The 113,590-nt window shown below is 57.6% G+C and carries 107 protein-coding genes and 9 tRNA genes (2 of these 116 cut by a window edge); 79 read left to right on the top strand and 37 right to left on the bottom strand.

What is annotated here, in order from left to right; genetic code table 11:
- Together ACL2XG_RS12400 and ACL2XG_RS12395 are read right to left on the bottom strand one after the other, a co-directional pair.
- Positions 1-129: the start of an SDR family NAD(P)-dependent oxidoreductase gene (locus tag ACL2XG_RS12400; protein WP_413722068.1), read on the bottom strand. 585 nt of this gene lie to the left of the window's left edge; only the first 129 of its 714 coding nucleotides appear in the window; its start codon is at positions 127-129; the stop codon falls past the left edge of the window.
- Positions 130-718: 589 nt separating this feature from the next.
- Entirely contained in the window at positions 719-1,594 is an 876-nt protein-coding gene (locus ACL2XG_RS12395) for a LysR family transcriptional regulator (RefSeq protein WP_413722069.1), read from the bottom strand.
- Positions 1,595-1,756: 162 nt separating this feature from the next.
- On the opposite strand from ACL2XG_RS12395, the gene ACL2XG_RS12390 reads away from it, so the two are divergent.
- The 3 genes from ACL2XG_RS12390 (at position 1,757) to ACL2XG_RS12380 (ending at position 3,869) form a co-directional block, all read left to right on the top strand.
- Positions 1,757-2,338 (top strand): isochorismatase family protein, encoded by a 582-nt coding sequence (locus ACL2XG_RS12390; RefSeq protein ID WP_413722070.1) that lies wholly within the window; start codon positions 1,757-1,759, stop codon positions 2,336-2,338.
- Positions 2,339-2,430: 92 nt separating this feature from the next.
- A complete protein-coding gene (locus ACL2XG_RS12385) occupies positions 2,431-3,183 on the top strand; it encodes a pirin family protein (protein WP_413722071.1) in 753 nt (250 codons plus the stop codon).
- 518 nt (positions 3,184-3,701) lie between these two features.
- Entirely contained in the window at positions 3,702-3,869 is a 168-nt protein-coding gene (locus ACL2XG_RS12380; protein WP_413722072.1) for a hypothetical protein, read from the top strand.
- A 248-nt stretch (positions 3,870-4,117) separates the two neighbouring features.
- On the opposite strand, the gene ACL2XG_RS12375 is transcribed toward ACL2XG_RS12380, so the two are convergent.
- From ACL2XG_RS12375 to aspA, 5 genes are all read right to left on the bottom strand, one after another.
- Positions 4,118-4,193 (bottom strand) — tRNA-Phe (locus ACL2XG_RS12375).
- Positions 4,194-4,300: 107 nt separating this feature from the next.
- A complete protein-coding gene (gene dicD / locus ACL2XG_RS12370; RefSeq protein ID WP_410012179.1) occupies positions 4,301-4,876 on the bottom strand; it encodes a division control transcriptional repressor DicD in 576 nt (191 codons plus the stop codon).
- Positions 4,877-4,919: 43 nt separating this feature from the next.
- On the bottom strand, positions 4,920-6,647 hold the full coding sequence (locus tag ACL2XG_RS12365; protein WP_413722073.1) for a protein-disulfide reductase DsbD: 1,728 nt from the start codon (positions 6,645-6,647) through the stop codon (positions 4,920-4,922).
- Entirely contained in the window at positions 6,623-6,931 is a 309-nt protein-coding gene (cutA, locus tag ACL2XG_RS12360; RefSeq protein WP_410016632.1) for a divalent cation tolerance protein CutA, read from the bottom strand. The genes ACL2XG_RS12365 and cutA overlap by 25 nt, the downstream gene beginning before the upstream one ends.
- A 208-nt stretch (positions 6,932-7,139) precedes the next feature.
- Positions 7,140-8,573 carry an aspartate ammonia-lyase gene (gene aspA, locus ACL2XG_RS12355; protein WP_410012177.1) on the bottom strand — a complete coding sequence of 478 codons (1,434 nt, stop codon included), beginning with the start codon at positions 8,571-8,573 and terminating at the stop codon, positions 7,140-7,142.
- A gap of 367 nt (positions 8,574-8,940) precedes the next feature.
- On the opposite strand from aspA, the gene ACL2XG_RS12350 reads away from it, so the two are divergent.
- The 4 genes from ACL2XG_RS12350 to ACL2XG_RS12335 all read left to right on the top strand — a co-directional run bounded on the left by ACL2XG_RS12350 (position 8,941) and on the right by ACL2XG_RS12335 (position 12,185).
- A complete protein-coding gene (locus ACL2XG_RS12350; RefSeq protein WP_410012176.1) occupies positions 8,941-9,417 on the top strand; it encodes an FxsA family protein in 477 nt (158 codons plus the stop codon).
- 218 nt (positions 9,418-9,635) lie between these two features.
- Positions 9,636-9,929: a co-chaperone GroES gene (locus ACL2XG_RS12345; protein ID WP_132925602.1), complete on the top strand. Its 294-nt coding sequence runs from the start codon at positions 9,636-9,638 to the stop codon at positions 9,927-9,929.
- Between the two features lie 45 nt (positions 9,930-9,974).
- Positions 9,975-11,624 (top strand): chaperonin GroEL, encoded by a 1,650-nt coding sequence (gene groL / locus ACL2XG_RS12340; RefSeq protein WP_410012175.1) that lies wholly within the window; start codon positions 9,975-9,977, stop codon positions 11,622-11,624.
- Between the two features lie 204 nt (positions 11,625-11,828).
- Positions 11,829-12,185 (top strand): DUF4156 domain-containing protein, encoded by a 357-nt coding sequence (locus tag ACL2XG_RS12335; RefSeq protein WP_410012174.1) that lies wholly within the window; start codon positions 11,829-11,831, stop codon positions 12,183-12,185.
- A gap of 44 nt (positions 12,186-12,229) precedes the next feature.
- Here ACL2XG_RS12335 and epmB read toward each other — a convergent pair whose 3' ends face one another.
- Positions 12,230-13,258, bottom strand: a complete 1,029-nt coding sequence (gene epmB, locus ACL2XG_RS12330; RefSeq protein WP_410012173.1) for an EF-P beta-lysylation protein EpmB — start codon at positions 13,256-13,258, stop codon at positions 12,230-12,232.
- A gap of 40 nt (positions 13,259-13,298) precedes the next feature.
- On the opposite strand from epmB, the gene efp reads away from it, so the two are divergent.
- From efp to sugE, 4 genes are all read left to right on the top strand, one after another.
- Complete coding sequence (efp, locus tag ACL2XG_RS12325) at positions 13,299-13,865, top strand: elongation factor P (RefSeq protein ID WP_410012172.1); 567 nt, start codon at positions 13,299-13,301, stop codon at positions 13,863-13,865.
- Between the two features lie 81 nt (positions 13,866-13,946).
- A complete protein-coding gene (locus tag ACL2XG_RS12320; RefSeq protein WP_410012171.1) occupies positions 13,947-14,084 on the top strand; it encodes an entericidin A/B family lipoprotein in 138 nt (45 codons plus the stop codon).
- A gap of 180 nt (positions 14,085-14,264) precedes the next feature.
- Complete coding sequence (locus ACL2XG_RS12315; protein WP_162364129.1) at positions 14,265-14,396, top strand: entericidin A/B family lipoprotein; 132 nt, start codon at positions 14,265-14,267, stop codon at positions 14,394-14,396.
- 276 nt (positions 14,397-14,672) lie between these two features.
- Positions 14,673-14,987 (top strand): quaternary ammonium compound efflux SMR transporter SugE, encoded by a 315-nt coding sequence (gene sugE / locus ACL2XG_RS12310; RefSeq protein ID WP_410012170.1) that lies wholly within the window; start codon positions 14,673-14,675, stop codon positions 14,985-14,987.
- 6 nt (positions 14,988-14,993) lie between these two features.
- On the opposite strand, the gene blc is transcribed toward sugE, so the two are convergent.
- Positions 14,994-15,518 (bottom strand): outer membrane lipoprotein Blc, encoded by a 525-nt coding sequence (gene blc / locus ACL2XG_RS12305; RefSeq protein WP_413722074.1) that lies wholly within the window; start codon positions 15,516-15,518, stop codon positions 14,994-14,996.
- Positions 15,519-15,685: 167 nt separating this feature from the next.
- On the opposite strand from blc, the gene epmA reads away from it, so the two are divergent.
- A complete protein-coding gene (gene epmA / locus ACL2XG_RS12300) occupies positions 15,686-16,663 on the top strand; it encodes an elongation factor P--(R)-beta-lysine ligase (RefSeq protein WP_410012167.1) in 978 nt (325 codons plus the stop codon).
- Between the two features lie 82 nt (positions 16,664-16,745).
- Here the strand turns inward: epmA and mscM are convergent, their stop codons facing one another.
- The 3 genes from mscM to rsgA form a co-directional block, all read right to left on the bottom strand.
- Entirely contained in the window at positions 16,746-20,051 is a 3,306-nt protein-coding gene (gene mscM, locus ACL2XG_RS12295; protein ID WP_413722075.1) for a miniconductance mechanosensitive channel MscM, read from the bottom strand.
- Positions 20,052-20,080: 29 nt separating this feature from the next.
- Positions 20,081-20,968 (bottom strand): archaetidylserine decarboxylase, encoded by an 888-nt coding sequence (gene asd, locus ACL2XG_RS12290; RefSeq protein ID WP_413722076.1) that lies wholly within the window; start codon positions 20,966-20,968, stop codon positions 20,081-20,083.
- A 71-nt stretch (positions 20,969-21,039) separates the two neighbouring features.
- Positions 21,040-22,086 (bottom strand): small ribosomal subunit biogenesis GTPase RsgA, encoded by a 1,047-nt coding sequence (rsgA, locus tag ACL2XG_RS12285; protein WP_413722077.1) that lies wholly within the window; start codon positions 22,084-22,086, stop codon positions 21,040-21,042.
- 102 nt (positions 22,087-22,188) lie between these two features.
- On the opposite strand from rsgA, the gene orn reads away from it, so the two are divergent.
- From orn to ACL2XG_RS12270, 3 genes are all read left to right on the top strand, one after another.
- A complete protein-coding gene (gene orn, locus ACL2XG_RS12280; RefSeq protein WP_413722078.1) occupies positions 22,189-22,734 on the top strand; it encodes an oligoribonuclease in 546 nt (181 codons plus the stop codon).
- Positions 22,735-23,004: 270 nt separating this feature from the next.
- Positions 23,005-23,079 (top strand) — tRNA-Gly (locus ACL2XG_RS12275).
- 93 nt (positions 23,080-23,172) lie between these two features.
- Positions 23,173-23,247 (top strand) — tRNA-Gly (locus ACL2XG_RS12270).
- A gap of 148 nt (positions 23,248-23,395) precedes the next feature.
- Here ACL2XG_RS12270 and ACL2XG_RS12265 read toward each other — a convergent pair.
- A complete protein-coding gene (locus tag ACL2XG_RS12265; RefSeq protein ID WP_413722079.1) occupies positions 23,396-24,268 on the bottom strand; it encodes a phosphonopyruvate hydrolase in 873 nt (290 codons plus the stop codon).
- A 419-nt stretch (positions 24,269-24,687) separates the two neighbouring features.
- Between ACL2XG_RS12265 and ACL2XG_RS12260 the strand changes: the two genes are divergently transcribed.
- Positions 24,688-24,762 (top strand) — tRNA-Gly (locus tag ACL2XG_RS12260).
- Between the two features lie 300 nt (positions 24,763-25,062).
- Here ACL2XG_RS12260 and queG read toward each other — a convergent pair.
- Positions 25,063-26,202, bottom strand: coding sequence for a tRNA epoxyqueuosine(34) reductase QueG (queG, locus tag ACL2XG_RS12255; protein ID WP_413722080.1), 1,140 nt, complete (start codon positions 26,200-26,202; stop codon positions 25,063-25,065).
- On the opposite strand from queG, the gene nnr reads away from it, so the two are divergent.
- The 13 genes from nnr (at position 26,201) to rlmB (ending at position 42,679) form a co-directional block, all read left to right on the top strand.
- Positions 26,201-27,715: a bifunctional ADP-dependent NAD(P)H-hydrate dehydratase/NAD(P)H-hydrate epimerase gene (gene nnr / locus ACL2XG_RS12250; RefSeq protein WP_413722081.1), complete on the top strand. Its 1,515-nt coding sequence runs from the start codon at positions 26,201-26,203 to the stop codon at positions 27,713-27,715. The two genes, queG and nnr, sit on opposite strands and share 2 nt — an antisense overlap.
- 9 nt (positions 27,716-27,724) lie before the next feature.
- Entirely contained in the window at positions 27,725-28,204 is a 480-nt protein-coding gene (gene tsaE, locus ACL2XG_RS12245) for a tRNA (adenosine(37)-N6)-threonylcarbamoyltransferase complex ATPase subunit type 1 TsaE (protein WP_410012159.1), read from the top strand.
- On the top strand, positions 28,201-29,904 hold the full coding sequence (amiB, locus tag ACL2XG_RS12240; protein WP_413722082.1) for an N-acetylmuramoyl-L-alanine amidase AmiB: 1,704 nt from the start codon (positions 28,201-28,203) through the stop codon (positions 29,902-29,904). Before tsaE ends, amiB begins: the two co-directional genes overlap by 4 nt.
- 19 nt (positions 29,905-29,923) lie before the next feature.
- On the top strand, positions 29,924-31,849 hold the full coding sequence (gene mutL, locus ACL2XG_RS12235) for a DNA mismatch repair endonuclease MutL (RefSeq protein ID WP_410012157.1): 1,926 nt from the start codon (positions 29,924-29,926) through the stop codon (positions 31,847-31,849).
- A 4-nt stretch (positions 31,850-31,853) separates the two neighbouring features.
- Positions 31,854-32,786, top strand: coding sequence for a tRNA (adenosine(37)-N6)-dimethylallyltransferase MiaA (miaA, locus tag ACL2XG_RS12230; protein WP_413723542.1), 933 nt, complete (start codon positions 31,854-31,856; stop codon positions 32,784-32,786).
- Positions 32,787-32,901: 115 nt separating this feature from the next.
- Positions 32,902-33,213: an RNA chaperone Hfq gene (gene hfq / locus ACL2XG_RS12225; RefSeq protein WP_331121869.1), complete on the top strand. Its 312-nt coding sequence runs from the start codon at positions 32,902-32,904 to the stop codon at positions 33,211-33,213.
- A gap of 96 nt (positions 33,214-33,309) precedes the next feature.
- Positions 33,310-34,590 carry a ribosome rescue GTPase HflX gene (hflX, locus tag ACL2XG_RS12220; RefSeq protein ID WP_410012156.1) on the top strand — a complete coding sequence of 427 codons (1,281 nt, stop codon included), beginning with the start codon at positions 33,310-33,312 and terminating at the stop codon, positions 34,588-34,590.
- Between the two features lie 57 nt (positions 34,591-34,647).
- On the top strand, positions 34,648-35,913 hold the full coding sequence (gene hflK / locus ACL2XG_RS12215; protein WP_410012154.1) for an FtsH protease activity modulator HflK: 1,266 nt from the start codon (positions 34,648-34,650) through the stop codon (positions 35,911-35,913).
- A 3-nt stretch (positions 35,914-35,916) separates the two neighbouring features.
- On the top strand, positions 35,917-36,933 hold the full coding sequence (gene hflC / locus ACL2XG_RS12210) for a protease modulator HflC (RefSeq protein WP_410012153.1): 1,017 nt from the start codon (positions 35,917-35,919) through the stop codon (positions 36,931-36,933).
- A 409-nt stretch (positions 36,934-37,342) separates the two neighbouring features.
- Positions 37,343-37,543, top strand: a complete 201-nt coding sequence (locus ACL2XG_RS12205; RefSeq protein WP_410012152.1) for a DUF2065 family protein — start codon at positions 37,343-37,345, stop codon at positions 37,541-37,543.
- A 100-nt stretch (positions 37,544-37,643) separates the two neighbouring features.
- Complete coding sequence (locus tag ACL2XG_RS12200) at positions 37,644-38,942, top strand: adenylosuccinate synthase (RefSeq protein WP_413722083.1); 1,299 nt, start codon at positions 37,644-37,646, stop codon at positions 38,940-38,942.
- A gap of 409 nt (positions 38,943-39,351) precedes the next feature.
- Entirely contained in the window at positions 39,352-41,856 is a 2,505-nt protein-coding gene (gene rnr / locus ACL2XG_RS12195; protein WP_413722084.1) for a ribonuclease R, read from the top strand.
- An 85-nt stretch (positions 41,857-41,941) separates the two neighbouring features.
- Positions 41,942-42,679, top strand: a complete 738-nt coding sequence (rlmB, locus tag ACL2XG_RS12190) for a 23S rRNA (guanosine(2251)-2'-O)-methyltransferase RlmB (protein ID WP_410016546.1) — start codon at positions 41,942-41,944, stop codon at positions 42,677-42,679.
- A gap of 70 nt (positions 42,680-42,749) precedes the next feature.
- Here rlmB and bsmA read toward each other — a convergent pair whose 3' ends face one another.
- Positions 42,750-43,055, bottom strand: coding sequence for a biofilm peroxide resistance protein BsmA (bsmA, locus tag ACL2XG_RS12185; protein WP_410016545.1), 306 nt, complete (start codon positions 43,053-43,055; stop codon positions 42,750-42,752).
- Between the two features lie 70 nt (positions 43,056-43,125).
- Here bsmA and yjfP point away from each other — a divergent pair, with 70 nt between their 5' ends.
- The 5 genes from yjfP to rplI all read left to right on the top strand — a co-directional run bounded on the left by yjfP (position 43,126) and on the right by rplI (position 45,766).
- Positions 43,126-43,872: an esterase gene (gene yjfP, locus ACL2XG_RS12180; protein WP_413722085.1), complete on the top strand. Its 747-nt coding sequence runs from the start codon at positions 43,126-43,128 to the stop codon at positions 43,870-43,872.
- A 451-nt stretch (positions 43,873-44,323) separates the two neighbouring features.
- Entirely contained in the window at positions 44,324-44,719 is a 396-nt protein-coding gene (gene rpsF, locus ACL2XG_RS12175) for a 30S ribosomal protein S6 (protein ID WP_162364108.1), read from the top strand.
- A gap of 6 nt (positions 44,720-44,725) precedes the next feature.
- The gene (gene priB, locus ACL2XG_RS12170) at positions 44,726-45,043 is read left to right on the top strand and encodes a primosomal replication protein N (protein WP_331120002.1); all 318 of its coding nucleotides are present in this window, start codon (positions 44,726-44,728) and stop codon (positions 45,041-45,043) included.
- 4 nt (positions 45,044-45,047) lie between these two features.
- On the top strand, positions 45,048-45,275 hold the full coding sequence (gene rpsR / locus ACL2XG_RS12165; protein WP_048637617.1) for a 30S ribosomal protein S18: 228 nt from the start codon (positions 45,048-45,050) through the stop codon (positions 45,273-45,275).
- Between the two features lie 38 nt (positions 45,276-45,313).
- On the top strand, positions 45,314-45,766 hold the full coding sequence (gene rplI, locus ACL2XG_RS12160; RefSeq protein ID WP_410016543.1) for a 50S ribosomal protein L9: 453 nt from the start codon (positions 45,314-45,316) through the stop codon (positions 45,764-45,766).
- 150 nt (positions 45,767-45,916) lie between these two features.
- Here rplI and ACL2XG_RS12155 read toward each other — a convergent pair whose 3' ends face one another.
- Positions 45,917-46,567, bottom strand: a complete 651-nt coding sequence (locus tag ACL2XG_RS12155; protein ID WP_413722086.1) for a LysM-like peptidoglycan-binding domain-containing protein — start codon at positions 46,565-46,567, stop codon at positions 45,917-45,919.
- A gap of 203 nt (positions 46,568-46,770) precedes the next feature.
- On the opposite strand from ACL2XG_RS12155, the gene ACL2XG_RS12150 reads away from it, so the two are divergent.
- The gene (locus tag ACL2XG_RS12150; protein ID WP_410016541.1) at positions 46,771-47,391 is read left to right on the top strand and encodes a peptidylprolyl isomerase; all 621 of its coding nucleotides are present in this window, start codon (positions 46,771-46,773) and stop codon (positions 47,389-47,391) included.
- Positions 47,392-47,511: 120 nt separating this feature from the next.
- The gene (gene cysQ, locus ACL2XG_RS12145; protein ID WP_410016540.1) at positions 47,512-48,258 is read left to right on the top strand and encodes a 3'(2'),5'-bisphosphate nucleotidase CysQ; all 747 of its coding nucleotides are present in this window, start codon (positions 47,512-47,514) and stop codon (positions 48,256-48,258) included.
- Between the two features lie 7 nt (positions 48,259-48,265).
- On the opposite strand, the gene ACL2XG_RS12140 is transcribed toward cysQ, so the two are convergent.
- Positions 48,266-48,835: a YtfJ family protein gene (locus tag ACL2XG_RS12140; protein WP_410016539.1), complete on the bottom strand. Its 570-nt coding sequence runs from the start codon at positions 48,833-48,835 to the stop codon at positions 48,266-48,268.
- Positions 48,836-49,132: 297 nt separating this feature from the next.
- Between ACL2XG_RS12140 and ACL2XG_RS12135 the strand changes: the two genes are divergently transcribed.
- On the top strand, positions 49,133-49,339 hold the full coding sequence (locus ACL2XG_RS12135) for a DUF1107 domain-containing protein (protein WP_162364102.1): 207 nt from the start codon (positions 49,133-49,135) through the stop codon (positions 49,337-49,339).
- Positions 49,340-49,457: 118 nt separating this feature from the next.
- Here ACL2XG_RS12135 and ACL2XG_RS12130 read toward each other — a convergent pair whose 3' ends face one another.
- Together ACL2XG_RS12130 and msrA are read right to left on the bottom strand one after the other, a co-directional pair.
- Positions 49,458-50,789, bottom strand: coding sequence for a hemolysin family protein (locus ACL2XG_RS12130; RefSeq protein ID WP_410016538.1), 1,332 nt, complete (start codon positions 50,787-50,789; stop codon positions 49,458-49,460).
- A 289-nt stretch (positions 50,790-51,078) separates the two neighbouring features.
- Positions 51,079-51,720: a peptide-methionine (S)-S-oxide reductase MsrA gene (msrA, locus tag ACL2XG_RS12125; protein WP_410016537.1), complete on the bottom strand. Its 642-nt coding sequence runs from the start codon at positions 51,718-51,720 to the stop codon at positions 51,079-51,081.
- A gap of 229 nt (positions 51,721-51,949) precedes the next feature.
- On the opposite strand from msrA, the gene tamA reads away from it, so the two are divergent.
- From tamA to ACL2XG_RS12110, 3 genes are read left to right on the top strand one after another with little or no spacing between them, the layout of a single operon-like run.
- Positions 51,950-53,686, top strand: a complete 1,737-nt coding sequence (tamA, locus tag ACL2XG_RS12120) for an autotransporter assembly complex protein TamA (RefSeq protein ID WP_410016536.1) — start codon at positions 51,950-51,952, stop codon at positions 53,684-53,686.
- Positions 53,683-57,498 carry an autotransporter assembly complex protein TamB gene (gene tamB / locus ACL2XG_RS12115; RefSeq protein ID WP_413722087.1) on the top strand — a complete coding sequence of 1,272 codons (3,816 nt, stop codon included), beginning with the start codon at positions 53,683-53,685 and terminating at the stop codon, positions 57,496-57,498. Before tamA ends, tamB begins: the two co-directional genes overlap by 4 nt.
- A 2-nt stretch (positions 57,499-57,500) precedes the next feature.
- Positions 57,501-57,848 (top strand): gamma-glutamylcyclotransferase, encoded by a 348-nt coding sequence (locus ACL2XG_RS12110; RefSeq protein WP_410016534.1) that lies wholly within the window; start codon positions 57,501-57,503, stop codon positions 57,846-57,848.
- Between the two features lie 69 nt (positions 57,849-57,917).
- On the opposite strand, the gene ppa is transcribed toward ACL2XG_RS12110, so the two are convergent.
- Entirely contained in the window at positions 57,918-58,445 is a 528-nt protein-coding gene (gene ppa / locus ACL2XG_RS12105) for an inorganic diphosphatase (RefSeq protein WP_410016533.1), read from the bottom strand.
- A gap of 270 nt (positions 58,446-58,715) precedes the next feature.
- Between ppa and ACL2XG_RS12100 the strand changes: the two genes are divergently transcribed.
- Positions 58,716-60,320, top strand: coding sequence for a methyl-accepting chemotaxis protein (locus ACL2XG_RS12100; protein ID WP_410016532.1), 1,605 nt, complete (start codon positions 58,716-58,718; stop codon positions 60,318-60,320).
- Positions 60,321-62,020: 1,700 nt separating this feature from the next.
- On the opposite strand, the gene fbp is transcribed toward ACL2XG_RS12100, so the two are convergent.
- Positions 62,021-63,025 carry a class 1 fructose-bisphosphatase gene (gene fbp, locus ACL2XG_RS12095; protein WP_410016531.1) on the bottom strand — a complete coding sequence of 335 codons (1,005 nt, stop codon included), beginning with the start codon at positions 63,023-63,025 and terminating at the stop codon, positions 62,021-62,023.
- 265 nt (positions 63,026-63,290) lie between these two features.
- Here fbp and mpl point away from each other — a divergent pair, with 265 nt between their 5' ends.
- Positions 63,291-64,664: a UDP-N-acetylmuramate:L-alanyl-gamma-D-glutamyl-meso-diaminopimelate ligase gene (mpl, locus tag ACL2XG_RS12090; protein WP_410016530.1), complete on the top strand. Its 1,374-nt coding sequence runs from the start codon at positions 63,291-63,293 to the stop codon at positions 64,662-64,664.
- Positions 64,665-64,938: 274 nt separating this feature from the next.
- Here mpl and yhcN read toward each other — a convergent pair whose 3' ends face one another.
- Both yhcN and argR read right to left on the bottom strand, forming a co-directional pair.
- Positions 64,939-65,202: a peroxide/acid stress response protein YhcN gene (gene yhcN, locus ACL2XG_RS12085; RefSeq protein ID WP_413722088.1), complete on the bottom strand. Its 264-nt coding sequence runs from the start codon at positions 65,200-65,202 to the stop codon at positions 64,939-64,941.
- A gap of 446 nt (positions 65,203-65,648) precedes the next feature.
- Entirely contained in the window at positions 65,649-66,119 is a 471-nt protein-coding gene (argR, locus tag ACL2XG_RS12080; protein ID WP_410016528.1) for a transcriptional regulator ArgR, read from the bottom strand.
- A gap of 453 nt (positions 66,120-66,572) precedes the next feature.
- Here argR and mdh point away from each other — a divergent pair, with 453 nt between their 5' ends.
- Positions 66,573-67,511, top strand: a complete 939-nt coding sequence (gene mdh, locus ACL2XG_RS12075) for a malate dehydrogenase (RefSeq protein ID WP_413722089.1) — start codon at positions 66,573-66,575, stop codon at positions 67,509-67,511.
- A 507-nt stretch (positions 67,512-68,018) separates the two neighbouring features.
- Positions 68,019-68,402 (top strand): DNA-binding protein, encoded by a 384-nt coding sequence (locus ACL2XG_RS12070; protein ID WP_410016526.1) that lies wholly within the window; start codon positions 68,019-68,021, stop codon positions 68,400-68,402.
- A gap of 48 nt (positions 68,403-68,450) precedes the next feature.
- Here the strand turns inward: ACL2XG_RS12070 and ACL2XG_RS12065 are convergent, their stop codons facing one another.
- A complete protein-coding gene (locus ACL2XG_RS12065) occupies positions 68,451-68,714 on the bottom strand; it encodes a helix-turn-helix domain-containing protein (protein WP_410016525.1) in 264 nt (87 codons plus the stop codon).
- 183 nt (positions 68,715-68,897) lie between these two features.
- Here ACL2XG_RS12065 and ACL2XG_RS12060 point away from each other — a divergent pair, with 183 nt between their 5' ends.
- A complete protein-coding gene (locus ACL2XG_RS12060) occupies positions 68,898-69,284 on the top strand; it encodes a DNA-binding protein (protein WP_410016524.1) in 387 nt (128 codons plus the stop codon).
- Positions 69,285-69,338: 54 nt separating this feature from the next.
- Here the strand turns inward: ACL2XG_RS12060 and ispB are convergent, their stop codons facing one another.
- Positions 69,339-70,310, bottom strand: a complete 972-nt coding sequence (gene ispB / locus ACL2XG_RS12055) for an octaprenyl diphosphate synthase (RefSeq protein ID WP_410016523.1) — start codon at positions 70,308-70,310, stop codon at positions 69,339-69,341.
- Positions 70,311-70,567: 257 nt separating this feature from the next.
- Here ispB and rplU point away from each other — a divergent pair, with 257 nt between their 5' ends.
- From rplU to cgtA, 4 genes are all read left to right on the top strand, one after another.
- Positions 70,568-70,879: a 50S ribosomal protein L21 gene (gene rplU / locus ACL2XG_RS12050; RefSeq protein WP_162364085.1), complete on the top strand. Its 312-nt coding sequence runs from the start codon at positions 70,568-70,570 to the stop codon at positions 70,877-70,879.
- A gap of 15 nt (positions 70,880-70,894) precedes the next feature.
- Positions 70,895-71,155, top strand: a complete 261-nt coding sequence (gene rpmA, locus ACL2XG_RS12045; RefSeq protein WP_162364084.1) for a 50S ribosomal protein L27 — start codon at positions 70,895-70,897, stop codon at positions 71,153-71,155.
- A gap of 132 nt (positions 71,156-71,287) precedes the next feature.
- Entirely contained in the window at positions 71,288-72,271 is a 984-nt protein-coding gene (locus ACL2XG_RS12040) for a DMT family transporter (protein ID WP_410016522.1), read from the top strand.
- Between the two features lie 16 nt (positions 72,272-72,287).
- On the top strand, positions 72,288-73,469 hold the full coding sequence (gene cgtA, locus ACL2XG_RS12035; protein WP_410016521.1) for an Obg family GTPase CgtA: 1,182 nt from the start codon (positions 72,288-72,290) through the stop codon (positions 73,467-73,469).
- 127 nt (positions 73,470-73,596) lie between these two features.
- Here the strand turns inward: cgtA and dacB are convergent, their stop codons facing one another.
- On the bottom strand, positions 73,597-75,030 hold the full coding sequence (gene dacB, locus ACL2XG_RS12030) for a serine-type D-Ala-D-Ala carboxypeptidase (protein ID WP_410016520.1): 1,434 nt from the start codon (positions 75,028-75,030) through the stop codon (positions 73,597-73,599).
- Between the two features lie 256 nt (positions 75,031-75,286).
- Between dacB and greA the strand changes: the two genes are divergently transcribed.
- Complete coding sequence (greA, locus tag ACL2XG_RS12025) at positions 75,287-75,763, top strand: transcription elongation factor GreA (protein ID WP_413722090.1); 477 nt, start codon at positions 75,287-75,289, stop codon at positions 75,761-75,763.
- Positions 75,764-75,870: 107 nt separating this feature from the next.
- Here greA and yhbY read toward each other — a convergent pair whose 3' ends face one another.
- Positions 75,871-76,164, bottom strand: coding sequence for a ribosome assembly RNA-binding protein YhbY (yhbY, locus tag ACL2XG_RS12020; RefSeq protein WP_162364080.1), 294 nt, complete (start codon positions 76,162-76,164; stop codon positions 75,871-75,873).
- Positions 76,165-76,310: 146 nt separating this feature from the next.
- Between yhbY and rlmE the strand changes: the two genes are divergently transcribed.
- The 17 genes from rlmE (at position 76,311) to ACL2XG_RS11935 (ending at position 96,249) form a co-directional block, all read left to right on the top strand.
- Complete coding sequence (gene rlmE / locus ACL2XG_RS12015) at positions 76,311-76,940, top strand: 23S rRNA (uridine(2552)-2'-O)-methyltransferase RlmE (protein WP_413722091.1); 630 nt, start codon at positions 76,311-76,313, stop codon at positions 76,938-76,940.
- Positions 76,941-76,995: 55 nt separating this feature from the next.
- Positions 76,996-78,927, top strand: a complete 1,932-nt coding sequence (gene ftsH / locus ACL2XG_RS12010) for an ATP-dependent zinc metalloprotease FtsH (RefSeq protein ID WP_410016518.1) — start codon at positions 76,996-76,998, stop codon at positions 78,925-78,927.
- Positions 78,928-79,173: 246 nt separating this feature from the next.
- Complete coding sequence (gene folP, locus ACL2XG_RS12005) at positions 79,174-80,019, top strand: dihydropteroate synthase (protein WP_413722092.1); 846 nt, start codon at positions 79,174-79,176, stop codon at positions 80,017-80,019.
- A complete protein-coding gene (gene glmM / locus ACL2XG_RS12000; RefSeq protein ID WP_410016516.1) occupies positions 80,016-81,353 on the top strand; it encodes a phosphoglucosamine mutase in 1,338 nt (445 codons plus the stop codon). The genes folP and glmM overlap by 4 nt, the downstream gene beginning before the upstream one ends.
- 201 nt (positions 81,354-81,554) lie before the next feature.
- Positions 81,555-81,887, top strand: coding sequence for a preprotein translocase subunit SecG (secG, locus tag ACL2XG_RS11995; RefSeq protein WP_410016515.1), 333 nt, complete (start codon positions 81,555-81,557; stop codon positions 81,885-81,887).
- Between the two features lie 217 nt (positions 81,888-82,104).
- Positions 82,105-82,191, top strand: a tRNA-Leu gene (locus tag ACL2XG_RS11990).
- Between the two features lie 227 nt (positions 82,192-82,418).
- A complete protein-coding gene (locus ACL2XG_RS11985) occupies positions 82,419-83,588 on the top strand; it encodes a hypothetical protein (RefSeq protein ID WP_413722093.1) in 1,170 nt (389 codons plus the stop codon).
- Positions 83,589-83,961: 373 nt separating this feature from the next.
- Positions 83,962-84,038, top strand: a tRNA-Met gene (locus ACL2XG_RS11980).
- A 217-nt stretch (positions 84,039-84,255) separates the two neighbouring features.
- Positions 84,256-84,708, top strand: a complete 453-nt coding sequence (rimP, locus tag ACL2XG_RS11975; protein ID WP_410016512.1) for a ribosome maturation factor RimP — start codon at positions 84,256-84,258, stop codon at positions 84,706-84,708.
- A 21-nt stretch (positions 84,709-84,729) separates the two neighbouring features.
- Positions 84,730-86,217, top strand: a complete 1,488-nt coding sequence (gene nusA / locus ACL2XG_RS11970) for a transcription termination factor NusA (RefSeq protein ID WP_410016511.1) — start codon at positions 84,730-84,732, stop codon at positions 86,215-86,217.
- A 25-nt stretch (positions 86,218-86,242) separates the two neighbouring features.
- A complete protein-coding gene (infB, locus tag ACL2XG_RS11965) occupies positions 86,243-88,951 on the top strand; it encodes a translation initiation factor IF-2 (RefSeq protein WP_410016510.1) in 2,709 nt (902 codons plus the stop codon).
- Positions 88,952-89,015: 64 nt separating this feature from the next.
- Positions 89,016-89,429 (top strand): 30S ribosome-binding factor RbfA, encoded by a 414-nt coding sequence (rbfA, locus tag ACL2XG_RS11960; RefSeq protein WP_410016509.1) that lies wholly within the window; start codon positions 89,016-89,018, stop codon positions 89,427-89,429.
- Complete coding sequence (gene truB / locus ACL2XG_RS11955) at positions 89,429-90,370, top strand: tRNA pseudouridine(55) synthase TruB (protein WP_413722094.1); 942 nt, start codon at positions 89,429-89,431, stop codon at positions 90,368-90,370. Before rbfA ends, truB begins: the two co-directional genes overlap by 1 nt.
- A gap of 117 nt (positions 90,371-90,487) precedes the next feature.
- Entirely contained in the window at positions 90,488-90,757 is a 270-nt protein-coding gene (rpsO, locus tag ACL2XG_RS11950; protein WP_331123068.1) for a 30S ribosomal protein S15, read from the top strand.
- Between the two features lie 238 nt (positions 90,758-90,995).
- Positions 90,996-93,113, top strand: a complete 2,118-nt coding sequence (gene pnp, locus ACL2XG_RS11945; protein WP_410016507.1) for a polyribonucleotide nucleotidyltransferase — start codon at positions 90,996-90,998, stop codon at positions 93,111-93,113.
- Between the two features lie 149 nt (positions 93,114-93,262).
- Positions 93,263-94,147, top strand: a complete 885-nt coding sequence (gene nlpI, locus ACL2XG_RS11940; RefSeq protein ID WP_410016506.1) for a lipoprotein NlpI — start codon at positions 93,263-93,265, stop codon at positions 94,145-94,147.
- A gap of 173 nt (positions 94,148-94,320) precedes the next feature.
- On the top strand, positions 94,321-96,249 hold the full coding sequence (locus ACL2XG_RS11935) for a DEAD/DEAH family ATP-dependent RNA helicase (protein ID WP_413722095.1): 1,929 nt from the start codon (positions 94,321-94,323) through the stop codon (positions 96,247-96,249).
- 95 nt (positions 96,250-96,344) lie between these two features.
- Here the strand turns inward: ACL2XG_RS11935 and ACL2XG_RS11930 are convergent, their stop codons facing one another.
- From ACL2XG_RS11930 to ubiU, 3 genes are all read right to left on the bottom strand, one after another.
- Entirely contained in the window at positions 96,345-97,355 is a 1,011-nt protein-coding gene (locus ACL2XG_RS11930; RefSeq protein WP_413722096.1) for a luciferase-like monooxygenase, read from the bottom strand.
- Positions 97,356-97,500: 145 nt separating this feature from the next.
- Positions 97,501-98,379, bottom strand: a complete 879-nt coding sequence (locus ACL2XG_RS11925) for a U32 family peptidase (RefSeq protein WP_413722097.1) — start codon at positions 98,377-98,379, stop codon at positions 97,501-97,503.
- Positions 98,380-98,392: 13 nt separating this feature from the next.
- Positions 98,393-99,388: a ubiquinone anaerobic biosynthesis protein UbiU gene (gene ubiU / locus ACL2XG_RS11920; RefSeq protein WP_410016502.1), complete on the bottom strand. Its 996-nt coding sequence runs from the start codon at positions 99,386-99,388 to the stop codon at positions 98,393-98,395.
- Between the two features lie 292 nt (positions 99,389-99,680).
- Between ubiU and ubiT the strand changes: the two genes are divergently transcribed.
- Positions 99,681-100,205, top strand: a complete 525-nt coding sequence (gene ubiT / locus ACL2XG_RS11915) for a ubiquinone anaerobic biosynthesis accessory factor UbiT (protein ID WP_413722098.1) — start codon at positions 99,681-99,683, stop codon at positions 100,203-100,205.
- Positions 100,199-100,708, top strand: coding sequence for a GNAT family N-acetyltransferase (locus ACL2XG_RS11910; RefSeq protein ID WP_410016500.1), 510 nt, complete (start codon positions 100,199-100,201; stop codon positions 100,706-100,708). The genes ubiT and ACL2XG_RS11910 overlap by 7 nt, the downstream gene beginning before the upstream one ends.
- Here ACL2XG_RS11910 and ACL2XG_RS11905 read toward each other — a convergent pair.
- Complete coding sequence (locus ACL2XG_RS11905; RefSeq protein ID WP_410016499.1) at positions 100,689-101,042, bottom strand: GIY-YIG nuclease family protein; 354 nt, start codon at positions 101,040-101,042, stop codon at positions 100,689-100,691. The genes ACL2XG_RS11910 and ACL2XG_RS11905 overlap by 20 nt on opposite strands.
- Positions 101,043-101,284: 242 nt before the next feature.
- On the opposite strand from ACL2XG_RS11905, the gene ACL2XG_RS11900 reads away from it, so the two are divergent.
- Positions 101,285-101,758 (top strand): YhbP family protein, encoded by a 474-nt coding sequence (locus tag ACL2XG_RS11900; RefSeq protein WP_410016498.1) that lies wholly within the window; start codon positions 101,285-101,287, stop codon positions 101,756-101,758.
- Between the two features lie 22 nt (positions 101,759-101,780).
- Here the strand turns inward: ACL2XG_RS11900 and ACL2XG_RS11895 are convergent, their stop codons facing one another.
- The 6 genes from ACL2XG_RS11895 to rsmC all read right to left on the bottom strand — a co-directional run bounded on the left by ACL2XG_RS11895 (position 101,781) and on the right by rsmC (position 105,564).
- Positions 101,781-102,302 (bottom strand): type 1 glutamine amidotransferase domain-containing protein, encoded by a 522-nt coding sequence (locus ACL2XG_RS11895; RefSeq protein ID WP_410016497.1) that lies wholly within the window; start codon positions 102,300-102,302, stop codon positions 101,781-101,783.
- A gap of 249 nt (positions 102,303-102,551) precedes the next feature.
- Positions 102,552-103,646, bottom strand: coding sequence for a GGDEF domain-containing protein (locus ACL2XG_RS11890; RefSeq protein WP_413722099.1), 1,095 nt, complete (start codon positions 103,644-103,646; stop codon positions 102,552-102,554).
- Between the two features lie 302 nt (positions 103,647-103,948).
- Positions 103,949-104,035 (bottom strand) — tRNA-Leu (locus ACL2XG_RS11885).
- 92 nt (positions 104,036-104,127) lie between these two features.
- Positions 104,128-104,214: transfer RNA gene (locus tag ACL2XG_RS11880), tRNA-Leu, on the bottom strand.
- Positions 104,215-104,262: 48 nt separating this feature from the next.
- Positions 104,263-104,349: transfer RNA gene (locus tag ACL2XG_RS11875), tRNA-Leu, on the bottom strand.
- A 156-nt stretch (positions 104,350-104,505) separates the two neighbouring features.
- The gene (gene rsmC, locus ACL2XG_RS11870) at positions 104,506-105,564 is read right to left on the bottom strand and encodes a 16S rRNA (guanine(1207)-N(2))-methyltransferase RsmC (RefSeq protein ID WP_410016495.1); all 1,059 of its coding nucleotides are present in this window, start codon (positions 105,562-105,564) and stop codon (positions 104,506-104,508) included.
- 120 nt (positions 105,565-105,684) lie between these two features.
- On the opposite strand from rsmC, the gene ACL2XG_RS11865 reads away from it, so the two are divergent.
- The 9 genes from ACL2XG_RS11865 to deoB form a co-directional block, all read left to right on the top strand.
- Complete coding sequence (locus tag ACL2XG_RS11865; RefSeq protein WP_410016494.1) at positions 105,685-106,098, top strand: DNA polymerase III subunit psi; 414 nt, start codon at positions 105,685-105,687, stop codon at positions 106,096-106,098.
- Positions 106,067-106,510, top strand: coding sequence for a ribosomal protein S18-alanine N-acetyltransferase (gene rimI, locus ACL2XG_RS11860; RefSeq protein ID WP_410016493.1), 444 nt, complete (start codon positions 106,067-106,069; stop codon positions 106,508-106,510). Before ACL2XG_RS11865 ends, rimI begins: the two co-directional genes overlap by 32 nt.
- A 111-nt stretch (positions 106,511-106,621) precedes the next feature.
- Positions 106,622-108,211 (top strand): peptide chain release factor 3, encoded by a 1,590-nt coding sequence (gene prfC / locus ACL2XG_RS11855; RefSeq protein WP_410016492.1) that lies wholly within the window; start codon positions 106,622-106,624, stop codon positions 108,209-108,211.
- Between the two features lie 414 nt (positions 108,212-108,625).
- A complete protein-coding gene (osmY, locus tag ACL2XG_RS11850; protein ID WP_413722100.1) occupies positions 108,626-109,222 on the top strand; it encodes a molecular chaperone OsmY in 597 nt (198 codons plus the stop codon).
- Between the two features lie 167 nt (positions 109,223-109,389).
- Entirely contained in the window at positions 109,390-109,551 is a 162-nt protein-coding gene (locus tag ACL2XG_RS11845) for a DUF1328 domain-containing protein (RefSeq protein ID WP_162364050.1), read from the top strand.
- 238 nt (positions 109,552-109,789) lie between these two features.
- Complete coding sequence (locus ACL2XG_RS11840; protein ID WP_410016490.1) at positions 109,790-110,578, top strand: TatD family hydrolase; 789 nt, start codon at positions 109,790-109,792, stop codon at positions 110,576-110,578.
- Between the two features lie 301 nt (positions 110,579-110,879).
- Positions 110,880-111,659: a deoxyribose-phosphate aldolase gene (gene deoC, locus ACL2XG_RS11835; RefSeq protein WP_413722101.1), complete on the top strand. Its 780-nt coding sequence runs from the start codon at positions 110,880-110,882 to the stop codon at positions 111,657-111,659.
- Between the two features lie 83 nt (positions 111,660-111,742).
- On the top strand, positions 111,743-113,071 hold the full coding sequence (gene deoA / locus ACL2XG_RS11830) for a thymidine phosphorylase (RefSeq protein WP_410016630.1): 1,329 nt from the start codon (positions 111,743-111,745) through the stop codon (positions 113,069-113,071).
- Between the two features lie 114 nt (positions 113,072-113,185).
- Positions 113,186-113,590, top strand: the 5' portion of a protein-coding gene (gene deoB / locus ACL2XG_RS11825; protein WP_413722102.1) for a phosphopentomutase. It continues 825 nt past the right edge of the window; 405 of the gene's 1,230 nt are visible here — the first part of the coding sequence; it begins with the start codon at positions 113,186-113,188; its stop codon lies off the right edge, out of view.

Here is a 113,590-nt window from a genome sequence, read left to right as displayed (position 1 = left end):
TTTTTCGAGGCTACGCGCTAGCAGGGCAACACTATATCCAGCGTCTGAAAAACGTTTTGCCAGAGCCTGTCCATTCCCGGCTCCTGCTCCGGCAATCACTGCGACTGGGCGGGCGTTCTTATCACTCATGGTTATTGCTCCATTGATAGTTGGCTATGGCTTACCTTTAAAATGCTAGAACATATTTTTATTTTTAGACGTTCATATTACGGAATTGTGTTTTCCATTTATGGAATAATAAAACCATCACTATATAAGATAGTATCTGCTCCGCAGCATTCCTGAATCTATTAGCCCGCTATGAAGGAAATATTAAAAATGAATCATTTGGGTCATTCATGTCAGTTTTTTGGCTGAATAAATTTTTTCATCAGGATGAACATTAACACCATGATAGTAGAAGATGACGTTTTAGGGTTGATTGTTGTGGCTTTTATAACCGGTTTTGTTGTGAACATTATTGGCCCCACAGTTTCTTATTTTAAACATGTGGGGGTAAGCGACTCTGGTTACGGCATGACTTATTGTGACTGCAGCCGTTCTGGTCGCTCTCTATCATCAGGAAATAGGACGGTTTTTCATTCCCTTAATTTTACTTGCCTTTATACTCATCTCAATTTCAAGACCTATCTCAGTTTCTGTTAAAAGTGACAGGTACTTTCTCTCATCTTAATTTTTACCGGGCGGCGTAAGATTGCAGCCCTAAATCATCCACCTTTCATTTTAAATGTTCACGTAGGTACTCGATAAATACCTGAACTTTGGCAGGTAACAAACGTGTTTCCGTCAATGCATAGATTGTCACCGCTTCAGCTTCATAGGGCGCTAATATCCTTGTTAAATCATTACGTTTAACATCGTCTGCAACGATGAGTTCTGGCAACACCGCTACCCCTATCCCCATCGTCGCCAGGCGGCGCATCATCCCGATGCTGTTCATCTGGAAACGCCCGGAAGTCCGAACACTCACCTTTTCCCCGCCATGATAGAGATGCCAGCTCGCGGTTTTTTCCGGGCGCATGACAAGGCATTCATGTTCAGACAGGGCTTGTGGTGTGTCAGGAGTGCCTTTTGCCGCAATATATTGTGGAGAAGCATAAACATAACGAGGTAATGCACCCAGTTTACGCGCTATTAGTCCTGAGTCGGGCAGCGCCCCCATCCGGATGGCGAGGTCGAAGGGTTCCGACACCAGATCGACATTTCGGGGAGTAAGGTCGAAATCAAAGCTGATGCCAGGATAACGCTCAGAGAACTGGCAGATGATCGGTGTCAGAACCACGATGGCAAAATCAGCCGGCAGTGAGATTCTTAGCAAACCTTCAGGATTGGCCAACATGGTACCCAGTTGTTCATGCGCAAGTCGGGCTTCATCCACAATACGTCGGCAGCGCTCATAATAAATCTGGCCCGCTTCAGTCAGTTCTATCTTGCGCGTTGTTCGATGTAACAACCGCAGGCCAATGGTCTTTTCCAGCTCCCCAATCTTGCGAGAAAGCGTAGAGTTTGGCATGCCTAACGACTCCGCCGCGCCGCGAAAGCTTTTAGCTTTAACGACTTCAACGAAGTAAGACATGTGATTCAGAAGCTCCATATGCATTGTTCCATCAGTGGAATGTTTAATTCTAATTTTAGCTATTTATTCCAAAAATTGGCAGCCTATAATTTAGTCATTCGCACCGAATTAACAAAATCCTTGCGATGTGGTAACAAATGCACCTGAATAAAAACATTATTAAACAATAGGATAATACTGATGAGCTTTGAAAGATTTACCGCTGACAATTCCGCCATGCTGTTGATTGATCATCAGGTTGGTACGATGGGCTGGGCAAAATCGATGCCTTTCGAAGAACTTAAACGTAATGCTCTGATGCTGGCAAAATCGGCTGCCATTCTGGATATGCCCGTCGTGTTGACCTCGAGCATGGAAGAATATGCGCAGGGGCCATTGCTTGAAGAACTGGAAACAATTATTCCAAAAGAATTCAAGGCGCGCATCAAACGCATGGGCATCGTCAACGCTATGGATGATGAGAAATTTGCCGCGGCGGTTAAGGCGACGGGAAGAAAGAAATTGATCATTGCTGGCGTCACTAATGATGTCTGCACCGTGTACCCAGCCCTAACGCTCGCCGCACAGGGTTTTGACATCCAGGTTGTTGCAGATGCAGGCGCATCTCCAACCAAAATGGCGGATGACATCGCGCTGCGCCGTATGGATAAGAACGGCATTACGCTTACCACCACTAATCAGCTCATTGCTGAGCTGGCTGGTAGCTGGGCCACGCCTGAAGGTGAAAAACTGGTTCAGGTCCTCATGGAGTCATTCCAGTAAGTTTGGGCGTGGACAATAAATTCAACTATTGCGATAGCAATTTAGCCTCGTTAACCACTTCCTGGCTGGTCGCGCCGTAATAAGGAATCATCATGGGCAATATGCAAAAAATTTTTCGTAGTAATAAACACCGTCATGGTTCAGGTGGTTTTGGTATCGAAATCCTCTGGCCGGGTATGGTGCAGCAATCTGATGATAGTGGTATTGGCGCCATAGGTCGTATTGACCATGCGAATATAAAGCCGGGTACAGTTATCTCTATGCATCCACATAAAGACGATGAAATCCTGACTTATGTGCGTAAAGGGGAAATGCTGCATCTCGACACCGTGGGTAATGAAGAAAAGATCTCAAATTCGCGTCTGATGCTGATGAATGCGGGCCATACTTTTCAACACGAAGAGCGCATCTTGGGTCAGCATGGCGATTCTATGCAGTGCCTGCAAATTTTTGTGCGCCCTGCTCAGAGCAATCTAAGGCCTCAGGTCCAGTTCCATGATTTTGGCACGCCGTACAGTGAACATGCCTGGAGATTGATCGCTGGGCCAGAAAATGCGCCATTGATCTTCCGGTCCCAAACCTGGTTGCAGGATGCTCGCCTGAGCCAGAATGAAGAGCTATCTTTGCCGAACATTCCCGTCCTTGGCGTTACGAGAATACTTTATGTTTTCGAGGGGCGAGCAAAAATTGGCGATATTGAACTCGAGAGTGGTGAAAGCGTCATCATCAGCGACAATGGGGCACATACTATAAAAGTGGAACAAAATACCGATCTGGTTTTATTTACCACTGATCCAGCCGCAAGGGTTTTCCGTGAAGGTATGTTCAGCGGCAATATCAGGTAAAAACCATTGAATTTGGCGAAACAATATAAGCCTGCCAAAATTAATGGGGTTGGCTTTTTCTAGGTCAGGTCAAATAGCATTGCACTATTTTTTTGAGAGTAGATGATGACATGACTTGCGTTCTGTCTTTAACCATCGTGCCCAGTATTTTCTCTCTGTTTCGCTGCAAGCAAGTTTTGCCGGAGCGGCGGGCATTTCTCTGCTTAACCTTGTAAACCCGTATATCCGCCAGCTCAGGATGCAGTAACAACAGAGTCAATTTGTCAGCCGCTCTGCCGAACCCAGTCTGGAGCGCTCTGCCTGACATCCGGACTTTATAACCTTAGGGAACGTTTCAATTTTCCAGCGATGCTGTACCTTTCCAGCTTTTCCGTGGCCTCAGCCAGACTTGTCATCGGCAGGTCCGTCGGTAACCCAGTATGGCCGGTAAGACCAACGCCGTTCAGTCCATCACCCCCTAGATGGACGATGCCCTCACATCTCATCTGCGGGCCAGTCTGACCGTGGATGACCGGCCCATGACCTCGCCTCGCTTTGAGCCCGATGCCCATCTGCTGTGCGGGTACGGCCAGGCGCTGGCGCGGTGGCTGGTGGAACGTAGATTATCGCCGGACTCGGACAAAAACGCCGGGAGCGTTTTTGCACAGCGCTTTAGCGCTGGCCCGCAGGGCGAGCCTCAGGGATGAGGCGAGTCATCGAACGCCGTTCGATGGAGAGTCTAGACGCCAGAAAGCAAAAAACCAGCTGCTAAGCTGGTTTAATCAAAAATGGTGCCCGGACTCGGACAAAAACGCCGGGAGCGTTTTTGCACAGCGCGTCAGCGCTGGCCCGCAGGGCGAGCCTCATGGATGAGGCGAGTCATCGAACGCCGTTCGATGGAGAGTCCAGACGCCAGAAAGCAAAAAACCAGCTGCTAAGCTGGTTTAATCAAAAATGGTGCCCGGACTCGGAATCGAACCAAGGACACGGGGATTTTCAATCCCCTGCTCTACCGACTGAGCTATCCGGGCAACGCGCCGCATTAAACCGTATTGACCGCTGTTCGTCAATGGATTTATCAAGGATTTATGCGTAACCCCACTCAATCGCTGACTTTTCAGGCAAAAGAGCGCGCAATTCAGCTCAACGCGCCGTTTTTACGGCACAGCGCCAGCCGCAGGATATCCTCCGCCAAACGGCGCGCCACGGCCACATCCTGCAGCTGATGCTTCACCAGCAGCTTGCTCAGGCAACCCTCCAGGATCAGTTCCATTTGCTGCGCCACCATGGTGGGATCGTCGGTTTCCAACTGGTCGAGCAGTTCGCGGGTGTAGGCGTAGGATGCCTGTTTTTGCCGTTCGGCCAACTGATGGATCGGATGGTCGGCGGCCGGATAAAAACTACAGGCGGCAACAAACAGGCAGCCGGGGTAACGCTGCTGGCGCACCTGCTCGTCCAGTACCTTATAGCGCGCCAGCAGCTTTTGCTGCGGGTCAAGGGTCGCATCCAGCAGCAGCTGGCTGCGCCAGCCGTCCACCTGCTCGCCGTGGTAGCGCAGGCAGTCCAGCAGCAGCGCCTCCCGGTCCGGCCAGTACTGCTCAAGCTCGGCGCGCGGAATCGCCAGGCCGTCGGCAAGCATCTCCAGTGAAACGAGGGTAAAACCTTTTTGTTCCAAAAGGTTCAACGCATAATCCAGTACCTGTTCGCGTTGCACGTATGCCTCCTAAAAGCTTGCGGTTGCCAGTCCCTAGTGTCGGTTATGGGGCGACTTTCTGCAAATGGCGCTGAAAGTCATCGGCATCCAGGAAGCCGGTTACCCTTGAGCCAGGAATTTCCCGTCCCTGGCGGTCGAAAAACAGGATGGTGGGCAGGCCCAACACCCGCAACTCCTTGAGCAGGGCCTGTTGCTCCGGCGAATTGGCCGTGACATCCGCCTGTAATAACGTCAGCTTGGCAAGCTGACGTTTCACCCCATCGGCGGGGAAGGTGTATTTTTCAAATTCTTTACAGGCGACGCACCAGTCCGCATACAAATCCAGCATCACCGGCCGGTCGGGCGAGGCGTTCAGCGCCTGGTTAATCTGCGCGCTGGTGGCGACGCGCCTGAAGACGGGCGCCGCGCCGTCAACGGCGGCATTCACGCCCGCCGTGGGCGAAAAGGCCCAGTCCTGCAGCGGCCGGGCCGCCACGACCATCAGCACCAGCAGGATAATGTGCAGCAGGCGGGCGCCGCGAAAACGGCCCTCCCGGGTGGCGAGCAGCGCCCAGGCAAAAAAAGCGACCGCCAGCCCGCTCCACAGCCGCAGTCCCCAGGTATCGCCAAACACGCGCTCCAGCAAGAACACCGGCAGCGCCAGGATAACAAAGCCCATGCCTTGTTTGACCTGTTGCATCCACGGGCCGCCGCGCGGCAGCAGGCGGTGGCCGAACACCGCCACCAGGATCAGCGGGATCCCCATGCCCAGGGCATACAGATAAAGCGTCACGCCGCCGACGGCCAGGTTACCGCTTTGAGCAATATACAGCAAAATAGCGCCGAGCGGCGCGGTGGTGCAGGGCGAGCAAAACAGCCCCGCCAGCGCGCCCATGATAAAGACGCCGGGCAAGGCGCCGCCCCGCTGCCGATTGCTCCAGAGCGTCAGGCGGGTTTGCAGCGCCACCGGCAGTTGCAGGGTAAATAACCCGAACATGGACAGCGCCAGGAGGATAAACAGCGCCGACAGGCCGATCAGCACCGCCGGCTGCTGCAACGCGGCCTGGAACCGCAGCCCGGCGGCGGCCACCGCCATGCCGAGCGCGGTATAGGTTATCGCCATGCCCTGCACATATACCCCGGCAAGCGCCAGTACCCGTCCGGTGCTGAGCCGCGCCGTACCGGCGCCGAGGATAATGCCGGAAATCAGCGGATACATGGGCAGCACGCAGGGCGTAAAGGCGATGCCGATACCGATAAGCAGCGCCCATAGCGGGGAGAAGGGCAGGGCGCCGGCGTCCGCCGGCCGGGACGGCGTTATCGCCGCCGGTGCGGAAGGGGCGCCGCTGCCGGCAACCGCCGATAACGGCACCACCCGGGTCTCGGGCGGATAGCAAAAACCGGCGTCGGCGCAGCCCTGGTAGGTAACCCGCACCGTCGCGCCGCCGGACGCGTCCAGCAGCGGCACGTTTAACCGCAGGCTGGTGCGGTAGATTTGCACGTCGCCGAAAAATTCATCGTGATGGTTCAGCCCTGTGGGCATGGCGGGGTCGCCCAGCCGGGCGCCGGCCGGTTCCAGCTTGATTTGTTGGCGGTAAAGATAATAACCGGGGCGGATCTGCCAGCTCAGCGCCAAATCGGCGCCCTGCTGGTGAAAATCAAAACTAAACGCCTGGTCGGCCGGCACAAAGGTCGTGGCCGGCGAATTGCCGAACAGCGCGGCGGCGGCGGGCGGCGGCAGGCCGATGCCCAGCCATGCCAGCAGGATCAGTGTAAGGACGCGTTGAGCCATGATAGATAATCTGGATCGCCACCCTGGACGGGTAATACCAGTAACTCCGGAGTTTGATAAGGATGGTGTTTTTTAATGCAGGCAATCAGTTCTTGCTGATGGCGGACATGGCTTTTTATCAGCATCTGCACTTCGTCTTCCTGTTCCAGCTTGCCTTCCCAGAAATAAAACGAGGTCGCCCCCGGCAGCAGCGTGACGCAACCGGCCAGCTTCGCGCCGAGCAGGGTGCCCGCCAGCGCCTGCGCGGTGGTTTTATCCGGGGCGGTGCAAAGGATGATGATGATGCCGTTTTCAGCGGCGCCGCATGCGGTGGAGCTGTTTTCAGATGTTTGGGTTTCAGTCGTGTCCGCGGCGCCGGGATCGGCTGCCGGGATACGTTTTCCTGCCGGGAATTTTGCTGCCATGACAACCTCGCGGTATAGCGCCGACCGGCAGTATAACCCGGCCGGCGCTACGGCGACAGCAATGAAAAACGCAAGAGGCTACCCGCGGCTACTCGTTGTCATCGGTATAGCGTACGGCTTTATAGGTCGGATGCATCAGGTTTTCCAGCGAAAAGATGTCATCCAGCTCGGCCGGCGTCAGCAACCCGCGCTCCAGCACCACCTCACGCACGCTTTTACCGGTTTCGGCACAGATTTTACCGACGATATCGCCGTTATGGTGGCCGATAAACGGGTTGAGGTAGGTGATGATGCCGATGGAGTTGAACACATAAGCTTCGCATACCGCCCGATTGGCGGTAATGCCGTTAATGCATTTATCCAGCAGGTTAAAGCAGGCGTTGGTCAGGATATGTACCGATTCAAACATCGCCTGCCCGATAACCGGCTCCATCACGTTCAGCTGCAACTGACCGGCTTCGGCCGCCATGGTAATGCAGGTATCGTTGCCGATAACCTTGAAGCACACCTGGTTGACCACCTCCGGCACCACCGGATTGACCTTGGCCGGCATGATGGACGAGCCCGCCTGCAACTGCGGCAGGTTGATTTCGTTAAGACCGGTGCGCGGACCGGAGGACAACAGCCTGAGATCGTTACAGATTTTGGAAAGTTTTACCGCCAGGCGCTTTAACGCGCTGTGCACCATGACATAAGCGCCGCAGTCGGAGGTCGCCTCGATAAGATCTTCCGCCGGCAGCAAGGGCAGGTTGCTGATTTCCGCCAGTTTCTGCACCGCCAGCGCCTGGTAGCCGTCGGGCGTGTTCAGCCGGGTGCCGATGGCGGTGGCGCCCAGGTTCACTTCCAACAGCAGCTCGGCGGTGCGCAGCAGGTTTTTATTTTCTTCTTTCAGCAGCACGGTAAAGGCATGGAATTCCTGGCCGAGGGTCATCGGCACGGCATCCTGCAGCTGGGTGCGGCCCATTTTCAGGATAGTGGCGAATTCCTGCGCCTTGCGCTCGAACCCTTCTCCCAGCTGGCCCACCGCCTCGACCAGCTTGAGGATGGAAATATAGACCGCGATACGGAAGCCGGTAGGGTAGACATCGTTGGTCGACTGGCATTTATTCAGGTGATCGTTGGGGTTAAGGTATTGGTATTCCCCCTTTTGATGGCCCATCAGCTCCAGGCCGAGATTCGCCAGCACCTCATTGGTATTCATGTTTACCGACGTGCCGGCGCCGCCCTGGAAAACGTCGATGGGGAACTGATCCAGGCAGCGGCCTTTATCCAGTACTTCGTCACAGGCGGCGACTATCGTATCGGCAATGGCGCGCGGCAGGGTATGCAGCTCCTTGTTGGCCAGCGCGGCCGCCTTTTTCACCATCACCATGCCGCGAACGAATTCGGGAATGTCGCTGATTTTGGTGTTGCTGATATAGAAGTTTTCAATGGCGCGCAGCGTGTGGATGCCATAATAAGCTTCAGAAGGAACTTCACGTGTTCCCAACAGGTCTTCTTCTATACGAATGGTATTCGCCATGGGTACTTCCTTAATAAGCGATGTTTTTAACGATTGACGCTGGATAATTTCAGATTAATTTTATTATCCAGCGCGTTGCACTGACAATGCACTTGTGCTCATCATTATATGCTGCTTAAACACTGACACTATTAAGTTGATCACGATTATCTAACAGAATTATTTTAATGGCTTGCCATTCGTCTGGCCTGGGTGCCGGCAGGGCGCGCGGCAAGTCCGCGTGATGTAAAGTGCGGTAAATAACCCGCGCCGACACCCGCGCTTCAGGATACCATAACCACAGGCACGTTTTTGTCATCAGCCCGCCGCCGTCCGCCAGCATCCAATGAGGCGCCCGCGCCGGGCCAGTCAACCCAAGGAGAATTCGGTGCGTTGGATACCCTTATTACTGATATTTCTCGTGGCCTATATAGAGATCACGATTTTTATACAAGTCGCGCATGTCATCGGCGTGCTTTTTACGCTGCTGCTGATTGTGCTGACCTCGTTTATCGGCGTGTCGCTGGTGCGTACCCAGGGGCTGAAGATCCTGGGCCAGATGCAGATCAAGATGGCCAACGGCGAAAGCCCGGCCGCTGAAATGATCAAAAGCGTCTCCATCCTGCTGGCGGGATTTCTGCTGCTGTTGCCCGGTTTTTTTACCGATTTTCTCGGCCTGTTGCTGTTGCTGCCGCCGGTGCAGAATTCACTGACCCTGAAACTGCTGCCCCACCTGCGGTTCCAGCGCGGCGCGGCCGGCGGTTTTGCCTCCCATGATGCGGGCGGCGATACCTTCGAGGGCGAGTACAAACGTAAGGATATTCCGCGCGACGCCATCGAACACCGGCCCGAAGATGATAAATAGATGTTAATTTTTTTGGCGCAGGCTGCTTTTTAACGCAATGAAAATACTGAGGTTTTATTTACGGCGGCTAAAAAACAGCCGCTCAGACAAAAAAATTCTTTTTTTTCCCCTTGAAGCGTAACCGAACGCCCCCATCTTAATCACCACGAGGCAGGGCATGAAGGCATGCCCGGCATTCATCCCGAAACAGATACGGACTTTCTTAAGGAGAGCTTTCAATGAAAATTCGTCCATTACATGATCGCGTTATCGTCAAGCGTAAAGAAGTTGAATCAAAATCGGCTGGCGGCATCGTTCTGACCGGTTCCGCGGCGGGTAAATCCACCCGTGGCGAAGTACTGGCAATCGGCCATGGCCGCATCCTCGAAAACGGTGAAATCAAAGCACTGGATGTGAAAGTCGGCGATATCGTGATTTTCAACGACGGCTATGGCGTGAAAGTAGAAAAGATCGATAACGAAGAAGTCTTGATCATGTCCGAAAGCGACATTCTGGCCATCGTCGAGGCGTAATTCTCGCGTAATCATCTGAACTGAACGAATTTAAGGGAAATTCAAATGGCAGCTAAAGACGTAAAATTCGGTAACGAAGCCCGCATCAAAATGCTGCGCGGCGTGAACATTCTGGCAGACGCGGTCAAAGTCACCCTGGGTCCCAAGGGCCGCAACGTGGTGCTGGACAAATCCTTCGGCGCGCCTGTCATCACGAAAGATGGCGTGTCCGTGGCGCGTGAAGTCGAACTGGAAGACAAGTTCGAGAACATGGGCGCCCAGATGTTGAAAGAAGTTGCCTCCAAAGCGAATGACGCTGCGGGCGACGGCACCACCACCGCCACCGTTCTGGCTCAATCCATCGTCAATGAAGGTCTGAAAGCCGTTGCCGCTGGCATGAACCCGATGGACCTGAAACGGGGTATCGACAAAGCGGTTATCGCCGCCGTCGAAGAATTGAAAAAACTGTCCGTACCTTGCTCTGACTCCAAAGCCATCGCCCAGGTAGGCACCATCTCCGCCAACTCCGACGAAACCGTGGGTAAACTTATCGCTGAAGCCATGGCGAAAGTAGGCAAAGAAGGCGTTATCACCGTTGAAGAAGGCTCAGGCCTGCAGGACGAGCTGGACGTGGTTGAAGGTATGCAGTTCGACCGTGGCTACCTCTCCCCTTATTTCATCAACAAACCGGAAACCGGCGCTATCGAACTCGAAAGCCCGTTCATCCTGTTGGCTGATAAAAAAATCTCCAATATCCGCGAAATGCTGCCGGTACTGGAAGCCGTTGCCAAAGCCGGCAAACCGCTGCTGATCATCGCTGAAGACGTTGAGGGCGAAGCCCTGGCGACCCTGGTGGTCAACACCATGCGCGGCATCGTTAAAGTTGCGGCTGTCAAAGCCCCGGGCTTCGGCGACCGTCGTAAAGCCATGCTGCAGGACATCGCCGTCCTGACCGCCGGTACCGTGATTTCTGAAGAAATCGGCCTGGAACTGGAAAAAGCCACCCTGGAAGATATGGGCCAGGCGAAACGTGTCGTCATCACCAAAGACACCACCACCATCATCGACGGTATCGGCGATAAAGCCGTCATCGAAAGCCGGGTTGCCCAAATCAACCAGCAGCGTGACGACGCCACGTCCGACTACGATCGTGAAAAACTGCAGGAACGTGTTGCTAAACTTGCCGGCGGTGTTGCCGTGATTAAAGTGGGCGCCGCGACTGAAGTTGAAATGAAAGAGAAAAAAGCCCGCGTGGAAGATGCCCTGCATGCGACCCGTGCGGCCGTGGAAGAAGGCGTGGTTGCCGGCGGCGGCGTAGCGCTGATTCGCGTAGCCAACAGCATCACCGATCTGCGTGGCGACAATGAAGACCAGAATGTCGGCATCAAGATTGCCCGTCGCGCCATGGAAGCGCCTTTGCGCCAAATCGTGGCCAACGCCGGTGAAGAACCGTCCGTGATTGCCAACAACGTTAAAGCCAGCAACGGTAACATGGGCTATAACGCGGCAACCGAAGAATACGGCAACATGATCGAAATGGGTATCCTGGATCCAACCAAGGTAACCCGTTCCGCGCTGCAGTATGCGGCCTCCATTGCCAGTCTGATGATCACCACCGAATGTATGATCACCGATCTGCCGCGTGAAGACAAAGCAGATCTGGGTGGCGCCGGTGGCGGCATGGGCGGTATGGGCGGCATGGGCGGCATGATGTAATGCCCCTGTTGCGCTGATAGCGTTAAAAACCCCGGCTTGCCGGGGTTTTTTTTGGCAAAAAATTATCAACCGGACCGTTTTTAAGGTATAAACAGGTAGCGGTATGGGCAGGGTAAACAGCGGTTTATGCGCTGACGGTTGCCCAAGGGAAAATATGGCGCACAGCAAAATTTTTGCCGGACATATCACTATTCGAGGATAACGATGCGAATCAAATTTTTACTCTGTCTTGGTGCGGGCACTTTATTATTAGCGGGATGTGCCACTACTAATGAACTGTCCGCCGCGGGGCAGTCGGTGAAGTTCACCGAAGACCAGCCGGGCAGTAATTGCCAGGCGCTGGGCACGGTTACCGGCACGCAAAGCAACTGGTTGTCGGGGCAGGGCGGCGAAGGCAGCTCCATGCGCGGCGCGGCCAACGATCTGCGCAATAAAGCGGCGGCCATGGGCGGCAACGTTATTTATAAGGCCGCCAGCCCGGTCGGCTTTACGGAAACCTATCTCTCGAGTTTTGCCCCGCTGGACAGCAAGATCCAGGGCCAGGTCTATAAATGCCCGTAGCCGCTGGCTTCCTGATGCCGCCCGGCGGCGTCGGGAAGCACGGCTTAGCGCTGGCGTAGTTTTAAATCAAGCAGGGTTTTGCTGTTTTCCCCGCCGATCTCCCGCGCCAGCCGCGGCACCAGATAGCCCGAGACCTTCAACAGTAATTGCTGCATAATCTCCCGGGCTTCATGGTCATCCACCATAAAGTGCGCCGCGCCCTGTACCCGATCTAAAACATGCAGATAATAAGGCAGTATGCCGGCGTCAAACAGCGTTTCGCTCAGGGTCGCCAGCGTATCGGCGTTATCATTTACCCCCCGCAGCAGCACGCTTTGGTTGAGCAGCGTCACCTGCGCCATGCGCAGGTGTGTCATACTCTCGCGCAGCGGCAGGTCAATCTCGTTGGCATGATTGATATGGGTGACCAGCACGACATTGAGACGGCTGCCGGCCAGGCGCCGGCAAAGAGCGGGGGTGATGCGCGCCGGGATAACCACCGGCAAACGGGTATGGATGCGCAGGGTGCGCAGATGGGGAATGGCTTCCAGCTGGCCGATAAGCTCGTCCAGCTCATGATCCTTGGCCATCAGCGGATCGCCGCCGGAAAAAATAATCTCGTTCAGCTGCGGGTGCTGCCGGATATACTCCAGCGCCCCTGACCAATTGGCCCGGTTGCCCTGGTTATCCTGATAGGGGAAATGGCGCCTGAAGCAATAGCGGCAGTTAACCGCGCAGCCGCCCTTGACCAGCAGCAAGGCGCGGTTACGGTATTTATGCAGCAGGCCCGGTACTACGGATTGCTGTTCTTCCAGCGGATCGGTGCTGAAACCGGGCACCTGCAGAAATTCCTCGCGTAGGGTGAGGACCTGCCGCAGCAGCGGGTCGGCCGGATTGCCCGGCTCCATGCGCGCCACGAACGCCCTGGGCACCCGTAACGGGAATAACCGCCGCGCCGCCGCGCCATCGCGCAGGTCCGGATGGTCGCTGAGTTGCAATTGTTGCAAAAGTTCGATGGGATCGGTAATGACATCGGCAAGTTGACGCAACCAATCTTCTCTAGTTGGGGTGTTTCGGGTTACAATATCTGCCATTTTTTTGGCTTAACGACCACGTAATATTAAGAGGACCACCATGGCGTCTTATAGTACCAATGAATTCCGTTCCGGTCTCAAAATCATGCAGGACGGCGAGCCGTGCGCGATCATTGATAATGAATTCGTAAAACCGGGCAAAGGCCAGGCGTTCAACCGCGTGCGCATCCGTAAACTGATTTCCGGCAAGGTGCTGGAAAAAACGTTTAAATCCGGTGATTCCGTCGAGGCGGCCGATGTCATGGATATGAACCTGACTTACCTGTACAACGACGGTGAGTTTTGGCATTTTATGAATAACGAGACTTTTGAGCAACTGGCCGCCGATAAGAAAGCGGTGAGCGACGCCGCCAAATGGCTGGTCGAGCAGGCCGAATGCGTGCTGACCCTGTGGAACGGCGAGCCCATCGCCGTCACGCCGCCCAACTTTGTCGAGCTGGAAATCATCGAGACCGACCCAGGCCTGAAGGGCGACACCGCCGGCACCGGCGGCAAGCCCGCCACCCTGACCACCGGCGCGGTGGTAAAAGTACCGCTGTTCGTGCAGATTGGCGAAGTGATCAAAGTGGATACCCGCTCCGGCGAATACGTATCCCGCATCAAATAACCGTTCAACCGGCATGCCCTGAGGCGTTATCAGGGTCAGGGCAGGCCGGGCGTTTTCAGGCGTGCGGGGAATCCGGCGATTATGTTAGGAAAAACAGTTAAACTGATCGTTATCTCATTAGTCATGTCAGCGACGCTGAGCGGTTGCAATACCGCGCGCGGCTTCGGTGAAGATGTGCAACACCTTGGCGGCGCTATTACGCGTGGTGCCAGCAAGTAGCTCGCAGACATCGTGCAGCCAACATCCAGGACATTTTCCAGTAAATAGTCCTAAAAGTGCGCAACCGGCCATATGTTTAGTATGTTTTGCCGGTTTTTTACTATGCTTAAAAGGCAAGCTTTTATCCACAGCAGTGCTATTTCATTTAGACAAAAAGTGATTCTACAAAAGGAAATCGTTATGTTGAAGAAAAGTATAATTGCCCTTTTATCTGTTCTGGTGTTGTCCTCATTAACGGCTTGTAATACCACCCGCGGCGCCGGTGAAGATATTTCGGCAGGCGGACAGGCCGTACAGCGGGCTGCACAGTAATATACACGGCTGTATTCAGCTAATGCCTCTGTATCCTGGTGAAATAGCCGCTGTCAGCGGGTTATCGGGGAATGAGAACCGATAGTGACAGCGGTGTCGGACTATGACGCGGTCATTTTGATTAAAATGACCGTTTCGTCACATTTAACTAATCGATTAATTAAATTCATTGGTCATTTTGCTAACGGCGGCATAAGATTATCCTTCCTTAGCAGGACGACCTGGTAAGCTGTCTTTTCTTCTGGGGACGACCCCATCGTTATGAGGTCGTCTCACATGTCATGGTTATTACTTATCCTCGCCGGCCTGCTGGAAACTGTCTGGGCCATCGGCCTGAAATATACCGAGGGATTTACCCGCCTGCTGCCAAGCGTGGTGACGCTTATCGCGATGATCATCAGCATCACGCTGCTGGGCCTGGCCATGCGCACGCTGCCGGTGGGTACCGCCTATGCCGTCTGGACCGGGATAGGCGTGGTCGGCACGGTTATCGTCGGCATGCTGTGGCTGGGTGAACCCGCACATTGGCTGCGCATCGCCAGCCTGGCGATGATTATGCTGGGGATCCTGTGCCTGAAGCTGTCGCATTAGGCCGTTTCAGGATTGATCCACCCAGATAAGCCGGTCCACCGCAAAACCCAGCCGGGCGGCGGTAGCGACCAGGTGGTCGCGCGTGGCCTGCGGCAGCGTTTTGGCGCGGGCCAGGATCCAGAGATAATCGCGGTTGGGGCCGCAGACCAGGGCGTAATCATAGCCTTCATCCAGCGCGATCACATGGTAGCCGCCATAAAAAGGGCCGAAAAACGAGACCTTAAGCGAGGCCCGCTGCGGCGAAGCCAGGAAATAGGCTTTGCCGTTGCTTTGCCGGAAGCGTTGCGTGGCCGGGGAATAGCCTTTATTGATGACGTCGAGGCCTCCGTCGTCCCGCAGGCTATACTGCGCCGTGACATGATCGAGTCCGGTTTCGAAACGGTGATCCAGCCGGGCGATTTCATACCAGGTGCCCAAGTAGCGGTTAACATCGAACTTCTCCACCGGCCGGACGCCCGACGGCGGGTTGACGCTGCACGATAGCGACAGTAAGGACGAGGCGACCAGCGCGACGGTTCTCCATAGGGACATACATACTCCATCAATAGCCTGCCTGAACGGTAAGTGTACACCCATTGGCGGTATGCAGGCGGTAAAGCGGCAACCCGCGGACGATGCAGGCGACCGGATTGAACAAGGTTTGTCTGCCTGAACGGATAAAGGTAGACTTCATCCCCTGTTTAACGGGAGAAAAAGTTATGAGCGAAATGGCAAGCTGGTTACCGAGCGCCCCCATCGCTAATCTATTAAAAAGAGCGGTGGTGATGACCCAGCTCCGGCGGTTTTTTACCGACCGCGGGTTACTCGAAGTGGAAACGCCGGCCATGAGCCAGGCCACCGTCACTGATATTCATCTGGTGCCCTTTCAGACGCATTATGTCGGGCCGGGCGCGGCGCAGGGGCTGCCGCTCTATTTGATGACCAGTCCTGAATACCATATGAAACGCCTGCTGGCGGCCGGCAGCGGGCCAATATTCCAGATAGGGCGCAGTTTTCGCAACGAGGAATCCGGCCGGCACCATAATCCCGAGTTCACCATGCTGGAATGGTATCGCCCCCACTACGATATGTACCGCCTGATGAACGAAGTGGACGATCTGCTCCAGCAAATCCTTGATTGCGACAGTGCGGAAACCCTGTCCTATCAGCAGGTGTTTATCCGTCATATCGGCATCGATCCCCTGTCGGCCGACAAGGCGCAGCTGTGCGAGGCCGCCGCCAAACTCGAGCTGTCCGGCATTGCCACGGTCGAGGAGGATCGCGATACCCTGCTTCAGTTATTGTTTGCCATGGGCGTGGAACCCCACATCGGGCGTGATAAACCGACGTTCGTTTACCATTTTCCCGCCACCCAGGCCGCGCTTGCGGAAATCAGTACCGAAGACCACCGGGTGGCCGATCGTTTTGAAGCCTATTTCAAAGGTATTGAACTGGCTAATGGTTTTCGCGAGCTCACCGACGCCGCGGAGCAACGCCAGCGGTTTACCCAGGATAACCGCAAGCGCGCCGCGCTGAACTTGCCGCAGCAGCCCATTGATGAAAACCTGCTGGCGGCGCTGGCGCACGGCATACCGGAATGCTCCGGGGTGGCCTTGGGGGTGGACCGGCTGGTGATGCTGGCGCTGAAGGCGGACAGCCTGTCCGAGGTTATCGCATTTCCGGTCGAGCGGGCCTGAGTGCCGTCTGCGGCTCAACAACGGACATGTTGCGCCGACGCGCACGCCATCAGGCCGGCGGGAAAGAACCTGTCCTGCGCGGCTACAGGGACCCGGATCTGAACGTCGTTGCGCCTTTGGCGGTTTCCATGCGCACCTGGAAAGGCGGGAACGGCATTTCCAGGCCGTGTTCGCGGTAGCCTTCAAGAATCAATTGGTTCAGCTGATGGCGCAGCGGCATGCGGTGGCCCATTTCCGCCGCGTGCACCCGCAGATCGAAGAGCATAATCCCCTGCTGTAAATCCACCAGATAGGCTTCCGGCGCCGGGTTATCCAGCACCAGCGGACAGCGCTGCGCCGCCTGGGTCAGGATGCGGGTGACTTCTTCGCTGTCGGCGTCCGGAGGCGCCGGGATGGTCAGCACGATACGGGTGACGGAATCCGACAGGGACCAATTGACAAACTGCTCGGTGACAAAAGCCTTATTCGGCATGATAATTTCTTTGCGATCCCAATCGGTGATGGTGGTGGCCCGGGTATTGATGCGGGTGATATTGCCGGTCAGGTCGCGGATGGTCACGGTATCGCCGATGCGGATCGGTTTTTCAAACAAGATGATCAGGCCGGAGATAAAATTGGCGAAAATTTCCTGCAGCCCGATGCCCAGGCCGACGGTGAGCGCCGCCACCAGCCACTGCAATTTCGCCCATTCGATGCCGATCCACGAAAAACCGATCAACGCGCCAATCAGCATCAGCATATATTTGGTGATGGTGGTAATCGCATAGCCGGTGCCCGGCGTCAGCACCAGATGCTGCAGCAGGGCCAGTTCCAACAGGGCCGGCAGGTTCCTGACCAACTGGGTGGTGATGATCAGCACCAGCACCGCGACCAGCACCGAGGCCAGCGAAATCGACTGGATCCCTTCCTCGCCCTTGATGGTGGAACTCACATCCCACAGCTGGATATTTTCCAGGAAGGCAAACGCCGAATGAATCTCCGACCATAACCAGATAACCGACACCAGGGCGATAAGCGTCAGGAGGGATCGCACCAGACGCAGCGACTGGGCGCTGATAACGTCCAGGTCGACTATCGGCTCATCCACTTCGGCGGCGGCTTCGGAAAGCTGCGACGGGGACAGATCTTCCTCGTGACGGGCGCGTTGCGCCAGCATTTCCGCGCGGCGCTGCTTGGCGCGCTCAAAGGCGATGCGCCGCCGCTGGATAAACATCCAGCGGCGGATGATATGGTAAATGACCAGCAGGAAAAACCAGATCGCCACCGAGGTTTCCAACCGCGCCAGCAGGTCCTGCGCCGTGGCGAGATGGCCGAGCAGGGCGGCAATCGCCGCGACCAGCGGCGCGCACAGCATCAGGTTCCACAGGGTGCGGTTGACCACGTTGTCCCCGGTGCCGGATTTATCCAGGTAAAGCGGGATGCCGGCCCGTTTCAGGCTGCTGGTCACCAGGCTCAGGGCCGCGCACAGCAGGACAAAGCACAGGCGGCCCAGGGTACTGGAGAATTCGCGGTCATTAAGATTATCGAAGGTGATCAGGGCCATGATCAGCGGCACGATAAGGCCGATGGCCAGTGAATAATAACGCATCGCCCGCGCCACCCGTTTCTCCGGCCAGCCGAGATGCACGATAAACAGACCGCGCGCATGGGCAAAGTGGGCGCTGACCATAAACAGCCACAGCACCGGCACCGTGGCGATCACGCCGTCGCCGATGGCTACCGCCACCGGATAAGGCCACGCATGCTGCAGGCCATAGCCCAGCGCCGCCCACAGCACCGGCAGGGGAAGGGCGGCGGCTATCGACCAGAACACGGTGCGCAGCGTCAGGTAAAAATAGTCTTGATTGACCTTGCCGACCTTACTGGCCGAGCGCTCGAGGAAGGCGTGGTAATGACGGCGGGAACTGATGCTGAAACCGACCAGCACGATGGCGCAGAACAGCGGGATCAGCGTCTCCTGGCTGGTCGCCATCATGACCATGGCGCCGCTGAGCTGGGTGGCGGTATCCAGCGAGACCAAACGCCTGAGATCCTGGGCCACGTGGAGCGGAAATGCGAGGGTGACCGGGCTGACGTCCGCCACCCAGAACAGATAGCGGTGCGCCGCTTCCCGGATTTCCGCCATGGCGTCCACCAGCTGGCTGTTGGCTACCTTGAGCTTCGTCATTTCCAGTATCTGGTTATCGTAGCCGGACAACAGGGAATTGAGCAGCTCGCGCTGGGTACGCAGCTGCGCGTCCAGGATGCGCCGCTGCTCGGGCGTCAGCGGCGATCCGTCGTCCTGCTTGCTTTGATCCAGCTGGGGACGTTTGTTCATCAGATCTTCATAATGCAGGCGGCTTACGCGCAGCTGGGCCATATCGCTGTCGAGCTGCTGCGGTTTGGGCAGATCCGGCAGGCGCGACACCTGGGCGCGCAGCGTCTCGCCGAGCGCCGGCGAATCCCCCAGCCATTGCGCCTGCTCGCGCAGGGTGCTCAGCGCTTGCCTGACCTGCAGCGCCTGCGCCGCGGCCTGGCGCTGCTGGGAGGCGATTAAATCCATACGCTGCGCCTGCTCGTTAAGCGCCACCGACAGTTCGCGGTTTATCTGCAGTTGGCTGGTGATGACGGCGGGCAGGTCGCCGCTTTGCTCCGCCAGCTGTTCGGTGCGCTCCAGCGCGCGCTCCGCCTCCTGCTGGCGGAGACTGTTGAGCCGAAAGCGCAGCGCCTGCAGGTCCATATCCACCCGGTCGTGGCGTTTTTTCAGCATATCCATCCGCAGGCGCGACAGTTCCTGGCGGTTGTTGGCGCTCAGTTGCGCCAGCTCCAGTTCGTTGACCCGCGCCCGCCGCGCGGCGGCTTCCGCCTGGATCTGCATGAGGTGCGCCTGCGCCAGCGGCGTGGCGGCGCTGGCGCTCTGTGCCTGCAGCCGCTGTTCGCTATCGCTCAGGGCCCGGCGCGCTTCGGTTTGCTGTTGCGGCAACTGGCCCAGCGAGTCGCTGATTTCCCGGGCCTGTTCCTGCTCCTGTTGCAGTTGACGCGCCAGTTCCTGCAGGTCGCTGCTGGTCTGCAGCACGCGCTGCTCCAGTTCGCTTAGCGAGAGTTTGCCGCTGACGTCGGCGGCTTTGTCCGGTTCGCTGTCGCGTTGATCGCGCAGTTCCCGCGTCAGTTGAGGGAAATTGTCGATGGCGCTGCGATATTGTCCGGCGCGCGCGGCGGATACCTTGCCGTCGTTGATAGACGAAAGCGCGCCCTGGAGGGCGTCGATGATTTCCGCTTGATTCGCCGCGCCCTTATTCGCTTCCGCCTGCTGAAGTTCTTTTTTAACCTGGGCTTCGTCGGGAAAAGCGGCGGCGAATGACGGGGCGGCGAGCAGCCACCCCAGCAATAGGATGATAATCGGGCGCAATCGGGTTCTCTCTGGTTGCTCCGGGCCGGTTAAGGCAACGGACTGTCCGCCTGGGCGATGCCGGTGGCGAGACGTTCGCCGACGCGGGTTGCCGCGCGACTGTGAAGATGATCGCCCAGGGAAACGCCGCCTTTGGCAAAAAGGTTCACCACCGTGGAGCCAAGCTTAAACCGCCCCATCTCCTGGCCTTTCAGAAATACCACCGCACCGTCTTCATCCGCCGTCGGATAGCGCCAGCGCTTGATAATGCCGTCGCGCGGCGGCGTCACCACGCCGGACCAGGTGGTCTCGATACTGCCGACAATGGTGGCGCCGACCAGGATTTGCGCCATCGGTCCAAAATCGGTGTCGAATACGCAGATCGCCCGTTCGTTGCGGGCGAACAGGTTCGGTATATTGGCCGCGGTCAGCGGATTGACCGAAAACAGCTCGCCCGGCACATAAATCATTTCCCGCAGGATGCCGTTGCAGGGCATATGCACCCGGTGATAATCGCGCGGCGCAAGATAGGTGGTGACAAACGCGCCGTCGCGAAAGAGCTCGACCAGACGCTCGTTGCCCGCCAGCAGCGCTTCCAGGCTATAGTGATGCCCCTTGGCCTGAAAAACCTGTTCGCCCGCTATGGGTCCCGATTGGGAAATGATACCGTCCGCCGGCATGACCAGCGTGTCGGGATCGCTGTCGATGGGACGCGCGTCATCGCGCAGCGGCCGGACAAAAAAAGCGTTGAAAGTAGGATAGGCCGACGTATCGGGCTGCTGCGCTTCCTGCATATCCACCCGGTAAACCCGCACGAACAGATCGATGACCAGTTTCGTCAGCCAACCTGCCTGCAGTTCGGCCCCCCAGCCGGCCAATTGGGTCAGCCAACGCTTGGGCAATAAATACTGCAATGCTATTTTGATCCTATCGAGCACAGAAACCTCGTACATGCGTGGGTGAAACAACAACGAACCGGGAGAAATTGTAGCGGCGCTCAGGATAAATGTCAGTGATCCGTTTCGGAAAAGGATTTACGTGTTTTTACCTGCGACATGCTGTCGAGTATCTGATGATAATTCTCGAAACGAATGGCGGAAATGTCGCCGCTCTCCACGGCGGCGCGGATGGCGCAGCCCGGATCGGTATCATGCCGGCAGTCGCGGAATTTACAGTTGCCCAGATACGGCCTGAATTCAATAAATCCCTGGGTGACCTGTTCTGGTTCCAGATGCCATAAGCCGAATTCCCGCACGCCGGGGGAATCGATAACCTGGCCGCCGCTTTTAAAATGATACATGCGCGCCGTGGTGGTGGTGTGCTGGCCGAGTCCCGAGTTATCGGACACGGTATTGACCACGATCTGCGCGTGTTCAGGAGGCAGCAGGGCATTAAGCAAGCTGGATTTGCCCACCCCGGACTGCCCCGCGAAGATGCTGATGCGATCCGTCAATGCCGCCTCAAGCCCTGCCATCCCCTCGCGCGTCTGGCTCGATACCATCAGCACGCGATAGCCTATCCGGCTGTAGACTTCCATGGTGGCGTCCACCCAGGCCCGTTCCTTTGCGTCCAGCAGATCGATTTTATTGAGTACGATCAGCGGTTCAACCTCCACTGTCTCGCAGGCCACCAGATAGCGGTCGATAATGTTCACCGACAGCTCCGGCAAGATGGCCGATACAATCACGATTTGGTTCATATTGGCGGCGATGGGCTTGACGCCGTCGTAAAAATCCGGCCGCGTCAGCACCGAGGTCCGGGGATGAATCGCCTCAATGATGCCCTTGATGCCCGATGAGGCCTCGCTGCCGGGCCGCCAGACCACCCGATCGCCGGTCACCACCGAGCCCAGCGTGCGGCGCAGGTTGCAGCGGTGTATGATACCGTCCGCGGCTTCCACGTCGGCGTGCATGCCGAAGCGGCTGACGACCGTGCCTTCCTGGGCCTGGCCTAAAAGCGAGTCATCCCAATCGACGCCGCGATCGGTTCTCAGGCGGCGCTGATGATTTGCCTGTACGCGCCGCTGCTGGCCTTTGGACAGTTTATTTTTAGTCACCGTGCCTCACTTGTAGCTCATGAATCGCCCGTGGCGATGAAAACGTCTATGATACACAGTATTCTAACAGAAACGCCGTGAAACCTTAGCAACGAGAAAATCATGCCGGTAAATGACAACAACCTGATTTGGATCGATCTGGAAATGACCGGGCTTGATCCCGAACGCGATCGCATTATTGAAATCGCCAGCCTGGTGACGGACGCCAACCTGAATATCCTGGCGGAAGGCCCGGTATTGGCCGTGCATCAGACGCAAGAGCAACTGGCCGTCATGGACGAGTGGAACGTGCGCACCCATACCGCCAGCGGCCTGGTGGAACGCGTCCGGGCCAGCCGTATCGACGAGGACAGTGCGGTGGCGTTAACGCTGGCGTTTCTGCGGGAATGGGTGCCCGCCGGGAAATCGCCCATCTGCGGCAACAGCATCGGCCAGGACCGTCGTTTCCTGTTCCGCTATATGCCGGAACTGGAGGCCTATTTCCACTATCGTTACCTGGATGTCAGCACGCTTAAGGAACTGGCCCGGCGCTGGAAACCGCAAATCCTGGAGGGGCTGACCAAAAACAGCAGCCACCAGGCCCTGGATGATATCCGCGAGTCGGTGGCGGAACTGGCCTATTACCGCGAGCATTTTATTCGTCTTTGATTATTTATCGCCGGCGCCGCGCCGCTCACTGGCCGCGCGGATAAGCCGCTGATGTTTCATTGATTGCCGGTAAAAACGCCATATTGCTGTTTTTATCGGCAGTTGAGCGAAAAGCGCAGATTTTTGCCCGTCGGGGCTTGCAGGGAAAATGTTTTCTCGTATAATGCGCTCCCCGTACCGGTGCAAAATATTGTCGTGGCCGCGTGCGTAATCGGAATATAGCGTCAGCGATAGACGTGGACTTTATCACTCGGTGATAGAGCATAAAAAGCGGGAATAGCTCAGTGGTAGAGCACAACCTTGCCAAGGTTGGGGTCGCGAGTTCGAGCCTCGTTTCCCGCTCCAAACATTGCAACATCGGGTTTCGTCGGCATGACAAAACGCGATGCATAAAGAAAAAATGCCTTCCGGCATAAAAAAGTGATTCAGAATAACAATGCGGGAATAGCTCAGTGGTAGAGCACAACCTTGCCAAGGTTGGGGTCGCGAGTTCGAGCCTCGTTTCCCGCTCCAATTAGTACGTCGCGGGCGCCCGTTCAGGGCGGTGACGGATAGATGCCACAGGGCGAAAGCCCTGTGGCATTTTTCATTGCAGTCCCGGCACGCCCCCCGACATCCCTCCCCGCAGGCAGGCCATACCACGGTCAGCGCCGTGAACGCCTCAGCGCAAAAAGCGTTTTTCAATAGCGCGCATATAAGCATCCCCTTGCCAGGTGATGATATCCTTGACCGCGGGAAGGGTGGCGTCGACATTCTGTATGCCGCCGTCACGGCGGATCTGCGCGAACACGGCGCGCATCGCGCCCGCGGCGGCGCGAATGGCGTGATTGCCGTAGATCACGATGCCCACCTTGCCGCTGGCGGCGATATCGGCCTCGGTAAGCTGTGGATACGCCGTGGGCACCAGCACCAGGGGAACCCTGCCTGTCCAGGCGGCGATAAAGGCCAGGATCTCGTCGGGCGTCTTCTGCCTGGAGTGGATCAGGATGGCGTCCGCGCCGGCTTCCTCATAGGCTGCGGCGCGGCGCAGGGCCTCGTCCTGGCCCAGCCCCGCGATCAGCGCCTCCACGCGGGCGATAACGACAAAATCCTTGTGCCGCCGGGCGGCGATCGCGGCGCCGATCTTGCCCTGGAATTCCTCGATGCGCACCAGTTCCTGGCGGCCCTGCGCGCGCAGGCTGGTGTCCTTGGGAAAGGTCTTGTCTTCCATCACCACGGCCGCTGCGCCGGCGGCCTCGTATTGCGGAATGATGTAGCTGACGTTCACCGCATTGCCGAAGCCGGTGTCGATATCGGCGATAAGCGGCGTCGACACGGTGGCGGCGATGGCGCGCATCATCTCCAGATGGGTGCCCATCGACAGGATGTTGGCATCGGGCACCGCATAGCTCGCCGACAGTTCAAAGCCGCTGCCCCAGATACCGTCAAAACCCGCTTCCTCGGCAAGCCGCGCCGCCAGCGGATTGTGCGCGGCCATGGCGGTAAACAGGCGGCGGCTGTCGAGCGCCGCGCGCAGGGTGTTGGATGTGTGCATTGGTATAGTCCTGATAGCAGTTGACGTGGTTGGATGTTACAAAAAGCAAGGCAATTCGCCAAGGGAATAAGGCCGGCGGCCGGCCCGTCCCGGATAACGGTTCAGGTCGCCGGTCGCGCGCCGCAATGAAAACGCACCACCCGCCCTTCCGTTGCCGTAACGGGTAAATCGCCGTCTACGGTTCGCCGGGGAGAGACAATAAATTTCCGCCGAGTTATTGACTCTCTTAGGGTATCAGTCCATAATCTCGTCCATTCCTGAGCGGGGATTTGTAAAAAAAGCTTTCTATTTCAAATGGTTGAAAGCAGCTGTTTCGAAAAGGCGCCTTTGCTCGGCAGACGTTTTTTATCGGCGGTCGACGTGATGACCCAGGGTCATTCCCGCAACAGACAGCCAGACGTTACTCAGTCACACATAAAGCGGGAATAGCTCAGTGGTAGAGCACAACCTTGCCAAGGTTGGGGTCGCGAGTTCGAGCCTCGTTTCCCGCTCCAACATCAAAATCCGCTTACATTCAATGGCTATCATGCATTTGCGCATCGCGGCGGTTACAGCGCGGGCCAAAATGTTTTGAACAGAGTTATCCACAGCGCAGCCTCGTAATAATAATTTTCCCTTACCAGTGTTCAGATCAAAAGAAAAGTTTAGTCCTTTGATATTTATCAATTAAAATTTATTTAAAAACGTCGGTGGCGCCTATTGCCTTTTTTAGCGTGCTTGATTGCCAACGGTTTTTTAATTTTATCCACAGGCGGGAATTTTTAAAACATTGCGCTATAATCAGCTGCCGCGGCTTACGCGTCGCGAACTAAACCCTTTTCAATCGCCCTTACCAGCCGCTTTTGCTGCGCGGTCTGTACGCTGACCGTCCCGGCGTCCCGCCGCAGCAGTTGCTGATCGATGGCCCAGCGTATATGCACGTCAAGCATGGCGTTTTCGCCCAGCCGTTCCCGCAGGGCGAGCACGACATTATCTTCATAAGGGGCATTGCCCAGGGCTACCGCCACGTTGCGCAGCCAGCGCAAATGGCCGATGCGCCTGATGGCCGACCCTTCGGTAACGCGCAGGAACCGCGCCTCGTCCCAGGCAAACAATGCCAGTAATTCCGGGGTATGCAGTACCGCCCGGGGGCTGAAGTCCGGCTCGTCGGTTAATTGGGAAAAACGGTTCCACGGGCAGATTAGCTGGCAATCGTCGCAACCGTAGATGCGGTTGCCAATCAGCGGACGCAGCGCCTCGGGGATCTCGCCGTCCAGTTCGATGGTAAGATAAGAAATGCAGCGGCGCGCATCCACCTGGTAGGGCGCGACAATGGCGCCGGTGGGGCAGGTGGTCATGCAGGCGACGCAGCGCCCGCATTGTTCCTCCTGGGGCTGGTCTACCGGCAGGGGCAAGTCGATGAGTAATTCCCCGAGGAAAAACCAGGAGCCGGCCTCGCGATTCAAGATTAGCGAGTGTTTACCAACCCAGCCGATGCCGGCCTTGGCGGCCAGGGGGCGCTCCATGATCGGCGCTGAGTCGACAAACGGCCGAAAGTTTACCCCTTGGCACCAATCCTGAATTTTGTTGCCCAACTGCTTAAGACGCTGACGTAAAACCTTGTGATAGTCGCGTCCCAGCGCATAGCGGCTAACATAACCCATACGGGGATTATTCAGGGTACGGGCAAAGGCGGCCCCGGCCGGCAGGTAATTCATCCTGACGCTGATGACCCGCAGGGTCCCGGGCAGCAATTCATGGGGGCGCGCGCGCAGCATGCCGTGACGGGACATCCAGGCCATTTCGCCGTGATACTGGTTGTCCAGCCAGGTTTGCAAGGCGGGCTCATGGGCGGCCAGATCGGTATCGCAGATGCCGACCTGTTGAAAACCCAGTTCCCGCCCCCATTGCTTGATAAGCCGGGCTAATTCCAAAAGATCAAAAGGGTATGACATGGCGGACCATAAAAAGAAAACAAGCTCTGCAAGTTTACCACATTCCGTCTACGGGGCGGAGTGGCTGCGGGGCTGGGAACCGGAGGCGGCGGATCTTGCCGGGGTAACGCTGTATGAATTAATGGAGCGCGCGGGGGCCGCCGCCTGGCGCGCCCTGAGCTGGCTTTATCCGTTTGCCGGCCATTACCTGATCCTGGCCGGCCACGGCAATAACGGCGGCGACGCCTACGTGGTGGCGCGCCTGGCCCGGTCGCAACGCAGGCAGGTAACGCTTATCGAGTGTAAGGGGACCCACCCGCTGCCGGAACAGGCCCGGCTGGCGCGCCAGGCGTGGCTGGATGCCGGCGGGACGGTCCTGGGGGCCGACGCCGTCTGGCCGGAGCGGACGGACGTGATTATCGACGGTTTGCTGGGCACCGGCCTGGCGGCGGCCCCGCGCGCGCCTTATAGCACCCTTATCGCGGCGGCTAACGGCCATGCCGCCCCGGTCGTCGCGCTGGATATTCCCTCCGGCCTGAATGCGCAAACCGGCGCGGTGGCGGGGGCGGTGATAAACGCGGCGCATACCCTGACTTTTATCGCCCTCAAGCCCGGTTTGCTGACCGGCAAAGCGCGCAGCGTGACCGGACGGCTACACTATGACGACCTGGGACTGGCGCCCTGGCTGGCGCGCCAGGCGCCGGTTATGGAACGGCTGACCGCTTCGCAGCTGACGCGCTGGCTCACGCCGCGCGATCCCTGTTCCCATAAAGGGGATAACGGGCGTTTGCTGATCGTCGGCGGCGATCGCGGCTTGTCCGGCGCCATTCGCATGACCGGAGAGGCGGCGCTGCGCGCCGGCGCCGGCCTGGTGCGGGTACTGACCCGTGAGGAAAATATCGCATCGTTGCTGACCGCCCGCCCGGAACTGATGGTCGAGCCCCTTAACGACGCGTCCCTGCGCCAGGGGCTCGAGTGGGCGGACGTCATTGTCATCGGCCCGGGACTGGGCCAGACGGAGTGGGGGAAAAATGCGCTGCGCGTTGTGGAAAACTGCACTAAACCTATGTTGTGGGATGCGGATGCGCTTAACCTGCTGGCATTCAACCCACAGAAACGTCACAATCGTATTATCACCCCGCATCCCGGGGAGGCCGCCCGCCTGCTGAATGCTAAGGTAGGCGACATTGAAAGTGACCGCTTACTCGCGGCGAAAAATATCATTAAACGGTACGGCGGCGTGGTGGTCCTGAAAGGCGCCGGCACGCTTATTGCCGACGATGAAGGCCGCATGGCCGTCGCCGATGTCGGCAACGCCGGCATGGCCTCGGGCGGCATGGGCGATCTGCTGTCGGGCATTATCGGCGGTTTGCTGGCGCAGAAACTGCCGCTGTATGACGCGGCCTGCGCCGGCTGTGTCGTGCATGGCGCCACCGCCGACCAGCTGGCGGCGGAAAAAGGAACGCGGGGTATGCTGGCCACGGATTTGCTGCCCGCGTTATCTCAATTTGTTAATCCTGAACGTATCGCATAGAAATCAGACATGGACAAACGTGTATTACCTTTGCCGGACGAAACGGCGACCATAGCATTAGGCGCGGCGCTGGCCGCGGCCTGCCGACAATCCTGTGTGATTTATCTCTATGGCGATCTGGGCGCCGGCAAGACCACGTTTTGCCGCGGTTTTTTACGCGCCCTGGGCTACGCGGGCAATGTGAAAAGCCCGACATACACCCTGGTCGAACCTTATGAATTAACGCCGAGGACGGTCTATCATTTCGACCTTTACCGTCTGGCGGATGCTGAAGAACTGGAGTTTATGGGCGTGCGTGATTATTTCGATCAGGATGCCCTGTGCCTGGTGGAATGGCCCCAAAAAGGCCAGGGAATACTGCCTGACGCCGATATCGTCCTGTCGCTTGAGTATGTCGGCGCCGGGCGCCAGGCGCAGCTGGAGCCCCGATCCGATCGCGGCGCGCATATCCTGGCGCGGCTGGCGTCACGCCGGGAAAATCATTCATGATGCTGAAGATCAGGACGATTTTATTCATTGTGTTCGGGTGCCTGATGGGACAGGCGTTAGCGGCAAACCTCAGCGATATCAATGTGACCAACGGCGACGAGCGCTCGACGGTGACGCTGGGTTTTGCCGCGCAGCCGGTGTATGCCTTCTTTTCCCTGCACAATCCGGAACGGGTGGTGGTGGATATCCGCGATAGCGCCGTGGCCCAAGGGCTGCCGCTGAACTTTAACGGCCAGAACATCATCAGCCGCATTCGCAGCAGCCAGGCGCCCGACGCGCAGAGTATCCGGCTGGTGTTTGAACTGACGCGCAAATCGCGCGTGCAGGCCGCCGCCGCACAAGAGAACGGCCGCTATACCCTGGTCTTTACCTTGACCGGACAGCCCCGGCCGGCGCAGGCCAGGCCCGCGCAGGTTACCCCGTCGCCAAATCGCGCGCGCGTTACCCGCGCGGCGACGCCGGCGGCGCAGGACAATCCGTTTGACGGCGCGCCCGCCAACGCGGCGCCTGCCGCACGGGGACCGCGGCGCGCGGTGGCGTCCGGCGATCGGGTGGTGGTGGCCATCGATGCGGGGCACGGCGGGCAGGACCCCGGCGCCATCGGGCCAAACGGCCTGAAGGAGAAGAATGTCACCATCGCCATTGCCCGCAAACTGAAAGCGCTGCTGGATGCCGATCCGATGTTCAGGCCGGCGCTGACCCGCGACGGCGATTATTTTATCTCGGTCATGGGCCGCTCCGATGTGGCGCGTAAACAGGGCGCCAGCGTGCTGGTGTCGATACATGCCGATGCCGCGCCAAACCGCAGCGCCAACGGCGCGTCGGTCTGGGTCTTGTCCAACCGCCGCGCCAATAGCGAAATGGGCAACTGGCTGGAACAGCATGAAAAGCAATCGGAGCTGCTCGGCGGCGCGGGGGATTTGCTGGCCAACAGCGCCGCCGATCCGTATCTCAGCCAGGCGGTGCTGGATTTGCAGTTCGGCCATTCACAGCGGGTAGGGTACGACGTCGCCACCCGGGTGCTGCGGCAGTTGCGCAACGTCGGCTCGCTGCATAAAGCGCGGCCGGAGCACGCAAGCCTTGGAGTATTGCGCTCACCGGATATTCCATCGCTTCTGGTGGAAACCGGTTTTATCAGCAATACCGGCGAAGAGCGGTTGCTGGGCAGCAGTGATTACCAGGATAAAATTGCCAACGCCATTTATCTTGGCCTGCGGGCGTATTTCGCGTCGCATCCGCAGCAAAACGGTCCGAAGCTGGAAAACCGGCCGCAGGGCGTCAGTTCGGCGATGGATGCCGGCGCCAGCGGCGTGCAGGCGGTGTCGCAATCCACCGCCGGCGCGGTACAGCCTGCGGGCGGCGCGGCGGCATCGGCAACGGTGACCCGCCATACCGTGCAACGGGGCGAGACCCTGTCCGGCATCGCGGCGCAATATGGCGTCAGCATGGCCGCGCTGCGCGATCTGAATAAACTGAAACGGGATGTCGTCTGGGTAGGACAGCGGCTGAAAATTCCGGCGGGCGCCGTGCCGCAACAAACGCAGGCCGCCCGCGCGCGCCGTCATAAAGTGGCGGTGGGGGATTCGCTGACCGGCATTGCCGCAAAATATGGGGTGCGCAGCGATACCCTGAAACGCGTTAATAAGCTTAAATCCGATAATGTCATGTTAGGTCAGACGTTGATTATTCCACCCGCATAATGCCAGAGGTAATGCCGTCATGCCCATTCAGGTGCTGCCGCCACAGCTAGCCAACCAGATCGCCGCGGGCGAGGTGGTGGAACGCCCCGCGTCCGTGGTGAAGGAACTGGTGGAAAACAGCCTGGACGCCGGGGCCACCCGCATCGATATCGATATTGAAAAAGCCGGCGCCAGGCTTATCCGCATCCGCGATAACGGCTGCGGCATCGATAAAGACGAGCTGGCGCTGGCGTTGGCGCGCCACGCCACCAGTAAAATTGTTACGCTCGACGATCTCGAGGCGATCGTCAGCCTGGGTTTTCGCGGCGAAGCGCTGGCCAGCATCAGCTCTGTGTCGCGCCTGACCCTGACCTCGCGCACCGAGGCGCAGAGCGAAGCCTGGCAGGCCTATGCCGAAGGCCGCGATATGGACGTGACCCTGAAGCCGGCCGCGCATCCGGTGGGCTCGACGGTGGAAGTGCTGGACTTATTTTACAATACGCCGGCGCGGCGCAAATTTATGCGCACCGAAAAAACCGAGTTCGCCCATATCGACGAGGTGGTAAAACGCATCGCCCTGGCGCGTTTCGACGTGACCTTTACCCTTACGCATAACGGCAAGCCGGTGCGGCAATATCGCGCGGTGACCCAGGAAGCCCAGCATCTGCGCCGGCTGGGCAGTCTGTGCGGACCGGCTTTTGTGCAGCGCGCGCTGGCGGTGTCGTGGAGCCATGGCGATCTGACCATTCGCGGTTGGGTTGCCGACCCCCGCGGCGGCGGCGAGCTGCCGGAAATGCAATATTGTTACGTTAACCAGCGCATGATGCGCGATAAGCTGATTAACCATGCCATCCGCCAGGCCTATCTGGAGCAACTGACCGAAGGCCAGCAGCCGGCGTTTGTGCTGTATCTCGAGGTGGACCCGCATCAGGTGGATGTCAACGTCCATCCGGCCAAGCATGAGGTGCGTTTCCACCAGGCGCGCCTGGTGCATGACTTTATTTACCAGGCCATTATTTCGGTGCTGCAACAAAGCGCCGCGCCGGCGCTGCCCCTCAATGACGAGGCGCAATCCGCCGCGCACTGGTCGCCGGAAAATCGCCAGGCCGCGGGTAAAAATACCCTGACCGCCCCCGCCACGGCGCCGCTATTCCCCGCCGCCGAACGCCCGGGGCGCGCCGGTGGCCCGGCCCGGGGGGCCGTGTCTGCGGGGGCGTCCGGCAGGGGCGCCCTGCGCGAACCGGCGGCGGCTTATCCCGCCGGCCCCGGTTACCAGAAAAAAGAGGGCGAATTATACCGGCGGCTGATCCAGCCGGGCGCGCCGGCGCGGGAGGATCGCGCGGCAGGGGCGCGTGATGCGCGCCAAACCGCGGCGCTGCCGTCGACCGCCGCGCCGGATGATACCGGCGACGCGCAGAGTTTCGGCCGGGTATTGTCCATTTACCCGCCCTGTTATGCCCTGGTGGAATTTCGCCGGCGCCTGGCGCTTATCGCACTGCCGGTGGCGGAGCGCTGCCTCAAGCGCCGGCAACTGACGCCGGAGGGCGAAGGGCTGCGCGCGCAGCCGCTGTTGATTCCCTTGCGCATGGCGCTGCAAGAGCCCGAAGTGGCCGCCTACCATCGCCATCAGGCTTTATTGACTGAACTGGGGATTCAATTGCAGGTTCATCAGCTTCAGGCCACGCTTAATGGCGTACCTTTACCATTACGCCAACAAAATTTACAAAACTTGATTCCAGAACTGTTAGGCTATCTGTCGGGAAAGGAAGCGGTTTCCACCGACATTATCGCCGGCTGGATCGCCGGCCGGTTGAGCAGCGAGCAGCATGACTGGAGCCTTTCCCAGGCAATCCAACTGCTCGCCGAGGTAGAGCGGCTGTGTCCGCAATGGGTTAAAAATCCGCCCGGCGACCTGCTGGTGATGCTGGATCTCGAGGCCGCCGTAGAGGCCCTGAAGCATGAGTGACGTGATGAACGACGCGCACCGTCCCACGGCCCTGTTCCTGATGGGGCCGACCGCCTCGGGTAAAACCGCCTTGGCCATGGCGCTTTGCCGGCATTTGCCCGTAGAGATCATCAGCGTGGATTCGGCGCTGATCTATCGTGGCATGGATATCGGCACCGCAAAACCCGGACCGGAAGAACTGGCGCAGGCGCCGCATCGGCTCATCGACATTAAAGATCCGGCGCAAGCCTACTCGGCAGCGGATTTTAGCCGAGATGCGCTGCAGGCGATGTCAGAAATCACCGCATCCGGACGTATGCCGTTACTGGTTGGCGGTACAATGCTCTATTTCAAGGCGTTGCTCGAGGGATTATCCCCCTTGCCCCCGGCAAATCCTGAAATTAGGGAACGTATCGCCCTGGAAGCGGGTCTTAAGGGATGGGAGGCTATGCATCGTCAGTTGCAGACGATCGATCCGGTGGCGGCAACGCGTATTCATCCTAATGATCCCCAGAGACTGTCCAGAGCACTGGAAGTTTTTTTCGTTTCAGGTAAAACTCTAACGGAACTGACGAAAATATCTGGCGAAGCATTGCCTTATCGGGTTCATCAGTTTGCGATTGCGCCGCAAAACCGCGAAGAGTTGCATCAGCGTATCGAGCAACGTTTCCACCAGATGCTGGCCGCCGGTTTCGAGCAGGAGGCCAGGGCGCTTTACCTGCGCGGAGATTTGCACGCCGATCTGCCCTCCATCCGTTGTGTGGGTTATCGCCAGATGTGGTCATATCTCTCAGGTGAAATCGATTACGATGAAATGGTGTTTCGTGGGATTTGCGCAACCCGTCAGTTGGCCAAGCGCCAAATGACATGGTTGCGCGGTTGGCGGTCAGTGCACTGGCTCGATAGTGATAAGCCCCGCTCAGCCTTAGATACGGTATTACAGGTTGTTAGTGCATAGGTCGGGTGATTGTGTACAATTGAAAAGTACTGAACGCGTTTTTTTTTTACATCGTTAATTTTAGAGCCACACATGGTTCTTGTTACAAACAACAAGCACATAAGGAAAAGATAGAATGGCTAAGGGGCAATCTTTGCAAGATCCGTTCTTGAACGCATTGCGTCGGGAAAGGGTTCCGGTTTCTATTTATTTGGTGAATGGTATCAAATTGCAGGGCCAGATTGAGTCATTTGACCAGTTTGTCATTTTGTTGAAAAACACGGTTAGTCAGATGGTTTATAAGCATGCCATTTCTACGGTAGTACCATCGCGTGCGGTGTCGCATCACAATAACAATCCGGCCAGTGGTGCCAGCAGCAGCAATTATCATCATGGCAGCAATCCTGCGGCGCCTGCACAGCCCCAGGAAAGTGATGACGTCGAATAAGGCGCATCCGGCTTAACCATACCGCGGTGCTTTAGCGTGTCGCTGACGCTAAGGCTCCGTTACAACTGCGGATTATCCGTTTGAGAGGTTGTACGCTTGTTTGACCGTTACGATACCGGTGAGCAGGCCATACTGGTTCACATTTTTTTCTCACAAGACAAAGACACGGAAGATCTACAGGAATTTGAGTCGCTGGTATCTTCCGCCGGGGTAGAAGCGTTGCACGTCATCACCGGGAGCCGCAAGGCACCCCACCCCAAATATTATGTCGGTGAGGGAAAGGCCGTTGAAATCGCCGAAGCGGTTAAAACCAGTGGTGCGTCTGTTGTATTATTCGACCATGCGTTGTCGCCGGCCCAGGAACGAAATCTTGAGAGCCTGTGCCAATGCCGTGTTATCGACCGAACCGGACTGATTCTGGATATCTTCGCGCAGCGCGCGCGTACCCATGAGGGTAAGCTGCAGGTTGAGCTGGCGCAATTGCGTCATCTTGCCACGCGCCTGGTGCGGGGATGGACCCACCTTGAGCGGCAAAAAGGCGGTATCGGTTTGCGCGGGCCGGGTGAAACCCAGCTTGAAACCGACCGCCGGTTATTACGCAACCGCATTACCCTGATACTCTCGCGCCTGGAGCGGGTGGAAAAAACGCGCGAGCAGGGGCGCCGCGCCCGCAACCGCGCCGATGTCCCCACGGTATCGCTGGTGGGATACACCAATGCCGGTAAATCCACCCTGTTTAACCGGCTGACCCAGGCGGGGGTGTATGTCGCAGACCAGTTATTCGCCACCCTTGACCCCACGCTCAGGCGTATAGAAGTCGACGATGTCGGCGATACGGTCCTGGCGGATACCGTCGGTTTTATCCGCCATTTGCCCCATGATCTGGTGGCGGCGTTTAAGGCCACGCTGCAGGAAACGCGCGAAGCCACTTTATTGCTGCATATCGTGGATGCGTCGGATGTGCGCAGCCAGGAAAATATCGCCGCCGTGGATGCGGTGCTGGCTGAAATAGACGCGGATGAAATACCGGAATTATTAGTCATGAATAAAATCGATATGCTGGACGATTTTGTGCCGCGTATCGATCGCAATGAGGAAAATGTGCCGGTACGGGTATGGTTGTCCTCCCAGACCGGCGAAGGAATTCCGTTGCTTTTTCAGGCGCTGACCGAGCGCCTGTCGGGCGAGATTGCTCAGCACGAGCTGCGCTTGCCTCCGCAGGCGGGACGTCTACGCAGCAGGTTCTACCAGCTTCAGGCAATTGAAAAAGAATGGATCGAAGACGACGGCAGCATGGGTTTGATAGTCCGGTTACCCATCATCGACTGGCGTCGTCTTTGCAAGCAGGAAAACGAGTTGGCGGACTATCTTGTCTGACCGTCCTTTGGGAACAAAAGCCTGAAGACTACTAATTAAGTAAAATGGAGCTAAAACATGGCGTGGAATCAGCCCGGTAATAACGGACATGACCGCGACCCGTGGGGGAGCAGCAATAATAATAGCGGCAACTCTGGCGGAAATAATAATAAAGGCGGACGTGAACAAGGACCTCCCGATTTGGACGATATCTTCCGTAAGCTCGGCAAGAAGCTGGGCGGGTTCGGCGGCAAGAAGTCACCGGATAGCACCGGCGGCGTCAGCGGTCCCGCGCGCGGCGGCCGTTATGTCGGTCTCGCTGTCCTGGCGGTGGTCATCATCTGGGCCGGCAGCGGTTTTTATACCATCAAGGAAGCGGAGCGCGGGGTTGTCACACGTTTTGGCAAATTCGATCGCCTGGTCCAGCCCGGCCTGAACTGGAAACCCACCTTTATTGATCAGGTGGTGGCCGTGAACGTCGAATCGGTACGGGAGCTGGCCGCCTCCGGCGTGATGCTGACCGCCGATGAAAACGTGGTGCGCGTGGAAATGAACGTGCAGTACCGGGTTACCGATCCCGAGCGCTATCTGTTCAGCGTCACCAATGCCGATGACAGCCTGCGCCAGGCAACCGACAGCGCCCTGCGCGGCGTGATCGGCAAATACACCATGGATCGTATCCTCACCGAGGGTCGTACCGTGGTCAGAAGCGATACGCAGCGTGTGCTGGAAGAAACCATCCGTCCTTACGACATGGGCATTACCCTGCTGGACGTCAACTTCCAGGCCGCCCGCCCGCCCGAGGAAGTCAAAGCCGCGTTTGACGATGCCATTGCCGCCCGCGAAAACGAGCAGCAGTATATTCGTGAAGCCGAAGCCTACGCCAATGAGGTGCAGCCACGCGCCAACGGCCAGGCCCAGCGCATCCTTGAGGAAGGCCGCGCCTACCGGACCCGCACCGTGCTGGAGGCACAAGGCGAGGTGCAGCGTTTCGCCAAGCTGTTGCCTGAATACAAAGCCGCGCCGGAAATTACCCGCGAGCGTCTTTACATCGACTCGATGGAGCGTTTATTGAGCCATACCCGTAAAATCCTGGTGAACGATAAAGGCGGCAACAATGTGATGGTGCTGCCGTTGGATCAACTGCTGCGCAATCCGCCGGCCCCCGACGCCAGCCGTAAGGATACCAGCGCCAGTACCCTGCTGCGCCTGCCGCCGCTGTCCGTCAACGCCGCTGGAGTGGCGGAGCCGGGCCAGAATGAAAACAGCGGTTCCGGTTCCGTCATGGACCAGCGCAGGGCCAACGCCCAGCGTGACACCACCACTCGCGTAGGGAGGGAATAACCGATGCGTAAGCCTTTAATCCTTATTGTTGTCGTGGCGCTGGTGGTGTTGTACGCCTCGTTGTTCGTGGTGCAAGAAGGCCAGCGCGGCATCGTGCTGCGCTTTGGCAAGGTATTGCGCGATAGCGAAAACAAGCCGGAAATCTTCTCGCCCGGCCTGCATTTCAAGATTCCGTTTATCGAAACGGTAAAAACCCTTGACGCGCGTATCCAGACCATGGAAAACCAGGCCGATCGTTTCGTCACCATGGAAAAGAAAGATCTGATTGTCGATTCCTATATCAAATGGCGTATCAGCGACTTCAGCCGGTATTACCTGGCGACGGGCGGGGGCGATGTGTCCCAGGCCGAGGTGCTGCTGAAACGTAAATTCAGCGACCGGTTGCGTTCCGAACTGGGCCGTCTGGACGTGAAAGGGATCGTTACCGATTCGCGTAACCGTCTGATGACCGATGTGCGCGAGGCGCTTAACAGCGGGACCGCGGGCGATGGCGAGGTGGAAACCACCGCGGCGGATAACGCTATCGCGTCGGCGGCGGCGCGTGTGGAACGGGAAACCAAGGGCGCGCAGCCGGCGGTGAACTCGAACAGCATGGCGGCGCTGGGTATCGAAGTGGTGGATGTGCGTATTAAGCAGATCAGCCTGCCGGCCGAAGTGTCGGACGCCATTTTCCAGCGGATGCGGGCGGAGCGTGAGGCGGTAGCCCGTCGCCATCGCTCGCAGGGACAGGAAGAGGCGGAAAAGCTGCGCGCCGCCGCGGACTATGAAGTGACCCGTACGCTGGCGGAGGCTGAGCGTACCGCGCTTATCACCCGCGGCGAGGCCGATGCGGAAACCGCCCGGCTGTTTGCCGACGCGTTTAGCCAGGATCCGGCGTTCTTCGCTTTTATCCGCAGCCTGCGGGCTTACGAGAACAGCTTTAGCAGCAATAACGACATCATGGTGCTGAGTCCGGATAGTGATTTCTTCCGATTTATGAAATCACCGGCCACGACCACCACGACGCCGTTGGGTCGTTGAGTTGCTAAACCCCAGGCACGGTCTCCCTTTAACACGCCTGCCTGGCGATGGGTGTTGGCGGGCCTACCCTGCCATGGGGTCTCGGTCGGGCGGGAAAGCCACGCCCGATTCGACCCCATCGGCATGGTCTCCCTTTAACACGCCTGCCTGGCGATGGGTGTTGGCGGGCCTACCCTGCCATGGGGTCTCGGTCGGGCGGGAAAACCACGCCCGATTCGACCCCATCGGCATGGTCTCCCTTTAACACGCCTGCCTGGCGATGGGTGTTGGCGCGGGCCTACCCTGCCATGGGGTCTCCCTTTAACACGCCTGCTTGGCGATGGGTGTTGGCGCGCTCCTGCCAGGGTTAACACGGTATTGTTATCAAGTACGGGCCCGTTTGCACGGGCCTTTTTTTTATGAGGTCGTCATGAATCCTACTGTATGGATGGCGTTGGGGCTGGTATTGGTGCTGGAAGGCCTCGGTCCTCTGCTGTTTCCGGGCGCCTGGCGCAAAATGATCGGCGCAATGACCACGCTGCCGGATAAATTATTACGTCGCTTCGGCGGCGGTCTAGTGGTGGCCGGCGGTGTAATCTACTACATGTTGCGAAGCAGAATGGGAGGATGATCGCACAGATAAAAAACAGTCCGGCCTGAGGTTAAAAAGTACTGAAAGCCCGGGACTGAGATGTTAGAATCCTTTTTTAAGCAATCTGGTGAATTGAGAGATGGGTAAGAACGTTGTCGTACTGGGCACCCAATGGGGTGACGAAGGTAAAGGCAAGGTCGTAGACCTGCTGACTGAACGGGCAAAATATGTGGTTCGCTACCAAGGCGGACACAATGCCGGTCATACTTTAGTTATCAACGGTGAAAAAACCGTACTTCATTTGATCCCCTCTGGTATTTTGCGTGAAAACGTAACCAGCATCATTGCCAACGGCGTCGTATTATCGCCGGAAGCCTTAATGAAAGAGATGGGCGAACTTGAAGCGCGCGGCGTACCGGTACGTGAACGTTTGCTGATCTCCGAAGCCTGCCCGCTGATCCTTTCCTACCATGTTGCTCTTGATATGGCGCGTGAGAAAGCCCGTGGCGACAAAGCCATCGGCACCACGGGACGCGGCATCGGCCCCGCCTACGAAGATAAAGTTGCGCGCCGCGGCCTGCGCGTCGGCGATCTGTTCAACAAAACCACCTTCGCCACCAAGCTTAAGGAAATTGTTGAATACCATAACTTCCAACTAGTGAATTATTATAAAGTGGAAGCGGTGGACTACCAGACCATCCTTGACGACGTTCTCGCGGTTGCCGATATCCTCACCGGCCTGGTGGTTGATGTGTCCGAGCTGCTGGACACCGCCCGTAAAAACGGCGAGCTGATCATGTTTGAAGGCGCCCAGGGCACCTTGCTGGATATCGATCACGGTACCTATCCGTATGTCACCTCATCCAATACCACCGCGGGCGGCGTTGCCACCGGCTCGGGTATCGGCCCGCGTTATGTAGACTACGTGCTGGGCATTGTTAAAGCCTATTCCACGCGTGTCGGCGCAGGCCCCTTTCCCACCGAGCTGTTCGATGACGTCGGCGAATACCTTTGCACCAAAGGCAACGAATTCGGCGCGACCACCGGCCGCCGCCGCCGTACCGGCTGGCTGGACGCGGTTGCGGTGCGCCGCGCGGTGCTGATTAACTCTCTTTCCGGTTTCTGCATGACCAAGCTTGATGTGCTTGACGGCCTGAAGGAAGTGAAAATCTGCATTGCCTACCGCATGCCGGATGGCCGCGAACTTAAGACCACCCCGCTGGCGGCCGAAGGATGGGAAGGTATCGAACCTATCTATGAAAGCCTGCCGGGATGGAGCGAATCCACCTTCGGCGTAAAAGAGTTTGATAAGCTGCCGGAAGCGGCCAGGCGTTATATTCGCCGTGTCGAGGAAGTCACCGGCGTACCGGTTGATATTATCTCTACCGGTCCGGATCGCACGGAAACCATGATTTTACGTGATCCTTTTGACGCGTGATCGCGGTTAAATCGTAAAAGCCAAAAAATGTAACAAACCGGGCATTGCCCGGTTTTATATTTATTATTAATAAGTTAGCCCGTCGGTAGCCCCTGTCTCCTCCCCAGCAGTTGACAAGTCTTATAGCCTGATTGGTTCCTAAAGGTTACTCTTATTACCATCGTTTTCTTGTTATCTGTCCTCTTGTCGCCATGCCCGCTGTTAGGGATAGCAGAAGTGCGGTTAGCAGGACGTAAACCCCGATCAATAATATTGATCTGTTGTAGTGCGGATATAGCGTGGATGTTGTGCGGAACGTGGTCGAATCGTCCCAGCCAGCTGTTTAAAACAGGAAATCCGCCGCTCTACACATTATTGCTTGTTGAATGATATCGGCACAGCAACCTGTTTTGGACAATGGAGGTAGCGCATGTCACAAGATCCCTTTCTCGAACGAGAGGCAGAAAAATACGAATTTCCCATCCCCAGCCGGGAGTTTATCCTGGCGCACCTGGCCAAACGGGAAACGCCCGTCAGTCGCGAAGAGTTGGCGCAGGATTTGGGCATTACCGGCGAAGACCAGGTTGAAGGCCTGCGCCGCCGCCTGCGCGCCATGGAGCGCGACGGCCAGCTGATTTTTACCCGCCGGCAGTGCTATGCGCTGCCTGAACGCCTGGATTTGCTGCGTGGCACGGTTATCGGCCATCGCGATGGTTTTGGTTTTTTACGAGTGGAAGGCAGCAAAGACGATTTTTACCTGTCCGCGGAACAGATGAAAATGGCCATTCATGGCGACGTGGTAATGGCGCAGCCCCTGGTGTCCGATCGTAAAGGCCGGCGCGAAGCGCGCATTGTGCGCGTGCTGGTGCCCAAGACCAGCCAGATTGTCGGCCGCTATTTTACCGACGCCGGCAGCGCCTTTGTGGTGCCCGACGACAGCCGGTTGAGTTTTGATATCCTGATCCCGCCGGAAAGCACCGGCGGCGCTCGCATGGGTTTTGTGGTGGTGGTCGAACTGACCCAGCGCCCCACGCGGCGCACCAAGGCGGTCGGCAAGGTGGTGGAGGTGCTGGGCGACAATATGGGTACCAGCATGGCGGTGGATATCGCCTTGCGTACCCATGATATTCCCTATGTCTGGCCGCCGGAAGTGGAAAGCCAGGTCGCGGAGCTGAAGGAAGAGGTGCCCGAGGCGGCAAAACGCGGGCGGGTGGATCTCCGGAGCCTGCCGCTGATGACCATCGACGGCGAGGATGCCCGCGATTTCGATGACGCCGTGTTCGCCGAAAAGAAACGCGGCGGCGGATGGCGTCTGTGGGTGGCCATCGCCGACGTCAGTTATTACGTCCGTCCCAATACGCCGCTGGACAATGAGGCGCGCGGTCGCGGCACGTCGGTGTATTTTCCGTCGCAGGTCATCCCGATGCTGCCGGAAAAACTCTCCAACGGCCTGTGTTCCCTGAATCCGCAGGTGGACCGTTTATGCATGGTCTGCGAAATGACCATCTCCGCGCAGGGACGACTCTCCTCCTATAAATTTTACGAGGCGGTGATGAATTCCCATGCGCGGCTGACCTATACCAAGGTATGGCAGATCCTGCAGGGCGATCGGGAACTGCGCGAGCACTACCATCCGCTGGTCAAGCCGATCCAAACGCTGCATGAAATGTACCAGACGCTGGAACAGGCCAGGGTACAGCGCGGCGGCATCTCGTTTGAAACCGACGAAGCCAAGTTTATCTTTAACGCCGAGCGCCGCATCGATCGCATCGAACCGGTGAAGCGCAACGACGCGCACAAACTGATTGAAGAATGCATGATCCTGGCCAATATCGCCGCCGCGCGTTTTGTCGAGAAAAACGACGAGCCGGCGCTGTACCGGGTGCATGACCGTCCCAGCAACGATCATATCACCGCGCTGCGCACCGTATTGGCCGAACTGGGCCTGACGCTGGGCGGCGGGATTAAACCGGAGCCGAAAGACTACGCCGAGATGATGAATATCGTCTCCACGCGTCCGGATCACGAGATGCTGCAAACCATGCTGCTGCGCTCGATGAAACAGGCGATTTACGACCCGGAAAACCGTGGTCACTTCGGTCTGGCGCTGCAGGCTTACGCGCACTTTACCTCGCCCATCCGCCGTTATCCGGATCTGTCTTTGCACCGCAGTATTAAATATCTGCTGGCGAAGCAGGAAGGCGAGGCCAAAGGCCGGTCCACCCCTACCGGCGGCTGGCATGCCGAAATGGCGGAAATGCTGCAGTTGGGCCAGCAAAGCTCCATGAACGAGCGGCGGGCCGACGAAGCGACCCGCGATGTGGCCGATTGGCTGAAATGTGACTTTATGCAGGATCACGTCGGCCAGACCTTCAGCGGCATTATCGCAAGCGTCACCGGCTTTGGCTTTTTTGTGCGTCTGAATGATTTGTTTATCGACGGCCTGGTGCACGTTTCAACCCTGGATAACGATTATTACCGCTATGACAATATCGGCCAGCGCTTGATTGGCGAGTCGGGCGGACGGGTCTATCGCCTCGGCGACGTGGTGGAAATCAAGGTTGAGGCGGTCCATATGGATGAGCGTAAAATCGATTTCTCCCTGATCTCCAGCAAGCGGCAGCCCAGAGGCGCGGGTAAAACCGAACGTGTGCGCACGCAGCAGGCCGCACGCGGCGCCACTGGCGGCACCGGTAGCGACGGCAAGCCGCCGCGCCGCCGCCGCTCCGGCCCAAAGGCGGGTAACTTCGAACCGGACAGCGCCTTTCGGCCGAACGATGGCAAAGGGAGCAAACCTAAAAGCGCGCCGTCCAGGGCGGCCAGCGCAGGCGCGTCGGACGCCGCCACCGGTGATAATCCGCCTAAAAAGCCGTCGGCCAGCAAACCACGGCGCAGCAGGAAAAAAAGCGGCGCGGAAAGCAAGCCGGACCAGTAATAAGTCCGGGCGCCAGCGTGCCGGCGACCGCCGGCAGACCTTAATCCATGGGCCGTTACGGCCCATTCGGTGATAAAAGAGCAACATGAGCGAAATCATTTACGGTATTCATGCCGTTAAAGCTTTACTGGAACGCGATCCGCAGCGTTTTCTCGATGTGTATATCATGAAGGGCCGCGACGATCGCCGCCTGCATGAGCTGGTGGTGGCGCTGGAAGCCAACGGTATCGTCATCCAGGTGGCCAATCGCCAATGGCTGGATGAGGCCGCGGAAGGGGCGGTGCACCAGGGCATAGTGGCAAGGGTGCAGGAAGGGCGCCAACTGCAGGAAAATGATCTGGAGGGGCTGCTGGCACAGCATGCCGCGCCTTTCCTGCTGGTGCTGGACGGGATTACCGACCCGCATAACCTCGGCGCCTGCCTGCGCAGCGCCGATGCCGCCGGCGTACATGCGGTTATCGTGCCGCGCGATCGTTCGGCGCAGCTCAACGCCACCGCCAAGAAAGTGGCCAGCGGCGCGGCGGAAACCGTACCGCTGATTCGCGTCACCAACCTGGCGCGCACCCTGCGCATGTTGAAGGAACACAACGTCTGGATCGTCGGCACCGCGGGCGAGGCGGATCATCATCTGTATCAAAGCAAGCTGACCGGCCCGCTGGCGCTGGTCATGGGCGCGGAAGGCGAGGGCATGCGCCGCCTGACCCGCGAGCACTGCGATGAGCTGATCGGTATCCCGATGGCGGGCTCGGTCTCGTCGCTTAATGTCTCCGTGGCGGCGGGCGTTTGCCTGTTTGAGGCCGTGCGCCAGCGCCAGCTTCCCTGAATGGGCCTGCCGCCGCCGGCGCCGGACAACGTGGCTGGCGGCGAGCGTCCGGCGCCATGACCCTTCCCGCTTAACGATATAAAATGGCCTCGCCGCGCCAGATGCCGGCGATAACGTCTTCCGACAGCATAATGATTTGATAATAGCGGGCCTGGCGGGCATTGGCCTGCGCGCGCAGCGCAGCTTCGGCATCCATCGGGCTGCCGCGTTCCTCGACGGCGATCCGGCCTATTTTGGTCAAGGCGCCGGCCTGATTGCGGCTGATTTCCTGCGCCTGGGCGGTGGGCGCAGGCGGCGGGACCGGCTTGCCTTCAAGCACGCTGCAGCCCGCCGTCAGCATGCTCAGGAGCAGGATTATAGGGTAGAGTGGTTTCATCAATGTCGGCCATAAAAATAACGCAGTGAGATAGAGATAGTATAAAAGAATAATGCGAAGGGGGGGCAATATGGTTGAAATGCATCAGGAGTCCGTCGGCGGTATCGACGTCATCCATGCGGTGCCGGCGGGGGGATACCCGCTGCCGCTGCCGACAATTTTCTTTTACCACGGCTATACCTCGTCAAAAGAGGTATACAGCTATTTTGGTTATGCCCTGGCAAAGGCCGGATTTCGCGTTATCCTCCCGGATGCCGCCATGCACGGCGCGCGGTTTGACGGCGACGAGCAGCGGCGCCTGGCCCAGTTTTGGGCAATTCTACGTGCTAATATCGACGAGATGCCCGCCATGAAAACACATTACCAGCAGCGGGGGCTTATCGATGACGGGCGCATCGGCGTATGCGGCGCGTCCATGGGCGGCATGACCGCGCTGGGCGCTATGGCGCGCTATGACTGGCTGCGCGTGGCGGCGGACTTTATGGGCTCGGGAGATTATCTGCGGCTGGCGAAAACCCTGTTCCCGCCCGTGGCGCTGACGTCAAGCGCCGGGCAAAAAGAGTTTGAGCGCCAGATGGCCCCCCTGGCCGGCTACGAAGTCTTCCATCAGCTCGAGAAGCTGGCAAACCGGCCGCTGTTGATTTGGCATGGCGAAGCCGACCCACTGGTCCCGGCCACGGAAAGCCGCCGCCTGTACCAGGCGCTGGAGGCGCGTGGGCCTCATCAGGCGACATACCTCACCGAACCCGGCATCGGCCATAAAATTACGGTAACCGCGCTGTCCGCCGCCGTGACGTTTTTCGGGCGGCACCTTTAACCCGGCATCCGGCGTCGACGGCCAATAAAAAAGCCCCACAGGGGGGCTAAAATAAACTTACTTTATAATTATTGATGATTCCCTGGTGTTGGGGATTCTATCGCCGCCTTATCCCGGCGGCGCCGGCGACTGTTCACCGTCGCCAGTGATTTATTATTAAACAGTATATGCCAGCGCGCAGGGGAGGGAAATAACACTTTATTGATTGAATAAATCAGTTTTTTTGAACAAAAAACATACATATTGAATAGTTTTTTTGCTAATTAATGCTTTTCTATATAACTGTGCCCGTTCACCGCCGCTTTCCCTGCGCATCGGTCCTTGTATTTGCCGCCGCATAAATGTAAGATTGCGCGTCATTTTTCAGCCGCACAATTATCACGTTCCTTGCTTCCATGGGCCGCGGTTGACCCTGACAGGAGGCTGAATAATCCGTAAGGAGCAATTCTGTATGCGTCATTACGAAATCGTTTTTATGGTTCATCCTGACCAAAGCGAACAGGTTCCAGGAATGATCGAGCGTTATACCGGTGTTATCACCAACGCGCAGGGCATCATTCATCGTCTGGAAGACTGGGGCCGCCGTCAACTGGCTTACCCGATCAATAAACTGCACAAAGCCCACTATGTTCTGTTGAACGTAGAAGCCTCGCAGGAAGTGATCGATGAGCTGGAAACAAACTTCCGCTTCAACGACGCCGTTATTCGCAGCATGATCATGCGCGTTAAACATCCGGTTTCCGAAGCCTCCCCGATGGTCAAAGCAAAAGATGAACGCCGCGATCGCCGTGAAGATTTCGCCACCGAAGCCAACGATGACAATGATGCTGGGGATTCTGAAGAGTAATCGATGATGACGGCGAACCGTCTGATGCTGTCCGGCACCGTGTGCAAGGCACCCATTCGAAAGGTTAGTCCGTCGGGTATTCCTCACTGCCAGTTTGTGCTTGAGCACCGCTCGCAGCAACAGGAAGCCGGTTTTTCACGGCAAGCATGGTGCCGTATGCCCGTGGTGGTCAGTGGAAAACAATCGCAAGAGATTACTCGCAGTATAACGGTCGGTACGCAGCTCACCATCCACGGTTTCATTTGCAGCCATCAAGGCCGCAATGGGCTGAATAAAATGGTCCTGCATGCCGAGCAGATTGAATTGATAGATTCTGGAGACTAGCCAAATGGCACGTTATTTCCGTCGTCGCAAATTCTGCCGTTTCACCGCGGAAGGCGTTATTGAGATTGACTATAAAGACATCGCTACGCTGAAAAACTACATCACCGAAAGCGGTAAAATTGTCCCGAGCCGTATCACCGGTACTCGTGCCAAATACCAACGCCAGTTGGCCCGTGCGATCAAACGCGCGCGCTACCTGTCTCTGTTGCCGTACACTGATCGTCATCAGTAATCGGTCACTGTCCACTAAGACTTTGAGAGGATAAGGTAATGCAAGTTATTCTGCTTGATAAAGTTGCCAACCTGGGTAGCTTAGGCGAACAAGTTAACGTTAAAGCGGGTTATGCCCGTAACTACTTGGTACCGCAAGGTAAAGCCGTTCCGGCCACCAAGAAAAACGTTGAGTATTTTGAAGAGCGTCGTGCTGAGCTGGAAGCCAAGCTGTCTGAAGTTCAGGCCGCGGCCCAGGCTCGCGCCGATAAAATCACTGAACTGGGAAGTGTTACCGTTGCGTCTAAAGCAGGCGACGAAGGTAAACTGTTCGGTTCTATCGGTACGCGCGACATCGCCGACGCCATCACCGCTGCCGGCGTCAACGTCGCCAAAAGTGAAGTGCGCCTGCCTAACGGTGTGCTGCGCACCATCGGCGACCATGATGTCAGCATCCAGGTTCACAGCGAAGTTTTCGCTACCCTGAATGTTATCGTGGTGGCTGAAGCCTAATCGAAAGATTAAGCGATTGATAAAACGCCGGCTTATGCCGGCGTTTTGCTGTCTGGCGCCCGGAGAACGCGCCATGGGCGGTCAACTGCCGGGGGCGAATTTCTGCGCGTTCATGGGGAAGGGTAGCCTGGCCGGGGTTAAGGCCCGCGTTTAATGACGCAGGTAACTGCCGTCGGCCTGCCTGACAAAACGTATGCGGCTGTTGGCGCCGGTTTCAATCGTCAGCGTCTGCACGACACCCTGGGCATTCTGCTGGATTTCCACCTGCTGACCCGCCTGCAAGCTGCTAAGCGGTTTGTCGTCGCCTTCCGCCTGCGCCATCGCGAATACATCCCCTACCGGCAGGTTATGCTCGCGAAACAATTGCGCCAGCGTCTGGCCCTCGACGATGCGATAGCGATGCAACTGGCCGTCGCCGGCGGCGGGCGCCGGGGCCGGGGCGGCGGACCGGTTATTGTCCACCAGCTCCGCCTGGATAACCGTTCCCTGGCCATTGGCCGCGGTTTTCGCACCGGGGGCGGGCGTGGTATCCGTCGAGGGCGAATAGGGCCAAAGTATCGCCGCCGCGATAATCAACGCGGCAATCAGCACCAGACGGCGATGCAGCGGCGGTAACGGACCCATCCACTGGAAACCGTCGGGTAAGTGCCATACTCTTTTCAGCAGGGTCAGCATTGGCCGGCCTGATGTGTTGGAATCATCATCGGGCAGCAGACGCAGAGGCCACTTCCATTTGAATCCGCCGTAACCCAACGGGGAAAAACGTGGGGTTTTGTTTTTCCCGGGCGAAATTCTGCCCATGATAACCTCTCTTGCAATGGTTTACCTGTTGTAACCCTCGCGAGTATAAAGCGGCGCACAGGGAACCTCCATAGCTTAATTGACCGGTAAGCAAGAAGCCTGCCTGCCCGATGCAGGACTCATATTCATCATAGAGGATTTTACCCCAAACGCCTGCGCTGTTATGCTGCGCCTTTCGCTTTTTACCATTTCAAGGAAAAAACATGAGCGTACCTTCTTTAGACAGCGTGGAAGCCCAGGCCAGTTACGGCATTGGTTTACAAGTGGGCCAGCAGTTGCAGGAGTCGGGACTGGAAGGCTTGCTGCCCGAGGCCCTGCTGGCCGGGCTGAGCGATGCGCTGGCCGGCAATTCCCCGGCGGTGCCGGTTGACGCCATCCACCGCGCCCTGCGCATTATCCATGAACGCGCGGACGCGGTTCGCCTCGATCGCCAGCAGCATCTGGCGGTGGCGGGACAGCAATTCCTGGACGCCAATGCCAAGGAAGAGGGCGTGCGCCAGACGGAGTCCGGTTTGCAGTTTAAGGTCTTGGCGCAGGGCGACGGCGCCATACCGAGCCGCCAGGACCGCGTGAGCGTCCATTATACCGGGCGTTTGCTGGACGGCACGGTATTCGACAGTTCGGTACAGCGCGGCCAGCCGGCGGAGTTTCCGGTTAACGGGGTTATTCCCGGCTGGATAGAAGCCCTGACGCTGATGCCGGTCGGCTCGAAGTGGGAATTGTACATTCCGCACAACCTGGCCTACGGCGAGCGCGGCGCCGGCGCGTCCATACCGCCGTTCAGCGCGCTGATCTTCGAAGTCGAGCTGCTGGAAATCCTCTGATCCCCGCGGGGCGCGTTTGGCGCGCCCCGCTGCCGACACCCGCCGCTAGATTATTCCGATGGCTATTTTGTGAAAAAAAGCTAGTCTGGTGAATATGATGTAATGATCCAGAGGTGAGACATGATTGAACAGATTAGCCGGCTCTCGCGTGAGGCGGGCGCTGCGATTATGCGGGTCTACGATGGCGGTGCGCCCGTCGAGCTGACCCATAAAACCGACGATTCACCGCTCACCGCCGCCGATCTGGCGGCGCATCGGGTTATTGTCGCCGGACTGAAGGCGCTGGCGCCCGATATTCCCATTCTGTCCGAAGAGGACCCGCCGGCGTGGGACGTGCGCCGCGGCTGGACCCGTTTCTGGCTGGTGGACCCGTTGGACGGCACCAAGGAGTTTTTGCGGCGCAACGGCGAGTTCACGGTGAATATTGCCTTGATCGAAGACGGCCAGCCGGTAATGGGCGTGGTGTATGCCCCGGCCACCGATATCCTTTACGCCGCCGACGCCGGCAATGCCTGGAAGATAACGCCTGACGGCGAACGGCTGGCCATCCACTGCAAGGAGGCCCGGCCCCCGCTGGTGGTCATCAGCCGTTCGCACAGCGACGATAGCGAATTACAGGATTATCTGGCCCAACTGGGCGAGCATCAAACGGTGACCATCGGCTCCTCGCTGAAGTTTTGCCTGGTGGCGGAAGGCAGCGCGCAGCTTTATCCCCGCTTCGGACCGACCAGCGTCTGGGATACCGCCGCCGGCCATGCGGTGGCCGCCGCCGCCGGCGCGCTGGTCAACGACTGGACCGGACGCACGTTGGATTACCATCCCCGCGAATCCTTTCTGAATCCGGGTTTCAGGGTGTCGTTGTTCTGAACCGGCCTTAATGCGCGCCGCCTGGCAACAGGCGGCGCAGCAGCGTGGTGACCTGCTGTATCTCGGCAAACGACAGCGCGCCCTCCTTGGCATACCGTACCCGCCCCTGGGCATCCAATACCATGACCGCCGAGCTTTTCGGCTGCAGATGCCACGCCTGCAGTACATTGCCATGGGCATCCAGAATAAACTGGGAACCGGGATAAATGGTCTTGTGATTTTCCACCCAGTTGCGGGCGAACGAGGGCCCGCTGCCGAAGACGGCGTCGTTTTCGTTGATGATTGTCGTCGTTTGGTAATATTTAGCCGGTAAGTTGGTTTTCTTGAGCGCCTCAATCATCGCGGCGTTCATCTCGCTGGCGGAGGATTGGGCGGCAATATGTTGCACCAGTCTGATTTTTCCCGCGAGCTGCGAGCTATCCCAGAATTTATAGCTAAACTTCTCTTTCTGGAGCAGCAATTCGCCTTGTTCGGCGACCGCCACCTTAGGTAGGGTCTTGCCGATAACCAGGCTATGGGCAAGGGCGCCGCAGGATAGCGGCCATGCCAGGAGTAATACGATTAACGGGCAGCGCATGATGCGGCTCCTTTAAGCGAAGGGAGGCCCGGATCGGCGCCGGGCGAGGGGGTTACCACCCCGATCGCCGTATTGCGCCGGATGACCAAGCTAATGCGTTTTCAGCATATTAGTACTGCTGTAATAGATAGGGCTTTTATAGCATTCTGTCAAATTGTGTAAAATCAGCTCAGTGTTCTGTTGTTGCGTGAACTTAAGCACATATGAAGACTCTTATAAAGTGCTAGTGTGAGTTCCCTTGCCGGGTTTAACAACGCAACGGCAGGACGAGAAAAATAACGGGAGTTGAGTAAAAAAATGAGAATCTTCCATCGCTATAACGCTATCAAGGTAGCAACCTACGTTAAGACTTTATTCCGCGGTCGTATTTATATCAAAGGCTTCGGCGCCTTCGAATTTGATAAAGGCAAGATTTTGCTGCCGAAGGTGCGCGACAAGCAGCATTTCCACGTCATGTCGGAAGTCAACCGGCAGGTCATGCGGCTCCAGTCCGACATGGGCTGACCGGCCCTTTTCCTGATTACCTTGTCCGCAATACGATAATGACCTGCCCCCCGGCGACTGCGCGCCCGGGGGCAGGATAAATCGCGCCTAACGGCGGGACGTGGACCGGACTTTCGCCTCAGGCAACGTGCGAGGTGTCCGTCGTCTTGGCCAGCACCAGCGTGGATTTTTCCTCAATACGGGTCACCAGCAGCTGATCGATTTTATAGCTGTCGATGTCCACCACTTCGAATTTATAGCCGCCATAGCGCACAAAATCAGTACGTTTAGGTATCTTGCGCAGCATGAACATCATAAACCCGCCGATGGTTTCATAATTTCCCGCCTGCGGGAACTCATCGATATGCAGCACCCGCATCACGTCGTCGATGGGCGTGCCGCCCTCGATAAGCCACGAATTCTCGTCACGGGTAACGATCTGCTCTTCCAGCCCCTGTCCCACCAGGTCGCCCATCAGGGTGGTCATCACGTCGTTAAGGGTAATGATGCCCACCACCAGCGCGTATTCGTTAAGGATCACCGCAAAGTCCTCGCCCGCGGTCTTGAAGCTTTCCAGCGCTTCCGACAGGGTCAGGGTATCCGGTACGATCAGCGCCGAGCGGATCTGGACGCCGCTGTTCAACGCCAGGCTTTGGTTGCCCAGCACGCGGTTAAGCAAATCTTTCGAATCCACATAACCGACAATATGGTCAATGTTGGCGTCGCAGACCAAAAACTTTGAGTGAGGATGCGTTGAGATTTTTTCTTTTATACTGTCCTCGGTCTCGCGCAAATCGAAATAGATAATGCTTTCGCGCGACGTCATGGACGAGGGCACCGTGCGGGACTCCAGCTCAAACACATTCTCGATGAGCTCATGCTCTTGCTTGCGCAGCACGCCCGCCAGCGCGCCGGCCTCCACCACCGCGTAGATATCATCGGAGGTAATGTCGTCCTTGCGCACCATCGGCAGCTTCAGCATGCGGAAAATGACGTTGGCCAAACCGTTAAACAGCCAGACCAGCGGGCGGAAAACCAGCAGGCAGAAGCGCATCGGGTTGATAATCCGGATGGCGCAAGCCTCCGGTGAAATCATACCGATGCGTTTCGGGGTTAAATCGGCGAACAGGATAAACAGGCTGGTGACCAGCGTAAATGAACAGATAAAACTGATTTGATCGGCCATCTCCGGCGACATAAAACGAATAAGAATGGAGGCGAAGGAAGGTGAGAACGCCGCATCGCCCACGATACCGCCGAGGATAGCCACCGCGTTCAGGCCGATTTGGATAACGGTAAAGAAGATGCCGGGCGTCTCCTGGAGCTTAAGCACGCGTTTGGCGTTGATATTCCCTTCATCCGCCATCAGCTTGAGTTTAATTTTGCGCGAAGCGGCGAGGGAGATTTCCGATACGGAAAAAAATGCGCTCACCGCGATTAATAGCAGGATAAGCAGGATACTGTTTAGCATAATTCGACCACTTCGGGCTGACAGTTATGCCAGCGCGCCTTTGAAGGGCAACGTGTTGGTTAAAGATAACATATTTCAGTCTGTTACGGGGAGCCGAAACGTCATTTACGGCTGCGGGCAGCCTGCAGCGACAATGGTCAGCCCGTTGCGGATACGCGACGTCATCAACTGCCCGACCGACAGTGGGCACAGTATAACAGCAGCCCCCTGGGGGCTGCTAAGATTAATAACGTGATGGTTTCCGGCGTCTTGGCCAGAGCCGGTTTATCAACAGGCCCCGCTGGCGAGATTACGCCTGCGGCGGCATGCATACCCCGATGCCGCCGAGATTACAGTACCCCTGCGGATTTTTGTGCAGATATTGCTGGTGCTCGTCCTCGGCATAGTAGAACGGCGTGGCCGGTTCGATGGCGGTGGTGATGGCGCGCCGATCGCCGGCCTGCTCCATCGCCTGCTGGAAACGCTGTTTGCTGGCCTGCGCCTCGCGTTCCTGCTCCGGGGTCAGCACAAAAATCGCGGAGCGATATTGCGAACCGATATCGCCGCCCTGGCGCATACCCTGCGCCGGATCGTGATTTTCCCAGAAATACTGCAACAGCTCGCGATAGCTGATGATTGCCGGGTCAAACACCACCCGCACCGCTTCCGCATGGCCGGTCTGGCCGGTACAGACTTCGCGATAGGTTGGGTTCGGCGTATAGCCGCCGGCAAACCCCGCCGCCGTGCTGTAAACCCCCGGGATCTGCCAGAACAAACGCTCCACGCCCCAATAACATCCCATGGCGAACAGCGCCACCTCCATATGATCGGGAACGTGAGTCATGGAATGGCCGTTAACCACATGGGTGGTCGCCACCGGCATCGGCGTCAGGCGGCCCGGCAGGGCTTCGCTTTGTGATACAAGCTGGGTTTTATCAAAATTCTGCGCCACGATAGACTCCTGTTGAGACGATTATCGAAATAATGGGCTATTGCCTGTTGTCTTGTACACTTTCTTTACAGACAATAAACGCCAATATTACGTTAAGCTGTAAGCTTATGACTGTATTTTAGGGTAAAAGGACTAAAAACAACCCCAGGGTCGTTTAATAATAAATATGACGGCGATTGTGCGCGTAAGGAATCCACCCGCGGGAAAGTAAGAAAATTCAGGAGCCAGCGTGCCAAATAATCGCCTTCTTTGCCTGTTTTGCATTCTACTGGCTACGCCATGGTCCTACGCCGCCAACGTGCGATTGCAGGTGGAAGGACTGGAGGGAGAATTGCAGCGTAATGTCCGCGCGCGCCTGTCCACCATCGGCGCGGATGAAATCACGGCCGATGCGCGATTCCAGGCGCGCGTCGACGGCGTGGTGCGGGAAGGGCTGCGCGCCCTGGGCTACTACTCGCCGCAAATCGATTTTGAGTTCCGCCCGGCGGTCAACGGCGGACGGCCCGTGCTGCTGGCCAAGGTCGCGCCCGGCCAGCCGGTGAAAATCGCCGGCGTGAACATCAGCCTGCGCGGCGACGCGCGCACCGATAGGGATTACCTGGGCCTGGTGCGGCGCAGCCGGCCGGCCATCGGCAGCGTGCTCAATCATGGCGATTACACCAATTTTATCAGCGGCATGACCGGCCTGGCGGTACGCAACGGTTATTTTGACGCGGATTTCCCCAAGCGGCAGCTTGGCGTATCGCCGGAACGCCACGAAGCGTTCTGGGATGTGATCTTTGACAGCGGCCAGCGTTACCGCTTCGGCAAGGTGCGTTTTCACGGCGCGCAAATCCGCGAGGACTACCTGCAGAATATTCCCGCTATCCGCGAGGGCGACGAGTACAGCGCCGTCTCGCTGGCGGAGCTTAACCGCCAGCTTGCCGCCACCAACTGGTTTAACTCGGTGGTGGTCTCGCCCGATTTCAGCGCCGGGAAAACCAATAAGGTCCTGCCGCTGGACGCGGTGGTAACGCCGCGCAGCCGCAATATTATCGAAACCGGGGTCGGATTTGCCTCCGACGTCGGGCCCCGGGTCAGAACCACCTGGAACCGGCCCTGGCTCAACGACCGGGGCCATAGCCTGCAGACCACGCTGAGCGTATCCGCTCCCGAGCAGGCGCTGGATTTCAGTTATAAAATCCCGCTGCAAAAAAGCCCGCTGGAGCAATATTATGTGGTGCAAAGCGGGTTTAAGCGCGAAGACCTTAACGATACCAAATCCGATGCCACCACGGTCAACGTGGCGCGCTTCTGGGATTCTTCTTCCGGCTGGCAGCGCTCGGTCAACCTGCGCTGGAGCCTGGACCATTTTACCCAGGCCAATGTCACCGATACCACCATGCTGCTCTATCCCGGCTTCACGGTTAACCGTACCCGGCAGCGCGGCGGGCTGATGCCCACCTGGGGCGACTCCCAGCGTTATTCCATCGACGTGTCCGATACCACCTGGGGCTCGGATGTGGATTTTTTCATTCTGCAGGCGCAAAACGTCTGGGTACGCACCCTGGCGGATAAACACCGTTTCGTGGCGCGCTATAACCTGGGCTGGATCGAAACCAATAATTTTGATCGCGTGCCGCCGTCCCTGCGTTTTTTCGCCGGCGGCGATCGCAGCATCCGCGGCTACCGGTTCCGGGCCATATCTCCCCGCGACGAGGATGGCAAGCTAACCGGCGCCTCGAAGCTGGCCACCGGTTCCCTGGAGTATCAATACAATGTGACCGGCAGGTGGTGGGGAGCCACCTTTATCGATACCGGCCAGGCGGTGAATGATTTCCGGCAGACCAGCCTGAAAACCGGCGCCGGCGTCGGGGTAAGATGGCAGTCGCCGGTAGGCCCGATCAAACTGGACGTGGCCGCGCCCGTAGGCGATCCCGAGGAACATGGATTGCAGTTCTACATAGGATTAGGGACAGAACTATGAGTCTTGCAAAAAAAATCGGCCTCGGCATCCTGACCGTTATCGTACTGCTGCTCGGCGCGCTGGCGTATCTGATCGGCACCACCAGCGGCCTGCATCTGCTGCTGAACGGCGCCGCGCGCTGGGTGCCGGGACTGGACATCGTCAGCGTCAGCGGCGGCTGGCGCGATCTGACGCTGAAGGGGGTGCGCTATCAGCAGCCGGGCATGACGGTAAACGCGAACGAGCTGCATCTCGCGCTTGATTTCTCCTGCTTTCGGCACAGTGCGCTGTGCGTCAACGATCTTGCCTTGAGCGGGGTGGATGTGGCGATTGACACCGCCGCGCTGGCGCCGGGCCAGCCGGACGCCCCGACCGCGGCGCAGGACACCACGGCGATAAGTACCCCCTATCCGCTGATCCTGCGTAATCTCAGCGTCAACGGGGTGCGGGTGCAAATCGACCATACGGTCATCGCCCTGGACAGGTTCCACACCGGCATGGATTTTCGCGGCAATACGCTTATCGTCACGCCCACGGAGATTAATGGCCTGCTGGTGGCCCTGCCGAAAGCGGCGGCGGTGCTGGCCGACCAGGCAATCGACGCCGTGGCCCAGACCGATGAGCAACGACGCGTCGCCGCCCGCCTGGCGGCCGAAAAGGCGGCGGCACAGGCGCCGCCCTTGGCGGAAACCTTAAAGGCGCTATTCGCCGCCCCCGTGTTGCCCGGATTGCCGGATATCCAGGTGCCGCTCAATATCCAACTGCAGGAACTGCGCGGTACGGACCTGCGGCTTACCGGCGATACCGATATCCAGGTAACAAGCTTCCTGATGCAGGGGCGGACGCTGGATCGGGAGATCACCCTGGAACGCCTGCGCATCGACGCCGTGCAGGGTTTGCTGAGCGCCAGCGGCAAGGCGCGCCTGGAGGGACAATGGCCGCTGGAATTAACCGTTAACACCCAACTGAATATCGATCCGGTCAAGGGCGAGAGGATCAGGCTGACGGTCGGCGGCAGTTTACGCGATCGCCTGGATACCGCCCTGAATTTTTCGGGGCCGGTCAAGGCGCAAATCAATGCCGGCCTGCGCCTGGCCGACAGCGGCCTGCCGCTGGAGGTGACGTTCGCCAGTCCTGGCGCGCAGTGGCCGTTGACCGGCGAACCGCAATATCGCCTGCGCGATCTGGCGCTGAAGGTTGATGGCAAGGCGGTGGATTATACGCTTGCCATGCAGGGCGCCGTCAGCGGCGAGGGCCTGCCGCCGGCGGATCTGTCCCTTGAGGGGAAAGGCAATCCCACGCAGTTTACCTTGACGCGCCTGCGCGTGGCGGCTCTGGAGGGAACGACCGATCTGACGGCGGTGATTGACTGGAGCGATGCGGTGAGCTGGCGGAGCGAACTGACGCTCAGCGGCATCAATACCGCCCGGCAATGGCCCGATTGGCCGGCCCGGCTCGCGGGCAAGATTTCCACCCGGGGCAGCATCCACGGCGGCAGCTGGCAGCTGCGTATCCCCGAACTGACGCTTAACGGCAATATCAAACAAAACCCGGTGACCGCCCGCGGCTCCCTGAGCGGCAACGCCGCCGGGCAGTGGCATATTCCCGATCTCCGGCTGGCGCTGGGGCGCAACAGTTTGGATATCAAGGGTGATTTAAACCAGCAACTGGCTCTCGACGCCGTGCTCGATGCGCCGAACCTGAACGGCGTCCTGCCCGGCTTGGCCGGCACCGCCCGCGGCCGGTTCACGGTACGGGGCGAGCGGCAGACGCCGCAGGTCAACATGGATCTTAACGCCGTCGGACTGCGCTGGCAGTCCCTGGCCGTGCGTCGCATCGCCCTGGCCGGCAATCTGCGCGTTAGCGATATCGTGCGCGGCGACCTGAACCTGCGCCTGGATCAACTCCAGCAGGATAATCTGCTGGTGCGCCAGCTTACCCTGGCGGTAACCGGCGACGAGCGCCGCCACCAGCTGCGCCTGAATCTGCAGGGCGATCCGATTGCCGGCGAGCTATCGCTTAACGGCGGCTATGATCGGCAGCGGCAGCGCTGGCAAGGCGCCCTGACCCAGACGCGTATCGGCACGCCGGTGGGCGACTGGCGGTTAACCCGCGCCATGACGCTGGATTATCAGCGTAGCGCGCAGCGCGTCGTTATCGGCCCCCACTGCTGGCAGAATCCCAACGCCCGGCTTTGTGTTCCCGCCGCCATCGACGCCGGCGCCGGCGGCCGGGCCGCGGTGGTGCTCGAGCGTTTCGACCTGGCGATGATCCGTCCCTTCCTGCCGGCGGACACCGCGCTGAGCGGCCTGTTTACCGGCCGGGCGGAGGTGAGCTGGCAACCGGGCGGCGGATTGCCCCAGGCGCGAATCGCCCTGGTGGGCAAGGGGGTAAAGGTGGTACAAAATGTCCAGGGCAATGCGTTGCCGGTAGCCTTCGAGACGTTAAATCTCAACGCCGGCCTGGATCACGACCGCGCGCGTCTTGACTGGCAGGTGGGCATCGCCGGCAACGGCCAGTTTACCGGCCAGGTGGCGGTGGCCGATCCCCAGGGGCGGCGCACGCTTTCCGGCGACGTCACTATCAGCCGGCTGTCGCTGTCTGTCCTTAACCCCATTTTGTCGCGGGGAGAAAGCGCCGCCGGCATCCTGGACGCCCGTCTGCGCGTCGGCGGCAGCGTCGCCCGGCCGCAGCTGTATGGGCAATTGGGCCTGGACCGGCTGCTGATGCGCGGCAACTGGATGCCGTTTGCCATGAATGAAAGCCGTCTGGCGATGGTGTTCAACGGCACCAGTTCGACGCTGCAAGGGGTTATCCACACCACCCATGGACAGCTTAACCTTGGCGGCAGCGCCGACTGGAGCAATATCAGCGCCTGGCGCGCGCGGATTGCCGCCCAGGGCTCCGGGATAAGAATTACCGTGCCGCCCATGGTGCGCATGGATGTCTCACCTGATATTGTGTTGGAGGCCGCGCCGCAGGTCTTTACCCTTAACGGCCGGGTCGATATACCCTGGGCGCGGATCGAGGTGAAGGAATTGCCGCCGAGCGCGGTGGGCGTGTCGCCCGACGAAGTGATCCTCGATAAGCAGCTGCGCCCGGTGGAACAGGCAAAGGTCAACACGGTTATCAACAGCAACCTGGTTATCCATGTCGGCCGCGATGTGCGGCTGGATGCCTTCGGACTGAAGGCGCGGCTGGAGGGCGATCTGAAAATGATCCAGGATAAGCAGGGCCTGGGCCTGAACGGCCAGATCAATATCCCGTACGGCCGTTTCCGGGCCTATGGGCAGGATTTGAGCGTCCGGCGCGGGCAATTGATGTTCGCCGGTCCGCCGGATCAGCCGCTGCTGAACGTTGAGGCCATTCGTAACCCGGATAACACGGCGGATGGTGTGATCGCCGGCGTCAGGGTGACCGGCATGGCGGATCAGCCACGGCTTGAGGTGTTCACCGAACCGGTGAAATCGCAGCAGGAGGCGCTGTCTTACCTGCTGCGGGGCCAGGGGCTTAATACGCCCGGCGCCGACAGCAGCGCGATGACGTCGATGTTAATCGGGATGGGGGTTGCGCAAAGTGGGCAACTTGTGGGTAAAATCGGCGCAGCGTTCGGGGTAAGTAATTTAACCCTGGATACGCAAGGTGTCGGCGACGAGTCCCAGGTCGTGGTCAGTGGTTATGTTGCACCCGGCTTGCAAGTTAAATATGGGGTCGGTATTTTTGATTCATTGGCAACGTTAACGTTACGTTACCGTTTAATGCCGAGACTTTATCTGGAAGCCGTGTCTGGTCTCGATCAGGCATTGGACTTGCTCTATCAGTTTGAGTTTTAACAATGCGAATAATTGTCTACGGTAGTCTGCGACGCAATCAGGGCAACAGTCATTGGATGACGAACGGCCAGTGGTTAGGCGATCACGTGATCTCCGGCTTTGAATTATACGATCTCGGTCATTATCCGGCGGTCGTCCCCGGCACGGGAACGGTATATTGTGAGGTATATCGCATTGATTCCTCGACGTTGGCCGAGTTGGATGCCCTGCGCACCAAAAGCGGCGAGTATAAACGGGCCCTGATCGCGACGCCTTACGGCGGCGCCTGGATGTATGTCTACCAGCGGCCGGTGGAGGGATTGCGGCGGTTGTTGAGTGGGGACTGGGTAAAACGCGCCGAAGAATCCTGAACCCTGAGTGATGGCAAGGAAATGCGCAAACCAGGCTTTGCGCATTTCCTGGACAGGGACAGGCGTAACTTATTTCTTAGCGCGTTCGAAGGAGGCGATAATTTCCGCTTTAGCGGCTTCGGCGTTTTCCCAGCCCGACACTTTCACCCATTTGCCTGCTTCCAGATCTTTATAATGTTCGAAGAAATGGGTGATTTGCGCCCGCAGCAGCGGAGACAAGTCTTCCACGTCTTTCACATTGTCGTACTCTTTCGTCATTTTGGTGTGCGGCACCGCCACCAGCTTGGCGTCTTCGCCGGCTTCGTCGGTCATCTTGAGCACGCCTACCGGGCGGCAGCGAATAACGGAACCGGGTTGCAGCGGGTACGGCGTCGGCACCAATACATCGACCGGATCCCCGTCGAGCGAGAGGGTATGGTTGATGTAACCGTAGTTGCAAGGGTAAAACATCGCGGTGGACATGAAACGATCGACAAACAGCGCACCGGTTGCTTTATCAACTTCGTATTTGATCGGGGAAGCGTTGGCCGGGATTTCAATCACGACGTAAATATCCTCGGGAAGATCTTTTCCTGCCGGTACCAGATTCAAGCTCATGTCAGTTTCCTTAACCTTTCCAATAATAATGGCCTAGCGCCTATTATAACCAAAAAATGCGGTAGTTCACCGCCGAATACTTGCCTGCGGCGAATTAACCGACCCAATCCGGCCTGTGAGGTGACTCACATAACGGATATATAACGGATTGATCCCCGCTGAATCGATAAAGTCTTCGCCGGTGCCACCGATAACCGATGCAGGGCGGAGTGTACAGCCTCTGCCGGGTGATTTGTATTCATCAACATCTGAAAATGCAGGGGCGGAGCTATGTTGAAAACCATGAGCGTCAAGGTTGGATTACTGACCTGGCTGATCGTGATGACCATTATTTTATTTATTGTCGGGGGTATCGGCATTCGTACCATTCAGCAAAGTTCACGTTCCCTGCAAGCCATTAACCAGGTTCAGGGCGAGGAGTTGGGCCTGTTATCCCGCAGCTATAACGCTTCGCTCAGGGCGCGCACAGAGGCGTCACTGGCGGTAAGGCAGTATGAGACCGGCCTTATCAACGAAGCCCAGGCATCGACGGCCAATGTCAAGGCGTTGGCCAAGCTGGCCGACCAAGATATGGCGGCGTTTCTGGCGACCGGTTCGGTGACCGCCGAGGGCGCCAGGCGCGCCCAGCAGCTGAACCTGGTGTATCAGCGTTATAATGAACAGGGCGTTAAGCCCGTCATGGTCGCCCTGAATAATGCGAATCCGGACGGGTATTATCAGGTGCTGGAGACGCAGCTTACTCCGCTCAGCCTGGAGATGGATAAGGCGCTGGACACTTTTCAGCACTATGCGCTGCAGACCGGGCAGCAGATCCAGCGTGACGCCGCCGATGCCGCCCGTATCCAGTTGATGCTGACGATTGTCGCCTGTGTGCTGGCCCTGGTGTTGTCGGTGATAGCCTGGCTGGCGGTGCGCAGATTTATCCTGCGTCCGCTGGATGGCGCCATTGTCCATCTGGAACATATTGCCGCCGGCTCGCTGTATTATCCGGTGAGCGCCAGTAAAGCCACCGAGCTGGCGCGTCTGAACAATGCGCTGTCGTTGATGCAGGATGCGCTGGCCGGCACCGTGAGCGAGGTGCGTGTGGCGGGCGGCCAAATCGATACCGGCACGCGGGAATTGGCCCAGGGCAATACCCATCTTTCCCAGCGGACAGAAGCCTCCGCCGCGGCGCTTGAACAGACGGCGGCGAGTATGGAGCAGCTGACCCAGACGGTGAAACTGAATGCCGAGCATGCCCGTCAGGCCCATGAGCTGGCCAGGGCGGTGTCCGATACCGCCGACAAGGGGAGCGAGGTGGTCTGTTACGTGATTGAAAAGATGCAGGCGATTACCGCGAGTTCGCGTCGTATCGCCGATATCCTGGGCGTGATTGACGGTATTGCGTTCCAGACCAATATCCTGGCGCTGAACGCGGCGGTGGAAGCGGCGCGCGCCGGCGAGCAGGGCAGGGGATTTGCGGTGGTGGCCGGGGAGGTGCGTAACCTGGCCCATCGCAGCGCGGAGGCGGCGAAGGAGATCAAGGGGTTGATCCAAGAGTCGCAGGGGCGGGTTAACGAGGGGTCGGAGATGGCCCATACCGCCGGCGAGACCATGGATGAAATTTCCGAGGAAGTGATGCGGGTGACCAAGCTGATGCGTGAGATTTCCAATGCCACCGATGAGCAGAGCCGCGGCATTGAACAGATTAGCCTGGCGGTGTCGCAGATGGACGCGGTGGCGCAGCAGAACGCCTCGTTGGTGGAGGAATCAAGCGCGGCGACGCGTTCGCTGCAGGCGCAGTCGCAGCAGTTGGCGAAGAGTATGGCGGTGTTTCAGCTTGAGGAGGTGGCGGCAGTGGCGGAAGAAGTGAGTGACGTGGAGGCGGCGGCCTGAAGGTGTAGTACCGCTGATCTGGCGTTGGCGCGTGCTCCCTTGGACATATCTGTGTTGAGTTCGGCGTTGGCGGGCTGATATGGTCCGGCCATCATGTTGGGCACCCGTGAATATGGATGTCGCCACGGCGGGGGGGGGGGTAGCTTGCGGCGAGGGTTATGTCGTTGCGGTAAGGTTTATGATGCCGCGGTGAGGGTTATGTCGTTGCGGTAAGGTTTATGATGCCGCGGTGAGGGTTATGTCGTTGTGGTAAGGTTTATGATGCCGCGGTGCAGGTTTCGCTTGCCGTGCGTTCGGTGGTTATATGCAGTGCCGGGTGCCGGCAAGCGACAAAGAGGCCGTACCGCGACGGCCTCCTTGACCTCCGAGCGGCCGGCAGATCGTGCGCCGCTGCGCGGTTCCCGGCAGCGCTGCATCCCGGCTTTTTGGACCGCCCGATATGCGCTCCCAGCGCAATCCGGGCTTTCGCCGCTCCCGGCGGCTCATCCAGCCGCGATGCGCGCCGCCGGCGCACTCTATGCCGGCATCACGTCAACACCATCGCCTGTGAGCAAATCGGCGTTTTGGGGTTCTTAGCGGTATGCGCTTACCGGGAAAACTACCAGTATTCATTTTTTTAGTGGTTGATGGCTGAAAGCGTATTTTTTACTGCTAAAATTTAACGCTGAATGATGAATGTTTTACTGTTCGACTGCATAACGATAACGGGTAAGGGCATGTCTGAATAACCGGTTTTTCGCTGCGCCAACTGTATTCCCTACTCGTTGCATCCCATATTAGTTAATCCTATGCCGACGCCTGCCCTTATCCTAAGCAACAGCGCCGCTATCGCTTCATAACATGCAGTACGAACAGCGACATGTGGACCGGCATAAAGCGCGCTGACGGCCTCCTTGTCGCTTGCCGGCACCGGGCACGCCATATAACCACCGAACGCACGGCAAGCGAAACCCGCACTGCGGCAACATAAGCCCCCCGCAAGCGCCAGCGAAATCCCAGCCAAAGCTGGCCGCTTTCCATTTAAATGCAGGCAAATGCAGGCGAAAAGGTTCGTCTATCTCTGTTACGGCGTGCTGTATACGCAGCAGCCCTAATGGGCGCGCTCTCCCTTGAACACGTCTGCTTTGAGATGAGTGTTGGCGGGCCTAGCGCGCCATGGGGCGCTCGGTCGGGCGGGAAAAGCACGCCCGATTCGACCCCATTGGCACGCTCTCCCTTGAACACGTCTGCTTTGAGATGAGTGTTGGCGGGCCTACCGCGCCATGGGGCCTCGGTCGGGCGGGAACACCACGCCCGATTCGACCCCATTGGCACGGTCTCCCTTTAACACGTTTGCTTTGAGATGGGTGTTGGCGGGCCTACCGCGCCATGGGGCCTCGGTCGGGCGGGAACACCACGCCCGATTCGACCCCATCGGCACGGTCTCCCTTGAACACGTCTGCTTTGAGATAAGTGTTGGCGGGCATACCATGCCATGGGGCCTCGGTCGGGCGGGAACACCACGCCCGATTCGACCCCATTGGCACGGTCTCCCTTGAACACGTCTGCTTTGAGATGAGTGTTGGCGGGCATACCATGCCATGGGGCTTCGGTCGGGCGGGAACACCACGCCCGATTCGACCCCATCGGCACGGTCTCCCTTTGACACGTCTGCGTTGAGTTCGGCGTTAGCGGGCCTGCCGTGCCGCGAGGCGTGGTTATTATTCGTCGGGGAAATCGCGCATAAAGCGCTCAGCGTCGTTGACCATGGATTCGGTGCCGACAAAGAACGGCGAACGCTGGTGGAGCTGTTGCGGCACGATATCCAGGATGCGGTTTTTGCCGTCGCTGGCCTTGCCGCCGGCCTGTTCGGCCAGGAACGCGACCGGGTTGCATTCATACAGCAGGCGCAGTTTGCCCTGGGGATGCGTGGCGGTGCTGGGATAAAGGTAGATGCCGCCCTTGAGCAAATTGCGGTGGAAGTCGGATACCAGCGAGCCGATGTAGCGGGAAGTGTAGGGGCGGTGAGTGGCCTCGTCCATCTCCTGGCAGTATTTGATGTATTTTTTAACGCCGTTGGGGAACTTGATGTAGTTGCCTTCGTTAATGGAATACATATTGCCGGTGGCCGGGAAGCGTACGCTTTCGTGGGAGAGGCAAAATACGCCGATGGAAGGATCGTAGGTAAAAGCGTGGACCCCGCAGCCGGTGGTATAAACCAGCATGGTGGACGAGCCGTATACCACGTAACCCGCTGCGACCTGCTTGCTGCCGGGCTGGAGGAAATCCTCGAGCGTCACCGGCGTGCCCACCGGCGTGACCCGGCGGTAGATGGAAAATATCGTGCCTACCGAGACGTTGACATCGATATTGGATGAGCCGTCCAGCGGGTCCATCAGCACGACATATTTGCCGCTGGTGGAGCGCTCGCCGTCAAAAATAACGATTTCGTCTTCTTCTTCGGAAGCAATGCCCGCTACCTGTCCGCGCGCCTTCAGCGCCGCTTTTAATTTTTCATTGGCAAACAGGTCGAGTTTCATCTGCACTTCGCCCTGGATATTGGATACGCCGCTGGTGCCGAGGATATCCACCAAACCCGCTGTATTAATATCGCGGTGAATGATCTTCGCCCCTAATTTTATCGCGGAGAGTAACGCGGTAAGTTCACCGGTGGCATGTGGAAATTCGTGCTGTTTCTCTACGATAAATTCGCCTAACGTTTTCATATCACTTTCCCTGGATCCAAAGAATGACCATGTTGCTAAGGATGAAAAGCGGTACAATCGATTTTCACTGACCAATTTCACTGACCGATTTCACTGACCGAGTAACAGTCCGGTTAACCTGACAGAGCTAACACTCATCGATTTGCCGCTTACGTATGTAATGCAGTTTAGCTTAAACGAATGCGAGTACATCATCAAATCCGTTTATATCAGTCGGCCGCAGCGGTAGAATGAGCCGCAGTTCGTGTTAAAAAATGGAAAAATTATGCGCATACACATTCTCGGGATCTGCGGCACATTTATGGGTGGGCTGGCGATGCTGGCGCGCGCGTTGGGGCATGAAGTGACCGGGTCCGATGATAACGTCTATCCCCCGATGAGCACGCTGCTGCAGGATCAGGGCATTGTGCTGATCAAAGGTTACGATCCGGCGCAGCTGACGCCCGAGCCGGAACTGGTCATTATCGGTAATGCGATGAGCCGCGGCAATCCCTGTGTGGAAGCGGTACTGGAGCGGGGTATTCCTTACATGTCCGGCCCGCAGTGGCTGCACGATCGCGTGCTGCAGCAGCGTTGGGTGATAGCGGTGGCCGGCACCCATGGCAAAACCACCACCGCCGGCATGGTAACCTGGATCCTGGAGGAGTGCGGCTATCAGCCGGGGTTCGTGATAGGCGGCGTGCCGGGGAATTTTACCGTTTCCGCACGTTTAGGCGACGGCGCGTTTTTCGTGGTGGAAGCGGATGAATACGATTGTGCGTTTTTTGATAAGCGTTCCAAATTTGTCCATTATTGCCCGCGCACCCTGATTCTTAATAACCTTGAGTTCGATCATGCGGATATTTTTGACGATCTGAAAGCCATCCAAAAACAGTTCCACCATCTGGTCAGGCTGGTGCCCGGCAAAGGGAAAATCATCCTGCCCGATAACGACCCGCATCTGAAGCAGGTGATGGCGATGGGCTGCTGGAGCGAGCAGGAATATGTCGGTGAGGAAGGCAGCTGGCGGGCGAAAAAAAGCGCGGCGGACGCCAGCCGGTTCCAGGTCTTCCTGCAAGGCGAGCTGATGGGCGACGTGCAGTGGGATCTGGTGGGCGAGCACAATATGCATAATGGCCTGATGGCGATTGCCGCCGCCCGTCACGTGGGGGTGCAGCCGGCCGATGCCTGCCGGGCGTTGGGATCCTTTATCAATGCCCGCCGTCGTCTTGAGCTTAAAGGGACTGCCAACGGCGTGAAACTCTATGATGATTTCGCTCACCATCCCACGGCAATCCTGGCGACCCTAGCCGCGTTGCGCAGTAAAGTTGGCGGTACCGCGCGTATTCTGGCGGTGCTGGAACCGCGCTCCAACACCATGAAAATGGGCTTGAATAAAAATGAGCTGGCGCCTTCGCTGGGCCGCGCCGACGAGGTATTTTTATTCCAGCCCCAGCATATTCCCTGGCAGGTGAGCGAGGTGGCGGAGGCGTGCGTACAGCCGGCGCATTGGAGCGCCGATGTCGATACGCTGGTGGAAATGATTGTCAAGACGTCGCAACCGGGCGATTACATTCTGGTGATGAGCAACGGCGGCTTCGGCGGCATTCATGAAAAACTGCTGGCGCAGTTAAACCTGAAAGCCGGCCTGGCGGTGTAGGCGCCGTGCGCAAGCCAAAAAAAACCCCCGCAAGCGGGGGAAAAGGTTCGCCGGATAGGACGACGAGAGGGAATCGGCTGTCCGCGTCTTGGGTTATTACTGGACACAGGAATAACTGAGGGCGACGACGGCATAACCGCTTTGACTTCTGGAGTAAACTCTTTCTGCACTGCGTTATTGATTATTGTTTCAAGCCTTGACGAACCCGCCGGCTTTCAGCAATTCAGCCCAGGGCGCGGCGGCAAGTCGCTGCCGGTGCCCTCCATCCATGCGCTTATTTATACAACTCGGCCGTGGCGTGCCAGGTATCATTTTCACGGGCTTCCGTGATGTGGTATGCCGTTGCGCCTTTGGCTTGAGCAGCTTGATTCAGCGCCTGATGGATGTCGGAAGGCGCACCCGCGATCCCGCCTACGCTTACGGTGCCGAACGAATGCAAGCCGCTGGCCTGATCCTGCGAGATTGATTCTGCGGCGAAGGCGCCGAAAGATAAGGCTGACATTACGGTCATCAGTGATACTGCGGTTTTAATTTTCATGTTTTATACCTCTACTATTCTTTTGACTGACGTTCTTCATGCTGTTCTTTATTGCTGACAACAGGATGTAAAACGTGATGTTCATCACGAAACAAAGTATACACTAGTAACGGCAGGTATTAGTAGTTTGCTCATAATTTATTATGAAACTTTATTTCTGTACTTTCGCATGATATAAGAAAAAGCTATTAAAAGTGGTTGAATAATATACAATTAATGTTAAATAATTGTAATTTCAATCAGATAGCGGTTTTTAGCCAAACGTGCTGTCTGGCCGGCTTCCGGCGGTGGAAACCGCCGCGGTGAAACCCTAGAGAGAATATTAGCGGGGCTTAGGGCCACAAAGGCAGCATCATTTGTGGCGTGATGACGCTTTTGCAGCGGCATAAAAGAGATGAAAAGCACGAATGTTAGGCGCTGGCGTTATAAAGCGCCCGATCGTCGGCTTAGAGTTCCTGTTCAAACAGAATAAGGATGGCTTCGTAAAGCTGCTTTACGCTAAAACCCTTGGCGGGGGTGGTAAAGATCGTATCGTCCCCGGCTATGGTGCCCAGGATGCCTTCGGATTTACCCAGGGAATCCAGCAGCCGCGCGATAAGCTGGGCGGCGCCGGGACTGGTATGGATAACGATAACCGCGTCGTTGTGATCGACATCCAGCACCAGGTTTTTCAGCGGACTGCTGGTGGTGGGCACGCCCAGTTCCGCCGGCAGGCAATAGACCATTTCCATCTTCGCGTTGCGGGTCCTTACCGCGCCGAATTTAGTCAGCATCCTTGATACCTTGGACTGGTTAATATTTTCAAATCCCTGTTCTTGCAATGCAAAAACGATTTCACCTTGGGAGCTGAATTTCTCTTCCTTAAGCAAGGCCTTAAAAGCTTTCACCAGTTCTTCTTGTTTAAAGTGGTTGCGCATATTTTCCCAAACCAGTAGCCAGTATTGTACGACGAATTATGCATAAATTTGCATTTTTATGCAATAACAATGCGCAGCCACCGCCAGGATGGCCAAATTAAGTCGGCAAAACAATCAGCTTAGCAATATCTATTCAAACCGACCATGACCGGGCTCCCATATTTCATGGCCGTTAAAAGTAAAGAGAATGTTATTAATTTGATGTTGTTTTAACCATTGCTGTCGGTGTAGTGTGGACGCTAACCACGGGTATTGAACGGCGGCGACAGGCATTATCCGGTGAGGTCATCCGGCATGGGAATTCGGGCGGCTAATAGGGATAAAAAAGGGAAGTTAATGCGTCAATTCTCAAATTTGCGATCGCTGATTTGTTTTTACCCGTTTATGTCTCTATGATCATAACCAGATGATTTGACGGCATTTAATTTTTCCTATAATAATAAGGAGATTAGAATGAAAGTCGCAGTTCTCGGCGCAGCGGGTGGCATAGGCCAGGCCCTTGCCCTGTTGCTCAAAACCCAGCTCCCTCCAGGTTCAGAACTCTCTCTTTATGACATCGCCCCCGTAACGCCCGGCGTGGCGGTCGATCTCAGCCATATTCCCACCGCGGTCAAGATTAAGGGCTTTAGCGGCGAGGACGCAACCCCCGCCTTGGCAGGGGCGGACATCGTTCTTATTTCCGCCGGCGTGGCGCGTAAGCCCGGCATGGATCGCGCCGATCTGTTTAACGTCAATGCGGGCATTGTACGCAACCTGATCAACCAGGTGGCGAAAGCCTGTCCCACGGCGTTAATCGGCATTATCACCAATCCCGTCAATACCACCGTGGCGATTGCCGCTGAAGCGCTGAAGAAAGCCGGGGTGTATGACAAACGCAAGCTTTTCGGCGTCACTACCCTGGATATCATCCGTTCCAATACTTTTGTCGCCGAGCTGAAAGGCTTGCGGCCCGAGGACGTGGAAGTGCGTGTGATTGGCGGCCATTCCGGCGTCACTATCCTGCCTTTATTGTCACAGGTGAAAGGCGTGAGCTTCAGCGAGCAGGAAATCGCCGATCTCACCCGCCGTATCCAGAATGCCGGCACCGAGGTCGTGGAAGCGAAAGCCGGCGGCGGTTCGGCCACGTTATCAATGGGCCAGGCGGCGGCGCGGTTCGGCTTGTCGTTGGTGCGCGCCATGCAGGGTGAAGCCGGCGTGGTGGAATGCGCGTACGTTGAAGGGGACGGCGAATTTACCCGTTTCTTTGCCCAACCGCTGTTGTTGGGCAGACAAGGGCTGGAAGAACGTCAATCCATCGGTACCTTGAGCGCGTTCGAACAGCAGGCGCTGGAACAGATGAAGGATGTGCTGAAGAAAGATATCGAACTGGGCGAAAAATTCATTAATCAGTAGCCTGTACGCCGCGACCCGGAACCCTGGGCCGCGGCTGTTAGCGATCGCCATCGCACGTGCCGGCGGTGGGACGCGCCGGTCATCTGCCGGCCTCCGACCCTTTTCCCTTCATTTGGTCCCTTCTTCATCAGGTTAAACGTATTTTACCCCAGCTTATGTGGACATGTTTTTCATCATTTACCAGCATGTCTTATCGGCGATTTCTGCAATTAAAAACGCGTTTTACCTGCCGCTAGGTTAATTGCCTTACTTAATTATTCTATTGATAAATAGTGTTTATTTTCAGTTTATGGGATAAAAACCAACCACGATCTCATTTTTACATCCGTTGTAGCGCTTACTGCTTTTTTTGTGTTGTAATTGACGTAACGGCAAGCCGTAATGGCTAAACTGCAAAAGCGAACCTATAACGGAACCGTGCCTGGGTAAGACCGCTGCGTTAAAAGGGTTTTACAGGTATTGCGGAATGGAGATAACGAGAGTTATTACCAGACAAGGAGGGAAACGATGGCACTAAAAAAGGAATGGATAGCCACGCATGAACTGATAGGCGTCGGTGGGTTGCCTAAAACGCGCCAAGGGCTGAACCGGCGGGCGCGCGAAGAAGGCTGGCATAAAAGGCGACGCGAAGGGGCACGCGGCAAGGCTGTGGAATATGCATGGCAAAGCCTGCCCGACACGGTAAAAAAAACGCTGTCGCTCCGTTCCGGTACTGCTGAATATAAGGTCTCGCAGCAGGAACCTTCTTCCACCTGGCTGGAAATTCACCGACAGCTCTCCTGCGCGGAACGCGACTTCGTGGTGTCGTTTATTTTAAGGGAGGGCGTTTTAAACCTGTTAAAACGCCTGGATTATCCCGATGAATCCCTGGCGGGACTCGATCGGGAGTAGGAGGGTAAGACCGGCGCGCCCGGGGGCGTATTCCGGCCTGGTTTACTGTCAGCGGGAGCGTATCAGGCTTTTTCTGTCAACCAACTGATTCGTCTTTGGATCAATGTAACGGCTGGGCCAGATTTCCAGTGGGTGTATGCCCAAGGCATTCCCTATAAGCCATTCGCCTTTCGGCCATGGGCGGGTCATGGCGTTCGCCAGGGTTGACGAACTCAAGCCTGCATCCCGAGAGACGGCCGCAAGCGTGGTGCCGCGTTTACGTAACGCTGCAATGATATCGGCGGAGTGCCAATCTTTTATCCTTTCACACATATTCAATCCCTTGCTGCTCACTGAGGGTAGGTAAATGCACTAATTAGCATAAGTAAGTAACCCGTAGTTGATTTCACTATGCCACCGGAAAATTTATAGCACATTTTTTCCTAAAGTTTTTCCACCATTTTCTCAATGATGTCAAATTTTGCTATGGACGTCCCTTTTTGGAATGCAAAAGATATGAAAAAAGCCTGGTTTAAGACCTGTGAACTCATTGGTGTAGCCAAGCTTCCGGGTACCCGGCAAGGCATTACCGCGCGGGCACGGCGGGAAAACTGGATCCGCCGCCCGGTCGTGGGCGTGCAGGGAAAAGGCTTGGAATTCGCCATTGAGAGTTTACCAGCCGAAGTGCAACAAGAGCTCACCAGCCGGCAAATGCAGGAAACGCCCGTTGCCGAATACCTGATCAATCCCGCGCGCAAGGCGCCGGAAAAAGACCCTCTCGGGGCCTGGATGGCTATATATCAGCAATTTCAACCGGAGGAACGGGATGAGGTCATCAGCCTGGTGTTGCGCGAGGGGATTACGGGGTTTCTGACGCGCCTGGGCATGACGCCCAAGCGCTGATAATCACCGGGAACGGATTTGCCGGCGGGTTTCCCGCTATCGGCCGCCGGTTTCCTAAAATTGCCGTTGCACCGCCAGGTGCGCCAGGCTTTCCAGCGCCTGGCGAAAAGGGGTCGGCTCCAGGCAGGCGAGGCAGGTGATGGCGTTATCCGCTTCCGCTTCCGCACGCTGCCGGGTGTACTCGAGGGAACCGCACTGATGCATGGTTTCCAGTACCGCGTCGAGCAGGTGGCGGCCGTTGCCCTGGATAATGGCCTCGCGGATCATCGCCGCCTGCCGCGCGTCCCCGTGGCGCATGGCATGCAGCAGCGGCAGGGTGGGCTTGCCTTCATTCAGGTCGTCGCCGGTGTTTTTGCCCAGGGTCTTGCCGTCGGCGCCGTAATCCAGCAGATCATCGATTAGCTGGAAGGCGGTGCCCAGGTAACGGCCGTAATCCCGCAGGGCGTTTTCCTGCTCGGGGGTGGCGCCGGCCAAAATGGCGGAAGATTGCGCCGCCGCCTCGAACAGGCGGGCCGTCTTGCTGTAAATCACCCGCATGTAGCTCTCGATGCTGATATCGGGATCGTTGCAGTTCATTAACTGTAATACTTCGCCTTCGGCAATGACGTTAACCGCCTCCGACATCAGCGCCAGGACCCGCAGCGATTCCAGGCCGGTCATCATCTGGAAGGCGCGCGTGTAGATAAAATCCCCCACCAGGACGCTGGCGGCATTGCCGAACGCCGCGTTGGCCGTGGCCTTGCCCCGGCGCATATCGGATTCGTCAACCACGTCGTCATGCAATAAGGTGGCGGTATGGATAAATTCAATCAGCGCCGCCACGGTCACATGCTTTTTGCCGTCGTAATGCAAGGCCCTGGCCGCCAGCACGGCTATCATCGGGCGGATGCGCTTGCCCCCGCCGCTGATGATGTAGTGGCCAAGCTGATTGATAAGCGCGACTTCGGAGTTCAACTGCTCGAGGATAATCGCGTTGACGTCCGCCATATCATGTGCGGTAAGTTCTGTAATTTGATCAAGGTTCATTATTGTCTTTAGGCTTTATTTTAACCGTTAGATAGTAACGCTGCTCATGGGGCCAGATGGTAGAAACTGTGTTACTGATTGTACTTGAAAAATGCCAGAGATAAATGCCGGTGAAGAAACTGCGCTTTTTTCGTCTCCTGTATGTATTCTGCACTTGTCATAGGGCGCTTTTTTGCGTAGAATTCGCGCCCTATTGTGAATATTTATAGCGCACTGTGGACGAATCTAAGTTGAGTGCGCGGAAAGCGGAGTTTTTTATGTACGCGGTTTTCCAAAGTGGTGGTAAACAACACCGGGTCAGCGAAGGTCAGACTGTTCGCCTTGAAAAGCTGGACATCGCAACGGGTGAAACCGTTGAATTCGACCAGGTGATGATGATTGCCAACGGTGATGACATTCAGATCGGCGTTCCTTTCGTCAATGGCGGAAAGATTCAAGCTGAAGTAGTTGCCCATGGTCGTGGCGATAAAGTGACGATTGTTAAATTTCGTCGCCGTAAGCACTATCGTAAGCAACAAGGCCATCGTCAGTGGTTCACTGACGTGAAAATTACCGGTATCGGCGCCTAACAGGGGAGCACACTCATGGCACACAAAAAGGCTGGCGGCTCGACTCGTAACGGTCGCGACTCAGAAAGTAAACGCCTGGGCGTCAAACGCTTCGGCGGCGAAGCTGTTTTAGCAGGCAGCATCATCGTTCGCCAGCGTGGAACTAAATTCCACCCCGGCACCAACGTTGGTTGCGGTAAAGACCACACTCTGTTTGCTTTGGCTACTGGTAAAATCCAGTTCGAAGTTAAAGGACCGAAAAACCGCAAGTTTGTCAGCATCGTAGCAGCTGAATAAATTTTCCGTTTTTTGCTGGCCGCGGCTCCGATAGCCCGGCCCAGGCAACACGTCCCGATAACAGAGCAAAGCCCCGCAATTCTTGCGGGGCTTTTTACTTTTCTTTCCGGCCACGTTTCGCGTTAAACACTCATGAAGACAAATCAGCAGGCGGGACAGCAGGCAGGGGTGGGCATCATGCTGGCGCTCACCACCGCAATGTGCTGGGGGGCGTTGCCCATCGCCATGAAACAGGTGCTCACCGACATGGAGCCGTATACCGTGGTCTGGTACCGTTTCATCATGGCGGGTATCGGTCTGGCCGTCATCCTGGCGCCGCGTCGCCAACTGCCGTCATTAACGCTGTTTTTGCGCTGGCGCTGGCTGATGATGCTGGTTATCGCCACCGCGGGCTTGCTGGGCAACTTTATTTTCTTCAGTTCGTCGCTGCAATACCTTAGCCCGACCGCGTCGCAGGTCATCGGCCAGCTTTCGCCGGTGGGCATGATGTTCGCCAGCGTGCTGATCCTTAAGGAACGCATGCGCGGCACCCAGATTATCGGGGCGTTGATGCTGATAAGCGGCCTGGTGATGTTTTTTAATACCAGCCTGCTGGAGATCTTTACCCGGCTGACCGACTACACCCTGGGGGTGATCCTGGGGGTTTGCGCGGCGACGGTCTGGGTCTGTTACGGCGTGGCGCAAAAGGTTCTGCTGCGCCGGCTGGCCTCGCAACAGATCCTGTTTTTACTGTATGTTTTGTGTACAATAGCCTTATCCGTCGTGGCCAAGCCCGCGGCGGTGATGCACCTAAGCTTGTGGCAGGTTGCCTGCCTGGTATTTTGCGGTGCCAATACATTGGTTGGTTACGGCGCGCTGGCGGAAGCCATGGCGCGCTGGCAGGCGGCGCAGGTCAGCGCTATCGTCACGCTGACGCCCCTGTTCACCTTACTTTTTTCGGATTTGCTGTCACTGGCCTGGCCGGATTATTTCGCTGCTCCGGCGCTGAATATTGTCGGTTATCTGGGCGCGTTTGTCGTGGTGGCGGGTGCGATGTTTTCTGCGGCGGGCCATCGGCTCCTGCCCGTGCGGGCCAAAACAGGACCGGTGCTGCCCATTAAGCCGCCCGGCAAATGAATTACGGAGAGTTTCCATGAAGTTTGTAGATGAGGCCGCCATCGTGGTGGTCGCGGGCGACGGCGGCAACGGTTGCGTCAGTTTCCGGCGGGAAAAATATATTCCTAACGGCGGTCCTGACGGCGGCGACGGCGGGGACGGCGGCGATGTCTATCTGCTGGCGGACCGGAACCTGAACACCCTGATCGATTATCGCTTCGAAAAATCCTTCCGCGCTGAACGCGGTCAAAACGGCCAAAGCCGGGACTGCACCGGCAAACGCGGCAAGGACATTACCATCAAAGTCCCGGTGGGCACCCGTATCCTCGACCAGGGCACCGGTGAAACCATGGCCGACATGACCCGCCATGAGCAACGCGTCATGGTGGCGAAAGGCGGTTTCCACGGCTTGGGCAACGCGCGCTTTAAATCTTCCATTAACCGCGCCCCGCGCCAGAAAACCGACGGCACCAAGGGCGAAAACCGCGAACTGCAGCTCGAACTGCTGCTGCTGGCCGATGTCGGCATGCTCGGGCTGCCCAATGCCGGCAAATCAACATTTATCCGCGCGGTGTCCGCCGCCAAACCCAAGGTGGCCGACTATCCCTTCACCACCCTGGTGCCGAGCCTTGGCGTGGTGCGCATGGATAATGAGCAGAGCTTTGTGGTCGCCGATATCCCCGGCCTGATTGAAGGCGCGTCCGAAGGCGCCGGCCTGGGCATTCGTTTCCTGAAACACCTTGAGCGCTGCCGGGTGCTGCTGCACCTGATCGATCTCGCCCCCATCGATGAATCGGATCCCATCGAAAACGCCCGGATCATCGTCAAGGAGCTTGAGCGCTACAGTGAAAAGCTGGCCGCCAAGCCGCGCTGGCTGGTATTTAATAAGATCGACCTGCTCGACCCCGAAGAAGCGGATCGCCGGGCCAAGGCCATAGCCGCGGCGCTCGGCTGGCAGGAACAGTTTTATATTATTTCCGCCGCCAGCCAGCAGGGCGTTAAAGCGCTGTGCTGGGACGTGATGGCCTTCATTAACAGCCATCCCCACGATCTGCCGGCTGAAGAGGCCGCCGCCCCGGTCAAGGTTGAGTTTATGTGGGATGACTATCACCGCGAACAGCTGGAAAAAACCGAGATCGTCGCTGAAGAGGACGATCTGGACGATGACGATTGGGACGAAGATGATGAAGAAGGCGTGGAATTTATCTATCACCGCTGACGGTTCTGGATTTGCCGCGATCCTGCACGGGTTGCATTAATACGCGCCCGGGCGGCCTCACCGCCGCTACAACGCCCCTACCGCTGTTTGCGGGGGGGCGTTTTTTTATGGACGAGGGGGGCGCCAATCAGTTGTTTTGATAGATATCTTTATATAACCGGCTTTCGAAACGTACCAGGGGAATGCGCCTGGCCTTTTGATCCTCGGGCGGCACCGCGTATCCCGAGAGATACTGCACAAAAGCCATGCGCTGGCCGCTGACGGTGGTGATAAAGCCCGCCAGGTTATAAACCCCCTGCAACGAGCCGGTTTTGGCCGAGACTTTACCGTCCACGCCCGCCTCGTGCAGCCCGGCGCGATACATCAGCGTGCCGTCATATCCCGCCAGCGGCAGCATGGAGATGAAATCCAGGGTTTGGTCATGCTGGCCGATATATTGCAGCACCTGCATCATGGTGGCCGGTGAAATCAGATCGTGGCGCGATAAGCCGGAACCGTCGACGATAATGGTATTGCCCAGATCGATGCCGGCCTGCTGGCGCAGGATTTGCCGTACCGCGTCCGAACCGGCGCGCCAGGTGCCGGGCACCTTGAAACGCTCGCGGCCGATGGTGCGAAATACCGTATCGGCAATCATGTTATCGGATTTCTTCAGCATCACCCGTAGCAAATCATGCAGGGGCGCGGAATACGTCTGCGCCAGTATCTTGCCCGGCGCGCCGGGAACGGTTTGACGCAGCAGGGTGCCCCCCACCTCGATACCCGCCTCTTTCAGCTCGCTTTTCAGGATGGCTCCCGCATAGCTTGCGCCATCCTGGATGGCAAACGCCAGCGGCAGGGGTTCGGCGCGCTGGGGCAGGCAGCCGGTCAGGGTAAAGCGGTTCAGCTCGCCCGGCACCACGTCCAGCTCGCAATATTGTGCCTCGGGGGACCCTTTCGCCAGGGTGCGTACCTGGCTGTACATCTGCACCGGGTAATACGAGGCCACGCGGATAAACGCATTATCGCCGGCCTTGGGCGCGCTGTAGAGCGAAACGGAGAAGCAGTTGCGATCGACGATGGCCGCGCCCGGCGGCGCGCTGAAGCATTGGGTCAAGTCATTCCACGGCCATCCCGGGGCTTTGTCGTGGCTGGCGAAGGCGGAGGTGTCGATGAGCAGATTGCCCGAAACCTGGCGGATGCCCTGCTTGCGTAGTTCGGCGACCATATTGCGCAACTGCTGGCGCCCCAGGGTCGGATCGCCGCTAAAACGGGCGATCAGGTTGCCGCGCAGCACGCCGTTGCCGACCGTGCCGTCGCTTTCCAGGGTGGTGCTGAAACGATAGGCCGGTCCCAGTTGCAACAATGCCGCCAGCGCGGTGATCACTTTCTGGGTACTGGCCGGCAGGGCCATCTGCTGGCTGTGATAATCAATGGCCGGCGTGGGGGCGCCGATTTTTTGTGCAATCAATGCCAGGTTGGCGCCGTCGGGTAACAGTTCCGTATAATTTTCCACCGGCGCGCCGTGCGCGGACAGCATAATAACGCCGGTCAATCCTGTGAGTATTCCTACAAAACGCATAATATTGTGCAACGGCAAAGTAACGTGGTGCCATACTACGGTGCAAACAGGGTTAAAGTAAACGATGACCCATCGGGAACTCTGGGTTAAAATACGTATCAAAATGCAAACCAAGACTGACCAGGCTCGTTGCGCCAGGTGCGGTTTTTTTTGCTTTTCGCTTAGGTGGTAGCGCAAACGGCTACGCCGTGACAACATTCAGTACCGTCAGGACGGCGACTATTTTAGCAGGATGTATTCATTTAGAGGTATTGCCATGACACCAATTCCGATGACTTTGCGTGGTGCCGATAAGCTGCGGGAAGAGCTCGAGTTTTTGAAAAGCGTCCGCCGCCCGGAAATTATCAAGGCCATCGCCGAGGCTCGCGCGCACGGCGATCTGAAGGAAAACGCGGAATACCATGCCGCGCGCGATCAGCAAGGGTTCTGCGAAGGCCGTATCCAGGAAATCGAAGCGAAGCTGTCCAACGCGCAGATTATCGATGTCACCAAGATGTCGGCCGGCGGCCGGGTGATTTTTGGCGCTACGGTCACTATCCAGAACCTGGAAAACGAAGACGAGCAGACCTATCGCATCGTTGGCGACGACGAGGCCGATTTTAAACAAAATCTTATTTCCATCAATTCCCCCATGGCGCGGGGTCTGGTCGGCAAGGAAGTCGGCGATATCGCCCTGATCCGGACACCCGGCGGCGATGTGGAATATGAGATTTTGAAGATAGAATATCTTTAATACGCTGAAAAAGCGGAATGAGATGATTTGTAAAGAAAGGAAAAAGGCCGTAAGCGGCCTTTTCCTCTATCGGGGAACATGGCACCTTTTCAGCAGAAAAGGTGTATTCAGCGCGGTAAAGTGATTTTATGGTCTTTACCCGGCCGGTACAAAACCAGGACGCCGCCGATGGCCTGCACGTTAACGGCGCCGGTTTCACGCACGATGGCATCCGCGATAAGCGTTTTGGTCTCGCGTTCTTCCGCGGCAATTTTCACTTTGATAAGCTCATGATGTTCAAGAGCCTGTTCAATTTCTGCCAGCACGCCTTCGGTCAGGCCGTTATTGCCCAGCATGACGACCGGTTTTAGCGGATGAGCCAGGCTTTTCAGGTGCTGTTTTTGCTTATTATTAAGATTCATTTGTCTTTTTTGCTTACGTTGGGATTGAAAACGGTACATTCTACCGCCATCTCATGGTTATCACCAAATCGGTCGTGATTGTATCTGGCGCACGAGTGCCCGCATCCCATCACAAATGCACTCTTTCAGGATAGTTGGAAAACACGATGACCACCAAAAAGCGTTCTGGAAGCTCCAGTCGATGGCTACAGGAACACTTTAGCGATAAATATGTTCTCGAGGCACAAAAAAAAGGACTGCGTTCGCGTGCCTGGTTTAAACTTGAAGAAATACAGCAGGGCGACAAACTGTTCAAACCGGATATGGCTGTCGTGGATCTCGGCGCCGCGCCCGGCGGCTGGTCGCAGTATGTCGCCACGCAAATTGGCAAGAAAGGGCGTATCATCGCCTGTGATATTCTACCCATGGATCCCATCGTGGGCGTCGATTTCCTGCAAGGCGACTTTCGCGACCCGCTGGTGCTGCAGGCCTTGCTTGATAGGGTAGGCGAAAGCAAAGTACAGGTGGTCATGAGCGATATGGCCCCTAATATGAGTGGCACGCCGGCCGTTGATATTCCCAAGGCCATGTATTTAGTCGAATTGGCCTTGGAGATGTGCCGGGATGTACTGGCACCTGGCGGCAGTTTTCTGGTTAAAGTCTTTCAGGGAGAAGGTTTTGATGAATACCTGCGGGAAATTCGCTCCCTATTTACGAAGGTAAAGATTCGTAAGCCAGACGCTTCGCGCGCACGATCGCGGGAAGTGTACATTGTGGCGACAGGGCGCAAATTATAGTACCCTACGCTAATTGTTAACACCGTTGTAATATGAGGTTAATCCCTTGAGTGACATGGCGAAAAACCTGATTCTCTGGTTGGTCATCGCAGTAGTGCTGATGTCTGTATTTCAGAGCTTCGGGCCCAGCGAGTCCAATAGCCGTAAGGTGGATTACTCTACCTTTATGTCTGAATTAAATCAGGATCAGATTCGGGAAGCGCGTATTAACGGACGTGAAATTAACGTTACCAAGAAAGACAGTAACCGCTATACCACGTTTATCCCGGTCAATGATCCCAAGTTGTTGGATATCCTGCTGACCCGGAACGTTAAAGTCGTCGGTGAGCCGCCGGAAGAACCAAGCCTGCTGGCCTCGATCTTTATTTCCTGGTTCCCGATGCTGTTGCTGATAGGCGTCTGGATCTTTTTTATGCGTCAAATGCAGGGCGGCGGCGGCAAGGGGGCGATGTCCTTCGGCAAGAGCAAGGCCCGGATGCTGACTGAAGATCAGATCAAAACCACCTTTGCCGACGTTGCGGGCTGCGACGAAGCAAAAGAAGAAGTCAGCGAACTGGTCGATTACCTGCGTGAACCGAGCCGCTTTCAGAAGCTGGGCGGGAAAATCCCTAAAGGCGTGCTGATGGTCGGGCCGCCCGGGACCGGTAAAACCCTGCTGGCCAAGGCCATTGCCGGTGAAGCCAAAGTCCCGTTCTTCACCATTTCCGGCTCGGATTTCGTGGAAATGTTTGTCGGCGTCGGCGCGTCGCGTGTGCGCGACATGTTTGAACAGGCAAAGAAAGCCGCGCCATGCATCATCTTTATCGATGAAATCGATGCGGTGGGGCGCCAGCGCGGCGCGGGCCTGGGCGGCGGTCATGACGAACGCGAACAGACCCTGAACCAAATGCTGGTGGAAATGGATGGCTTCGAAGGCAATGAAGGCATCATCGTTATCGCGGCGACCAACCGTCCCGACGTGCTGGACCCGGCGTTGCTGCGTCCCGGCCGTTTTGACCGCCAGGTGGTCGTCGGCCTGCCGGATGTGCGCGGCCGTGAGCAGATCCTGAAAGTCCATATGCGCCGGGTACCGTTGTCCACTGATATGGACCCGTCGGTTATTGCCCGCGGCACCCCCGGTTTCTCGGGCGCCGATTTGGCCAACCTGGTCAATGAGGCCGCGTTGTTTGCCGCCCGCGGCAGCAAACGCGTGGTCTCGATGGTGGAATTTGAAAAGGCCAAGGATAAAATCATGATGGGCGCCGAACGCCGCTCCATGGTGATGACCGAAGCGCAAAAGGAATCCACCGCCTACCACGAGGCGGGCCACGCCATTATCGGTCGCCTGGTGCCCGAGCATGATCCGGTGCATAAGGTGACGATTATTCCGCGCGGCCGCGCGCTGGGCGTGACGTTCTTCCTGCCGGAAGGCGACGCCATCAGCGCCAGCCGCCAGAAGCTGGAAAGCCAGATCTCCACGCTGTACGGCGGCCGTCTTGCCGAGGAAATCATTTACGGCGTGCAGAAGGTTTCCACCGGCGCGTCCAACGATATCAAGGTGGCAACGTCCATTGCGCGCAATATGGTGACCCAGTGGGGCTTTTCCGAAAAGCTGGGGCCGCTGCTTTACGCCGAGGAAGAAGGCGAAGTGTTCCTGGGCCGCTCGGTGGCTAAGGCCAAGCATATGTCCGATGAGACGGCGCGTATTATCGACCAGGAGGTGAAATCCCTGATTGAACGCAACTATGCCCGGGCGCGCACTCTGCTGATGGAAAATATGGATATCCTGCATTCGATGAAGGATGCCCTGATGAAATATGAAACCATCGACGCCCCGCAAATCGACGATTTAATGGGCCGTAAAGCAGTGCGTCCGCCCGCGGGCTGGGATGATTCGCCGAGCAATCACTCCTCCGACAACGGCGGCACGCCTAAGGCGCCGACGCCGGTGGATGAACCCAACACCCCGACCGGCAACACCATGTCGGAGCAGTTCGGCAACAACTAAGCGCCTAAACAAAGCGTGGTGCCCGTACTCTCCTCCAACAGCCCCGGCTCAGCAGCCGGGGCTTTTTTATGCCTGGCCGGCCGGCGCGCGTCCCTGGTCGCGTTGTGCTCCTGCCGGTGTCCTAATGCGCATCGCAATGCTAAGATATGCCCGCGGCCGTATTCCGGCCTCTTCCCATTACGTTTTTAACGACGATGACGCAAGGACGCCGATTCGCACCACGTATTGCTCAAAGGAGAAAATCGTATGCAACTTCAGCTTGGCCAGCGCGTACTCGATCTGGGTTCCCCGCAGGTGATGGGGATCCTGAACGTCACGCCGGACTCCTTTTCCGACGGCGGCAAGTATCGCCGGCTTGACGCGGCGCTGGCCCATGCGCAGGCCATGGTTGCGGCCGGCGCGACGCTGATTGATATCGGCGGGGAATCCACCCGGCCCGGCGCCGCCCCGGTAAGCGACCAGGAAGAGGCTGACCGCGTGCTGCCGGTCGTCAGCGCGCTGGCGCAGCGGCTGGATGTGGCAATCTCGGTGGATACCTCGCGCGCGCTGGTGATGCGCGAGAGCGCGGCGGCGGGCGCCCATTTGATAAACGATATCCGCGCCCTGCGCGATCCTGGCGCCCTGGAGGCGGCCCGCGACAGCGGACTGCCGGTTTGCCTGATGCACATGCAGGGTGAACCGCGATCCATGCAGCAGGCGCCGCATTATGACGATGTCCTGGCGGAGGTAGATCGCTTTTTCGCCGGGCGTATCGCCGACTGCGTGGCGGCGGGAATCCCGAAAAACAAGCTATTGCTCGATCCGGGTTTCGGTTTCGGCAAGGATTTGGCGCATAATTACCGCCTTCTGGCCCGGGTGGGGGATTACCATCATTTCGGCCTGCCGCTCCTGGTGGGGATGTCGCGCAAATCCATGATAGGCCAACTTACCCAGGCGCCCGCGGAACAACGCGTTATCGGCAGCGTGGCCTGCGCGGTGATTGCCGCCATGCAGGGCGCGCAGATAATTCGCGTCCACGATGTCAAGGCAACCGTCGAGGCGATGCAAATCGTCACCGCGACTCTTTTAGCGAAGGAATCACTATTTGTATGAGTAACCATAAATACTTTGGCACCGACGGTATTCGCGGCAAGGTCGGCGAAAGCCCCATTACCCCTGATTTTGTGCTGAAGCTGGGATGGGCGGCGGGCAAGGTACTGGCGCGACATGGTTCGCGTAAAATCATTATCGGCAAGGACACGCGCATTTCGGGATATATGCTGGAGTCGGCGCTGGAGGCGGGACTGGCCGCGGCGGGATTGTCCGCCGCCTTTACCGGGCCGATGCCCACCCCGGCCATTGCCTACCTGACCCGTACCTTCCGGGCGGAAGCGGGCATTGTCATTTCCGCCTCCCATAATCCCTATTACGACAATGGCATCAAATTTTTCTCCATCGACGGCACCAAGCTGCCGGATGCGGTGGAGGAGGCCATCGAAGCCGAGCTGGAAAAAAACCTGACCTGTGTGGAAAGCGCCGAGCTGGGCAAGGCAAGCCGCATTGTCGACGCGGCGGGCCGCTATATCGAGTTCTGCAAAGGCACGTTTCCCAGCAACAGCAGCCTGAAGGGATTAAAAATCGTGGTGGATTGCGCCAACGGCGCCACTTACCACATCGCCCCCAGCGTGCTGCGCGAACTGGGGGCGCAGGTGGTGGCCATAGGCTGCCAGCCGGACGGCATGAATATCAACCAGGAGTGCGGCGCCACCGACGTGCGCCTGTTGCAGCGGCGCGTGCTGGAAGACAAGGCCGATCTTGGCATTGCTTATGACGGCGACGGCGATCGGGTGATTATGATCGACCACCTGGGCAACAAGGTGGACGGGGATCAGATCCTCTATATCATCGCCCGGGAAAAACTGCGCCAGGGCCAGCTCAGCGGCGGCGTGGTGGGTACGCTGATGAGCAATATGGGGCTGGAACTGGCGCTTAGGCAGTTGGGTATCCCGTTTGTGCGCGCCAAGGTAGGCGACCGTTACGTGCTGGAGAAAATGCAGGAGAAGGGCTGGCGCATCGGCGCGGAAAATTCCGGCCACGTGATCCTGCTGGATAAGACCACCACCGGCGACGGCATTATCGCCGGATTGCAGGTTCTCTCCGCCATGGTGGGCAATCATATGACCCTGCACGATCTGTGCAGCGGCATGCGTCTGCTGCCGCAAATCCTGGTGAATGTGCGCTTTGCCGGCATCGGCGATCCGCTGGAATCGGCGGCGGTAAAACAGGCGCAGGCGGACGTCGAGATAGCCCTGGCGGGGCGGGGCCGGGTGCTGCTGCGTAAATCCGGTACCGAACCCCTGATCCGGGTTATGGTGGAGGGGGAGGACGCGGAACAGGTTAACCGCTTGGCGCATCTTATTGCCGATGCGGTAAAAGCGGCGGATTAAGCGGCATGGCGCGCGGGCAAGCGCGCTTCCCGCTGCGCGGATGACGTTTTTTTCCGCAATCAGCGCGTTAGCCGCAATTTGCCCTTGCACGACTTAACGGCTTTAGTTAGTATTCACACCCGCTCCAGTCGGAGATTGTGACAACCGGATTGGGGCCATAGCCTAACGCGCGGTTTAACCCGCAAGGATACTGAAAAGATTATGTACGAAGCTCTGTTAGTCATATTCCTGTTGATAGCTGTCGGGCTGGTTGCGCTGATTATGCTGCAACAAGGTAAAGGTGCTGATATGGGGGCCTCTTTCGGCGCAGGCGCTTCCGCGACCCTGTTCGGTTCGAGCGGTTCCGGTAACTTCATGACCCGTGTGACGGCCGTGCTGGCAACGCTGTTTTTTATCCTCAGTCTGGTGTTGGGCAACCTTAGCGGCAGCCACAGCCAGAAAGGCAGCGAGTGGGATAATTTGAACCAGGCTCCGCAAGCGCAAAAGGCACCGTCCGAAGCGCCGGCGAAACCGAATAACGATATCCCGCAGTAATAGGTACCGTTTTATCTGAAGCGACGGGCGAAAAGAAACACGCCGGAGTGAGCAAATGCTGGTATGCCCAAGTGCGGGTGTCCAGGCATGTCGGTGTGCAGAAATGCCGGTATCTCACAATAGCGTCCCGGCGTTAAGTAATACCTGAAAATAACCGGTAACCAGCCGGATAAAAAGATAACTGGTTGCGCAATGCAGCGGATGTGAAAAAATCAGTGCCGAGGTGGTGGAATTGGTAGACACGCTACCTTGAGGTGGTAGTGCCCGATTGGGCTTACGGGTTCAAGTCCCGTCCTCGGTACCAAGTTTAAATAGAAGACGTCGCTGGACGTCTTTTTGCTTTTTAAGCACCGTCAAACCGGCGGGCAAACAGGCTTACCCTTCTTCAATTCGATGTTACCCTAATCTTCCCCTCCCTGAATGACACCCCTCTTTCCCGTGCCGGCATTCATTTGACCATAAGCGATTTATACAATTATACGCCCATGCGATATGAGAAATTAGCAGCGAAATAATTTTACATGGCCGGCTTTGGGCCGGGATGGCGGATCGCGCCAAGAGTATTGTCGCCAAAATGCATCCGAGCATTTAATGAAAAAGTGGGGGAGTAAAATGACAACAGTATCCTTTACGCCAGGGCAACAGCCCCCGGAATACAGGGGTTGGCAAGAGCGGTTAACGCGCACTGAGCAAGATAAAATCGACGCCGCCGCCGCCGGGCAGGCGCTAAAAAACATGGGTTCCGCATTTGTCGGTAAACTCTCCGGGGCAAAGAATTCACTGCTGACGCTGCGCTCCGGTATTAAACAAACATCCTGGGCGGTTGGACATGGCATGGCGCGTCTGTTGGATAAACTCGCCATCGCCGGCAAGAGGATAGCCGCCGCCGCGCGCCGCTCTTCCCATGCAAGCGCTAGGGATATGCTCACCAAGCCGGTCTATAGGACCGTGCGGCCTGACCATGTTATCGGCCCCTTGCTGAATGACGGCGATTCACTGGCAGTCAATGGTAAAGAAATCAGGGACTATTTAATCAATAACCCCGGCAGTCCCCTTTTTGCCTCCGGCAATATCAAGATTACCGGACACACCATTAGCTTCATACAGCCGGAGACTATCCCGGGTACCGCGATGACCATTACCGGGCTGACCCTGGATAGCCGGGATAGCCACAGCGGCGAGGTACTCGGCGCGCTAAGGGAGGTTTTGCAGGATCCCAAAGCAATCTTCGGCAGCCTGGCTGAGTTATGCGCAATAATGACCGTGAACGACAAGCTCAACGTCGTGAAGATGCGCACCGCGCAGCTTATCGCTGACCAGTTGAACCAACCGTCGGTGAGGAAGGCATTGGTAACGCCGAAGTACGAATCGGCGATCAATAGCCTGGTGGCATATGACCCCAGAACGGATACCTATAAGCCCTGGTTTACCCCTGCGGCGCTTCACCGGAACGTCACGCCGCCCGGCGAACCGGCATCTGCGGCGCGCGCGCCTGAAAAGCCGGTGGTCCCGCCGCGTCCGCCATGGCTTAGCAACGCCAGGTCAGTAGCGGTTCCAAACCGGACGGCGGGTACTGAGTCCACCATTGCCGGGGGCGTTAATAACGGCGCCGTTAATGCGCCGGTTGGGCGCGCGGGACCAACGGTCCACGATGCCGGCAAGAGCGTGGCAGAGCTGCGCAAGCTATTTGATAAGCCATGACTCTCGCGGTATTGCCTGTGATGGTTGGCCGGGAAAAGCATAGCCGCGCGCGCTGTGCTTTTCCCCCGCGGGTCGACGCTCTCTTCCCATCACCGGATGTCGGCGCGCGCTGAAAGAAGGCTTGCCCGACCGCCGGTGTTATGAAATACTCTGCCTCCCCAATCGCTAACGTCAGCCGCGTGCGGTTTCTACCAGGCGTTGCAGTATCGGTGGTTTGCCGGCGTCATTTTCCGCTAGGAAAAAAACGCTATGGCCCTTAAAAGGCCGTAAATACATGAGATTGGCGGGATCTTTTGCTCAACGTTACCGTTTGTTATGTAATGATAACTTGCTTTTTTATGGTTATCGGCGTAATATTTGCAACGTTTTCAGACGCGGGGTGGAGCAGCCTGGTAGCTCGTCGGGCTCATAACCCGAAGGTCGTCGGTTCAAATCCGGCCCCCGCAACCACTTTCCCTTAGAGTTCTTTTTCAAATATACTGCCCAGTACGTTATACTGTTTGATATCGCAGCGGCGTTTGAAAAAAGATTCTATGGAATGTTGTAAAGCCGCTTTGCGGCTTACAGGGTCCCAGTCGCAAAAAGCCCCGAATTTTCGGGGTTTTTTGTTATTAAACTACAGAAATACTGGGCTTTTTAGCCCTTTTTTTATGTCTTGGGGGTGGGCTTGTCCACATTAGAACAAAAATTGACTGAGATGATCGCCGCACCGGTGGAAGCCTTGGGCTATGAGCTGGTAGGCATAGAATTCATCCGGGGCCGGCAGTCAACGTTACGCATCTATATTGATAGTGACAAGGGTATCACCGTCGATGATTGTGCTGATGTCAGCCGCCAGGTCAGCGCGGTGCTCGACGTCGAGGATCCGATCCAAGTGGCCTACAGCCTCGAGGTGTCTTCTCCGGGTCTCGATCGTCCGTTATTCGCCGCCGCGCATTATACGCAGTTCATCGGTGAAGAAGTCAGCGTGGTTTTGCGCATTGCGGTGCAAAACCGTCGCAAATGGCAGGGAATCATTAAAACGGTTGACGGCGAAATGATCACGGTGACGGTGGAAGGAAAAGATGAAGTGTTCGCTTTAAGCAACATCCAGAAAGCGAACCTGGTACCCCACTTTTAACGTTTTAATGAGGCAACTAGGATGAATAAAGAAATTCTGGCTGTTGTTGAAGCAGTTTCCAATGAGAAAGCGGTTCCGCGCGAAAAAATTTTTGAAGCGCTGGAAACTGCACTGGCTACGGCAACAAAGAAAAAATACGAGCAAGAGATTGAGGTTCGTGTCAATATCGATCGGAAAACCGGCGATTTCGAAACCTTTCGCCGTTGGGTCATCGTGAATGAAGTCACGCAGCCGACGCGCGAAATCACCTTTGACGCGGCGCAGTTTGAAGATCCGGCGGCCGTATTAGGCGGTTACGTCGAGGACGAAATTGAATCCGTGGTATTTGACCGCATCACGACCCAAACCGCTAAACAGGTTATCGTCCAGAAAGTGCGTGAAGCCGAACGCGCCATGGTCGTGGATCAGTTCCGCCAGCATGAAGGCGAAATCGTCACCGGCGTAGTGAAAAAAGTCAATCGCGACAATATCAGCCTCGATTTGGGCAGCAACGCCGAAGCGGTGATTGGCCGTGAAGACATGCTGCCGCGCGAGAACTTCCGCCCCGGGGATCGTATCCGCGGTGTTCTTTATTCAGTACGTCCGGAAGCACGCGGCGCCCAGCTGTTTGTGAGCCGTTCCCGCCCAGAAATGCTGATAGAATTATTCCGTATCGAAGTACCGGAAATCGGCGAAGAGGTCATTGAGATCAAGGCCGCCGCCCGCGATCCGGGTTCACGGGCTAAAATCGCCGTGAAAACCAACGACAAGCGTATCGATCCGGTCGGCGCCTGTGTCGGTATGCGCGGCGCGCGCGTACAGGCGGTGTCCAGCGAATTGGGCGGCGAACGTATCGATATCATCCTGTGGGATGATAATCCGGCGCAGTTTGTCATCAACGCCATGGCCCCGGCCGACGTGGCCTCCATCGTGGTCGATGAAGACAAGCACCAGATGGATATCGCGGTGGAATCCGGCAACCTGGCCCAGGCCATCGGCCGTAACGGGCAGAACGTCCGCCTGGCCTCGCAGCTAAGCGGCTGGGAGCTGAACGTGATGACCGTCGAGGATCTGCAGGAGAAACATCAGGCCGAAGCCCATGCCGCCATCGATATCTTCACCAAGTATCTGGACATTGATGAAGAATTCGCCACGGTACTGGTTGAAGAAGGCTTTTCCTCATTGGAAGAACTCGCGTATGTCCCAATGAAGGAACTGCTGGAAATCGAAGGGCTTGATGAAGAAATGGTAGAAGCGTTGCGTGAGCGGGCGAAAAACGCCCTGACCACGCTCGCCCTGGCGCAGGAAGAGAATCGCGGCGGGGGCAAGCCGGCTGAAGACCTGTTAAGTCTACCGGAGCTTGAGCGCGAAATGGCGTTCAAGCTGGCGGAGCGCGGTGTTTGTACGCTGGAAGATCTTGCCGAACAGGGTGTCGATGACCTGTCAGATATTGAAGGGCTGAGTAGTGAAAAAGCCGGTGAGCTGATTATGGCCGCGCGCAATATCTGTTGGTTTGGCGACAACGCGTAATAAACTGTAGCAGGAAAGGAACAGCATGACAGATGTAACCGTAAAATCGCTCGCCGCAGAAATTCAGACTCCGGTCGATCGCCTGGTACAGCAGTTTGCTGATGCTGGTATCGACAAGACCGAAGCCGATTCTGTGACCCAGCATGAAAAACAAACGTTATTAGCGCACCTGAACCGTGAGCGGGGCAGCGCGCCGAATAAACTCACTTTACAGCGTAAAACCCGCAGTACCTTGAATATTCCGAGTACAGGCGGTAAAAGTAAATCGGTGCAAATAGAAGTCCGCAAGAAACGCACGTACGTGCAACGCGATCCCCAGTCCGCCGAACAGGCGGAAGCGGAAGAGCTGGCTAAACGTGAAGCGGAAGAACTGGCCCTTCGTGAGGCTGAAGAGCGTGCTGCGCATGAAGCCGCTGAAAAAGCCAAGCATGAAGCCGAAGAAAAAGCAAAACGTGCGGCCGACGATAAAGCCAAACGTGAGGCCGCTGATACAGCGAAGCGTGTGGCAGCGGAAAGTGAAAAATTGACCAACCAGCAGACCAATAATATGACTAAGTCACCACAGGCGGTCGAAAAAGCCCGCCGTGAAGCCGAGGCCGCTGAGCTTAGACGTAAAGCGGAAGAGGAAACGCGTCGCAAGGTTGAAGAAAGTGCACGCCTCGCCGTCGAAGAAGCCAAGCGGATGGCGGAAGAAAACGGCGGCACCTGGGTTGCCACGCCGGAACCGACGGAAGAAGATGCCAGTGACTATCACGTCACCACCTCTCATCACGCCCGCGAGGCGGAAGATGAAAACGACCGTAAGGTCGAAGGTGAGCGTCGCGCCCGCACGCGCGGCGGCAAGGCGACCAAACAGAAAAAGACCAGCCGTCTGTCCGAATCCAAGGCCGACCGTGAAGAAGCGCGCGCCGTGGGCCGTAAAGGCAAGCGCAAGCCAAGCACGCTGCAGCAGAGCTTTAATAAGCCCGCCCAGATCGTTAACCGCGATGTGGTGATTGGCGAAACCGTCACCGTTGCCGAACTGGCCAATAAAATGGCGGTGAAAGGTTCCCAGGTTATCAAGGCGATGATGAAACTCGGCGCCATGGCGACCATCAACCAGGTTATCGATCAGGAAACCGCGCAGCTGGTGGCCGAGGAAATGGGCCATAAAGTTATCCTGCGCCGCGAGAATGAACTCGAAGAAATGGTGATGAGCGACCGCGATATCGACGCGGCGGCCGAACCCCGCGCGCCGGTGGTGACCATTATGGGTCACGTCGACCATGGTAAGACCTCGTTGCTCGACTATATCCGCTCCACGAAAGTGGCGGCAGGCGAAGCCGGCGGCATCACCCAGCATATCGGCGCCTACCATGTGGAAACCGAGAATGGCATGATCACTTTCCTGGATACCCCCGGACATGCGGCGTTTACCGCCATGCGTGCGCGCGGCGCCCAGGCGACGGATATCGTGGTGCTGGTCGTGGCCGCTGACGACGGCGTGATGCCGCAGACCATCGAGGCCATTCAGCACGCCAAGGCGGCGAAGGTGCCGGTCGTGGTGGCGGTGAATAAAATCGACAAACCCGAAGCCGATCCGGATCGGGTGAAGAACGAGTTAACCCAGTACGGCGTGATCCCGGAAGAATGGGGCGGCGAAAGCCAGTTCGTCAACGTGTCGGCGAAATCCGGCGTCGGTATCGACGAACTGCTTGACGCTATCCTGCTGCAGGCCGAAGTGCTGGAGCTTAAAGCCATCCGCAACGGCATGGCCAGCGGCGCGGTGATTGAATCCTTCCTGGATAAGGGCCGCGGCCCGGTTGCGACCGTACTGGTGCGCGAAGGCACGCTCAATAAAGGCGATATCGTCCTGTGCGGCTTTGAGTACGGCCGTGTGCGCGCGATGCGCGACGAGTTGGGACGTGAAGTCTCCTCGGCCGGCCCCTCCATCCCGGTAGAGATCCTCGGCCTGTCCGGCGTGCCCGCCGCGGGTGATGAAGCCACGGTGGTGCGTGACGAGAAGAAAGCGCGGGAAGTGGCCTTATACCGTCAGGGCAAATTCCGCGAAGTCAAACTGGCGCGCCAGCAGAAGTCCAAGCTGGAGAATATGTTCGCCAATATGACCGAAGGCGAAGTCTCCGAGCTGAATATCGTGCTGAAAGCCGACGTTCAGGGCTCCACCGAAGCGATTTGCGATGCTCTCGAAGCCTTGTCCACCGCTGAGGTTAAGGTCAAGATTGTCGGCTCCGGCGTCGGCGGCATCACCGAAACCGATGCCACCCTGGCCGCGGCGTCCAACGCCATCATCCTGGGCTTCAACGTTCGTGCCGATGCCTCCGCCCGCCGGGTGGTTGAAGCGGAAAGCCTGGACCTGCGCTACTACTCGGTTATCTATGACCTGATTGATGAAGTCAAACAGGCCATGAGCGGTATGCTGGCCCCGGAATATCGCCAGGAAATCATCGGTCTGGCCGAAGTGCGCGATGTGTTCCGCTCGCCGAAGTTCGGCGCCATCGCCGGTTGTATGGTGACGGAAGGCGTGGTGAAGCGTCACAACCGTATCCGCGTGCTGCGCGACAATGTCGTGATCTACGAAGGCGAGCTGGAATCCCTGCGCCGCTTTAAGGATGACGTCAACGAAGTGCGCAACGGCATGGAATGTGGTATCGGCGTGAAGAACTACAACGATGTCCGTCCGGGTGATGTGATTGAAGTCTTCGAAACCATCGAGATTCAACGCACCATCGAGTAAACCGCCGCGAACATTTATTGATGCAAGGGGGCTTATGCCCCCTGTTTTGTCTGGAGAAATTATAATGGCAAAAGAATATAGCCGAACCCAGCGCGTCGCCCAGGAAATGCAAAAAGAAATTGCCATCATCCTGCAGCGCGAAATCAAGGACCCCCGCGTCGGCATGGCCACCGTCTCCGGCGTGGAAGTGTCGCGCGACCTGGCCTACGCCAAGGTGTTCGTGACCTTCCTTAATGATAACGAACCACAGCAGATAAAAATCGGCATCACCGCGCTGCAGGACGCCTCCGGGTTTATCCGCAGCCTGCTGGGCAAGGCCATGCGCCTGCGCGTCGTGCCGGAACTGACCTTCTCCTACGATAACTCGCTGGTGGAAGGCATGCGCATGTCCAACCTGGTCAGCCAGGTGGTGCAAAAAGATCGCGCCCGCCGCAGCGAAGCCGAACCCGACGAGGGCGGCGAGGGCAAGGAAGACTGATGGGCCGCCCAAGTCGTCGCGGCCGCGATATTGACGGCATCGTATTGCTGGACAAGGGGATGGGCCTCTCCTCCAACGATTTGCTGCAAAAAGTTAAGCGGCTGTTCCACGCCAATAAAGCCGGGCACACCGGCGCGCTGGATCCGCTCGCCACCGGTATGCTGCCCATTTGCCTGGGGGAAGCGACTAAATTCTCCCAGCATCTGCTTGATGCGGACAAGCGCTACCGGGTGGTGGCCCGGCTGGGCCAGCGCACCGATACCTCCGATGCCGAGGGCACTATCATCAGCGAGCGCCCGGTGGCAATCGATCAGGTCCGGCTGGAGCAGGCCCTGGCGCGCTTTCGCGGCGAAACGCCGCAAACGCCCTCGATGTATTCGGCGCTGAAATACCAGGGCAAACCGCTGTATGAATATGCGCGCCAGGGAATAGATGTACCCCGTCCCACGCGTTTGATTACCCTGTATGCGCTGGAGTTGATCCGCTGGGATCAGGATAGCGTCGAGCTGGAAATCCATTGCTCGAAAGGCACCTATATTCGCACGATCGTCGACGATCTGGGCGAAATGCTGGGCTGCGGCGCCCATGTGATTGTCCTGCGCCGCCTGGCGGTGGCGCGTTATCCCGCGGAGCGCATGGTCACGCTGGAACAGTTGCAGGCACTGGCCGCCGCCGATCCGCTGGCGCCGGCCACCCTCGCCGCGCTTGACAGCCTGCTGCTGCCGATGGACAGCGCGGTGGATGATATGCCCGAGCTCAATTTGCCGCCGGCCGCCGCCGGCCTGGTCAGAATGGGCCAAACGGTCGCCACGGCCGATGCGGCGCGGACGGGTATGGTCCGGTTGACCGAAGGGGTGGAACGGCGCTTTTTCGGCGTGGGGGAAATCACCGAAACCGGCCTGGTCGCCCCCCGGCGGCTGGTGGCCGAACCGCGCGTTTGATTGAGTGCGCGCCTTGCGATCGGGGTGCGCTAAGAGTAGAATAGCGCGGCTTATGAATGGGGTTGCTGAATTAGAGATCGGCGCCTGTGTATTTCACAATAAATCTGGAGTGTTATAATGTCTCTAAGTGTTGAAGCGAAAGCTAAAATTGTTACTGATTTCGGCCGTGATGCCAACGATAGCGGTTCCACCGAAGTACAGGTTGCTCTTTTGACCGCTCAAATCAGCCATTTGCAAGGCCATTTTGCGGAACATAAAAAAGATCACCACAGCCGTCGTGGCCTGCTGCGTATGGTTTCACAGCGTCGTAAGCTGCTTGACTACCTGAAAGGTAAAGATGTCGCACGTTACACCGGCCTGATCGAGCGCCTGGGCCTGCGTCGCTAAGCCAGACAGTTTCGGTAGAAAGGGGCCTTATGTGGCCCCTTTCTTCTAGGGAGCAATAACCTTTCCCGGTAATGCGTTGTTGCTTAAGTAGATTCTTCAATTGCTGACATACGCGCGGCTAATGAGAGACTTTATCCGCAGGGTAAGGATTGTCATTAGTCGCGAGGATGCGATAAGAAGATGGGTTAGTCATCGGTGAGTTTTTCTGATTATGCTCACCCTGAAAAAGGATATCATTTTGCTAAATCCGATCGTGCGCAAGTTTCAATACGGCCAACATACCGTCACCCTCGAAACCGGTATGATGGCTCGCCAGGCGACCGCCGCCGTGATGGTCAGCATGGACGACACCGCGGTATTCGTTACCGTGGTCGGGGCCAAGCAGGCCAAGCCGGGACAGAGTTTTTTCCCGCTGACCGTGAACTACCAGGAAAGAACGTATGCCGCCGGGCGTTTCCCGGGTGGCTTCTTCCGTCGCGAAGGCCGTCCCAGCGAAGGCGAAACCCTGATTTCCCGTCTGATTGACCGTCCGATTCGCCCGCTGTTCCCGGAAGGCTTCCTCAATGAAATCCAGGTGATTGCCACCGTGGTATCGGTCAATCCCCAGGTAAGCCCGGATATCGTGGCGATGATTGGCGCTTCCGCCGCCCTCAGTCTGTCCGGCATTCCGTTCAGCGGCCCGATCGGCGCGGCGCGTGTCGGTTATATCGATAGCCAGTACGTCCTGAACCCGACCATGGCCGAACTGGCCGTAAGCCGTCTGGACCTGGTGGTCGCCGGCACCGCGAACGCCGTGCTGATGGTTGAGTCCGAAGCGCAGCTGCTAAGCGAAGACGAAATGCTGGGCGCGGTGGTGTTCGGCCACGAACAACAGCAGATTGTCATCGACAATATCAATGCCCTGGTTGCCGAAGCCGGCAAACCGAAATGGGAATGGCATGCCCCGGAAGTCAACGCCGCGCTGCAAAGCCGCGTTGCCGCACTGGCTGAAGGCCGCCTGGGCGATGCTTACCATATTACGGAAAAACTTGAGCGCTACGCCCAGGTCAACGCCATCAAGGCCGATGTGGTTGCCGCGCTGCAGGCCGAGGACGACACCCTCGACGAAGGCGACATCAAGGAACTGCTGGGCAGCCTGGAAAAAACCGTGGTCCGTAGCCGCGTATTGCGTGGCGAACCGCGTATCGACGGTCGCGAAAAAGACATGATCCGCGGCCTGGATATCCGTACCGGCGTACTGCCGCGCACCCATGGCTCCGCCCTGTTTACCCGCGGCGAAACCCAGGCGCTGGTGACCGCCACCCTCGGCACCGAACGCGACGCCCAGAACATTGATGAGCTGACCGGCGAGCGTACCGACCGTTTCCTGCTACACTATAACTTTCCTCCGTACTGCGTTGGCGAAACCGGTATGGTCGGCTCGCCGAAACGTCGCGAAATCGGCCATGGCCGCCTGGCGAAACGCGGTGTGCTGGCGGTAATGCCTAAAGCGAGTGAATTCCCGTATACCGTGCGTGTGGTATCGGAAATTACGGAATCCAACGGTTCTTCGTCCATGGCCTCCGTTTGCGGCGCGTCATTGGCCTTGATGGACGCAGGGGTACCTATCAAGGCGGCCGTTGCCGGCATCGCGATGGGCCTGGTGAAGGAAGGCGACAATTTTGTGGTCCTGTCCGATATCCTGGGCGACGAAGATCATCTTGGCGACATGGATTTCAAGGTGGCCGGCAGCCGTGAAGGCGTGACCGCGCTGCAAATGGATATTAAGATTGAAGGCATCACCCGCGAAATCATGCAGGTGGCGTTAAACCAGGCCAAAGGCGCCCGGTTGCATATCCTGGGCGTGATGGAACAGGCTATCAGCCTTCCGCGCGGCGATATCTCCCAGTTCGCGCCGCGTATCCATACCATTAAAATCAGTCCCGACAAGATCAAGGACGTGATTGGTAAAGGCGGCTCGGTTATCCGCGCGCTGACCGAAGAAACCGGTACCACCATCGAAATCGAAGATGACGGTACGGTGAAGGTGGCGGCGACCGATGGTGAAAAAGCCCGTCATGCCATTCGTCGTATCGAAGAGATTACCGCTGAAATCGAAGTGGGCCGCATCTATAATGGTAAAGTGACCCGTATCGTTGATTTTGGCGCGTTTGTGGCCATCGGCGGCGGCAAGGAAGGTCTGGTGCATATCTCGCAAATCGCCGACAAGCGCGTGGAGAAAGTGTCCGACTTCCTGCAGATGGGTCAGGAAGTCCCGGTTAAGGTCCTGGAAGTCGATCGCCAGGGGCGTGTGCGCCTGAGCATCAAGGAAGCGACCGCGCCCGGGCAGGATCAGGTTGTGCCGGAAGTAGAATAATCAGCACGGAATTAGAGTAGAATAACTGTTAGCGCATTTTACAGCTCCTTACCGGGTAGGGAGCTGTTCGTATCACAAGGGCGGGACGCCTTGTGTTAAGCCGATGGGGGACAGGACGTTCATCCAATGTTTTTCTTCGGGAGTGGGAAATGAGGCCTTACTTGCGCTGGTGGTTCGTTGCGATGGCGTTTATGCTGGCAGGATGCAGCAACATTGATTGGCGTAAAGATGACGTTTTAGCTGTGCCATTACAGCCGACGTTACAACAGGAAGTCATCCTGGCACGCATGGAACAAATCCTGGCGAGCCGGGCACTAACCGATGATGAACGAGCACAGCTATTATATGAGCGCGGAGTGCTGTATGATAGTCTCGGGTTGAGAGCGCTGGCGCGAAATGATTTTTCACAAGCGTTGGCTATCCGGCCTGATATGCCTGAGGTTTTTAACTATCTCGGCATTTATTTGACGCAGGCAGGCAATTTTGATGCTGCCTATGAAGCGTTTGATTCTGTACTAGAGCTTGATCCAACTTACAACTACGCGTATTTAAACCGTGGCATTGCCTTGTATTATGGAGGCCGCTACCGTTTGGCGCAGGATGATCTGCAGGCGTTTTATCGCGACGACCCAAATGATCCTTTCCGTTCGCTGTGGCTTTATCTGGTTGAGAAACAAATCGATACCAACAAAGCCAAAGACGCGCTGACTCAGCGCTATAAAAAAGCGAACAGGGGGCAATGGGGATGGAATATTGTCGAGTTCTACCTGGGGGACATCAGTGAAACTACGCTGATGGAGCGCCTTAAGGCGGACGCAACGGATAACACTTCGCTCGCCGAGCATCTCAGTGAAACTGACTTCTATTTAGGTAAGCATTACCTAAGTCTGGGGGACAAGAACTCCGCTTCGGCGCTGTTCAAACTGACGGTCGCTAACAACGTACATAACTTTGTTGAGCACCGCTATGCATTGTTGGAATTGGCGCTCTTAGGCCAAGGGCAAGACGACCTATCAGAATCGGACCAGCAATAGCTGACGAACTAAACTATTCAGCCCATTACCTTTTTTATCATCTGCAAGGGTGAGGGCTTGTTTGTTCGTTTTAAATCCAATTTGAGCCGGTTCACACTTTTGATGAAAATGAATGAATGTTTTCACGACGAGGTATGTAGACTGGCCGCCATGATGAAATGAGGCACGTGTACATGTCTGAAGTTGAAACCAAAGCAGAAATTAATTTTGCCGATCTGGGGCTTTCCACCCCCATCCTGAACGCCCTGACCGACCTGGGTTATGAAAAACCATCGCCGATCCAGTTAGAATGTATTCCGCAGCTGCTCGCGGGACGCGACGTCTTGGGTATGGCGCAAACCGGGAGCGGCAAGACCGCCGCGTTTGCCCTGCCTTTATTACACAATATCAATGCCGAACTGGCTGTACCGCAGGTGCTGGTGCTGGCGCCGACCCGTGAGCTGGCTGTGCAGGTCGCGGAAGCGATTTCCGATTTTGCCAAGCACATGAAAGGCATTAACGTGGTGGCGCTGTACGGCGGCCAGCGTTATGACGTGCAGCTGCGCGCCCTGCGCCAGGGTCCGCAGGTGGTGGTGGGCACGCCCGGTCGTTTGCTCGACCATTTGAAACGCGGCACCCTCGACCTGTCCAAATTAAGCGGACTGGTGCTGGACGAAGCCGATGAAATGCTGCGCATGGGCTTTATCGAAGACGTCGAAACCATTATGGCGCAGATCCCGGCCAAGCATCAGACCGCCTTGTTCTCGGCTACCATGCCGGAAGCGATTCGCCGCATTACCCGTCGTTTTATGAACGACCCGCAGGAAGTGCGCATTCAATCAAGCGTCACCACCCGTCCGGACATCAGCCAGAGCTACTGGACGGTGCAGGGCATGCGTAAGAATGAAGCGCTGGTCCGTTTCCTGGAAGCGGAAGACTTTGACGCCGCCATCATCTTCGTGCGCACCAAAAATGCCACGCTGGAAGTGGCGGAAGCGCTGGAGCACAGCGGCTACAACAGCGCGGCGCTGAACGGCGATATGAACCAGGCGTTGCGTGAGCAAACGCTGGACCGCCTGAAGGACGGCCGCCTCGATATCCTGATTGCCACCGATGTCGCGGCGCGCGGCCTGGATGTTGATCGCATCAGCCTGGTCGTGAACTACGATATCCCGATGGATTCTGAGTCCTACGTTCACCGTATCGGCCGTACCGGCCGTGCGGGCCGCGCCGGCCGTGCGCTGCTGTTTGTTGAAAACCGCGAACGCCGCCTGCTGCGTAATATCGAACGCATCATGAAGCTGACCATTCCGGAAGTGGAAATCCCGACCGGTGACGTCCTGAGCCAGCGTCGCCTGGCTAAATTCGCCGCCAAGGTCCAGGCCCAGTTGGAAAGCAGCGATTTGGATATGTACCGCGCGCTGCTGGCTAAATTGCAGCCGGCGGAAGAGCTGGATATGGAAACGCTGGCCGCCGCGTTGCTGAAAATGGCCCAGGGCGAACGCCCGCTGATCCTGCCGCCTGATCCGGTCATTAATCGTCGTCCCCGCAGCGAGTTCCGCGATCGTGACGAACGTCGCCCTGAAGGCGCCGATCGCGGTGGCGAACGTCCGGCCCGCCGTGAACGTCGCGACGTTGGCGAAATGGATCTGTACCGCATTGAAGTGGGCCGTGATGACGGCGTTGAAGTACGTCATATCGTGGGCGCCATTGCCAACGAAGGCGATATCAGCAGCCGCTATATCGGCAATATCAAGCTGTTTGCTTCCCACTCCACCATTGAGCTGCCGAAAGGCATGCCGGGCGATATGCTGTCGCATTTCACCCGTACGCGCATCCTGAATAAACCGATGAACATGCAGTTTGTCGGCGAAGCAGTGGCCGCGCCGCGCGGTGAACGCCGTGGCGGCGGTGCCGGTGCCGGTGCGCCGCGTGGCGCCTTTGGCGGCGAACGTCGTGAAGGCGGCAACGGAGCTCCCGCCGGTCGTCGCAGCTTCAGCGGCAGCCGTGAAGGCGGCGCGCCGGCGGAACGTCGTTTCAGCGGCAGCCGTGACGGCCAGCGCGGGCCGCGTCGCGAAGGCGATGCCGCCGCCGCGCCGACCACGCGTCGCCGCGATGCATAATCGCTGAATGATAAAAAAACCCGCTGCGGCGGGTTTTTTTATGGCGGAAGGCAACCCGGCTCGGGGGACAGGGTCAGGTGGGATTTAACAAGCGATTACGCCGTCAGTGCCGACCGCGCCGCCATCGCCAGCTCAAACGAACGCAGCCGGGCCTGGTGATCAAAAATCTGGCCGTTGATCATCAGCTCATCCGCGCCGGTTTTATCGATAATCGCCTGCAGCCCGGCGCGCACCTGATCGCGATCGCCCACCACCGACATGCGCAGCGCCTGTTCCACGCCATATTGCTCGCCTTGCGACCATAACGCGTCGAGGTCCTGCACCGGCGCCGGCAGCGGGCCGGGCCGGCCGCGGCGCAGGTTAATGAACTGCTGCTGCATGGAGGTAAACAGGAAACGCGCGTCGCGTTCGCTGTCGGCGGCCACCACATTGATACACACCATGGCGTAAGGCTGTTCGAGGGAGGCGGACGGTTTGAAATTCCGGCGGTAGAGATCCAATGCCTGCCACAACAGGTCCGGCGCGAAATGCGAGGCGAAGGCAAACGGCAGCCCCAATGCCGCCGCCAGCTGGGCGCTGTACAGACTGGAGCCCAGCAGCCAGATTGGCACATGCAATCCCTGTCCCGGCACGGCCTGCACCGGCTGGCCCGGCTTCGCGTCGTCGAAATAGCCCAACAGCTCCTGCACGTCGCGCGGGAAATTATCCACCTCGCCGGCCAAATGGCGGCGCAGGGCAATCATGGTACGCTGATCGGTGCCCGGGGCGCGTCCCAGGCCCAGATCGATACGTTTGGGGTAAAGGGTTGCCAGCGTGCCGAACTGTTCGGCAATCACCAGCGGCGAATGGTTCGGCAGCATCACGCCGCCGGAGCCTACCCGCAGCGTGGTGGTGCCGCCGGCGATATAGCCCAGCAGCACCGCGGTGGCGGCACTGGCGATACCGGTCATATTGTGGTGCTCGGCCGCCCAGTAACGATGATAGCCCCAGGCCTCGGCGTGGCGGGCGAGATCAAGCGAGCATTCAAACGCCTGCCGGGGCGTGGAGCCCTGGGGTACCGGCGCCAGGTCGAGCAGCGAAAAAGCGATAGGTTGTTGTTTAATCATAAGTAAACTCACAGTCAGTCGTCGCCCATAGCTTTGCGGGCTAATGATAACTATGAGTATTACCCAATTTTCCGCTTTCCGATACTACTAATATTTGTAGGGTTATCGACCGCCGAATCCGCGGCGCACGCCTTGGGGACGCCCGCTACTCCACCAGTTCCAGCCCGGCGATACGCCGCCAGTAGCCGTTGCAGTCCCTGTCGCGCGCCAGCGCCAGGGGCTGCTGTCCCTGCTGGTTGGCCCTAAAACGCTCCAGCATGGCGAGGGTATCCATTCCCTGCGGCGACAGCCGTACCACATCCACCATACCTTGCATGGAGGTCTGTTCGTTAATCAGGTTATAGCAATAGCCGCTTTGGGTCTGGATGCCGTTGAGGACGAATACCCGCTGCTGTTCCTGCGACAAGACCTCGCGCCCCTGCGGATACTTAATGCAGCAGGTTTCACATTCGTCTTTCGGCCGGTTTTCCGAACGCGCGGTAAAACAGCGGGCGGAATAGGCCAGGGGAAGGTGGCCGTAGCTGAACAGTTCCACTTCAAACCTGCCGCGAAAACCGAGCTCGTCGCATTGCGCCAGAATATTGCCCAGCCATTCCCTGGACAGCTCCACCGGCATACACCAGCGCACCATGCCCTGGCGGTGCAGGATGCGCAGGGTATAGGCGTTATAGCAATTCAAGGCGGGACCGGCGACAAACGGCAGCCGGTGTTCCGCCGCGAGGTGCGCCAGGCCGATATCGTTCGCCTCCAGCAGAAACTCGCCGTTGTCCAGATAACGTTTCAGCTCGCTTAATTCCGATGGCGCCTGAATCAGCGCCAGCGTGGAAATCACCACCTGCTTGCCGGCGGACGCCACCGCTTTGGCAAGCGACAGCCAATCGCCGGTTTTCATGGCGCGGCGTTTACTGCAAATGGTCTCGCCCAGATAAATGATATCGGCGCTGCTGTCGCACGCCGCCTGGTAAAAGGCTTTGATATCCGTTTTCGGCCAGTAATAGAGTACCGGCCCCAATGCATATTTCATGTCGGGTCTCCTGTTACTGCCAGCGGCGATGATAGGCGCCAAGCGTGGTTTGCGTTCCTTCGGACACCGCGCCCAGCGCCTCGGTCCATGCGGGCAGCGGCGCAAAATCCTGGGGATTGGCGATACAGCTGTCGATAGCCTGGCGCCAGACCTTGGTCACCTGGCTGACGTAAGCGGGGCTGCGCTGCCGTCCTTCGATTTTCACCGAGGCGATATTGGCCGCCAGCAGTTCGGGAAGCAAAGACAGCGTATTGAGGCTGGTCGGCTCCTCCAGCGTATGATACTTCTGTCCGTCCACGTAATAGCGGCCTTTGCACAACGTCGGGTAGCCGGCGTTTTCGTCCGGGCCGTAGCTGTCGATAAGGACGTTGTTCAGACGCGATTCCATGGCGGAGCCGGTTTGCGTCCAGCGCACGAAACGCGCCGGTGAACAGGCGCCGACGGTATTGGGCGATTCGCCCGTCAGGTAGGAGGAGAGATAGCAGCGCCCCTCCGCCATGATGCACAGGCTGCCGAAGGCGAACACTTCCAGCGGTACCGGGCTGATAAGCGCCAGCTGTTTCACCTGATGCATCGACAGCACGCGCGGCAGCACCACCCGCGCCACGTCAAAATGCTGTTGGTAGAAGCGGATGGCCGCCTCGTTGGTGGCGGACGCCTGCACCGAGACATGGCGTTCAATCTGCGGATAACGCGCGGCGGCGTATTCCAGCATGGCGGGATCCGCCAGGATCAGCGCGTCCGCCCCCGCCTGGGCCGCCATATCCACGGCGCGTTGCCAGCGCGCGTAACCGTCAGGGTGGGCAAATGTATTAATGGCGATATGCAGTTTTCGTCCGTGGCGATGCACGTACTCCTGCGCTTCCTGCAGACGTTTGTCGGTAAAATTCAGGCCGGCGAAATGGCGGGCGTTGGTATCGTCCTTCAGGCCGATATACACCGCGTCGGCGCCGTTATCGACGGCAGCCTTGAGGGCCGGAAGGTTCCCGGCGGGACAGAGCAGCTCCATAAAGCTCCCGAATAGTGTGTTGGCATGGGCGCAGAGCGTGTCATGCCGTAAAGGATCATTAGCCAACGGGTTGTTTTAGCAGCAAATGATGCATAGTCGTTATGGCAATTCTAAATAAGGTTGGCGCGGGAAAGATTGATTTGAGGCAGCTTATGGCGTAATGACAGCATTTAAAGCTGCGACGGCTATGCTTAAATAAGCAATCTTTCTTTATGAATAATTGATGTAGACCCCGACTGGTTTTAACCACTGTGGCAAAATAGGCGCAGATTCGTTTAGAGGAGTAGAAACAGTGTTGGAAAAACTACGAGCACACTTGGTGCGCCGGGGGCCGTCGCTGTTGCGCTTGCCGATCACACTGACGCCGTTCGCGTTGCAGCGTCAGGTGTTGGAACAGGCGCTGCGCTGGCAGTTTCGCGCAGCGCTGGCCGAGGGTGAACTGGCTTTTCTGGAGGGGCGCTGGCTTAGGATCGAGGTCGAGGATATCGCGCTGGTATGGTATATGACCGTCGAAAATGAGCAACTGAAGGTCAGCCGCCAGGCGCGGGCCGATGTCAGCTTCAGCGGCAATGCCAACGATCTGATCCTTATCGCCGCCCGTAAGGAGGACCCCGACACGTTGTTTTTCCAGCGCCGGCTGCGCATCGAAGGCGATACCGAGCTTGGCCTGTACGTGAAAAATCTCATGGATTCGATTGATCTGGCCACCATGCCGCCCTTGCTGCGCGCGGCGCTGATGCAGATTGCCGCCTTTATTCAGGCCGGCTTGCAGGAGGGCGTGGATGCCGAGGGCATCCACGCATCCCAGCCGTGCTGATACGCGTGGAAATACCGGTGGATGCGCCGGGAATCGACAGCCTGCTGCGGCGGGCCTTCGGGCGCGACGCCGAGGCGGAGCTGGTCCATCGCCTGCGTGAGGATGGGCTGCTGACCCTGGGTATCGTGGCCACGGACGACGAAGGCGGGGTTATCGGCTACGCGGCGTTCAGCCCGGTGTGGATTGGCGGCGAGGATTGCCAGTGGGTCGGCCTGGCGCCGCTGGCGGTGGAGGCCGCTTTCCGCCGCCAGGGCATCGCCCGGCAGCTGATCTATGAGGGGCTGGACACCCTTAACGAGTTCGGTTATCGCGCCGTGGTGGTCCTGGGCGCGCCCGACTATTATTCGCGCTTCGGTTTCATTCCCGCCGCGCGTTCACAGCTGCATTGCCGCTGGCCCGGCGCGGAAGCCGCCTTCCAGCTGTTTACCCTGGCGGAGGATGCGCTGGAGGGCGTCAGCGGCCGGGTGGAATACGCCGAGCCGTTTAATCAGCTGGCGCTTTGACGGCCGGCTGCCCGCTATTTCCCGGATAGTCGCCGGTACGCCGTTGCGGCTGCAGGCTCGGCCAGATCGCCTCAAGCGTTGAAGCCTGGCTCGCGACCAGCCGCTCCTTTTGCGCCCGCGTCAGCTGCTTGATGCGATACTCCCATCGCAATGCCCCCCCCCGATCGCCGGCCGGGCAGTGGTAAACCAGAAGCAACGGACCTTTGCCGCGCAGGGCCTTGGCGCCGCTGCCGCGTTGGTGCTGCGCCAGCCGCCGGGCCACATCGGTGGTCACGCCGGTATAGAGGGCGCCGCCGGCGGTGCGAATCAGGTAAATATGCCAGCAAGGGGTCATGGAATTGCGCCTTAAGCAGCCAAACGAAATCTAGTGGGAAATGGCCTCTTGGGCAAAGAGTCCATGGGTAATATTTCCAGAAACAGCTATGATGGTACCTACTTTAACCGTCAGGCGTAAAGGACGATATTAAGCCCTTAATACGCTGTGCAAGGTTTGCAAAAGTTGCGCATAATTAATTGGACATGTAAGAACGCGTGGCGATATGCTGGTTATAACCTTATAAAGGATAAGAGATTATCGTGCGAACGGACGACCCCCTGAAAGCCATCGTAGCTTACCTGAAAAAGCAGCATGTTTTAACGCTTTGCACCGGCGACGCGCAGACCTTATGGTGCGCCAATTGCTTCTATGTGCTGAACGAACCCGATCTGTCGTTATATATGTTAACGGATCATACCACCCGCCACGGCATCCTGCTGGCGGAGAATCAACATGTCGCCGGCACCATCAGCGATCAGACCGTTACCATCAGTCTTATCAAGGGCATACAGTATAGCGGCGAGGTTAATCAGATCACCGGCGACGCGGCCCAGACGGCGCGCAAGCAGTATACCGCGCGCTTCCCGCTGGCCAAGCTCGCGACCTCGCCCATATGGCGTTTGCGTCTGGATGAAATTAAGCTGACCAACAATAAGCTGGGGTTCGGCACCAAGCTGAGCTGGAAGCGCGAAGACGATGAAGCTGATACAGGCCTGGCCAGTCGCCAGGCCTGAGACCCCGGGCGGATGCCCTGGGTTATTTCTTATTGAGAATACGCAGCGATTCCCGGTTAAACGCCGGTAAATCATCCGGTGTGCGGCTGGTTACCAGGGTATCGTTATCAATGACCACTTCTTTATCAAAAAAGTCGGCGCCGGCATTTTTTAAATCCACCGCCACCGCTTTTACCGTGGTCATTTTTTTGCCGCGTACCGCATCGGCGCTTATCAGCAACTGCGGGCCATGGCAAATGGCGAAAATCGGTTTGCCGCTTTGCGCGAAGGCCCGCGTGAAATCAACAAAACGGTCGTCGCCGCGCAAGGAATCAGGCGAGTGGCCGCCGGGCAACAACAGGGCGTCGAATTGGTCCACATTGACCTCGTCGATGGACTTATCAATGGTCACCTTGGCCTCGCCGCGCTTGCCGGTGACGGTTTGGCCCGCTTTTTTATCGATGGTGATGACCTGGTGTCCGGCCTGCTGATAGGTCTGGGCCGGCGAGGTAAACTCCGCATCTTCAAATTCATCAGTAATTAAGACTGCGATTTTTTTGCTCATCCTGTCCTCCGTCAGATGAATAATGAACTGTCCTAAGCCTAGTGCCGGATTGGCCCGTCAGCAAGTTTGTTTATTAACTGTATATAATATAATCGGTTAGCGTTAATTGACGGCGGGATATTGGGGTAGGCGCGGGTGCGGATTATTAAGATAATACTGAGGGATATTTTGCTGAAATATAAATGTCTCTCCCGGCGGCCTTATAAATAATGGCGGGCCGCGGCATTGAACGCGGCCCGGGCATTCATATCAGGATTCAGCCGTTTGGGTATTTTGCCTAAAAGAATTTAACGGGGCGATTTCGACCGAATTCCTGCCGCGTTTTTTTGCCAAATATAGGGCGCCATCGGCAGCGGTAAGCGAAGCTTCTATATCGCTGTCGGCCATAATGGCAATTCCGGCGCTAAGGGTCACGGTGGTGGAAACCTGATCGTTAAATAAATGCGGGATTTTTAAATCCAGCACGGCCTGCCTGACATTTTCAGCACAGGTCAGGGCATATCCGTCATCGACGTCTATCAGCAGTATCAGGAACTCCTCGCCGCCGTAGCGCACCACGATGTCCCGGGAGCGCACCGCATCGCGAATAGCCACCGCTACGGCGACCAAGGCCTTGTCGCCCATGGTGTGGCCGTAATTGTCGTTGTAGGCTTTGAAATGGTCGATATCCAGCAGCAGAATATAATGGCTGGTGGGGACGTTGCCCGTCAGGTTGCTGAGCTTGTTTTGCAGGCCCCGGCGGTTAAACAGGCCGGTAAGGGGATCTATCATGCTGAGATCGCTGAATTTTTCCCGTTCTTCGCTGAGCCGGTTGACCAGTTCCGCCGTAAAGGCTTCGCTGCGTTTTTGCATCAGGCTGTGCAGCGTAAAGCTTATCAGCGGCAGCGCAATGGTGAACAGCAAGACCAGGATATGGTTGAACTGATCCAGCACGATAACCATCAGCGCCGGCGGCAGGCTGTGCAGGCAAAACGCCACGAAATAATCGGCCAGCGAAATAGCGCTGATGAAAAATACCATCATCAGGCTGAAGAGCAGGAAATTATTCTCAGCGGGCTGAAGCTGGTTATAGCGCACGGCGATATGCCAGGCCCAGAGTAAGCCAATAATAATTGCAAAAACATTCAGTTGATGAGCATAATTTCTCATTTTGTAATTACTCATCATTAAAGTAATTACACAAACGATCGCCACCAGTATGGATGGCGGCGTGGGAGAATGGGTATTATTCAGGGCGGTGGCGACATAAAAAACCGAAAAAGCGATATTAAGCAGCAAAAACAATAGCAACGACAGGCGAAGCTTACTCCTGCGGAGTTCTTCATAGCTGTAGGTATTTATCATGTCTTAACTTTTTAGCCCCGGCTGTCCACTATGGCAATAACAGACGACAAGAATTCTGAATAAACTATGATTATTAATAATTTGGTATCGTTATTATGAAAGTTTGGCTTAGAAAATTAATAGAATAATTTAACAGCTTTACACGTGGCTGTCACTCGCCGATGGAGCGTGATGCGAAAACAGGGGAAAAGAAGCCGTAGAGGCTGGAGGGGCGCAGCGTAGCTGCATGCCAGACCGACGCGACGGACTGACGAAGGGTCAGCGGCGCTGCGGTATCTACCGTGAAAAAACGAGCATGAATATGGTGCGAAGGGAGGGACTTGAACCCTCACGTCCGTAAGGACACTAACACCTGAAGCTAGCGCGTCTACCAATTCCGCCACCATCGCAGGCTATTCATCTCATACTTACACGTAAAACTTTTTATTCAGAACAGGCCGCCTGTACCGGGGTACGGCGTGCTTTCGTTCTGGTTACCGATTGGTGCGAAGGGAGGGACTTGAACCCTCACGTCCGTAAGGACACTAACACCTGAAGCTAGCGCGTCTACCAATTCCGCCACCATCGCGTGCAATCCGGCAACATCTTTTTATGCTAATAACATCGTGGTTGTATTTGGTGCGAAGGGAGGGACTTGAACCCTCACGTCCGAAAGGACACTAACACCTGAAGCTAGCGCGTCTACCAATTCCGCCACCATCGCCCGGCACCGGCAAGGCATAAGCCCTGCCACCACGGAGGCGAATTCTAGAGGTTTTAGCGTCAACGTCAATAATTATTTAAACCAAAGCGGGTATTTAGCGCAAAAAAATAGCCGCCGCCGCATCGGCGCGCGCGGCGGCGGCGGGAGGGTTGCCCGTTAGCCGCGTTTGCCGGCTTTATCTTTATCCTTGCCGCGCGAGACGGTATGGACCGCCTGGAAAACCTTGAAGCGGCCATTTTGCGCCAGCACGGCATGGCTGCCGAAAATGGAATCCAGCAAGGCCGGATAGGGCAAAAACGCATTGGCGACGATGCGCAACTGCCCGCCGATGCGCAAATGGGTTAACGCGCCGCGGATCAGGTTTTCGGCCGCCTGCAGATTGGTATGCATGCCGTCGTGGAACGGCGGGTTGGAAATAATCAGGTCAAAACGTCCCGGCATCGCTGAATACACATCGCTGACGACCACGTTGCCGGTCAGGCCGTTCGCCTCGAGCGTGGCCTGGCTTGCGGCCAGCGCCGGCGCGTGTACATCCCCGAGGGTCAGCTTGATGCCCGGCGAGCGTTTCGCCAGGACGGCGGCCAGGACGCCGGTACCGCAGCCGATGTCGGCCACCTCGCCGCTGAGCGGCTGATCAAAGGTGGACAACAGCAGTTGGCTGCCGCTGTCGAGCCCGTCGCGGCTGAATACGCCCGGCAGCGTTTTCACCGTCAACCCGTTGAGCTGATATTCGTTCCAGTAAGACTCGAGGTCGAAGCGCGGCGCTGTTTCCAGCCGGCCGTGATACAGGCCGCAGCGGCGGGCGCTGTCGATTTTCACCAGGGGACAGTAGGGCGCCAGGAACGGCTCGGCGCTGCGTACGCCGCTGCGGTTTTCCCCCACCACGAAGACATCGCTGCCCACCGGCAGCAGCGCGAGGAGGTTGGTGAGCTGGAACTGTGCTTCCGGCTTATTTTTCGGCCAGAAATAGAGTAAAGTATCGCATTCGCGGACAAATTCCGCGTCGGCGACCAGGCCGTACTGCACGGACCCATCGTCCATTTTATCGCGCAGTGCCAGACAGTGGTGATACCAAGCGGTGTGGACACATACGTTTTGGGCGTCCAGTTCCGCCGGCAGGAGATCCTGCACATCGCCGGCGAACAGTACGCGTTTATCTGAAAAAATGTCCTCGTGACGGAGTATGACTTCACTGGCTGGTGTTAATACTGACATGCGACAAAGGCTCCTCATTAATCTGAGCGGGGAGTATAGTGCTTTATTGTCCGATGTTCGATGGACTTTATCGCCTGATGTGCGATGGATTGATATGCAACGACCGCGAATAGGATCAGTATGGCGTCGAGACGAGACTGGCAGTTACAGCAATTGGGCATCACGCAATGGGCGTTGCGACGCCCCGCGTCCCTGCAGGGAGAAGTGGCGGTCGTCCTGCCCGCCGATGTCCGCCTGCTGCTGATAGCCAGCCCCTTGCCGCCCATCGACCATCCCCTGGTGGGCGATGTGGCGCGCAGCCTGGATCTTGCGCCCGGTCAGCTGTATCCGCTCACGCCGGAACAGGTGGCGATGCTGCCGGAAGACACCCGCTGCCATAGCTGGTGGCTCGGGCGCGAGGCGACGCGTCCCCTGTCCGGTGTCTCCCTTTTCACCCCGCCGCTGGCTGAACTGCTGGGCAACGCAGCAGCCAAGCGCGATCTTTGGCGGCAGATTTGTCATCATGAACCAGATTTCCGCGCTGACGGTCTCTGACCTGGCCGCCGCCTGGCATATAGAGCAGGCCAGCCACGCGTTCCCCTGGACGGCGAAAACCTTTGCCAGCAACCAGGGCGAGCGTTACCTGAATCTCAAGCTGACCGTGGCGGATACCCTGGCGGCGTTCGCCATCACCCAGACCGTGCTGGACGAGGCGACGCTGTTCAACATTGCCGTGCATCCGGATTTCCAGCGCCGCGGCCTGGGCCGATCGTTGCTGGAACATCTCATCGCCCAATTGGAACAGCGAGATATCCTGACGCTGTGGCTGGAGGTGCGGCAATCCAACCGGCCCGCCATCGCGCTGTACCGGTCCCTTGGCTTTAACGATGTCACGGTGCGCCGTGATTACTACCCGTCCGCCGTCGGGCGCGAGGATGCCATCATCATGGCGCTGCCGCTGGGGTGAACCGCACCGCCGCGCGCCAGTGCGCACACTATCAATGCGCACTTTCTCCATGTAGAATCTAGCACCAGCGATCCAGCCCATAATTTGTATGTACCCATCGAGAAACAGAAGATGAAGAATGCCACTTACGCCGCGGAAGTTGCGGCTCGGCGCACTTTTGCGATTATTTCGCACCCCGACGCCGGTAAAACCACCATCACCGAAAAAGTGCTGTTATTCGGGCACGCCATTCTTACCGCCGGTACGGTAAAGGGCCGCGGCTCAAGCCATCATGCCAAATCCGACTGGATGGAAATGGAAAAGCAGCGCGGCATTTCCATTACCACCTCGGTGATGCAATTCCCTTACCGGGACGCCCTGGTCAACCTGCTCGATACGCCGGGGCATGAAGATTTCTCCGAAGATACTTACCGCACGCTGACGGCGGTGGACTGCTGCCTGATGGTTATCGACTCCGCGAAAGGCGTCGAAGATCGTACCCGTAAACTGATGGAGGTGACGCGCCTGCGCGATACGCCGATCCTGACCTTTATGAACAAGGTCGATCGCGATATCCGCGATCCGACGGAACTGCTCGACGAGGTCGAACACGAGCTGCGCATCGCCTGCGCGCCCATCACCTGGCCCATTGGCTGCGGCAAGCTGTTTAAAGGGGTTTATCATCTCTACAAGGATGAGACCTATCTTTACCAGACCGGTAAAGGCCATACCATCCAGGAAGTGCGCACGGTCAAGGGGTTGCATAATCCGGATCTTGACGCGGCCATCGGCGAGGATCTGGCGGCGCAGCTGCGCGAGGAGCTGGAGCTGGTGCAGGGCGCCTCGCACGAGTTCGAAGAGCAGGCTTTCCTGCGCGGCGAGCTGACCCCGGTGTTTTTCGGCACCGCCTTGGGCAACTTTGGCGTCGATCATATGCTGGACGGCCTGGTTGAATGGGCGCCGCCGCCGATGCCGCGCAAGACCAATACCCGCGTCGTCACCGCCGATGAAGAAAAATTTACCGGCTTTGTGTTTAAGATCCAGGCGAATATGGACCCGAAACACCGTGACCGCGTGGCGTTTATGCGCGTGGTGTCGGGACGCTATGAAACCGGCATGAAGCTGCGCCAGGTCCGCACGGGCAAGGATGTGGTGATTGCCGATGCGCTGACGTTCATGGCCGGCGACCGCTCGCATATCGAAGAGGCGTATCCCGGCGATATCATCGGCCTGCACAACCACGGCACCATCCAGATTGGCGATACCTTCACCCAGGGCGAGGACATGAAGTTTACCGGCATCCCCAACTTCGCGCCGGAAATGTTCCGCCGTATCCGCCTGCGCGACCCGCTCAAGCAAAAGCAATTGCTGAAAGGGCTAGTCCAGCTGTCGGAAGAGGGCGCGGTTCAGGTATTCCGCCCGCTGACCAACAACGACCTGATTGTCGGCGCGGTCGGGGTGTTGCAGTTTGAAGTGGTGGTGGCCCGCCTGAAAAGCGAATACAACGTCGAGGCGCTGTATGAGTCGGTCAATGTGTCCACCGCCCGCTGGGTCGAATGCGCCGATGTGAAAAAACTCGAGGAGTTCAAGCGCAAGAACGAACTGAACCTGGCCCTGGACGGCGGCGATAACCTTTCTTATATTGCTCCGAGCATGGTTAACCTCAACCTGACCCAGGAACGCTATCCCGACATCCATTTCCACAAAACCCGCGAGCATTGATCCTCCCGGCGCGGGTTTTTCGCCCGTCCCCGCGCGCCCGCCTTTTTTAGCCGCGGCGTGGGGACGGAATCCACCGCCTTTCCTGTCGCGCCGCGCCTTGCGGCCGGAATGGTTATGTCCGCGCCGGGGTGCGGAATGTTCCTAAATCCTTGCTTAATCATTGGATTTAAGCTTTTTTTCCCGGATAACAATGCAATTTGTTATTTCTAGTCTATAGTTAAATTGTCTCTGACGGAGCGGTTAAATAAGCTAATAAAACCGTGCAAATCAGTATGATACGCTGCTCTTTATCACGAGAGCGGTATTTCTGCATTTTTGGATGCTTCCCCAGCCGAACGCGGGAGGCAGTTAGACCGGCCGCTATTTGTGGCGAAAACACCCTGATTCGGGTGGCAAGTTAAAAAGGAAACATCAATGAATAAGATCACGATGACAAAAACGCTCACGGCTATGGTTTTAGGTTCCATCTTGGCGGCTTCCACCGCGATGGCTAACGATACCATCAAGACAGAGGCGAACAGCGCCGGCGCCAAAATCGATAATACGATGAAGACCGCCTCAAACTATATGGGCGACAGCGCGGTAACCGCCAAGGTGAAAAGCGCGTTGGTCGGCGATAAAGGTATCAACAGCACCGACATTTCCGTGGTGACCAATAACGGCGTAGTAACCCTGAGCGGCTTTGTGACCAACCAGACCCAGGCTGAACGCGCCGTTACCGCCGCCAAATCCGTTGAAGGCGTGACCTCGGTCAGCGACAAGCTGCACGTGAAGGAAACGACCAACGCTTCGGTGAAAACCTATGCCGGCGACACGGCGATTACCAGCGAAGTGAAAGCCAAGCTGCTTGCCGATAGCATCGTCCCGTCCCGCAACGTGAAAGTGGAAACGTCCGACGGCATCGTGCAACTGAGCGGTCACGTTAAAAATGCCCGTGAAGCCTCGCGCGCCGAAAGCGTCGCCAAAGCAGTTGACGGCGTGAAAAGTGTCAAAAACGATCTTAAGTACTAATCTCTAAAGAACCAACGGTCAATGTCGCTTTGCGTTGCCGGTGCGCAGCGCAGGGCGATACCGTGTACGGCAAAACCAATAGTATTAAGCCGGTCCGGGGCGTTTAACGTCCGTGTTTCCCGGTAACACGAGAATTGTATTTCCATCATTTGGGTAAGGAGAAGCTTATGTTTCGTTGGGGCATTATTTTTCTGGTCATTGCCTTGATTGCGGCAGCATTAGGGTTCGGTGGTTTGGCAGGCACGGCGGCATGGGCGGCTAAAATCGTCTTCGTCGTGGGTATTATCCTGTTCCTGATAAGCCTGTTTACCGGCCGTCGCCGTATGTAGCCTTATCAGCGGGCCCCGGTCCGTTAAGCAGTAACCGATAGATAGGGTTATTATCCGGAGAGGGAGTCAATACGCATCATGTTGACGACCTCTCCGGAGCGTTTTTCAGGTCCCCTCGCATCACCCTCCCAGCCGTTAATCCGTGGTTCCCTTTCCTCTCCGCGCACGTGCTAAAGATGCTACTATTTACTTTTCCTCCTCCCTTTTGGGTGCGCCAGGCACGCGCAGGTAATACGCCATGATAAATCCGGTCTTTATCGATACCCATTGCCATTTTGATTTTGCCCCCTTCAGCGGTCACGAAACCGACAGCCTCGCCCTGGCCGCCGCGGCCGGCGTGCAGCGCATTATCGTGCCGGCGGTGGAGGCGGAGCGCTTTGCCGCCGTGCTGGCATTGGCCGACGCCCATGAGGCGCTGTATGCCGCCCTGGGCCTGCACCCCATCGCCATCACCCGCCATGATGACGCCGGGCTGTCGGCCCTGGCGCATCATTTGCGCCGGCCTCATCCACGACTGGTGGCGGTGGGGGAAATCGGCCTGGACAATTATATGGCGGAGCCCATGATGCCGCGCCAGGAAGCGTTATTGGCGGCCCAACTCCAGTTAGCCGGCCGCCATGATCTGCCGGTGATCCTGCATTCCCGGCGCACCCACGATCGCCTGGCGCAGATTTTGCGGCGCCATGATTTACCGCGCACCGGGGTGGTGCACGGGTTCGCCGGCAGCTACGAGCAGGCGGTGGCGTTTACCAAATTGGGTTATTATATCGGCGTCGGCGGCACCATTACCTATGAGCGCGCCAATAAAACACGCCAGGTAATGGCCAGGCTGCCCCTGGACCGCTTGCTGCTGGAAACCGACGCGCCCGATATGCCGGTGTCCGGCTTTCAGGGGCAGGCCAATCGTCCCGAACGCCTGCGCGTGACCTTTGCGTCGTTATGCGCGCTCAGGCCGGAGCCGCCGGAGCAGATTGCCGAAATAATATACCGCAATACCCTGGATTTATTCGGTTTGCCCTGTCAATAGCAAAATTTTCCGGCTGATAATCGGGATCGCACGCATAAATCTCAATCCTTAAGCAGCTTATTATCGTCGATTGTGGAAAAATAGAGCCAGCGCGTAAGGCAGGATGCGTTTACCCTGCGTCTTTGATTCAGGCTTATGCGGTGAGAGGGATCTTTAACGCCCGGAAATCAGCATGGTTCCGGGTCTTTCTTCATGGAACCAAGTCCGCTCGCCAACGTTACGGCGCGTTATCGCGATAGCCATGACGCCCCTTTTACAGATTCGGTTGCTATGTCGCCACACCGAAAAGTTGGAGAGTATTATGATTGATTTAACCGTTGCGGCCCGCCGTGCGTTGGGTCTGATGGATCTTACCACCCTGAATGATGACGATACCGCCGACAGCGTCGTCAGCCTGTGCCGACAGGCGAAAAGCCCGGCGGGCAACACCGCCGCTGTTTGCATCTACCCCCGCTTTATTCCCATCGCCAGACGCGCCTTGCAGCGCCAGGGCACGCCGGACATTCGGATTGCCACGGTCGCCAATTTCCCCCATGGCGATGACGATGCCGCCATTGCGCTGGCGGAAACACGCGCTTCGGTAGCCTACGGCGCGGATGAAGTCGATGTGGTGTTTCCCTACCGGGCGCTGATGGCCGGCAATGAACAACTGGGATTTGATCTGGTCGCCGGCTGCAAGGCGCTGTGCGCCGACAGCGGCGTGCTGCTGAAGGTGATCCTGGAAACCGGCGAGCTGCGCCGTCCGGAGCTTATCCGGCGCGCCGCCGAAATCGCCATCGACGCCGGCGCTGATTTTATTAAAACCTCCACCGGCAAGGTGCCGGTCAATGCCACGCTTTCAAGCGTTGAAATCATGCTGTCGGTTATCCATGACAAAGGCGTCGGCGCGCACGTGGGTGTAAAACCGGCGGGCGGCGTGCGCACCGCGGCGGAAGCGGCGGCCTACCTGGCGCTGGCGGACCGGATCATGGGGCCGCTGTGGGCTGACGCCCGGCATTTCCGCTTCGGCGCATCAAGCCTGCTGGCCAGCCTGCTCACCGTATTGGGCCAGGATATGCAGGTCACGGATAACGGTTATTGATCCCCTGATTGAGCATTGGAGAAGGCAATGACAAACCCGCCCGTTTCCGGGCGATAGCCATTTTTGTTTTGCAGGGGGTAACCGTGTTCCTGGCACAAGAAATTATTCGTAAAAAACGCGACGGCGAGCCGCTGAGTGAAGAAGAGATTCGGTTTTTCATCAATGGGGTCCGCGATAATACGGTTTCGGAAGGGCAGATCGCCGCCCTGGCGATGACCGTTTTTTTCCGCGACATGGATATTCGGGAACGGGTGGCGCTGACGCTGGCGATGCGCGACTCGGGCCATGTGCTTAACTGGCAGAACAGCGCCCTGGGCGGGCCGGTGCTGGATAAGCATTCGACCGGCGGCGTGGGTGATGTCACCTCGCTGATGCTGGGGCCGATGATTGCCGCCTGCGGCGGCTACGTGCCGATGGTTTCCGGCCGCGGACTGGGCCATACCGGCGGCACGCTCGATAAGCTCGAATCGATCCCGGGGCTGAATATTTTCCCTGACGATCAGGCGTTCCGCGCGATGATAAAACAGGTCGGCGTGGCGATCATCGGCCAGACCAACTCCCTGGCGCCGGCGGATAAACGGTTTTACGCCGTCCGCGACATCACGGCCACGGTGGATTCCATTGCGCTGATTACCGCCTCGATATTGGCCAAAAAACTGGCCGAGGGCCTGGATGCGCTGGTGATGGATGTGAAAGTCGGATCCGGGGCGTTGATGCCCGATTACCCGCAGTCCGAAGCGCTGGCGCGCGCTATCGTCGGCGTCGCCAACGGCGCCGGGTGCAAGACCACGGCGCTGTTGACCGATATGAACCAGGTCCTGGCGTCCAGCGCCGGCAATGCCCTGGAAGTGCGCGAGGCGGTGCGCTTCCTTACCGGCGAACAGCGTAATCCCAGACTGTATGAGGTCACCATGGCCTTGTGCAGCGAAATGATGGTGTCGTCGGGATTGGCGGCCACCGAACCGCTGGCGATGGCGCGGCTGCAGCAGGTACTGGACAACGGGGAAGCGGCGGAGCGTTTTGGCCGCATGATCGCGGCACAGGGCGGTCCGCATGATTTTATCAGCCGTTATGAGCACTATTTGCCCAAAGCCACGCTGAGCAAGCCGGTGCTCGCCGAACAAGCGGGTTTTATCGGCGCCATGGACACCCGCGCCCTGGGCCTGGCCGTGGTGGCTATGGGCGGCGGGCGCCGGCGCGCCGGCGATGCCATCGACTATAGCGTCGGTTTAACCGACATGGCGCGCCTGGGCGATGCGGTGCAGCCCGGACAGCCGCTGGCGAATATCCACGCCGCCAGCGAAGCCGGCTGGATGCAGGCGGCGGAGACGGTGCGCGCGGCCATTACCCTCACGCCGCAGCCGCCTGAAGCCCTGCCGGTGATTTACCGGCGTATCGCGGCGGATGACTGACGGCGCGGGGACGCTTCCGGCGACGATATCGTTCGCCGGGATACATGCGATTTTTTCTGATCCGCCGGGCCGGGGCCCTTATCCGGCGGGCGGATCAATCAGTTGGAGAAGACAATGAAACGTACCTATATCATGGTGCTCGACTCGTTCGGCATCGGCGCCGCCGCGGATGCGGAAAAATTCGGCGACAGCGGCTCGGATACCCTGGGCCATATTGCCGAACGATGCCAGCGCGGCGAGGCCAACCAGGGCCGCAGCGGACCGCTGCGGCTGCCCAACCTGTCGCGCCTGGGACTGGGAAAGGCCGCCGAGGAATCCACCGGGCATTTTCCCCCGGGGCTTGACCGCGACGCGGACATTATCGGCGCCTATGCCTACGCCAGCGAAATCTCCTCAGGGAAGGATACCCCGTCCGGACATTGGGAAATTGCCGGGGTACCGGTGATGTTTGACTGGGGCTATTTTCCCGATCCCCAGAACAGCTTCCCGCAGGAACTGCTGGACCGGCTGGTCGCCGAT

Source organism: Sodalis sp. RH24 (assembly GCF_047324145.1).
In the GTDB taxonomy this organism is placed as follows: Bacteria; Pseudomonadota; Gammaproteobacteria; order Enterobacterales; family Enterobacteriaceae; genus Acerihabitans.
The sequence above is the reverse complement of the archived record's forward strand: the minus strand, read 5'-3'. Positions and strand labels throughout refer to the sequence as shown.

What these genes read in the sequence shown, in the direction of transcription:
- fbp (WP_410016531.1), bottom strand. Translation starts at nt 63,025, where the DNA reads ATGAAAACGTTAGGCGAATTTATCGTAGAGAAACAGCACGAATTTCCA.
- ACL2XG_RS11890 (WP_413722099.1), bottom strand. Translation starts at nt 103,646, where the DNA reads ATGATAAATACCTACAGCTATGAAGAACTCCGCAGGAGTAAGCTTCGC.
- nnr (WP_413722081.1), top strand. Translation starts at nt 26,201, where the DNA reads ATGGCGGACCATAAAAAGAAAACAAGCTCTGCAAGTTTACCACATTCC.
- rnr (WP_413722084.1), top strand. Translation starts at nt 39,352, where the DNA reads ATGTCACAAGATCCCTTTCTCGAACGAGAGGCAGAAAAATACGAATTT.
- ACL2XG_RS11845 (WP_162364050.1), top strand. Translation starts at nt 109,390, where the DNA reads ATGTTTCGTTGGGGCATTATTTTTCTGGTCATTGCCTTGATTGCGGCA.
- hflC (WP_410012153.1), top strand. Translation starts at nt 35,917, where the DNA reads ATGCGTAAGCCTTTAATCCTTATTGTTGTCGTGGCGCTGGTGGTGTTG.
- ACL2XG_RS11865 (WP_410016494.1), top strand. Translation starts at nt 105,685, where the DNA reads ATGGCGTCGAGACGAGACTGGCAGTTACAGCAATTGGGCATCACGCAA.
- ppa (WP_410016533.1), bottom strand. Translation starts at nt 58,445, where the DNA reads ATGAGCTTGAATCTGGTACCGGCAGGAAAAGATCTTCCCGAGGATATT.
- groL (WP_410012175.1), top strand. Translation starts at nt 9,975, where the DNA reads ATGGCAGCTAAAGACGTAAAATTCGGTAACGAAGCCCGCATCAAAATG.
- argR (WP_410016528.1), bottom strand. Translation starts at nt 66,119, where the DNA reads ATGCGCAACCACTTTAAACAAGAAGAACTGGTGAAAGCTTTTAAGGCC.
- glmM (WP_410016516.1), top strand. Translation starts at nt 80,016, where the DNA reads ATGAGTAACCATAAATACTTTGGCACCGACGGTATTCGCGGCAAGGTC.
- efp (WP_410012172.1), top strand. Translation starts at nt 13,299, where the DNA reads ATGGCGTCTTATAGTACCAATGAATTCCGTTCCGGTCTCAAAATCATG.
- osmY (WP_413722100.1), top strand. Translation starts at nt 108,626, where the DNA reads ATGAATAAGATCACGATGACAAAAACGCTCACGGCTATGGTTTTAGGT.
- ACL2XG_RS11925 (WP_413722097.1), bottom strand. Translation starts at nt 98,379, where the DNA reads ATGAAATATGCATTGGGGCCGGTACTCTATTACTGGCCGAAAACGGAT.
- ACL2XG_RS12065 (WP_410016525.1), bottom strand. Translation starts at nt 68,714, where the DNA reads ATGTGTGAAAGGATAAAAGATTGGCACTCCGCCGATATCATTGCAGCG.
- yhcN (WP_413722088.1), bottom strand. Translation starts at nt 65,202, where the DNA reads ATGAAAATTAAAACCGCAGTATCACTGATGACCGTAATGTCAGCCTTA.
- nusA (WP_410016511.1), top strand. Translation starts at nt 84,730, where the DNA reads ATGAATAAAGAAATTCTGGCTGTTGTTGAAGCAGTTTCCAATGAGAAA.
- rimI (WP_410016493.1), top strand. Translation starts at nt 106,067, where the DNA reads ATGAACCAGATTTCCGCGCTGACGGTCTCTGACCTGGCCGCCGCCTGG.
- hfq (WP_331121869.1), top strand. Translation starts at nt 32,902, where the DNA reads ATGGCTAAGGGGCAATCTTTGCAAGATCCGTTCTTGAACGCATTGCGT.
- ACL2XG_RS12135 (WP_162364102.1), top strand. Translation starts at nt 49,133, where the DNA reads ATGAGAATCTTCCATCGCTATAACGCTATCAAGGTAGCAACCTACGTT.
- ACL2XG_RS12265 (WP_413722079.1), bottom strand. Translation starts at nt 24,268, where the DNA reads ATGCACACATCCAACACCCTGCGCGCGGCGCTCGACAGCCGCCGCCTG.
- ACL2XG_RS12380 (WP_413722072.1), top strand. Translation starts at nt 3,702, where the DNA reads ATGACCTCGCCTCGCTTTGAGCCCGATGCCCATCTGCTGTGCGGGTAC.
- ACL2XG_RS11840 (WP_410016490.1), top strand. Translation starts at nt 109,790, where the DNA reads ATGATAAATCCGGTCTTTATCGATACCCATTGCCATTTTGATTTTGCC.
- rpmA (WP_162364084.1), top strand. Translation starts at nt 70,895, where the DNA reads ATGGCACACAAAAAGGCTGGCGGCTCGACTCGTAACGGTCGCGACTCA.
- queG (WP_413722080.1), bottom strand. Translation starts at nt 26,202, where the DNA reads ATGTCATACCCTTTTGATCTTTTGGAATTAGCCCGGCTTATCAAGCAA.
- bsmA (WP_410016545.1), bottom strand. Translation starts at nt 43,055, where the DNA reads ATGAAACCACTCTACCCTATAATCCTGCTCCTGAGCATGCTGACGGCG.
- yhbY (WP_162364080.1), bottom strand. Translation starts at nt 76,164, where the DNA reads ATGAATCTTAATAATAAGCAAAAACAGCACCTGAAAAGCCTGGCTCAT.
- ACL2XG_RS11935 (WP_413722095.1), top strand. Translation starts at nt 94,321, where the DNA reads ATGTCTGAAGTTGAAACCAAAGCAGAAATTAATTTTGCCGATCTGGGG.
- deoC (WP_413722101.1), top strand. Translation starts at nt 110,880, where the DNA reads ATGATTGATTTAACCGTTGCGGCCCGCCGTGCGTTGGGTCTGATGGAT.
- ACL2XG_RS12060 (WP_410016524.1), top strand. Translation starts at nt 68,898, where the DNA reads ATGAAAAAAGCCTGGTTTAAGACCTGTGAACTCATTGGTGTAGCCAAG.
- tamB (WP_413722087.1), top strand. Translation starts at nt 53,683, where the DNA reads ATGAGTCTTGCAAAAAAAATCGGCCTCGGCATCCTGACCGTTATCGTA.
- tsaE (WP_410012159.1), top strand. Translation starts at nt 27,725, where the DNA reads ATGGACAAACGTGTATTACCTTTGCCGGACGAAACGGCGACCATAGCA.
- ACL2XG_RS12070 (WP_410016526.1), top strand. Translation starts at nt 68,019, where the DNA reads ATGGCACTAAAAAAGGAATGGATAGCCACGCATGAACTGATAGGCGTC.
- rlmE (WP_413722091.1), top strand. Translation starts at nt 76,311, where the DNA reads ATGACCACCAAAAAGCGTTCTGGAAGCTCCAGTCGATGGCTACAGGAA.
- ACL2XG_RS12395 (WP_413722069.1), bottom strand. Translation starts at nt 1,594, where the DNA reads ATGGAGCTTCTGAATCACATGTCTTACTTCGTTGAAGTCGTTAAAGCT.
- rbfA (WP_410016509.1), top strand. Translation starts at nt 89,016, where the DNA reads ATGGCAAAAGAATATAGCCGAACCCAGCGCGTCGCCCAGGAAATGCAA.
- ACL2XG_RS12110 (WP_410016534.1), top strand. Translation starts at nt 57,501, where the DNA reads ATGCGAATAATTGTCTACGGTAGTCTGCGACGCAATCAGGGCAACAGT.
- epmB (WP_410012173.1), bottom strand. Translation starts at nt 13,258, where the DNA reads ATGGCAGATATTGTAACCCGAAACACCCCAACTAGAGAAGATTGGTTG.
- priB (WP_331120002.1), top strand. Translation starts at nt 44,726, where the DNA reads ATGACGGCGAACCGTCTGATGCTGTCCGGCACCGTGTGCAAGGCACCC.
- ubiU (WP_410016502.1), bottom strand. Translation starts at nt 99,388, where the DNA reads ATGGAGCTGCTCTGTCCCGCCGGGAACCTTCCGGCCCTCAAGGCTGCC.
- amiB (WP_413722082.1), top strand. Translation starts at nt 28,201, where the DNA reads ATGATGCTGAAGATCAGGACGATTTTATTCATTGTGTTCGGGTGCCTG.
- cgtA (WP_410016521.1), top strand. Translation starts at nt 72,288, where the DNA reads ATGAAGTTTGTAGATGAGGCCGCCATCGTGGTGGTCGCGGGCGACGGC.
- rplU (WP_162364085.1), top strand. Translation starts at nt 70,568, where the DNA reads ATGTACGCGGTTTTCCAAAGTGGTGGTAAACAACACCGGGTCAGCGAA.
- hflK (WP_410012154.1), top strand. Translation starts at nt 34,648, where the DNA reads ATGGCGTGGAATCAGCCCGGTAATAACGGACATGACCGCGACCCGTGG.
- rpsF (WP_162364108.1), top strand. Translation starts at nt 44,324, where the DNA reads ATGCGTCATTACGAAATCGTTTTTATGGTTCATCCTGACCAAAGCGAA.
- ACL2XG_RS12320 (WP_410012171.1), top strand. Translation starts at nt 13,947, where the DNA reads ATGTTAGGAAAAACAGTTAAACTGATCGTTATCTCATTAGTCATGTCA.
- epmA (WP_410012167.1), top strand. Translation starts at nt 15,686, where the DNA reads ATGAGCGAAATGGCAAGCTGGTTACCGAGCGCCCCCATCGCTAATCTA.
- rlmB (WP_410016546.1), top strand. Translation starts at nt 41,942, where the DNA reads ATGAGCGAAATCATTTACGGTATTCATGCCGTTAAAGCTTTACTGGAA.
- mutL (WP_410012157.1), top strand. Translation starts at nt 29,924, where the DNA reads ATGCCCATTCAGGTGCTGCCGCCACAGCTAGCCAACCAGATCGCCGCG.
- ACL2XG_RS12200 (WP_413722083.1), top strand. Translation starts at nt 37,644, where the DNA reads ATGGGTAAGAACGTTGTCGTACTGGGCACCCAATGGGGTGACGAAGGT.
- ftsH (WP_410016518.1), top strand. Translation starts at nt 76,996, where the DNA reads ATGGCGAAAAACCTGATTCTCTGGTTGGTCATCGCAGTAGTGCTGATG.
- rpsO (WP_331123068.1), top strand. Translation starts at nt 90,488, where the DNA reads ATGTCTCTAAGTGTTGAAGCGAAAGCTAAAATTGTTACTGATTTCGGC.
- ACL2XG_RS12335 (WP_410012174.1), top strand. Translation starts at nt 11,829, where the DNA reads ATGCGAATCAAATTTTTACTCTGTCTTGGTGCGGGCACTTTATTATTA.
- aspA (WP_410012177.1), bottom strand. Translation starts at nt 8,573, where the DNA reads ATGGCGAATACCATTCGTATAGAAGAAGACCTGTTGGGAACACGTGAA.
- cysQ (WP_410016540.1), top strand. Translation starts at nt 47,512, where the DNA reads ATGATTGAACAGATTAGCCGGCTCTCGCGTGAGGCGGGCGCTGCGATT.
- ACL2XG_RS12140 (WP_410016539.1), bottom strand. Translation starts at nt 48,835, where the DNA reads ATGCGCTGCCCGTTAATCGTATTACTCCTGGCATGGCCGCTATCCTGC.
- infB (WP_410016510.1), top strand. Translation starts at nt 86,243, where the DNA reads ATGACAGATGTAACCGTAAAATCGCTCGCCGCAGAAATTCAGACTCCG.
- dacB (WP_410016520.1), bottom strand. Translation starts at nt 75,030, where the DNA reads ATGCGTTTTGTAGGAATACTCACAGGATTGACCGGCGTTATTATGCTG.
- ACL2XG_RS12155 (WP_413722086.1), bottom strand. Translation starts at nt 46,567, where the DNA reads ATGGGCAGAATTTCGCCCGGGAAAAACAAAACCCCACGTTTTTCCCCG.
- ACL2XG_RS11895 (WP_410016497.1), bottom strand. Translation starts at nt 102,302, where the DNA reads ATGAGCAAAAAAATCGCAGTCTTAATTACTGATGAATTTGAAGATGCG.
- yjfP (WP_413722085.1), top strand. Translation starts at nt 43,126, where the DNA reads ATGGTTGAAATGCATCAGGAGTCCGTCGGCGGTATCGACGTCATCCAT.
- folP (WP_413722092.1), top strand. Translation starts at nt 79,174, where the DNA reads ATGCAACTTCAGCTTGGCCAGCGCGTACTCGATCTGGGTTCCCCGCAG.
- mpl (WP_410016530.1), top strand. Translation starts at nt 63,291, where the DNA reads ATGCGCATACACATTCTCGGGATCTGCGGCACATTTATGGGTGGGCTG.
- nlpI (WP_410016506.1), top strand. Translation starts at nt 93,263, where the DNA reads ATGAGGCCTTACTTGCGCTGGTGGTTCGTTGCGATGGCGTTTATGCTG.
- blc (WP_413722074.1), bottom strand. Translation starts at nt 15,518, where the DNA reads ATGTCCCTATGGAGAACCGTCGCGCTGGTCGCCTCGTCCTTACTGTCG.
- ACL2XG_RS12130 (WP_410016538.1), bottom strand. Translation starts at nt 50,789, where the DNA reads ATGCTAAACAGTATCCTGCTTATCCTGCTATTAATCGCGGTGAGCGCA.
- rplI (WP_410016543.1), top strand. Translation starts at nt 45,314, where the DNA reads ATGCAAGTTATTCTGCTTGATAAAGTTGCCAACCTGGGTAGCTTAGGC.
- ACL2XG_RS12205 (WP_410012152.1), top strand. Translation starts at nt 37,343, where the DNA reads ATGAATCCTACTGTATGGATGGCGTTGGGGCTGGTATTGGTGCTGGAA.
- secG (WP_410016515.1), top strand. Translation starts at nt 81,555, where the DNA reads ATGTACGAAGCTCTGTTAGTCATATTCCTGTTGATAGCTGTCGGGCTG.
- ACL2XG_RS12150 (WP_410016541.1), top strand. Translation starts at nt 46,771, where the DNA reads ATGAGCGTACCTTCTTTAGACAGCGTGGAAGCCCAGGCCAGTTACGGC.
- prfC (WP_410016492.1), top strand. Translation starts at nt 106,622, where the DNA reads ATGAAGAATGCCACTTACGCCGCGGAAGTTGCGGCTCGGCGCACTTTT.
- ACL2XG_RS12365 (WP_413722073.1), bottom strand. Translation starts at nt 6,647, where the DNA reads ATGGCTCAACGCGTCCTTACACTGATCCTGCTGGCATGGCTGGGCATC.
- ACL2XG_RS12385 (WP_413722071.1), top strand. Translation starts at nt 2,431, where the DNA reads ATGGGCAATATGCAAAAAATTTTTCGTAGTAATAAACACCGTCATGGT.
- ACL2XG_RS11905 (WP_410016499.1), bottom strand. Translation starts at nt 101,042, where the DNA reads ATGACCCCTTGCTGGCATATTTACCTGATTCGCACCGCCGGCGGCGCC.
- rsmC (WP_410016495.1), bottom strand. Translation starts at nt 105,564, where the DNA reads ATGTCAGTATTAACACCAGCCAGTGAAGTCATACTCCGTCACGAGGAC.
- ACL2XG_RS12390 (WP_413722070.1), top strand. Translation starts at nt 1,757, where the DNA reads ATGAGCTTTGAAAGATTTACCGCTGACAATTCCGCCATGCTGTTGATT.
- mdh (WP_413722089.1), top strand. Translation starts at nt 66,573, where the DNA reads ATGAAAGTCGCAGTTCTCGGCGCAGCGGGTGGCATAGGCCAGGCCCTT.
- miaA (WP_413723542.1), top strand. Translation starts at nt 31,854, where the DNA reads ATGAACGACGCGCACCGTCCCACGGCCCTGTTCCTGATGGGGCCGACC.
- greA (WP_413722090.1), top strand. Translation starts at nt 75,287, where the DNA reads ATGACACCAATTCCGATGACTTTGCGTGGTGCCGATAAGCTGCGGGAA.
- ispB (WP_410016523.1), bottom strand. Translation starts at nt 70,310, where the DNA reads ATGAACCTTGATCAAATTACAGAACTTACCGCACATGATATGGCGGAC.
- ACL2XG_RS12100 (WP_410016532.1), top strand. Translation starts at nt 58,716, where the DNA reads ATGTTGAAAACCATGAGCGTCAAGGTTGGATTACTGACCTGGCTGATC.
- ACL2XG_RS12040 (WP_410016522.1), top strand. Translation starts at nt 71,288, where the DNA reads ATGAAGACAAATCAGCAGGCGGGACAGCAGGCAGGGGTGGGCATCATG.
- rpsR (WP_048637617.1), top strand. Translation starts at nt 45,048, where the DNA reads ATGGCACGTTATTTCCGTCGTCGCAAATTCTGCCGTTTCACCGCGGAA.
- ACL2XG_RS11930 (WP_413722096.1), bottom strand. Translation starts at nt 97,355, where the DNA reads ATGATTAAACAACAACCTATCGCTTTTTCGCTGCTCGACCTGGCGCCG.
- sugE (WP_410012170.1), top strand. Translation starts at nt 14,673, where the DNA reads ATGTCATGGTTATTACTTATCCTCGCCGGCCTGCTGGAAACTGTCTGG.
- truB (WP_413722094.1), top strand. Translation starts at nt 89,429, where the DNA reads ATGGGCCGCCCAAGTCGTCGCGGCCGCGATATTGACGGCATCGTATTG.
- orn (WP_413722078.1), top strand. Translation starts at nt 22,189, where the DNA reads ATGCCGGTAAATGACAACAACCTGATTTGGATCGATCTGGAAATGACC.
- ACL2XG_RS12315 (WP_162364129.1), top strand. Translation starts at nt 14,265, where the DNA reads ATGTTGAAGAAAAGTATAATTGCCCTTTTATCTGTTCTGGTGTTGTCC.
- ACL2XG_RS12345 (WP_132925602.1), top strand. Translation starts at nt 9,636, where the DNA reads ATGAAAATTCGTCCATTACATGATCGCGTTATCGTCAAGCGTAAAGAA.